80 protein-coding genes and 1 pseudogene (1 of these 81 cut by a window edge) are annotated in these 82,041 nt (G+C 70.6%); 40 read left to right on the top strand and 41 right to left on the bottom strand.

Annotation, left to right across the window (positions count from 1 at the left end; all coding sequences use genetic code 11):
* The 7 genes and pseudogenes from ON30_RS15350 to ON30_RS15320 form a co-directional block, all read left to right on the top strand.
* Positions 1–627 (top strand): annotated as a pseudogene (locus tag ON30_RS15350) (hypothetical protein); the annotation flags it as partial.
* Complete coding sequence (locus tag ON30_RS15345) at positions 624–1,589, top strand: glutamate ABC transporter substrate-binding protein (RefSeq protein WP_040707731.1); 966 nt, start codon at positions 624–626, stop codon at positions 1,587–1,589. The pseudogene ON30_RS15350 and the gene ON30_RS15345, both read left to right, overlap by 4 nt.
* Positions 1,590–1,597: 8 nt before the next feature.
* On the top strand, positions 1,598–2,761 hold the full coding sequence (locus ON30_RS15340) for a hypothetical protein (protein WP_040707730.1): 1,164 nt from the start codon (positions 1,598–1,600) through the stop codon (positions 2,759–2,761).
* A complete protein-coding gene (locus ON30_RS15335) occupies positions 2,758–5,112 on the top strand; it encodes a serine/threonine-protein kinase (RefSeq protein WP_040707728.1) in 2,355 nt (784 codons plus the stop codon). The genes ON30_RS15340 and ON30_RS15335 overlap by 4 nt, the downstream gene beginning before the upstream one ends.
* A gap of 185 nt (positions 5,113–5,297) precedes the next feature.
* The gene (locus ON30_RS15330) at positions 5,298–6,362 is read left to right on the top strand and encodes a PP2C family protein-serine/threonine phosphatase (RefSeq protein WP_051029382.1); all 1,065 of its coding nucleotides are present in this window, start codon (positions 5,298–5,300) and stop codon (positions 6,360–6,362) included.
* Positions 6,363–6,381: 19 nt separating this feature from the next.
* The gene (locus tag ON30_RS15325; RefSeq protein ID WP_040707726.1) at positions 6,382–7,668 is read left to right on the top strand and encodes a vWA domain-containing protein; all 1,287 of its coding nucleotides are present in this window, start codon (positions 6,382–6,384) and stop codon (positions 7,666–7,668) included.
* A gap of 2 nt (positions 7,669–7,670) precedes the next feature.
* Complete coding sequence (locus ON30_RS15320) at positions 7,671–8,336, top strand: double zinc ribbon and FHA domain-containing protein (RefSeq protein ID WP_040707725.1); 666 nt, start codon at positions 7,671–7,673, stop codon at positions 8,334–8,336.
* Between the two features lie 13 nt (positions 8,337–8,349).
* Here the strand turns inward: ON30_RS15320 and ON30_RS15315 are convergent, their stop codons facing one another.
* The 5 genes from ON30_RS15315 to ON30_RS15295 all read right to left on the bottom strand — a co-directional run bounded on the left by ON30_RS15315 (position 8,350) and on the right by ON30_RS15295 (position 12,592).
* A complete protein-coding gene (locus tag ON30_RS15315; RefSeq protein ID WP_040707724.1) occupies positions 8,350–9,312 on the bottom strand; it encodes a glycosyltransferase family 9 protein in 963 nt (320 codons plus the stop codon).
* Positions 9,309–9,623, bottom strand: coding sequence for a hypothetical protein (locus ON30_RS15310; protein ID WP_040707723.1), 315 nt, complete (start codon positions 9,621–9,623; stop codon positions 9,309–9,311). Before ON30_RS15310 ends, ON30_RS15315 begins: the two co-directional genes overlap by 4 nt.
* 202 nt (positions 9,624–9,825) lie before the next feature.
* Positions 9,826–10,110 carry a hypothetical protein gene (locus ON30_RS15305; RefSeq protein ID WP_051029393.1) on the bottom strand — a complete coding sequence of 95 codons (285 nt, stop codon included), beginning with the start codon at positions 10,108–10,110 and terminating at the stop codon, positions 9,826–9,828.
* Between the two features lie 159 nt (positions 10,111–10,269).
* Positions 10,270–11,277 (bottom strand): CAP domain-containing protein, encoded by a 1,008-nt coding sequence (locus ON30_RS36150; RefSeq protein ID WP_051029381.1) that lies wholly within the window; start codon positions 11,275–11,277, stop codon positions 10,270–10,272.
* Between the two features lie 103 nt (positions 11,278–11,380).
* Positions 11,381–12,592, bottom strand: a complete 1,212-nt coding sequence (locus ON30_RS15295; protein WP_040707721.1) for a glycosyltransferase — start codon at positions 12,590–12,592, stop codon at positions 11,381–11,383.
* A gap of 231 nt (positions 12,593–12,823) precedes the next feature.
* Here ON30_RS15295 and ON30_RS15290 point away from each other — a divergent pair, with 231 nt between their 5' ends.
* Entirely contained in the window at positions 12,824–13,252 is a 429-nt protein-coding gene (locus ON30_RS15290) for an anti-sigma factor (protein ID WP_040707720.1), read from the top strand.
* A gap of 15 nt (positions 13,253–13,267) precedes the next feature.
* Here ON30_RS15290 and ON30_RS39190 read toward each other — a convergent pair whose 3' ends face one another.
* Entirely contained in the window at positions 13,268–13,513 is a 246-nt protein-coding gene (locus tag ON30_RS39190; protein WP_157183748.1) for a hypothetical protein, read from the bottom strand.
* 229 nt (positions 13,514–13,742) lie between these two features.
* Here ON30_RS39190 and ON30_RS15285 point away from each other — a divergent pair, with 229 nt between their 5' ends.
* The 6 genes from ON30_RS15285 (at position 13,743) to thpD (ending at position 18,385) form a co-directional block, all read left to right on the top strand.
* Positions 13,743–14,156 carry a hypothetical protein gene (locus tag ON30_RS15285; protein ID WP_245554057.1) on the top strand — a complete coding sequence of 138 codons (414 nt, stop codon included), beginning with the start codon at positions 13,743–13,745 and terminating at the stop codon, positions 14,154–14,156.
* Positions 14,157–14,394: 238 nt separating this feature from the next.
* Positions 14,395–15,108, top strand: coding sequence for a winged helix-turn-helix domain-containing protein (locus ON30_RS15280; RefSeq protein WP_040707719.1), 714 nt, complete (start codon positions 14,395–14,397; stop codon positions 15,106–15,108).
* Positions 15,109–15,286: 178 nt separating this feature from the next.
* Positions 15,287–15,799 (top strand): diaminobutyrate acetyltransferase, encoded by a 513-nt coding sequence (ectA, locus tag ON30_RS15275; protein WP_040707717.1) that lies wholly within the window; start codon positions 15,287–15,289, stop codon positions 15,797–15,799.
* Complete coding sequence (gene ectB / locus ON30_RS15270) at positions 15,796–17,103, top strand: diaminobutyrate--2-oxoglutarate transaminase (protein WP_040707715.1); 1,308 nt, start codon at positions 15,796–15,798, stop codon at positions 17,101–17,103. The genes ectA and ectB overlap by 4 nt, the downstream gene beginning before the upstream one ends.
* Positions 17,100–17,495, top strand: a complete 396-nt coding sequence (locus ON30_RS15265) for an ectoine synthase (protein WP_040707713.1) — start codon at positions 17,100–17,102, stop codon at positions 17,493–17,495. Before ectB ends, ON30_RS15265 begins: the two co-directional genes overlap by 4 nt.
* Positions 17,496–17,503: 8 nt before the next feature.
* A complete protein-coding gene (gene thpD, locus ON30_RS15260; protein ID WP_040707711.1) occupies positions 17,504–18,385 on the top strand; it encodes an ectoine hydroxylase in 882 nt (293 codons plus the stop codon).
* A gap of 53 nt (positions 18,386–18,438) precedes the next feature.
* On the opposite strand, the gene erm is transcribed toward thpD, so the two are convergent.
* Together erm and ON30_RS15250 are read right to left on the bottom strand one after the other, a co-directional pair.
* Complete coding sequence (gene erm / locus ON30_RS15255) at positions 18,439–19,230, bottom strand: 23S ribosomal RNA methyltransferase Erm (protein WP_040707709.1); 792 nt, start codon at positions 19,228–19,230, stop codon at positions 18,439–18,441.
* Between the two features lie 345 nt (positions 19,231–19,575).
* Positions 19,576–20,892 carry a tetratricopeptide repeat protein gene (locus ON30_RS15250; RefSeq protein ID WP_040707707.1) on the bottom strand — a complete coding sequence of 439 codons (1,317 nt, stop codon included), beginning with the start codon at positions 20,890–20,892 and terminating at the stop codon, positions 19,576–19,578.
* A 248-nt stretch (positions 20,893–21,140) separates the two neighbouring features.
* Here ON30_RS15250 and ON30_RS15245 point away from each other — a divergent pair, with 248 nt between their 5' ends.
* Both ON30_RS15245 and ON30_RS15240 read left to right on the top strand, forming a co-directional pair.
* Positions 21,141–22,223, top strand: coding sequence for an NAD(P)H-dependent amine dehydrogenase family protein (locus tag ON30_RS15245; protein WP_040707705.1), 1,083 nt, complete (start codon positions 21,141–21,143; stop codon positions 22,221–22,223).
* The gene (locus ON30_RS15240; RefSeq protein ID WP_040707703.1) at positions 22,220–22,699 is read left to right on the top strand and encodes a carboxymuconolactone decarboxylase family protein; all 480 of its coding nucleotides are present in this window, start codon (positions 22,220–22,222) and stop codon (positions 22,697–22,699) included. Before ON30_RS15245 ends, ON30_RS15240 begins: the two co-directional genes overlap by 4 nt.
* Positions 22,700–22,837: 138 nt before the next feature.
* Here the strand turns inward: ON30_RS15240 and ON30_RS15235 are convergent, their stop codons facing one another.
* The gene (locus ON30_RS15235; RefSeq protein WP_169334915.1) at positions 22,838–25,480 is read right to left on the bottom strand and encodes an ATP-binding protein; all 2,643 of its coding nucleotides are present in this window, start codon (positions 25,478–25,480) and stop codon (positions 22,838–22,840) included.
* A gap of 323 nt (positions 25,481–25,803) precedes the next feature.
* On the opposite strand from ON30_RS15235, the gene ON30_RS15230 reads away from it, so the two are divergent.
* Entirely contained in the window at positions 25,804–26,181 is a 378-nt protein-coding gene (locus ON30_RS15230; protein WP_157183746.1) for a hypothetical protein, read from the top strand.
* A gap of 112 nt (positions 26,182–26,293) precedes the next feature.
* On the opposite strand, the gene ON30_RS15225 is transcribed toward ON30_RS15230, so the two are convergent.
* Together ON30_RS15225 and ON30_RS15220 are read right to left on the bottom strand one after the other, a co-directional pair.
* Positions 26,294–26,878 (bottom strand): carboxymuconolactone decarboxylase family protein, encoded by a 585-nt coding sequence (locus ON30_RS15225; protein ID WP_051029392.1) that lies wholly within the window; start codon positions 26,876–26,878, stop codon positions 26,294–26,296.
* Between the two features lie 126 nt (positions 26,879–27,004).
* Complete coding sequence (locus tag ON30_RS15220) at positions 27,005–27,439, bottom strand: SDR family oxidoreductase (protein ID WP_157183745.1); 435 nt, start codon at positions 27,437–27,439, stop codon at positions 27,005–27,007.
* Positions 27,440–28,154: 715 nt separating this feature from the next.
* Between ON30_RS15220 and ON30_RS36145 the strand changes: the two genes are divergently transcribed.
* Positions 28,155–29,225 (top strand): trypsin-like serine peptidase, encoded by a 1,071-nt coding sequence (locus ON30_RS36145; RefSeq protein ID WP_157183744.1) that lies wholly within the window; start codon positions 28,155–28,157, stop codon positions 29,223–29,225.
* 150 nt (positions 29,226–29,375) lie between these two features.
* On the top strand, positions 29,376–30,191 hold the full coding sequence (locus ON30_RS15210; protein ID WP_040707695.1) for an acyl-CoA thioesterase domain-containing protein: 816 nt from the start codon (positions 29,376–29,378) through the stop codon (positions 30,189–30,191).
* Positions 30,192–30,198: 7 nt separating this feature from the next.
* On the opposite strand, the gene ON30_RS15205 is transcribed toward ON30_RS15210, so the two are convergent.
* From ON30_RS15205 to ON30_RS15175, 7 genes are read right to left on the bottom strand one after another with little or no spacing between them, the layout of a single operon-like run.
* Positions 30,199–31,068, bottom strand: coding sequence for a serine hydrolase domain-containing protein (locus ON30_RS15205; RefSeq protein WP_051029378.1), 870 nt, complete (start codon positions 31,066–31,068; stop codon positions 30,199–30,201).
* Positions 31,069–31,127: 59 nt separating this feature from the next.
* Entirely contained in the window at positions 31,128–32,360 is a 1,233-nt protein-coding gene (locus ON30_RS15200; protein WP_245554056.1) for a cytochrome P450 family protein, read from the bottom strand.
* The gene (locus ON30_RS15195; protein WP_051029377.1) at positions 32,357–33,625 is read right to left on the bottom strand and encodes a cytochrome P450 family protein; all 1,269 of its coding nucleotides are present in this window, start codon (positions 33,623–33,625) and stop codon (positions 32,357–32,359) included. Before ON30_RS15195 ends, ON30_RS15200 begins: the two co-directional genes overlap by 4 nt.
* Entirely contained in the window at positions 33,622–34,176 is a 555-nt protein-coding gene (locus tag ON30_RS15190) for a GTP-binding protein (protein WP_051029376.1), read from the bottom strand. Before ON30_RS15190 ends, ON30_RS15195 begins: the two co-directional genes overlap by 4 nt.
* A gap of 52 nt (positions 34,177–34,228) precedes the next feature.
* A complete protein-coding gene (locus ON30_RS15185; RefSeq protein ID WP_040707693.1) occupies positions 34,229–34,594 on the bottom strand; it encodes a DUF742 domain-containing protein in 366 nt (121 codons plus the stop codon).
* Positions 34,591–35,007 (bottom strand): roadblock/LC7 domain-containing protein, encoded by a 417-nt coding sequence (locus ON30_RS15180; protein ID WP_040707692.1) that lies wholly within the window; start codon positions 35,005–35,007, stop codon positions 34,591–34,593. The genes ON30_RS15185 and ON30_RS15180 overlap by 4 nt, the downstream gene beginning before the upstream one ends.
* Complete coding sequence (locus ON30_RS15175) at positions 35,004–36,263, bottom strand: sensor histidine kinase (protein WP_040707691.1); 1,260 nt, start codon at positions 36,261–36,263, stop codon at positions 35,004–35,006. Before ON30_RS15175 ends, ON30_RS15180 begins: the two co-directional genes overlap by 4 nt.
* A 433-nt stretch (positions 36,264–36,696) precedes the next feature.
* On the opposite strand from ON30_RS15175, the gene ON30_RS15170 reads away from it, so the two are divergent.
* From ON30_RS15170 to ON30_RS15155, 4 genes are all read left to right on the top strand, one after another.
* Positions 36,697–37,413: a metal-dependent hydrolase gene (locus tag ON30_RS15170; protein WP_040707778.1), complete on the top strand. Its 717-nt coding sequence runs from the start codon at positions 36,697–36,699 to the stop codon at positions 37,411–37,413.
* A 142-nt stretch (positions 37,414–37,555) separates the two neighbouring features.
* The gene (locus ON30_RS15165) at positions 37,556–39,058 is read left to right on the top strand and encodes a MutS-related protein (RefSeq protein WP_040707690.1); all 1,503 of its coding nucleotides are present in this window, start codon (positions 37,556–37,558) and stop codon (positions 39,056–39,058) included.
* On the top strand, positions 39,049–40,524 hold the full coding sequence (locus ON30_RS15160; protein WP_040707689.1) for a MutS-related protein: 1,476 nt from the start codon (positions 39,049–39,051) through the stop codon (positions 40,522–40,524). Before ON30_RS15165 ends, ON30_RS15160 begins: the two co-directional genes overlap by 10 nt.
* 276 nt (positions 40,525–40,800) lie before the next feature.
* Entirely contained in the window at positions 40,801–41,721 is a 921-nt protein-coding gene (locus ON30_RS15155) for an SMP-30/gluconolactonase/LRE family protein (RefSeq protein ID WP_245554054.1), read from the top strand.
* 16 nt (positions 41,722–41,737) lie between these two features.
* On the opposite strand, the gene ON30_RS15150 is transcribed toward ON30_RS15155, so the two are convergent.
* Entirely contained in the window at positions 41,738–42,643 is a 906-nt protein-coding gene (locus ON30_RS15150) for a cutinase family protein (RefSeq protein ID WP_083911421.1), read from the bottom strand.
* A gap of 549 nt (positions 42,644–43,192) precedes the next feature.
* On the opposite strand from ON30_RS15150, the gene ON30_RS15145 reads away from it, so the two are divergent.
* Entirely contained in the window at positions 43,193–43,990 is a 798-nt protein-coding gene (locus ON30_RS15145; protein ID WP_040707688.1) for a HugZ family pyridoxamine 5'-phosphate oxidase, read from the top strand.
* 9 nt (positions 43,991–43,999) lie between these two features.
* Here the strand turns inward: ON30_RS15145 and ON30_RS15140 are convergent, their stop codons facing one another.
* Positions 44,000–44,536, bottom strand: a complete 537-nt coding sequence (locus ON30_RS15140) for a hypothetical protein (RefSeq protein ID WP_040707775.1) — start codon at positions 44,534–44,536, stop codon at positions 44,000–44,002.
* A 178-nt stretch (positions 44,537–44,714) separates the two neighbouring features.
* On the opposite strand from ON30_RS15140, the gene ON30_RS15135 reads away from it, so the two are divergent.
* Positions 44,715–45,254, top strand: a complete 540-nt coding sequence (locus ON30_RS15135) for an OmpA family protein (RefSeq protein WP_040707686.1) — start codon at positions 44,715–44,717, stop codon at positions 45,252–45,254.
* A gap of 57 nt (positions 45,255–45,311) precedes the next feature.
* Here ON30_RS15135 and ON30_RS15130 read toward each other — a convergent pair whose 3' ends face one another.
* Entirely contained in the window at positions 45,312–45,509 is a 198-nt protein-coding gene (locus tag ON30_RS15130; RefSeq protein ID WP_040707685.1) for a hypothetical protein, read from the bottom strand.
* 258 nt (positions 45,510–45,767) lie between these two features.
* Here ON30_RS15130 and ON30_RS15125 point away from each other — a divergent pair, with 258 nt between their 5' ends.
* Both ON30_RS15125 and ON30_RS15120 read left to right on the top strand, forming a co-directional pair.
* Positions 45,768–46,643: a TIGR03619 family F420-dependent LLM class oxidoreductase gene (locus ON30_RS15125; RefSeq protein WP_040707684.1), complete on the top strand. Its 876-nt coding sequence runs from the start codon at positions 45,768–45,770 to the stop codon at positions 46,641–46,643.
* A gap of 181 nt (positions 46,644–46,824) precedes the next feature.
* Entirely contained in the window at positions 46,825–47,679 is an 855-nt protein-coding gene (locus ON30_RS15120) for a fructosamine kinase family protein (protein WP_040707683.1), read from the top strand.
* Positions 47,680–47,776: 97 nt separating this feature from the next.
* Here ON30_RS15120 and ON30_RS15115 read toward each other — a convergent pair whose 3' ends face one another.
* Positions 47,777–48,550 carry a helix-turn-helix domain-containing protein gene (locus ON30_RS15115; RefSeq protein ID WP_040707682.1) on the bottom strand — a complete coding sequence of 258 codons (774 nt, stop codon included), beginning with the start codon at positions 48,548–48,550 and terminating at the stop codon, positions 47,777–47,779.
* 130 nt (positions 48,551–48,680) lie between these two features.
* On the opposite strand from ON30_RS15115, the gene ON30_RS15110 reads away from it, so the two are divergent.
* Positions 48,681–49,481, top strand: coding sequence for a thioesterase family protein (locus tag ON30_RS15110; RefSeq protein ID WP_040707681.1), 801 nt, complete (start codon positions 48,681–48,683; stop codon positions 49,479–49,481).
* Positions 49,482–49,772: 291 nt separating this feature from the next.
* On the opposite strand, the gene ON30_RS15105 is transcribed toward ON30_RS15110, so the two are convergent.
* Both ON30_RS15105 and ON30_RS15100 read right to left on the bottom strand, forming a co-directional pair.
* The gene (locus ON30_RS15105; RefSeq protein WP_157183743.1) at positions 49,773–50,027 is read right to left on the bottom strand and encodes a hypothetical protein; all 255 of its coding nucleotides are present in this window, start codon (positions 50,025–50,027) and stop codon (positions 49,773–49,775) included.
* A gap of 618 nt (positions 50,028–50,645) precedes the next feature.
* Positions 50,646–51,530 carry an alpha/beta fold hydrolase gene (locus tag ON30_RS15100; RefSeq protein ID WP_040707773.1) on the bottom strand — a complete coding sequence of 295 codons (885 nt, stop codon included), beginning with the start codon at positions 51,528–51,530 and terminating at the stop codon, positions 50,646–50,648.
* Positions 51,531–51,655: 125 nt separating this feature from the next.
* On the opposite strand from ON30_RS15100, the gene ON30_RS15095 reads away from it, so the two are divergent.
* Positions 51,656–53,827, top strand: a complete 2,172-nt coding sequence (locus ON30_RS15095) for a molybdopterin oxidoreductase family protein (RefSeq protein ID WP_040707679.1) — start codon at positions 51,656–51,658, stop codon at positions 53,825–53,827.
* A gap of 127 nt (positions 53,828–53,954) precedes the next feature.
* On the opposite strand, the gene ON30_RS15090 is transcribed toward ON30_RS15095, so the two are convergent.
* Together ON30_RS15090 and ON30_RS15085 are read right to left on the bottom strand one after the other, a co-directional pair.
* Positions 53,955–54,749: an oxygenase MpaB family protein gene (locus ON30_RS15090; RefSeq protein ID WP_083911413.1), complete on the bottom strand. Its 795-nt coding sequence runs from the start codon at positions 54,747–54,749 to the stop codon at positions 53,955–53,957.
* A gap of 100 nt (positions 54,750–54,849) precedes the next feature.
* Positions 54,850–55,032, bottom strand: coding sequence for a YegP family protein (locus ON30_RS15085; RefSeq protein ID WP_040707678.1), 183 nt, complete (start codon positions 55,030–55,032; stop codon positions 54,850–54,852).
* Positions 55,033–55,188: 156 nt separating this feature from the next.
* Between ON30_RS15085 and ON30_RS15080 the strand changes: the two genes are divergently transcribed.
* Positions 55,189–57,042 carry a Na+/H+ antiporter gene (locus ON30_RS15080; RefSeq protein WP_040707677.1) on the top strand — a complete coding sequence of 618 codons (1,854 nt, stop codon included), beginning with the start codon at positions 55,189–55,191 and terminating at the stop codon, positions 57,040–57,042.
* Between the two features lie 4 nt (positions 57,043–57,046).
* Here ON30_RS15080 and ON30_RS15075 read toward each other — a convergent pair whose 3' ends face one another.
* The 4 genes from ON30_RS15075 to ON30_RS15060 all read right to left on the bottom strand — a co-directional run bounded on the left by ON30_RS15075 (position 57,047) and on the right by ON30_RS15060 (position 60,053).
* Positions 57,047–57,589: a TetR/AcrR family transcriptional regulator gene (locus tag ON30_RS15075; RefSeq protein ID WP_040707676.1), complete on the bottom strand. Its 543-nt coding sequence runs from the start codon at positions 57,587–57,589 to the stop codon at positions 57,047–57,049.
* Between the two features lie 160 nt (positions 57,590–57,749).
* Positions 57,750–58,457, bottom strand: coding sequence for a dienelactone hydrolase family protein (locus ON30_RS15070; protein ID WP_040707675.1), 708 nt, complete (start codon positions 58,455–58,457; stop codon positions 57,750–57,752).
* Between the two features lie 46 nt (positions 58,458–58,503).
* Positions 58,504–59,649: an RNA polymerase sigma factor gene (locus tag ON30_RS15065; RefSeq protein WP_040707674.1), complete on the bottom strand. Its 1,146-nt coding sequence runs from the start codon at positions 59,647–59,649 to the stop codon at positions 58,504–58,506.
* Positions 59,646–60,053, bottom strand: coding sequence for a YciI family protein (locus tag ON30_RS15060; protein ID WP_040707673.1), 408 nt, complete (start codon positions 60,051–60,053; stop codon positions 59,646–59,648). The genes ON30_RS15065 and ON30_RS15060 overlap by 4 nt, the downstream gene beginning before the upstream one ends.
* 185 nt (positions 60,054–60,238) lie before the next feature.
* On the opposite strand from ON30_RS15060, the gene ligD reads away from it, so the two are divergent.
* Together ligD and ON30_RS15050 are read left to right on the top strand one after the other, a co-directional pair.
* A complete protein-coding gene (gene ligD, locus ON30_RS15055) occupies positions 60,239–61,189 on the top strand; it encodes a non-homologous end-joining DNA ligase (RefSeq protein WP_040707672.1) in 951 nt (316 codons plus the stop codon).
* Positions 61,190–61,220: 31 nt separating this feature from the next.
* Complete coding sequence (locus tag ON30_RS15050; protein ID WP_040707671.1) at positions 61,221–61,895, top strand: GAP family protein; 675 nt, start codon at positions 61,221–61,223, stop codon at positions 61,893–61,895.
* On the opposite strand, the gene ON30_RS15045 is transcribed toward ON30_RS15050, so the two are convergent.
* The 7 genes from ON30_RS15045 to ON30_RS15015 form a co-directional block, all read right to left on the bottom strand.
* Positions 61,858–64,155, bottom strand: a complete 2,298-nt coding sequence (locus tag ON30_RS15045) for a copper-translocating P-type ATPase (RefSeq protein ID WP_083911412.1) — start codon at positions 64,153–64,155, stop codon at positions 61,858–61,860. The genes ON30_RS15050 and ON30_RS15045 overlap by 38 nt on opposite strands.
* Before the next feature lie 57 nt (positions 64,156–64,212).
* Positions 64,213–65,286 carry an MBL fold metallo-hydrolase gene (locus tag ON30_RS36135; RefSeq protein ID WP_051029372.1) on the bottom strand — a complete coding sequence of 358 codons (1,074 nt, stop codon included), beginning with the start codon at positions 65,284–65,286 and terminating at the stop codon, positions 64,213–64,215.
* 39 nt (positions 65,287–65,325) lie between these two features.
* The gene (gene mshC / locus ON30_RS15035; RefSeq protein ID WP_040707669.1) at positions 65,326–66,564 is read right to left on the bottom strand and encodes a cysteine--1-D-myo-inosityl 2-amino-2-deoxy-alpha-D-glucopyranoside ligase; all 1,239 of its coding nucleotides are present in this window, start codon (positions 66,562–66,564) and stop codon (positions 65,326–65,328) included.
* 301 nt (positions 66,565–66,865) lie between these two features.
* Positions 66,866–67,687 (bottom strand): SCO1664 family protein, encoded by an 822-nt coding sequence (locus ON30_RS15030; protein ID WP_040707668.1) that lies wholly within the window; start codon positions 67,685–67,687, stop codon positions 66,866–66,868.
* Between the two features lies 1 nt (position 67,688).
* Positions 67,689–68,273 carry a DUF3090 domain-containing protein gene (locus ON30_RS15025; RefSeq protein WP_040707769.1) on the bottom strand — a complete coding sequence of 195 codons (585 nt, stop codon included), beginning with the start codon at positions 68,271–68,273 and terminating at the stop codon, positions 67,689–67,691.
* Positions 68,274–68,329: 56 nt separating this feature from the next.
* Positions 68,330–69,052, bottom strand: coding sequence for a histidine phosphatase family protein (locus ON30_RS15020; protein WP_040707666.1), 723 nt, complete (start codon positions 69,050–69,052; stop codon positions 68,330–68,332).
* A gap of 52 nt (positions 69,053–69,104) precedes the next feature.
* Positions 69,105–70,052 (bottom strand): undecaprenyl-diphosphate phosphatase, encoded by a 948-nt coding sequence (locus ON30_RS15015; RefSeq protein ID WP_040707664.1) that lies wholly within the window; start codon positions 70,050–70,052, stop codon positions 69,105–69,107.
* Between the two features lie 231 nt (positions 70,053–70,283).
* Between ON30_RS15015 and ON30_RS15010 the strand changes: the two genes are divergently transcribed.
* The 4 genes from ON30_RS15010 to ON30_RS14995 all read left to right on the top strand — a co-directional run bounded on the left by ON30_RS15010 (position 70,284) and on the right by ON30_RS14995 (position 74,416).
* Complete coding sequence (locus ON30_RS15010; RefSeq protein WP_040707662.1) at positions 70,284–71,252, top strand: aldo/keto reductase; 969 nt, start codon at positions 70,284–70,286, stop codon at positions 71,250–71,252.
* A 20-nt stretch (positions 71,253–71,272) separates the two neighbouring features.
* Positions 71,273–72,343, top strand: a complete 1,071-nt coding sequence (locus ON30_RS15005; protein WP_051029371.1) for a heme/hemin ABC transporter substrate-binding protein — start codon at positions 71,273–71,275, stop codon at positions 72,341–72,343.
* Complete coding sequence (locus tag ON30_RS15000) at positions 72,340–73,470, top strand: FecCD family ABC transporter permease (protein WP_083911411.1); 1,131 nt, start codon at positions 72,340–72,342, stop codon at positions 73,468–73,470. The genes ON30_RS15005 and ON30_RS15000 overlap by 4 nt, the downstream gene beginning before the upstream one ends.
* An 82-nt stretch (positions 73,471–73,552) precedes the next feature.
* Positions 73,553–74,416 (top strand): heme ABC transporter ATP-binding protein, encoded by an 864-nt coding sequence (locus ON30_RS14995; protein ID WP_085999337.1) that lies wholly within the window; start codon positions 73,553–73,555, stop codon positions 74,414–74,416.
* A gap of 156 nt (positions 74,417–74,572) precedes the next feature.
* Here ON30_RS14995 and ON30_RS14990 read toward each other — a convergent pair whose 3' ends face one another.
* From ON30_RS14990 to ON30_RS14980, 3 genes are read right to left on the bottom strand one after another with little or no spacing between them, the layout of a single operon-like run.
* A complete protein-coding gene (locus ON30_RS14990; RefSeq protein ID WP_373282549.1) occupies positions 74,573–76,711 on the bottom strand; it encodes an MMPL family transporter in 2,139 nt (712 codons plus the stop codon).
* Positions 76,712–76,723: 12 nt separating this feature from the next.
* Complete coding sequence (locus ON30_RS14985; protein ID WP_040707658.1) at positions 76,724–77,251, bottom strand: WKL family lipoprotein; 528 nt, start codon at positions 77,249–77,251, stop codon at positions 76,724–76,726.
* A 6-nt stretch (positions 77,252–77,257) separates the two neighbouring features.
* Positions 77,258–77,614 carry a hypothetical protein gene (locus tag ON30_RS14980; protein WP_051029370.1) on the bottom strand — a complete coding sequence of 119 codons (357 nt, stop codon included), beginning with the start codon at positions 77,612–77,614 and terminating at the stop codon, positions 77,258–77,260.
* Between the two features lie 159 nt (positions 77,615–77,773).
* Between ON30_RS14980 and ON30_RS14975 the strand changes: the two genes are divergently transcribed.
* The 3 genes from ON30_RS14975 to ON30_RS14965 are packed head-to-tail and all read left to right on the top strand — an operon-like array spanning position 77,774 to position 80,125.
* A complete protein-coding gene (locus tag ON30_RS14975) occupies positions 77,774–78,790 on the top strand; it encodes a YncE family protein (RefSeq protein ID WP_040707656.1) in 1,017 nt (338 codons plus the stop codon).
* A gap of 1 nt (position 78,791) precedes the next feature.
* Positions 78,792–79,040 carry a DUF5703 family protein gene (locus ON30_RS14970; RefSeq protein ID WP_040707654.1) on the top strand — a complete coding sequence of 83 codons (249 nt, stop codon included), beginning with the start codon at positions 78,792–78,794 and terminating at the stop codon, positions 79,038–79,040.
* Positions 79,041–79,048: 8 nt separating this feature from the next.
* Positions 79,049–80,125 carry a quinone-dependent dihydroorotate dehydrogenase gene (locus tag ON30_RS14965; protein WP_040707763.1) on the top strand — a complete coding sequence of 359 codons (1,077 nt, stop codon included), beginning with the start codon at positions 79,049–79,051 and terminating at the stop codon, positions 80,123–80,125.
* 14 nt (positions 80,126–80,139) lie between these two features.
* Here the strand turns inward: ON30_RS14965 and ON30_RS14960 are convergent, their stop codons facing one another.
* Positions 80,140–80,481, bottom strand: coding sequence for a hypothetical protein (locus ON30_RS14960; protein WP_051029369.1), 342 nt, complete (start codon positions 80,479–80,481; stop codon positions 80,140–80,142).
* Positions 80,482–80,882: 401 nt separating this feature from the next.
* On the opposite strand from ON30_RS14960, the gene ON30_RS14955 reads away from it, so the two are divergent.
* On the top strand, positions 80,883–82,041 hold the 5' portion of the coding sequence (locus ON30_RS14955) for a PfkB family carbohydrate kinase (RefSeq protein WP_040707652.1). The gene runs 308 nt beyond the window's last position; the window shows 1,159 of its 1,467 coding nt (coding positions 1–1,159); its start codon is at positions 80,883–80,885; the stop codon falls past the right edge of the window.

The raw sequence follows: 82,041 nt of genomic DNA, 5'->3' as shown, positions 1-82,041 counted from the left end.
TCCGCGGTGTTGGTGCGGCGCACCAACCGGTGGGTCAACCCGGGGCTGGTCGCGGCGGGCGGCGCGGCGGTGCTGGCGTTGGCGTGGGCGCTGGGGTCCACCGCGATCGCGGGCGCCGCCCTGGACAACGACTCCTCCGGTCCCAGCGTCCGTTTCGAGTCGCTGGCCCAGGCGCGCATCCTGGCCCAGCAGGCCCGCACCGACGAGACACTGCAACTGATCGTGCGCGGTGACATCGCCGACGGCGAGAAGAGCTACGAGGACCACCTCGCCGCGCTGCGCACCAACCTGGCGGCGGCGCTGGGCCCCGGTTCGGCGGCGGCGGTGAGCGTGGACAGCTGGAACGAGGGGCACCGCGCCCAGGTCGAGGCGTACCGGTCGGCGAATTTCAACGCCGCGCTGAACCAGGCCATCGGCGCGGGACCGCAGGGCTCGGCCGAGCGTTTCGCGGCGGTGGACCGCGCGCTGGGCGCGGACCTGGCCGCGGCCCGCGCGCAACTGCGCGACGGGGTGAACGACGCGGGCGACGCGCTGAGCTGGGCGCCCGCGGTGGCGTTGCTGGCGATGCTGGGCGCGGCGGGGGCCGTGGTGGTCGGTCTGTGGCCGCGGTTGAAGGAGTTCCTGTGAAGCACACGAGGATCAGCGTCGCGCTGCTGGCGCTGTGCCTGACGGTCGCGGGCTGCGGCAGCGGGGTCTCGGCGCCGGATCCGTTGACGGTGTCGGCGGTGAACCCGACCCCGCACGACTTCGCCGAGATCACCGTGCCGCCACAGTCCGAGACGGCCTGCGACGCCGAGATCAGCCTGCGGCCCGGTCCGCTGCCCGCGCCCGGCGCGATGCCCGCCGGTTCGCCGATGGCCGCGATCCGCGATCGGGGCCGGTTGCGGGTGGGCGTAGACCAGAACACCTACCTGTTCGGTTTCCGCAACCCGGTGACCGGTCAGATCGAGGGTTTCGACATCGATATCGCGCGCGAGATCGCCCGCGCGATCTTCGGCGACCCCGACCGTGTCGAACTGCGGTCGGTGACGGCGGCCGAACGGTTGAGCGCGCTGCGCGAGAACAAGGTCGACCTGGTGGTGCGCACCTTCTCCGCGACCTGCCAGCGCCGCCAGGACGTCGACTTCTCCGCCGTCTACTATCGCGCGGCCCAACGCATCCTGGTCCCGACGAATTCGTCGATCCGGTCGGCGGCCGACCTGGGCGGCAAACGGGTGTGCGTGGCCAACGGCACCACCGCGGCGGGTCCGCTGTTCGAGCTTCCCACCCGGGTGACGGTATTGGGCGTGACGAACTGGACCGACTGCCTGGCGGTGCTGCAACAGGGGGACGTCGACGCGATCAGCGGTGACGACCCGATCCTGTACGGGCTGGTCGCCCAGGACCGCAACCTGTCGGTGGTCGGCGAACCGATCGGCGCCGGCGCCTACGCGGTCGGGGTGGCCAAGGGCAGCCCGGATCTGGTGCGTTTCGTCAACGGCGTGCTGGAACGAATCCGCGCGGACGGCACCTGGGCGCGCATCCGCGATCAGCGGCTGGCCGATCTGGGCCTCGACCAGTCCCCGCCGGTTCCGCGGTACTCGGATTGACCCGCGCCATGGCGATACTCACCCTGGCCGAGATCGACGCCGAACTGCGCTTCCGGGTCGAGGAGTGCGCGCGCATCACCGCGACCCTGGTCGACCTCGACCGCCATCCCGGGCTGACGTTGATCCGTTCCTTCCCGCCCGCGGGCGCCACCGAGGCGGCCTGGCTGCCGGTGCGCGAGGCGCTCGAGCTGATGTGGCAGGACCACGGCCGGTTGCGCGCGATCCTCGAGGCCGCCGAGTCCGCGCGCGGGACCCGTGCCCGCGTGGACGACGCGACGCGCGCGGAGCTGACCAGGCTGCTGCGCGGCCGACCGCACGAGGCGAGCCGGGTGCCGATCCCGATGGCGCGGCGGTCGCTGACCGGTCCCGGCGAGCAGGTCCTGATGGTGGGGCTGGCCGACGTCGTGGACCGGATGAAGGCCACATTCCCGCGGATCGCGGAGTTCCTGGACGCGGTGGACGCGGTCAACACCCGGATCCTGTCGGGACTGGCCCCGATCCAGCACCGACTGGACGCGGCGGGCCCGCTCGGCGGCGGCACGAGCGAGGTGGAGTCGGGGATCGCGGCGCTGCTGCGCGATTCGGCGACCGACCCGCTGGCCCTGCGCCCCGAGGACATCGACGCCCGGATCGGCGAACTCGACGCCGCGCTGCGTCGGGAGGCGGCGCTGCTGGCGGAGGCGGCGGCGATGCGCGCCGACTGGCCCGCCGCGCTCGCCCACACCCGCGCGCAGTGGGAGTCGCTGCGCGAGGCCGTCGACCGCGTCGAGCGCATCCGCGCGGAGGTGACGGCGAAGATCGAGGTCGGCGCGCTGCCCGCGCCCAGGACCGTCGATCCCGCGCTCGCGGGGCGAGTGGACGCGCTCGAACCGGGCGCGGTCGCGGCGTTGATCGCGGTGCGCGCCGAGATCGCGGCGGCCGCCGAACGCGCGAGCGCCGAAGCCGACCTGTATCAGGGGCTGCTGGATCGGCGCGCGGAACTGCGCGGGCGACTGCGCGCCTACCGCGCCAAGGCGGACCGGCTCGGTGTGGCCGCGCTCGACGCGGTCGCGGCGGCCGAACGCGCGGCCGGGCAGGTGTTGGGGGCGCGGCCCTGTGATCTGGCGGCGGCGACCCGCGCCGTCGCCGAGTACCGACGTCTCATCGCGGCCACCTCGGGGAGGACCTCATGATCTGCGCCGAACCCGGATGCGGCGGCACCGTGGAGGACGGGTACTGCACCGTGTGCGGCACCGCGCCCACCGCCGCCGCCGCGACCATCTCCGCGTCGCCCGCACCCGCCGCGCCGCCGTCGGTCGATCCGGTGTGCGCGGAACCGGGATGCGGCGGCGAGATCGTCGACGGCTACTGCCAGACCTGCGGCACCGCACCGCGATCCGCGCCCGCCGTCACTCCCGTGCCGGGTGCGGGCACCTCCGCGATGCCGGGCACCGTCGCCGGGCGGGTCTCGGCGCGCTCGGCCCGCACCGGCCGTTCCACCTCGAGCCGGTCGAGCGGGCGCGGGCGACTCGGCGCGGGCATGGTCGACGTGCCCCGGGTGCCGCGGGTCGATCCGGCCTCGGCGATTCTGCCGGACCCGGAAGTGGCCGAGGCCAAACGGTTCTGCCCGAGCTGCGACAAACCGGTGGGGCGCGGCCGTGACGGGCGTCCGGGCCGGGTGGAGGGGTTCTGTCCGCACTGCGGGGCCCGGTTCTCCTTCGCCCCGACCCTGTCGGCCGGCGATCTGGTCGGCGGGCAGTACGAGGTGGCGGGCTGTCTGGCCCACGGCGGCCTCGGCTGGATCTATCTGGCCACCGACCGCAACGTCAACAACCGCTGGGTGGTGCTCAAGGGCCTGTTGAACTCCGGCGACCTGGACGCGATGGCCGCCGCGGTCGCCGAACGCCGCTTCCTGGCCGAGGTCGAGCATCCCAGCATCGTCAAGATCCTCAATTTCGTCGAACACCTGGGCGCCGACGGCGTCGCGGTGGGCTACATCGTCATGGAATACGTCGGCGGCACCTCCCTCGAGCAGATCCGGCGCGCCCGCCGCGAATCCGGCCAGGGCTGTCTGCCGCCCGCCCAGGCGATCGCCTACATCCTGGAGATGCTGCCCGCGCTGGGGTATCTGCATTCGCTGGGGCTGGCCTACTGCGATTTCAAGCCCGACAACGTCATGCAGACCGACGAGCAGCTCAAACTGATCGACCTGGGCGCGGTGATCGCGTTGGACGACGAGTCCAGCGCCATCTACGGCACCATCGGCTTCCAGGCGCCGGAGATGGCCGAGACCGGTCCCACGGTCGCCACCGAGGTCTACACGGTGGGCCGGACCTTGGCGGTGTTGACGATGCCGCTGCCCCGCGACAAGGGCTATTACGGTCCCATGCCGGGCCCGGAGGCCGAACCGCTGCTGGCCGCCCACGATTCGCTGTATCGGCTGTTGGTCCGGGCCACTGACCCGGACCCGGACGCGCGGTTCGTCTCGATGCAGGAGTTCGCCGACCAACTGACGGGGGTGCTGCGCGAGGTGCTCGCCGCCGAGGACGGTCTGCCGCGTCCGGGGTTGTCGGCGCTGTTCGGCCCGCCGCGCGGGGTGTTCGGTGCCGAGACCGCCCCGACCCCGGCCGAGGTGCTGGCCGCGCTGCCGGCGCCGTTGGTCGACCCGGGCGATTCCGGGGCCGCGTTGCTGGCGGGCGCCGCGGGTGTGTCGCCCGCGGAACTGGCGCCGGTCCTCGAGGCCGGGATGCGCTCGGTGGTGACCGGCGGCACGGAATCGGTGGAGATCCCGCTGCGGTTGGTGCGCGCCGCCCTGGACATCGGCGACGCCGCCGACGCGCTGGGCCGCCTGGACGCGCTCGCCGAGCCCCTGGCCGGTGACTGGCGACTGCACTGGTATCGCGCCCAGGCGCTGCTGCTGCGCGGCGAATTCCGCACCGCCGCCGCCGAATTCGACGTCGTCTACCACACGCTGCCGGGGGAGGCGGCCCCGAAACTGGCCGCCGCGGCGGCGCGCGAGGCCGCACGGGCGGAACTCGACTACGCCACCCGCCTCTACGAGACGGTGTGGCGCACCGACCGCGCCCAGGTCAGCGCGGTGTTCGGGGTGGCGCGCCTGCACGGGTCGGCGGGTGCGCGCGACGCCGCGGTCCGCGCTCTGGACCAGGTCGAGCCGTCCTCGGCGCAGTACTCCGCCGCGCGGATCGCCGCCGTGGAAACCATCCTGGCCGGGCGCGCCCCGACGGAGTTGAACGAGACCGTGCTGCGCGCGGCGGGCGAGCGGGTGGCGCGGTTGCGCATCGAGTCCAAGGGCCGGGCCGCGCGGGTGCGGATGCGCGTGCTCGAGGCGGCGTTGTCCTGGTTGCGGGGCGGCGCTCGCCCCGCCGACCGGGAACCGTTGCTGGGCGCGAGTTTCGACGTCCACGGCGTGCGCACCGGACTGGAACGCTGCTACCGCGATCTGGCGCGCGAGGCCGAGGACCTGTGGACCCGCGTCGAGTTGGTCGAACGCGCCAACGCCATCCGACCGAGGACCAGACTGTGACCGATCCGCGCATCCCCGACCCGACCGCGCCCACCGCGCCGAGCGCGCCAGAGCCCACGGCGCCAGAGCCCACAGCGCCGAGCGCGCCAGAGGCCCCCACCCAGGAGGTCGGGGTGCCCCGCTGGGCGCGCCCGGCCCGCTCGACCCCTGTCCCGCCCCCGTCCGCCGTAGTCGAAAGTGCCGAAGTGAACGAGTCCACCGCGATCCGCGAGCCCCAGGCGGGCTCGGACCGCCACGTCACCGCCGCGCCGCGCTGTCCCGGCTGCGACTACGAGGTCGCCGCCCGGGACCGGTTCTGCGAATCGTGCGGGCGGGAATTGGGTGCGCGCCGGGTCGCGCTGCCCTACCGCGACACCAGCGCGGCGCTGTCCTGCGAGGGCTGCGGCGGCGACCGGTTCGACGCCGACGACTACTGCGACGGTTGCGGTCAACTGCGTCCGCAACCCGACCGTTTCGAAGCCGATCTGGGCGCGGTCCAGGTCGCCACCGACCGGGGTGTCGCCCACGCCCGCAACGAGGATTCGGTGGCCGCCGCGGTCCTGGACACCGCTGCCGGTCCCGCGTACACGGTGATCGCGGTCTGTGACGGCGTGTCCACCTCCGAGGACCCGCAGGCGGCTTCGGGCGCGGCCTCGCGCGCCGGTGTCCAGGCGTGCCTGGCGGCGCTGGCCGAGGGCGCCTCGGCGGCCGAGGCGTCCTTCGCCGGGTTGGCGGCGGCCGCCCAAGCGGTGCGGGCGGTGGCCGTGGTCGAGGGGCAGGCGCCCTCGTGCACCTACGTCTCGGCGATCGTGCGCGGCTACGGCACCGGCGCGGTGGAGGTGACCGTCGCCAATGTCGGTGACAGCCGCGCCTACTGGCTGCGCGGCGACGCCGATCCCGCCTCCCGCGCCCTGGCCTCCCAGCGCCTGACCGTGGACGACTCCTACGCCCAGGCGCTGGTGGACGCGGGCGCGATGGACGAACGGACGGCGATGAACGATCCGCGCGCCCACACGCTGCTGCGTTGGCTGGGCGCGGACTCGGGCCCGAAACCGTGGTCGGACAGTTGCGTGCGGACCTTCCGCACGGGCGGTCCCGGCGTTCTGCTGCTGTGCACCGACGGCCTGTGGAACTATCGCCCCGATCCGGCGGGGTTGGCGGAGTTGGTCGCCGCCGCCGACCCGGCTACGGCCGCGCGGGCACTGGTGGACTTCGCGGTGCGCAGCGGCGGCCACGACAACATCACGGTCGCGTTGGCGGCCGTGCGGTGATCCGAGCAGGAGTGGGGCAGTGAATTCCGTGGCAGATGAGGGCGTGTCGGTCACCGTCGACCAGAACGAGTACCTCGCCGACGGCGCGGGCACCGTCGACGCGGTGGTCACCGTGCAGACAGGCGCCGGTTTCGCGGCGGCCGAACCGGTCCAGGAGCGCGTGGAGATCCTGATCCTGGACTGTTCGGGATCGATGGGCAACCAGCGCAAATTCGACGGCGCGCGCGCCGCGGTGCTGGCGGCGCTGGACGTGCTGCCCGACGGCACCCGGTTCTCGATCGTGGCGGGCACCTCGATGGCCAAGCTCATCTACCCCGTCACCACGCCGTCGGCGGTGGCGAGCGAGCACACCCGCGCCGAAGCGCGCGGCCACCTGGCGGTGCTGCGCCCCACCGGCGGCACCGCGATGGGCACCTGGCTCGGGTTGGCCCGCCAGCTGTCCAGGAAGCACGAGGGCGCGATGGTGCACGCCATCCTGCTCACCGACGGCAAGAACGAGCACGAGCAGCCCGCCGCGCTGGCCGCCGAGATCGCCCGGTCCGAGGGCGCGTTCACCTGCGACTGCCGCGGGGTGGGCACCGACTGGCGGGTCGAGGAACTGCGTCAGATCGCCTCCGCGCTGCACGGCACGGTCGACATCGTCGCCGATCCGGCCGGGTTGGCCCAGGATTTCGCGGCGATGACCCGCTCGTCGCTGGCCAAGACCATTCCCGAACTCACCCTGCGGGTGTGGACGCCGGCCGGGGCGCGGCTGCGTTTCGTCAAACAGGTCGCTCCCACCATCGAGGACCTGACCGCGCGCCGTCGCGAGTCCGGCGCGCAGGTCGGGGACTATCCGCTGGGGGCGTGGGGCGCGGAGGAGCGCGAATACCACGTGCAGGTGGAGGTGGAACCGGCCGCGCCGGGCCGGGAGAAACTGGCCGCGAGGGTCAGCGTGCTCGCCGAGGGCGAGCCGGTGGGGCAGGGGCTGGTGCGGGCGGTGTGGACCACCGAGACAGATCTGTCGGCGCGCATCAGCCGCCGCGTGGCCCACTACACCGGTCAGGCCGAGTTGGCCCAGGCGGTGCGGGAGGGGTTGGCCGCGCGCAACGCGGGCGATGTGGAGACCGCGACGGCGAAACTGCGGCGCGCGGTGGAGTTGGCCGCCGAATCCGGCAACGAGGGCACCGCGAAACTGTTGCGCAACGTGGTCGAGGTCGACGAACGCGACGGCACGGTGCGCCTGCGCGGCAAGGTCAGCGCCGCCGACGAGATGGCGTTGGACGCGCGCTCGACCAAGACGACCCGGGTCCGCGGGCGGGGGTGAGCATGCGGGTCTGTCTCGACGGGCACCCTTCGGCCGCGACCGACTACTGCGACGTGTGCGGGTCGCCGCTGGGCGCGCCGCCCGCGCCGAACCTGTGTCCGGCGTGCGGGCTGCCCAGCGCCGGGCGTTTCTGCGAGGAATGCGGCCACGATTCGGCGTTGAGCGCTCCGCGCGCACCGGAACCGTCCGCGCCGCAGCCGATTATCGATCCGCCGTCCGAGGAGTCGGGTGATCCCGTCCCGGTGACGGAGGCGCGGTTGGTGGACTGGGTCGCCACCATCACCGCCGACCCCGACTTCTACGAGCGGGTCCTGGCCCGCGAGGGGCCCGACGCCGACCGCGTGGAGTTCCCCGCCTATGTCCCGCAGCGGCGGATCGTGTTGCGCGGCGGGCAGATCCTGATCGGCAAACGCAGCCTGTCCCAGGGCGTGACCCCCGATATCGACCTGGGGTTGGCCCCCTCCGACGCGGGGGTGTCGCGCGCGCACGCGATGTTGCGGTTGACCCCGACCGCGTTGACGATCACCGATCTGGGCTCGACCAACGGCACCAGCCTCAACGGCAGCGACGAGTTGATCCCGCCCGACACCGAGATCCCGTTGCGCAGCGGTGACCGGATCCATCTGGGCGCGTGGACCACGATCACGCTGTCCACCGAACCCCGCTGAGCCCGAACCGATCTCAGACCCGGTCGGCGACGAGTTCGGCGCCGCGGACCTGACGGTCGCAGGCGGCGAGAACTTCCTCGACGGTGATGCGCAACAGTCCCGGATCGGGGTCGGGCGAGGTCGGGTCGCCGTGGCGGCCTGCCCACAGCGCGGTGTGGGCGAACCGTTCCGGCGGCGGCCCGGCCCGATCCGGCGCGACAGGCCCGAACAGCAGTACCGAGCGGGTGCCGAACGCGGTGGCCAGGTGGCCGACGCCGGTGTCACCGGCCACGACCAGCGCCGCACCGGCGACGGTGTCGGCCAACTGCGCCATCGTCAACTCGCCCGCGACCACGTAGCGCTCCGGCAATCCGGCCAGTTCCGCCACGGTGCGCGCGGCGGTGACCTGGGTGGCGTCACCGGTGATCAGGACCGGGTGACCGGCGCGGCTCAGGTGCGCGGCGACCTCGGCGAACCGGTCCAGCGGCCACTGCCGCGACGGGGACGCGCCCGGATGGACGACGACATGCGTGCCGCGCCCCTCCACGTGGGCGGGCGGCAACAGCGTGAAATCGGTGGGGTCGGCGGGGATTCCGGCCGATTCGAGCAGCCGACACCACCGCACGTTCTCGTGCACGTGCACCGGCCACATCGGGCCGCGCATGAGCGGGAAGTCCGGGTGCCGGTAGCTGATCAGCTGGTCGGGGACGGTGCCGAGCAGGTCGGTGATCGATTCGGGGCCGCGCCCGTGCAGGTTGACCGCCGAGGTTGGCGGCGGCGCGTTCCAGCGCAGGTCGCCCAGCATCGGGGTGGCGTGCAGGTCGTCGACGCAGCCCGCGAGGTCCACGACCGGCCGCAGCCAACCCGGCGCGGCCAACACCAACCGGTGGTGGGGGCGCGCGGCGCGCACCGCGCGCAGGGCGGGCAGCGCGGTCAGCAGCCCGCCGAGGCCGCGGGCGCGCAGGACCAAGGTCACCGCCGGGCTCGGCGCGCTCATCGCGGGATCACGATCCCGGTCAGATCCGCGTCCCGGATGGGGGTGTCGGGATTGGCCTGGGCCGAACACATCACCTGGATCGCGGCCATCGAGGCGTCCACGACGGTCGGGTCGGGGTTCTCGCCGCCGCGACCGTCCTGTTCCAGGAATTTGGTGACCGTCACCCGCCGGGAGTCCTGGTCCTGGCCGAGATAGTCGCTGCACGGGGTGTCACCGCCACGATTGAGCGCTTTCTCGGCTTCACCGCAGCCGGTGACGGTCAGGACGGCGGCCGCGGCGGCGGCGACCAGGATCGGGATGCTGGCTCTCATCGGAACTCCTGCTGCTGAACGGGTTTCCGGCGGTCGCGGGTGCGGGGCGAGGATGCCGGGGGCGGTCCGGGGAGACCGCCGCGTCGTGGCGCGCCGCGCGGGCGCTGCCGGGGATGACGCCGATCGTCGTCGACGTGCTCACTCCGACGCATACCCCGTTCGGGCGGCGGTAATCGGCGCGACCGGTCACCGCCGGGCCGCATCAGTGTCCGTGGTCGTCGTATTCGTGGGCCGGTTCCTGGCGGCGCACCCGACGGTGCTCGGCCCACACCAGCAGCGCGCCGCCGGCCAGACACACCACCGCCACGATGCCCGCGATGATCGCCCAGCCCTCGTAGCCGTAGCCGGAAGCGGTCAGCGCCAACCCCACCGAGACGATGCCGACCGCGGCCAACAGGATGCCGGGCCAGTTGCGGGTGTCCTCGATGGACTCTCCGGCGTGGGTGCGGGTGGTGCGGGTGTGGTCGGGAAAACGTTCCTCGGTCACGATGCCCTCCTGGGATGTTCCACGGCTGTCACTGGTGTTCACCAGCGGCCATACCCGCGATCACCGGCCGCAATCACCACTGTTCGCGGGCTCACCCGCGCACGCGCGAAGGCCGCGGCCTCCTGTGCGGAGACCGCGGCCCGGCGGGTGCGACCCGGCTCACTTGTTCCAGATCGCGGCGACGCGCACCTGACCGGCCACGGTGTAGCGGTGCTCGTGGACCAGTCGGTAGCCCTGCCCGGACAGCTCGGCCGCGGTGGTCTGGAAGCTCGCCACATCGATGTCGTGGCGGGCCTGCCAGGCGCGACCGTCGTTGCGCTCCCAGATGCCGACGAAGCGCGAGGAGCCCCCGACCTCGTAGCCGCGCACCAGCGTCAGCCGGTAGCCCTGGGCCACCAGGGCGTCGAACTCGGCCTGGTAACCGCGCGAGTCGAAACCGTGGCGGGCCTGCCAGGCCCGACCGTCGTTACGCTCCCAGGTGCTGCTGTAACGGGGATCGTCGCCGCTGGTGGCCTGGATGTCGACCAACCGGTAACCCTGGGCGGCCAAGGCGTCGAACTCGGCCTGGTGCTGGGCACCGGTCAGGTTCTGGCGGGTCACCCGGTCGACCGGGGCCGGGGTCGGGACGGGCGCGGGCTTGCCCGACTTGGCGAAGGTGACCGTCCAGTGGCGGCGGTCGCCCTGATAGATCACCGACACGCCGACGTCGGTGAGCGCGCCGTCGAGGATGATCGCGCGGTGCCCCGGCGAGTTGGACCAGAACTTCATCGCGTCCTCGGGACCGCCGACGGTGCCGGTGCCGTAGAAGTTGATCTCGGCGATCTTGGGCGCGTCGGCGGGCACCCCGCACTGGGCGAAACGGGTCTTGATGTCGCGGCCCAGGGTGTCGACGTGGTCGGCCGGGGACACCCCGCGCGCCGCGCTGTCGTTGGAGGCCCATTCGGCCGGGCGGGCCATGGTGTCGGTGTGGGTGACCGCGGCCAGTCCGTTCTCGGCGCGCAACTGGTTGATGCGGTCGAGCACGGTGCCCTCCTCACCGCGCAGCGCGAGCGCCGCGGTGTCGACGTCGCAGTTGGTGTAGGGGGCGGCGGAGGCGGTCGGCAGGACGAACAGGGTCGCGCCCGCGGCGAGGGCGGCGACGGCGGCGGTGGCGGTGCGGAGGTTCATCGGAGTGTCCCTTTGTGCGGTGTGTTCGGGTGGGTTGCACAAAGAGTGGGGCCGGTCGCCAACGAAGCGCCAAGCAGTCACCAACGGCCGGTATCGCCGCAGATCAGCGCGCCGCGACGGGCTCCGAGACACCCTGCGGGACCGCCCGCAGGTAGGCGTGGCGGGTGGCGGCGGCCACCCGGTCCCAGTTGTAGCCGTCGCGCGCGCGGTCGTCGGCGGCCGCGCCCCAGGTCTCGCGCAGGGTGGAGTCCTCGAGCAGCGGACGCACCGCCGCGGCGACCTCGTGCGGGTCCGCGGAGGCCAGCAGTCGTCCGGTGACCCCGTCCACGACCGTGTCACGCAGGCCGCCGACAGCGGTGGCCACCACCGGGCGACCGCAGGCCATCGCCTCGAGCGGGACCAGCCCGAACGGTTCGAACCACGGCGTGCACAGCACCACGTCGGCCGAGCGGTACAGCCGCGCCATGCCGACGTGTGAGACCGGACCCAGGATCCGGAACCGTTCGCCCACACCGTGTTCGGCGGCGATGCGCCGTAACCGCCTGCCCTCGCCGTCGTCGTCGATGTCGTCGCCGACCGCGCCGCCCGCGACCACCAGTTCGGTGTCGGGCAACTCCGGCAGCGCCCGCACGCCCACGTCGAAACCTTTGCGCCGCAACAGCCTTCCCGCCGCGACCAGGCGGTGTCGGGCGCCGCGCCCGGCCGCGCCGCCCGAGCAACTGAACGCGCCCGGGTCTACGCCGCCGGGCACCACCGAGGTGCGGAACCGGGGCACGCCCATGCGCACCAGTTCGGCGGCCTCCTCCGAGGACCCGGCCAGCACGTGGGCCGCGCGCAGGGCGATCAACCGCTCGAAACGGATCCGCGAGCGCGGGTTGGTGTCGGCCAGACCATGGTGGCGGCGCGCGACGGTGCCCAGGCCGTGGAAGGACACCACGACCGGTAGTCGGTGCGCGCGGGCGGCCAGTTCGGCGGCCAGCGCCGAATTCCAGTAGTGGGCGTGCACCAGGTCGACCGGGTGGGTGGACCAGTGCCGTTGCAGGAAGGTCCCGAACTCCCCGAGGTGGGGCAGGATCTGATCGCGGGTCAGCGGCGCGGCGGGGCCGGCGGGCACGTGCACCACGACGTAGCCCTCGCGGGTGCGGACCTCGGTGCGCACGTGCGGGTCGTCGCGGCGGGTGTAGACGACGACCTGATGTCCGGCGCGCGTCAACGCCGCCGACAACGCCGCCACGTAGACGTTGCGTCCGCCCGCTTCGGCGCTGCCGGGTTCGGCGAGCGGGCTGGCGTGCGTGGAAACCATCGCGATCTTCACGGCTGACTCCGATCCTGTTCCGGCCCGTCCCGAGCCGCATACGGCCTGTGCCGGATATGCCCGGGCGCGCGCGGACGCAAACAACGTTCACCGGCCGCGACCGGGGCGACCGTTTCGGCCCGCACCCGCCGGGTACGCGGCACGCAGGGCACAACACGCCGTGATTCGCCGGAGCGGAGTTGCCGACCGGGCAGCGGCCGCGGGCGCGGCGGGACAAGGTGGTGATGGGCAATGGGGGACAGCACGCACGGGGACAGGTCGACGACAACGGTGGGAGTGCGCGTTCCGGCGCGCCCGGACCAACTGATCATGTTGCGGTCGCTGGCCGAAACCGTCTCCCTGATCGCGGATTTCGCGTTGGACGAGGTCACCGACATCCGGTTGGCCCTGGACGAGATCGCCACGGCGCTGGTACTCGACGCGGCCCCCGACACCGAGATCGACTGCCGCTTCACCTACGACCGCACCCACATGCGGGTGCGCGCCGACGCGGTGTCGGCCAGTGCGACGGTGTCGGCGCGCGCGGATCTGAGCCGCCACATCGTGCAGACGCTCACCGAATCCTTCGACGTCAGCCAGGCGGCGTTCGATCCGAGGACCGGCGGCTATCCGACGGTGGTCGAATTCGACTGGTGCAGGCCCACCGCGGGATCGCGGTGAGCCCGCGTTCGGCGGTCAGGTCAGATCGGGCGGGCCTGGCTCGACCGGTTCGGGCCCCGGCACGGGCGGCAGCGGTCCCGGGCGGGTCGGCGGTCCGGGCACCGGCGGCAGCGGTTCGGGCTCGGGTCCGGGCGGGGTGCCGGGGTCCGGCGGCGGGTCCGGCGCGGGAACCGGGGGTACCGGGTCCGGGTCGGGACGCGGCGCGGGCGGGGGAACCGGCGGGATCGGCGCGGGCGTCGGATTCGGTACCGGCGGCGGCACGGTGGCGGTCGTGCTTGCAGTACGCCCCGAAGTATGCCCCGATGTGTGCCCCGAAGTATGCGTAGCCATCATCGGCTGCGGGTACCCCCGAGGGCATGGACGAACCAGACCGATCCGGTCCCGGTCGGCGCGGCGCAGGTCACAGCGATGTCCGCGTTTGTCCGCGGACGCCCTCGGGTACGCCACCGTTGATCGGACAACTGTCACACAGGGCTCAGGGAGGGTCGTCATGAACTATCGGCGACGACCGAGCACCCGCAATCCGCTACCGGGTCCGGGCCGCGCTCGTTCGCTGCCCGCCGGGCAGGATCGCGAGGCGCCCGGAACGCGTCACCAGGTCGTCGAACGCTCACCGCGAGCCGTGCGCACCCATGTGACCCGCGATCACGCGGTGATCCGCCGTTGGGCCGAGCAGCGCGGCGCGCGCCCGGCCACCATGCCGGGCAGCGAGTACGGCGGCGAGTTGTCGGTGCTGCGCTTCGACTTCCCCGGCTACGGCGGCGCGGTGCTGCGCCCGGTGGACTGGGAGCAGTGGTTCGCCGCCTTCGACGCGCGCAGGCTCGAGTTCCGCTACCAGGACGACCGCGCCGACGGCAGCCGCAGCAATTTCAACCGGCTCGAGAGCCCGCCGGACCCGGCCTGAAGCCGCTCCCGCCGCCCCCGTGTCCCGGACGCGGGGGCGGTGCCGTGTCGGAGGTCACCCCCGCTGTCACCGGCCCGCGACGAAACCTGACGTTTACAGCGACACGCCGTCGGGTAACCGGCGTGTTGGCAAGTTGCTGGAAAGCGGACTGTCGCGTCGGAACGGGAATGCGATTGCCCGCGCCAGACGTCGGCGGTCCGCGAGGGTGAGGTCTCGAGGTGCGCAGCGAGGTGCGGTCATGCCGGTCGAACTGATGATCGTGGACGAGGACGCCGAGGTGCGCGGTGCGTTGCGCCGGGCCATGGAAGGGGAGGGCTACGACGTCAGCGAGGCCGAGCGGGCCGCCGCGGCGTTGTCGCGGCTGCGCAGCAACGGCGCGCCCGACGTGATGATCGTGGAATTGATGTTCGGCGATATGGACGGTTTCGACTGCATTCGCGAAATCCGCCGCGATCACGACGTCCCGATCATCGTCATCAGTTCCCGCGACGACACCCACGACGTGGTGGCCGCATTGGAAGCGGGCGCCGACGACTACGTCACCAAACCTTTCGAGATCAAGGAGATCTCCGCGCGGATGCGCGCTCTGCGTCGCCGCGCCCGCCTGACCGCGGACCGGGAATCGGGTACGCGCGAGGTCGTCCTGGAATCCGATGCGGAAATTCCGTTGATCCTGGATCGCGACGGCGGTGCGGTGCGGCGCGGCGACGAGGAAATACGGCTCACCATCACCGAATTTCGCCTGTTGTGCGAACTGGCGGAAACTCCCGGCCGCGTCCTGTCCCGTGACGTGCTGCTCGAACGGGTCTGGGACGAAGGATTTTTCGGCGACGAGCGCATCGTCGACGTCCATATGCGCCGTTTGCGCACGAAAATCGAACGCGATCCGTCCGCGCCGAGCCTGGTGGTCACCGTTCGCGGCCTCGGCTATCGGTTGGACATTCAACGATAGTTTCCCGCCGGAGATCACTTCAAACGTCATGAGCGTCACAGAAAAGCGGTTCCTGCCTGCGGATGTGATCTGGTCGTAATACAACCGTAAAGATTTCGACCATGTTATCGACATGTAACCGGGCAAACCTGGTTGAGTACTCCAGAACCAACCTGGGAGTTGTATGTCATCACCAACCATGTCCACGCAGAGACCGACCGCCACGATTGTGAGACACCCCCGGATCGAGGACGGCGCGCATATCTGGCGGATCGCGAAGGATTCCGCCGTGCTCGACCTCAATTCGAGCTACGCCTACGTGCTGTGGTGCCGCGATTTCGCGAACACCTCGCTGGTGGCCGAGGTGGACGGCCGGGTGGTGGGTTTCGTCATCGGTTACCTGCGCCCGGACGCGCCGGACACCGTCTTCGTCTGGCAGGTCGCCATCGACGAGAGCCAGCGCGGCCGCGGCACCGGCTCCGCGCTGATCACCGGACTGCTCGACGCTGTCGCCGAACGCGGGGCCACCGCGCTCGAGACCACCGTCTCCCCGGACAACCCGGCCTCGATCGCCATGTTCGCCGCCGTGGCCCGCGACCGCGGACACCACATGAGCAGGCGCTCGCTGTTCGAGCCGGGCGTCTTCCCCGACAGCCACGCCGCAGAAGACCTCTATCGCATCGCACCGACAGTTCAGGAGGAACTCCGATGATCAACGCCGACACCGAAGTGTTCGACGAGATGGAATCGAACGTGCGCGGGTACTGCCGGAACTGGCCCACGGTCTTCACCACCGCCAAAGGCAGCTGGATCCGCGACGAAGAGGGCAACGACTACCTGGACTTCTTCGCCGGCGCGGGCGCGCTGAACTACGGACACAACAACCCTGTGCTCAAGCAGCCGCTGCTGGACTACATCGCAGGCGACGGCATCACCCACGGCCTGGACATGTCCACCGCGGCCAAACGCAGGCTGCTCGAATCCCTGCGCGACACCCTGTTCGCGCCCCGCGGCCTGGACTACAAAGTCCAGTTCCCCGGCCCCACCGGCGCCAACGCCGTCGAGGCCGCGCTGAAACTGGCCCGCAAGATCACCGGCCGCGAAACCGTGCTCAGCTTCACCAACGCCTTCCACGGCATGACCCTGGGCGCGCTGTCGGTCACCGGCAACGCCGCCAAACGGGCGGGTGCGGGCGTGCCGCTCGTGCACGCCGCCCACATGCCCTACGACGGCTACTTCGACAACACCACCGCCGACTTCCAATGGATGGAACGCGTCCTGGACGACACCTCCTCCGGCTTCGACCGCCCCGCCGCGGTCATCGTGGAGACCGTGCAGGGCGAGGGCGGGGTCAACGTCGCGCGCGCCGAATGGCTGCGCCACCTGGCCGGCCTGTGCGCCGAGCGCGAAATCCTGCTGATCGTCGACGACGTGCAGATGGGCGTGGGCCGCACCGGCCCGTTCTTCTCCTTCGAGATCGCGGGCATCACCCCCGACATCGTCACCCTGTCCAAGTCCATCAGCGGCTACGGACTGCCGATGGCGCTGGTGCTGTTCAAACCCGAACTCGACCAGTGGTCCCCGGGCGAGCACAACGGCACCTTCCGCGGCAACAACCCCGCCTTCGTCACCGCCCACGCCGCCCTGCAGCACTACTGGGCCGACGACACCCTCCAGAAAGCCACCGAGGCCAAAGGCGAGCGCATCGCCGCCGCGCTGGGCGAGGCCGCGGGCAACTTCGCCGGTGTCAGCACCCGCGGCCGCGGCCTGGTGCAGGGCATCGTCTTCGAGGACCCCTCCCAGGCGGGCAAGGTCTGCCAGGTCGCCTTCGAACGCGGCCTGCTGGTGGAGACCTCGGGCTCGAGCGACGAGGTCGTCAAATTGCTCCCGCCGCTGACCGTCACCGACGACGAGATCGACCGGGGCCTGCAAGTACTGACCAGCGCCATCGACACCGTGTGCACCGGATGGGGCCGACTGCACCGGGGCGCCGCCAATGGAGGTGAACGCGCATGATCGTCCGAACCACCGCCGAGATCACCGGCACCGAACGCGACGTCGCGGGCAAGGGATGGCGCAGCAAGCGCATCGTGCTCGGCGGCGACGGGGTCGGGTTCTCCTTCCACGAGACCACCATCGACGCGGGCAGCGAACACGAGTTCCACTACCGCCATCACATCGAGGCGGTGTGGCTGGTGGAAGGGGAGGGGACACTGCACGACCTCGACAACGACAAGGCCTACACCCTCGCCCCGGGCTCGATGTATCTGCTCGACGGCCACGAGAAACACCGTCTCATCGCGCGCACCCGGATGCGGATGATGTGCGTGTTCAACCCGCCGGTCACCGGACAGGAGGTCCACGACAGTGACGGCGTCTACCCGCTGATCGAAGCCAAGGCCGGGTGAGGCGGTTGGTGACCCAGCAGATCACGGACCTGTCGGACCGCTACCCGACCCGCAAGGGCGCCTCCACCCGCACCGTCCCCCGCACCGATCCCACGGTGTGGGGGACCGTGGAGCATCCCGCGCTGGCCGGTTTCGAAGCCGACGGATTCGCCGCGGTCGAAGACCTGCTCAGCCCCGCCGAAGTCGCCGACTTCGGGGCCGAGATAGGTCGGTTGGCCGCCGACCCGGACCTCGCCGAGGACGACCGGGTCATCGTGGAGAAAGCCTCGCGTCGGGTCCGCTCGATCTTCGAGGTCCACGAACTCAGCGCCGCGGTGGGCGATCTGGTGCGCGAGAGCCGGGTCGCCGGCCTGGCGCGCCAGGTGCTCGGCTCGCAGGTGTACCTGCACCAGACGCGGATCAACTACATGCCCGGCTTCCGCGGCGGCGGGTTCTACTGGCACTCCGATTTCGAGACCTGGCACGCCGAGGACGGGATGCCGTCCCCGCGCGCGGTCAGCCTCTCGATCGCGTTGACCGACAACTATCCGGTCAACGGGAGCCTGATGGTGATGCCCGGCTCGCACCGCAGCTTCGTGGGCTGCCAGGGCAGCACACCGGCCGAGCACTACCGGGAATCGTTGCAGGAACAGGAGATCGGCCTGCCCAGCCAGGCCGCCATCGCCGAGTTGGCCAACCAGCACGGTATCGTCCAGTTCACCGGACGGGCCGGGTCGGCGCTGCTGTTCGACTCCAACATCATGCACGGCTCGTCCAACAACATCACCCCGTTCCCGCGCTCCAACATCTTCCTGGTGTTCAACAGCGTCGAGAACACGCTGGTCGAGCCGTATTCGGCACCGGCGCCGCGACCCGGCTACATCGCGGCCCGCGACTTCACTCCCGTCTAGGGAATGCCCTGCTGTGGGCGGTCGAGATCTACTCGGCCGCCCATGGCGCATTTCTATACCAGCGCCTGATACAGCCTCAGCCACGCGCCCGGCGAGACCACACCGACGGGCGCGTCCGGCGCGATCCCGGCCCGCTCGCAGGCCACGCGCACCCGCCGCGGCGCGAACATCCGGCCCAGCGAGGCCGCCAACGACCCGCCCACCCCGGAGAAACCGCACTCCACCACCCGCCGGTACCGCGCCGCGTCGGCCACCAACGGCCGATCGCGCCTGCGCAGCCGCAACACCGCCGCGTCGACGCCGGGGACCGGGCGGAACCGGTCACGCGGCACCGTCATCCCCAACTCGAAGGCCGTGTGCGGCCAGTGGGTCACCGTCAGCTTGCTCCAGCGCCCGTAGTCGCCGCTGTGCTTGCGCGCGAACTCGCGCTGGGTCAGCAAGGTCGCCGAGGTGAGCGCCCGCGCGTCCAGACACCAGCGCACCACATCCGTCGACCCGGTGAACGGCACGTTGGCCACCACCGCGAACGGCTCGCCCGGCGGCTCGACATCGTGGAAATCCGCCAACCGGCAAGCGAATCCGTCGACCCCGGCGAACCGCCGCCGCAACCGCCCCACGTAACGGGGATCGATCTCGACGGCCAGCACCTGCCGCGCGAGCCCCACCAGACATCCGGTCACCATGCCGTCACCGGAACCTATCTCCACCACCAGATCACTCGACCCCACACCGGCCGCGCGTACCAGCGCCTCGGCCACCGTCGGATCGACGAGGAAATTCTGCGACCACCGCTTGCGGTCGCCTACGACAGAACGCGCGCGAGTACGCGCGGAAGAACGGGACATGGATGTCCTCCGGGACGGGATCGAATCAGGACCTGATTCGCCCGGACCCGTGCCGGACCGGCGCACCACCCGGCACGCCGCGACAACCCGGCCACCGACCGAGGGTGACCCGCGCGCCGAAACAGTGGGCGCGCGAACCGGTTACGCGACGAAGCCGACGCGCCCGCGCACAGGCACGGACCGGGCCGCCGCGCGCAGCCGAAGGTAGAACGCGGCGACCGCGCACACGTCGTTCGTCATCGGTCCGCATCCCATGCGGCAACCGTAGACTCGCCGCCGATTCCGCTCAATCGAATTTCCCACGCCGTCACCTGGGGGCTAGCTAGGCGAGGCCGCGTTCCGCGCTCAGCCCAGATCCGCGCCCGCGCGTTCCTCGGCGGCCCGCGCCCGCCACATCTGCGCCTCGGCGTGACTGCCCAGCCGGTCCAACAACTCCGACAACCCGGCCATCGCCCGGATGTCGCGCAGGTCCGCCGCCGTGCGCCACCAGTGCTCGGCCCCATCGGCGTCCCCGCGCCGATAGCGGACCACCCCCAGGTCGTAGGCGGCCGCCGCGTGCCCGGCCGAAGCGGCCTGGGCCCACAGCGCGCACGCCTGCTCCTCCTCGCCGCGGTGATACATCGCCAACCCCAGGTCGTAGAGCGCGCCGCGATACCCCGGATCGGGTCCCGCGCCGCGTTCGGGCGCGCCCGAACCGGGCGGGGGTAGGTGCGTGTCGACGCGGGGCGGATCGGGCTCCCGCACCGGTTCGGGGTGCGCGACCGGTTCGGGGTCGGGATAGCGCTCGTTCCGGTACCGCTGATCGTCGTACCCCTGATCCGCCGGGTACCGCTGATCTCCCGGGTACGACTGGGACTCGGAGTATCGCTGGGACGGTGGCCGGTACTCGGGGTGTGGCTCAGGCTCCAGGTAGTACTCGGGCTGGGCCTGGGACTCCGGGTGGTACCCGGGTTGGGGCTCCGGGCGGTACTCGGACGCGGGCTCCGAGTAAGGCTCGGGCTGCTCTGGCACGGCGGACGGGTCCTGCGCGCGCACGGTGGGCTGGGTCGGCCGCTCGGCGGTCGGTTGTTCGGGCGCGGGTTCGTCCGGGGCGGATTCTTCGGGCGGGGCGTGCTCCGGTGCGGCGTGCTCCGGCGGGGCGGGGGCACGCTCGGGGGCGCGGGTGATCATCAGCGCCACCACCAGATTCGCGAAGTTCGGCGGGCCCTCGCCGATGCTGCACCACAGCGCGATGCGGCCGTCGGGCACGTCCTCGACCAGGATCCCGTAGTTGCCCGACCACGATTTCTGCACCCCGACCGCGTCCACCCACACCGGGGTCAGGCTGAATCCCGCGTTCGGGCCGGTGGGGGTCAGCTCGAAGGTGACCCCGCTGTGCAGGGCGTCGCTCCACACGTCGACCCCGCCGAGGCGTTTGCCGTCCAGGGCGATGTAGCCCTCGACCATCGACAGCCCGATCCCTTGGCCGCGCAGTCCCGCCGGGGGAGCGGCCGACAGCAGCGCCATGGTCAGCAGTTTCGGTGTCGAGCCGAGGCGTTCGCTGTAAAGGGGGTAGATCATGCTGCCGTTCCACCGGATCGGGGCGGCGCTGTCGTAGAGGGCGGCGAGCGGCGGATTGTCGGCCGCGTTGCGGGCATGTCTGCGCGAATACGGCTCGTTCATCGGTCGCGTCCCGCCTCTCTCGCTCGAATGCCCGGGTCGGCGGGTTCAACCTACTAGTCGCGGCGCGAGTCGGCGCACCAATCCCTCGCCTATGCCCAGGGCGGCCCAGGACTGTTATGAAAGCGAGTTGTTCGCTTGTTCCGGAAGCGATTTCGCGCACCGCTCGCGCGCGAGGTCGAGTTGTGCTGCGCCGGCACGGGATCGAGCATATCCCGGACAACAAACCAAGCGCTTGCTACGCTCGCGCGATGATCCCGACGCTCGTCTGGGGCACCGGCAACGTTGGCCGCGCCGCCATCCGCGCCGTCGACGCCCACCCCGCACTGCGACTCACCGGCGTCCTGGTCCACAACCCCGCCAAAGTCGGCCGCGACGCGGGTGACCTCGCCGAACTGGACCGTCGCCTCGACGTCCCCGCCACCGACGACATCGACGCGGCCTTGGCCGCGGGCCCGCGCGCGATCGTCTACGCCGCCTCCGGCGACATCCGCCCCGACGACGCCCTCGCCGACATCCTGCGCGCCCTCGCCACCGGCGCCGTCGTCGTCACCCCCGCCCTCTACCCCCTCTACGACCCCCGCAACGCCCCCGCCGACCTGCGCGAACCCGTCATCGCCGCCATCGCCGAACACCGCGGCTCCCTGTTCGTCTCCGGCGTCGACCCCGGCTGGGGCAACGACATCCTGCCCGCCCTGCTCACCGGCCTGAGCGGAACCCTCGACGCCGTGCGCTGCCAGGAGATCTTCGACTACACCACCTACGACCAACCCGACTCCGTGCGCTACCTCGTCGGCATGGGCCAACCCATGGACTACCAACCGCCCATGATCGCCCCCGGCGTGCCCACCATGGTCTGGGGCGGACAGGTCCGCCTCCTTGCCCGCGCCCTCGGCGTCGACCTCGACGACATCCGCGAAACCCTCGACCGCCGCCCCCTCGAGGCCACCGTCGACACCCCGCGCATGGGCGAATTCGCGGCGGGCACCCAGGGCGCGATCCGCTTCGAGGTCCAGGGCATCGTCGACGGCGAACCCCGCATCGTCATCGAACACGTCACCCGCATCCACGCCGACTGCGCCCCCGACTGGCCCACCGCCCCCGACGGCGGCGACGGCGCGCACCGAGTCATCCTCGAAGGACGCCCCCGCATCGAGGTCAGCGTCGAAGCGACCGACGAGGACGGCAACCGCGCCGCGGGCGGCAACGCCACCGCCGTCGGTCGCCTCGTCAACGCCATCGACTGGCTGTGCGAGGCCGAACCCGGCCTCTACGACGCCCTCGAGGTCCCCCTGCGCCCCGCCCGCGGCACACTCGGAAGGAAACACCCGTGATCATCGACATCCCCGAAGGCAAAGACCCCATCGGCCACGTGTGGGGCGAGATGGTGCCCGGCATCGGCATCGCCGCCTCCACCTTCTCCCTGTCGGTCTACGAACACTCCACCCTCGGCCTGCGCGAATTCGAAGCCGCCCGCCTGCGCATCGCCCAGATCAACGGCTGCGTGTTCTGCCTGGACTGGCGCACCGAACGCGACGGACAGAAAGTCGAACCCGAATTCGCCCAGGCCGTCACCGACTGGCGCACCACCGACCGCTTCGACGAACGCACCCGTCTGGCCGCCGAATACGCCGAACGCTACGCCACCGACCACCACAACCTCGACGACGAATTCTGGACCCGCATGTTCGCCCACTACAGCCAACGCGAAGTGGTCGAACTCAGCATGAGCATCGGCTCCTGGCTCGCCTTCGGCCGCCTCAACCACGTCCTGGGCCTGGACAGCGTCTGCGTGCTGCCCGGCCACTGACCCCACCGCGAACCGCATCGCGACCACCGGCAACGCCACCGCCGCATCCCCACCCTCCTCGAAATCGGTCGATTCGAATCTTCGCTACCGGGGGAGCGCGGACATGAGCAGTCCTTCGCCCCGGGTATTCGACCCCGATCACTCCGCGTCGCCGGACATCACCCGCAATCGCGCGATCCCGACACGCACGGCGTCCTCGGCCACGACATCGCCACTGTCCAGCGACAACGACAGCGCCCGACCGTAGATCTCCTCGGCAGCATCGAACTCGCCCGACTCGCGGCGAACGTTTCCCAGGACCGTGAGCGCCCTGGCCTGTCCCGCGCGGTCGGCGAGGCGGCGATAGATGTCGACGGACTGCTGCGCCGCCTCGGCAGCGGCCCCGTGGTCACCGAGCAGCAGCAGGACGCCACCGAGACCGGTCAGTGCGCCGGCCTCGCCGAGCGGATACGCCAACGCCCGATACCGGTTCAACGCCTCGCGATGGGCCTCGGCGGCCCGCTCCAGCTCACCGGACACCATATGCACCGTAGCGAGCGTGGCCAGTCCGGTGGCCTCGGCTTCATGGTCACCGATCGCACGGGCGAGCGCGAGAATGCGATCGAGACGATCACGCTGATCGTGGTCACCGGTATGCATTTCGAGGTTGACAAGACAGAGCGAAGCGCTGACTTCGCCACGCTGGTTCCCCAGCTCACGGAAGAGTTCGACCGCCGTGCCGAATACGAGTGCGGCCCGATCGCTTTCGCCCCGCGAGACGTACACCGTTCCCAGAGCGGTCAGTGCTGTGGCCTCACCCATACGACTTCCCACCGCTCGCCACGTCGCCGCCGCCTGCTCGAACAGGTCGGCGGCGGCGACCTGGTCACCTCGTAGCCGGCGGAGCAGACCCATGGAGCTCAGCCCCAGTGCGGACCAGAATCCACTCTTCGGTTCCGGAATCGTGGCCAGCGCCCGCTCGAAACAGTGCAGTGCGCGTTCGTGCTCGCCGAGTATCTTGTGCCGCATGCCGAGCAGGGTCAGTATCGCGGCCTCACCGACCGGATCACCGAGTTCACCGAAGACGTCGAGCGCTTGCCGGAACAGCTCGTCGGCCCGGTCGTGACGACCGATGAGCTGACTCGTCGAGGCGAGTGCCCCCAGGGCCGCGGCATATCCGGTGCGCTCCTCGAGAGCTCCGTAGCGGTCCAGTGCGCGGTGCGCGAACTGCGTGGCCGCTTCGTAATCGCCGAGGTGCACGTGTAACTCACACAGCGCGAGCGCGAGATCGGCTTCGGCCAGACGGTCGCCGTCGCGCACGGCCATGGCCTCGGCACGACACAGCAATCGGGCGGCCAGGGGGAACGGCCCATCGACCACGAAAAGGGCCGCGAGGGCGTTGGTCAACGTGATCGTCCGCGCGGAATCGATGTCGGTGACTCGTCGGAGACAAGCCAGCAAGTTCGATCTCTCCCGGCGCAACCAGCCCCAAGCCGCCACATCGTCGTCGAATCGGGGCCCACCGACGTCCGAGGCCCCCTCGCCCCCGTGGGACATGCCGCGACGAAGGAACATGTTCAGCCGCCGGTCTGCCGACTTCGCGGTGTGCTCGTAGAAATCCAACAATCGATCCAGAGCCGCGCCGTCGCCCGTCTCGGGGTTCCGGGCGGCGAGGCCGACCGCGTACACCCGCAGCAGATCGTGCAGTCGGTACCGTCCGGGCTCGATCTCGTCGAGCAGATGGCGGGCGAAGAGCGCTTCGAGCCCGCGCCGAGCCTCGGCACGGTTGGTCCCCCATAGTTCCGCGACCGCCCACACCTCGAACTCCGCCCCTGGGTGCAGCCCCAGACGCCGAAACATGATCCGCCGCTGCGCGCTCAGGCGGTGGTAGGACAGCTGGAAGGCGGCGCGTACCACCGGGTCGTCGTCGTCCAGGACCGCGATCCGATCGGTCTCCTCGCCGAATTCCTCGATCAGGTCCGCGACATCGGTGACGGCCCACCCGGGGTGATGAGCGACGCGGGCGCCCAGCAGTCCGATCGCCAACGGCAGACCCGCACACAACTCCGCGACCCGTGCCGCCACCCGGCGCTCCGCGTCGACGCCGATATCGCGGCGCGCGATCGCAGCGAAGAGCTCGGTCGCCGGACCGGCCGGCAGTGCTTGCAGCGCTACCGGTTTCGCGTCGATGCGCAAACGGTGACGACTGGTGACCAGTGTCAGGCAACCCGGACCGCTCGGCGTCAGCATCTCGACCTGCTCGCGGTCCCCGGCGTCATCGAGCACCACCACGGCCCGGCTGGCCGCCATCCGGTCACGCCACATCTGGAGTCGCCCGTCCAGGTTGTCCGGGATGAATCGGGGGTCCATCCCGAGTGTCGACAGCAACCCCGCCACCACGGTCGACATATCCGGTGGGGACTGGCCGGCGGTATGGGTGTGCAGCGAGACGAAGAACCGGCCATCGGGAAATCGGTCGGCCATCCCGTGGGCGGCCCGCACCGCCAGCGCCGTTTTGCCGACCCCTGCCATTCCGTGTATCAGCACCGTGCGCTCGGCGCCCGCGTCGCCGAGCAACTGCTCGAGTTCCGGATCGCGCCCGAGAAAGGTGCGTGACATGGCCGGCAGACTCGAGGTGAATCGCGCCCGCGGCAGCGGTGAATGCAGATGAACCGAAAGGTCGACGGTGCCGGTGTTGTCACCGCCGATGATCACCTGTCGGGAGTCGCCGGCGGCTCGGATCACCGCGGGGCGCGAAGGCTCGAACTCCTCGGCGGACTCCACTTCGGGACTGCCTGACATCTCGTCGTCGTTCGTACTCGGCTCTCGCCCCGACCGCGCCATCACCACCCCAGTGTGCTCCGCAGAGTCCTACGAGAACAGACGACCCGATCACCGCGAAGGCAGCGGCGAAATGACCGGCAGCAGAATCGGTTCGGTGGGCGCGACCGGCGCGGCGGCCGGGCGTGTCTCCCGACACAGGCTTCATCGCGACCTCTCCGGGCTTCATTACCGACGCTCACCCGCCGCGCACCTTCACAGGGTTGCACGGGGCCGGATAGCGACGCGAATTCCTCTGGGCGCGTTAGGCTTGCGTCATTCGCACACGATTCGGGAGGGACGCGATGGTTGACCCTGTATCGCTCGGGGTGGCGGCGGCCGCGGTGCTCGCCGCGAAGTACGGCGAGGAACTGGCCGGTCGTGCGGCGGACGGCAGTGTCGCGGCCGTCGCGCGCCTGCGCGAACTCGTGTTGCGCAGGCTCGGTAGGGGAGCGCGCCCGGTGGCGGAGTTGGAGCGGAGTCCGACCGAGGAGAACCGTGCCGCGGCCGCCGAGGCGATCGACGCCGCCGCGCGCACCGACCCCGACTTCGCCGCCGAACTGCACCAGGTGCTCGCGCTCGCGCGCCGCGAGGACAGTGTGGCGACGATCATCGCCACCGTCTCGGGCAACGCCAAACAGGTGACCATCGCCCGGGACAACCACGGCACCATCAACATGTGAGTCGAGCCGCGAGGATCTCTGCCTCACCATTACGACGGGTCGGACGGCGACGGGTCCGACCATCACCGCAGGTCGCGCGTAGCTCCCCGGGGCGACCAGCACCCCCGGAGTGTCACCGTGACGCGTCGGGGCCTCCGAAGGCCGCGATATCGGCGGCGGGGGAGCGTTCCGGCAGTGCGCACACCATCCCCTCCGCCATCCCGGTCGGTCGCACCCCGAGCCCCTGATTCAACCGGGCCCGCTGGTTCTCCCACGCCACCACCGCCGCCAATTCCGCCAACTCGGTCTTGGACAGGTACCGCAGCACTTCCTCCCGCGCCGCGTCGACATCGGCCGCGGGCGTCACCGTCATCGCCTCCGCGAACCCCAGCACCGCCTTCTCGACCTCCGAGTACGCCGCACTGGTCCGATAACGCGGCAGGTCCATCAACTGCTGCTCGCTCACGCCCGCGGAATGCGCGAGCGCCGATCCGATATCCAGACAGAACTCGCAGTTGACCACACCGGCCGTCTTCAATTCGGCCAATTCCTTCAATCGCGGATCGAGCCGATTCGACAACAGCAGCATCGTCTCGTACACCCCCGTCCCCACCAGCACCTGCGGCCGCCGAACCAGCCATCCGCCCAGATCCGACCGATTCCGCTTGGCCTTCCCCAGCGCCGCCACATAATGCCGAACCCGCGTCCACACCCGCATCTCGAACTCCCCGGTCCGCGCCCGGGCCCCGTCGCCCGAACTCATCCTTCGGACGCTACGCCCCGAGATCAACGGTGGACACCATCGTGTCGCCGATCCCACATGAGCGCCCTTCTCCGGCGTCGGCTACGCCGTGGACTCCGCCCCCTTCGACCACCAGGGTGCGACCTGCCGGCTGTCCAGTCCCGTCGCGGTGTCGAGGAACTCGAACAGGTCGCGCTCGCGCCCCGGATCGTGGGATTCGGGCGAGGACGGGACCGGTCGATCGCTCTCGACGTACCCACCCCGCAGGTCCGCCCGCGGCAGGGAGTCCTTCGCGGTGGCCACGGCGGTCAACTGGGCCGCCGATCGAACCGGGAGCGACGGAATCTCTTGTGCGACAATTAGATTCTTGATATTCGCCGTCGCCTCGCGAACGCTCGCGAGGTCGGCCTGATCGCAGACCACGTAGCGGAAGTTCGCCGGATCGCCGAGTAGCGCGCGCAATTCCTCGACGCGCGCCCGCGAGCGCGCGGTGGCGAGGACCGTCCAGTCGGGAATGGCCGCGAGCGTTCGCGCCACCGCCAACCCCCAGGCCGGACGTCGCCCCGGTCAGCAACATCGAAGCGCCGTTCGTGGTGGATTTCAATTGTCTTCCCCTCATTTGTCGCCCAGCGCGAGTCTCGGCATCGCGAATTCTACGGCGCATACCGGCTTCATCTACCCCCAATTCGTCACAGTGACGATATGAGTCCAGAAATGAGGGCAGGGAGGAGGCGGATGCGATTCGACCGGTATACGCCGATGGGCCGATAGTCGAACCATCGAGCCCTCTCGAAACAATCACACGAAAATGCCCACTCGGCAGGAATATTTACAAAGCCGAATCGGCGCACAGGGGATCGTCGCCGATCAGTGCGGCGGCGCGGATCTGCCAGACCGCACCGAGGTGAAGCCGGCCGACCCGACAAGGAGCCAGAAATGTCGCCCCGCAACGTGATTCGCTCAGAACGTGCACGCTGTACCCACTCCCGAATTCGCGCCGATAATCTACATTATGTCAACTAATCGCCGGATCGGCCGCTCCCGGCTTCCTCACCGATATCGCGCGTCCCCGTCATCCGAGCCGAAGTGCTCCCGTACTCGGTAGCCCGCTCGACCAGAACCCTATCCGCCCACCCCCGCGCCCCCGGATTCGCGGAATTGCGCCATTCGAGTAGTCAACTACTCGGGCCACGCCGCACTCGGCGGCGAAGAGTTCGAACAGTCACGTTCGAACTACAGCGAGGAGGATCCGATGACTACCATGACCGCGGCTCCGGCGCCCGGGCTGACGCTCGAGGAGATGCGCGCGGCCGCGCCCCTTCCGGCCACGGCGGCGATGCCGTCCGATATGGCGGCCCTGATCGAGCCGGACAGTGGGATCTACATTCGGACGAAATACACCCCGGGCACGGCGTTCCAGGTGGGTGATCCGCCCGGCGCGACCGAGCGGTGGCGTGTTCTCGAGTCCGACGGTCAGATCAGGTCCAGCGTTCCCGGGGTCGAGCGGACCGCGCTCGACGTCGATCCCGAGGCGGCGCCGCCGGACGACGACGTGCTCACCGAGGGGTATCGGCCGCCGTGGATCGAGCAGCGTTACCTGCCCGATCTGACGCCGTATCCGGTGAGCGCCCACCGCTCCGGGCTCGGCGAGGACCGGGTCTTCATGGAGCCCTTCGCGGCCGAGGCGGAGCGGTTTCCCTACCCGTGGTGCACGATCGGCAAGGTGTACACCTCTACGGGGGGTGGAACGGGGTTCCTGGTCGGACCGAATCTGATCCTGACGGCCGGGCACGTCGCTCCCTGGCGGGGGGCGGACTGGTGGATGCGGTTCATTCCCGCCTATCGGGCCGGTGACGCGAACCCGGAGCCGTTCGGTTCGTCGTATGTCTCGGAGTTTCGTGGCTATCGGCGTGACGGTGACGTCTTCGGCTACGACTACGCCGTGTGCCGGTTGTATCGACCGTTGGGCAACGCGTTGGGGTGGATGGGCACCTACAGCGCGGGCGACAGCGATATCCAGAGCCGCAATTACACCTCCTCGGGCTATCCGGACACCTTCGGCGGCCGTCCGGCGGTCAATTTCGCGCTCGGCATCCGCGATATCGACAGTGACTCCCCCGGCAGGGAATACGAGACCGTGCACCACGTCTCGGACGGATGGTCGGGTGGACCGCTGTGGTATTTCGCGGGCAGTGATCCCTACGCCGTCGGCGTCACCAGCGGGAGCGAGGTGGACGAATTCGATCCGCGCCGCGACGTCTACGCGGGCTACCGCGCGATGACCGACCTGGTGAAGTTCGGGTTGGACAACTGGCGGCCCTGACGCACACCCGGGAGCCGTGACGGCGCTCGCTCGACACTCGTTTGTACATATGTCCAGTCTCGTGTTTACATGGAACGGTTTCGACCGAGACGCCCGGACGATCGCGTTCGCGCCGAACCGAGGGCGAGTACCACGAGGGAGTTGGGCGTCATGGGTGAGTCTCCGCACGGAATCTTCGTCGCCGAGGGCGACCGCTACCTCCCGATGCCGCTCGCGCGCGGCCCCTGGGGCGATTTCCTGAGCGGACAGTACGTGGGCGGGCTGTTGGCGGCCGAGATCGAACGGCAGGTCGAGGACGTCGAGATGCATCCGGCGCGGATCACGGTCGACCTGTCCGGGCGGGCCGCACTGGAACCGGTGCGCGTGCGCACCACCGTTCGCAGGCAGGGATCGCGCATCCATCTCGTCGACGCCGAAATGGTGCAGGGCGACGACGTTGTCGCCCATGCCCGCGCGGTGTTCCTCCGGCGCAGCGAACAACCACCCAACCAGGTGTGGACCGCGCCCGTGGCCATGCCCGCCGCGCCGGAGGTACCGTCCGCTCCCCCGGCCGGTTCGGCCAGCCACGGCGTGATCTACGCCGCCGACCAACCGGATACGGTGGGCACGGACCTGAAGATCTGGGAGACCGCGGGCCAGAAGTTCATCTGGCTCACCTACCTGGTCCCGCTGGTCAGCGGCGAGAAGCCGACACCGTTGACCCGGGCCGTCATGGTCGCCGACTCGGCCAGCGCGGTCGCCAACTACGGGACGGCGGGCCTGCACGTCATCAACGCCGACTACACGGTGTCGCTGTCCCGGCTGCCGGAAGGGATCTCGATCGGAATGGCCGGGCTCACCCACCACAGCCAGGCCGGTATCGCCACCGGGTCGGTCGTCATGTACGACGAACTCGGCCCGATCGGCACCGCCGTGACCACCGGGATCGCCAATCGCGGCTTCCGACCCCACGTGCGCTCCCGCTGAACACCGTTCAGTCGCACAGGGCCTGGGCGAGCAGACCGGGCAGGTCGTCCGGCACGAGACTGCCGGTGTAGGAAATGGTGACCGCCCGGTCGGGGCCGCCGGCACCGGAGAGGGCGGTGAACCCGGCCCCGCCGCCGATGTGGCCGACATATCGTGCGCCACAGGGCAGGTCGGTGTAGATCAGGCCGAGGCCGTAGGACAGCCCTTGCAGATCCATGTCCACGCCGTCGAGCGCTTGGCGGAGCAGGGCTTCCGGCACCAGTTTCCCCGACAACAGGGCGGTGTGGAAGCGGTTGAGGTCCGCCCCGGTGCTCACCAGTCCCCCGGCCGCCCACGCCAACGACGGTTCGATGCGGGTCCGGTCCACGACCGTCCCGTCGACGGTCTCGTAGCCGGTCAGGTGCGGGTCGCGCAGACCGGTCTCCCCCGGTGCCGGCAGATAGGTGTCGGTCAGCGACAGCGGGTCCAGCAGCCGTGTGCGGAGTTCGTCGGCGTAGGTGTGGCCGGTGACCGCTTCCACGAGCATGCCTGCGACGAGGTAGTTGGTGTTCGTGTACTCGAATCGCGCGCCGGGAGCGAACAGCGCGGGCTGTCGGAAAGCGAGTTCGGCGAGTTCGGCGGGCGTGTAGGTGCGGCCGGTGCGGGCGGCGTCGTACTCGTCCAGTTCGGGGCCCGCGGGCAGTCCGCTGCGGTGGCCGAGGATCCGGCGAACGGTGAGGTCGCCGCCGCCGGGGACCACGCCGGGCAGATAGGTGTCGATCGGCCGGTCCAGGTCGACACGGTCCTCGTCGACCAGTTGCAGCACCAGCACGGCGGTGAAGGATTTGGTGACGCTCGCGACGCGGACGTGCACGGGGCGATCGGTCGGGATCGCCACTGCCCGCGACTCCCCCTGAAGTACGGTGCCCGGTCGGATTCCCGACCGGGCACGAGGAATCAGGAGACGTGCACCGGGAACGCCGCGAGATCGTTCTGGGTCAGCACCGGCAGATTGCGGATCTCCTCGACCGGCACGGCCAGCCGCAGATCGGGGAAGCGGGAGAACAAGGCGGGCAACGCGATTCCGCCTTCCAGACGGGCCAGCGCCGCGCCGGGGCAGATGTGCGGGCCGTGGCCGAAGGTGATGTGGCGCGACGCGGTGGGCCGGTTGACGTCGAACAGGTCGGCGTCCGCGCCGTGCACGGCCGCGTCACGGCCGATGGCCCGATAGGACATGACCACGCCGTCGCCCTTCGCGATCGTCACACCGTCGAGATCGATGTCCTCGGTGGCGAACCGCATCAAAAGATGGGTGACGGGGCTGTCCCAGCGCAGGGTCTCCTCGACCGCGGACTCCCACGGCACCTCACCGGAGCGCACCTCGCGCAACTGCTCCGGGTTGGTGAGCAGGGCGCGGACCGCGCTGAGAATCAACCCGATGGTCGTCTCGTGACCCGCCGCGACCAACGCTTTCAGGTTGCCGACCACTTCTTCCTGCGTCAGCGGCTCACCGCCGTCGGTGGCCTGCAACAGGGCACTGGTCAGGTCGTCACCGGGCGCCGCGGCCTTCGCGGCCACCATCTCCGTGAAATAGCGGTCCAGTTCGTCGATCACGCGCAACCGCTCGTCCTGCGGGGTCAGCAGCGAGAAGAACGCCTTGTACCAGGTGAGCAGCATCTCGTGGTCGGCGCGGTCCACGCCCATCAGCCGACTGACCACCCGCATCGGCAGCGGGTAGGCGAACACCGACTTCAGGTCGACCACCGCTCCCCCGGCCCCCTCCCGCTCGAGATCGTCGAGCAGTTCCGCGGTGAGGCGCACGATCTCCGGCCGCAGCGCGTCCAGACGCCGCTTGGTCAGCGCCTGCGTGGTCTTGATCCGCAACCGCCGATGCTCGGGACCGTCCACGGTGAACATCGACCGGCCCGCGTCGATCATGCCGATCAGCGGCCACTGCCGCGTCACCACGCCCTCACGCCACAGCGACCAGGCGTCGATGTCCTTGACCAGGCGGGTGTCGGTCAACAGTTGCCGGGCCAACTGATGCCTGGTCACCGTCCAGGCGGGCACCCCCAGCAGTTCGATCCGGGTGACCGGGTCGCCCGCGACGAGATGGGTGGTCTCGGCCGCCAGATCGGCGACCATCGGGTCGATGACGAGAGGCTGGGCATGCGGGCAGACCAGGGTCACGGGGTACCTCCAACAGCACGAACCGGGGTGAAACGAACGGGAAGCGACGTCATACCGCGCAGGAACGCCGACGGTCGCCGCACCAGCGCCTGCGCGGGCACCGACAGATCGATGTCGGGCAGCCGGTCCAACAGCACCTCGATACCGGTCCGCGCGATGATCTCCGCGATCTGCTGGGCCGGGAACGGACAGCGGTACTCACCGTGGGAGAACGCGAAATGCGCACAGTTACCACTGTAGGCGGGCTCCACCGAATCCGAAGCATGTTGGCGCACATGCGGATCGGCGTTCGCCGCGGCCAACCCCAACAGCAGCATGTCGCCGCGCCGGATCGCCCGGTCCCCCAACCTCGTGTCGCGCGCCGCCCACCGACCCGCCAGGATCTGGGTGGGCGTGTCCTCCCACAGCACCTCGTTCATGGCCTGCCCGACACTGTGGCGGCCGCCGCCCAGCGCCGCCGCGAACCGGTCGTCGGTCAGCATCAACCGCACCGAGTTCCCGATCCAGTCCGCCGTGGGCAGGTGCCCCGCCGCCGTGATCGCCATCAGGTCGTTGGCGTACTCCTCGTCGGTGAACGCGTGACCGTGCGACAGCATCCGGGACACCAGATTGTCCAGCGGCAGCGCCTTGGTCGCCGCCACCAGGTTCTGCATGTGCCCCATGAACTGCCCGTAGGCGGCCTGGGCGTCGGCGCCGCCGTCGGCCAGCGCCTTCAACGTCCACGCCAACCGCGGACCGTCCTCGTCCGGGAACCCGAGGATCCACGCCAACGCCAGCACCGGCAGCGGTTCGGCGTACTGGGCCACCAGATCGGCCTCGCCCTTGCCGCAGAACCCGTCGATCAACCGGTCGGCCAGATCCTCGCAGGTGCGACGCAACGCGAACGGATCCACCGAATCCAACGCCGGTTCCACCATCGCCACATGCCTGCGATGCTCCGCGCCCGCCGTGAAGTAGATCGACGGCATCGGCGTGCCGATCATCGGACGCAGCGGCCAGTCCTCGGGAATGTTGGGCCACTGGTTCCACATCCCGACATCACGCGGGAACAACTCGGGATCACTGGTCACCTGGTGCATCTCGCGATACCCGATCACCAGCCACGCCGGGAACCCGCCCGGCAACTCCACCGCCACCACCGGGCCGTGTTCGCGGCGCATCTCGTGATACAGCCGATGCGGATCCCCGTGGAAGCGCGGACCGCTCAACGGCACCGGCGCGGGCTCGCGCCGCACCTCGCGCTGGGTCTGTCCGGACGCGGTCACGCCGACACCACCTCTCCCCCGCCCGACCGCGCGCGCCGCGCGAACAGGTGCTCCACCAACGTCACCAACACGTCCCGACACGACTCGCGCACCCGCGCGTCGCATTCGATCAACGGCACGTGCGGGTCCAGGTCCAGCGCGTCGCGGATCCGATCCGGATGGAACGACCCCCCGAAATTGTTGCACGCCACCACGAACGGCACCCGCTGATGTTCGAGCCGGTCGATCGCGTACCAGGAGTCGGAGATCCGCAGCGGGTCCAACAGCACGATCGCGCCCAGCGCGCCGCTGAACAGCCGATCCCACAGGAACCAGAACCGCTCCTGTCCGGGCGCGCCGAACAGATACAGCACATGTTCGTCATCGACCCGGATGCGGCCGAAATCGAAAGCGACCGTGGTCGTGGACTTCCCGGTCACCCCCGTCAGATCATCGACCAGCAGACCCTCCTGGGTCATGGTGGCCTCGGTGTCCAGCGGCCGGATCTCGCTCACCGACCGCACCATCGTGGTCTTGCCCACCCCGAAACCGCCCACGATGACGATCTTCATCGCGGTCCGGGTGGCGGCGTGCAGGGGCGCCTCGGCCCGCGCGGGCCGAGGATCAGAGACTGCGGAGTCCAACGAGCACCTTCTCCAGGGTGGTGGTGTCCGGCATCGCGTGCCAGGTCTCGGCGTTGTCGGCCGGATGCGGATGCCGCACCGTGATCTTGCCCGCGTGCAGCAGGTCCGACAGCAGGATCGTGGTGATGCCGACGGGAATTCGTAGTTCGGCGGCGATCTCCACCACCGCCGTCGGGGCGCGGCACATCGACAGGATCGCCGCCTGTTCGGTACTCATCCCCGAGGTCGGCCCCGACTCGCTGACCACCAGGGTCACCAGGTCGAATCGGTCGAAATCGGGCCTACTGCGACCGCCGGTGAGCGTGTAGAGCCGATCCGGATCGTCGTCGCGCCCCGGTCTGCTCACGACACGCTCGCCTCGCCCACCCGCGGCGCGGTCGCGAGATGATCGCCGAGTTGCTCGACCAGTTCGCGCATGTTGTGCCCGACCAGCCCCGCGTCGGCCTCCTCGGAGGCCACCACCGCGATGTGCGCGCCCATACCGGCGTCGACGATGAACAGGATGCCGCCGTAGAACTCGGTCATCGACTGGCGGACCCCGGAGCGGCCGTCGCCGAACTCGATGGACGCGCCGTGGGCCAGGCTCTGGATGCCCGCGGCGATCGCGGCGAGCTGATCGGCGCTGTCCTCGGTGAGCCGTTCGGTGTGGCACATCTTCAACCCGTCGCTGGACAGCAGCAGCGCGTGCCGGGTCTGCGGCGTGCGGGTCAGCAACTGTTCGAGCAGCCAGGCCAGTTCGGCGGGCGCGGTCGTGGTCATCGATCGGTCTCCTCGGCGGCGGATGGGGTGGGTACGGCGGCCTCGCGGCCGGTGATGGCCCGCTGGAAGGCGCCCAGCGACGCCGGGCGCGCCGGTGCGACCGCGGTGTCGGCTTCGGCGCGGCCTTGCGCCGTGAGCCCTTCGGGATGCACGGCGGCGAAGGTGCTGCCGCGCCGCCGTTTCGGCAGTTCCGTCGACGCCGCGGGGACGGCGGCCGGGCGCGCGGCCGCGGCCTTGGGCGGCGGCGGGGTGACCGGCGGTTCCACGACGGACGTGTCGACGCGGGTGGTCAGGTCCCGTGGCACCACCACGACCACCGCGGTGCCGCCGATGGCCGACGGGCGGTAGGACACCGTCAGCCCGTGCTTGCGGGCCAGATGCCCGACGACCGCCAGACCCAACCGTGTGCCGGACAGGCTCGACAGGTCCGGCGCGCTCGGCCGTCCCCCGGAACTGTCCGGCGCGACGGCGGCTTCGGCGCGGCGCAGCGCCGAATCGCTCATCACCAGACCGCTGTCCTCGATGGTGATGATCACCCCGGCGGGCACCTCCGCCGCGTACAGGTGGACCTCGGTGGTGGGCGGAGAGAAGTTGCAGGCGTTGTCGATCAACTCCGCCAGCAGGTGCATGACCGCCTCGGCGGCGTGACCGGCCACGGCGATACTGGCGACCGCGCGCAACCGCACCCGCTGATAACCCGCGACCCGGCCCATCGCACCGCGCAGGATCGACTGCATGGCAATCGGTTTGGCCCACCGGCGGCCCGAACGCGCGCCGCTGAGCACCGCGATGGAGTCGGCGAGCCTGCCCGCCTGGGCGGTGCGGTGGTCCAGGTGCAGCAGGTCGGCCAGCACGTCGGGGTCGGAGTGCCGGTGCTCCATCTCGCGCAGTTCGGCGAGCATGCTGGTGGTCATGGCCTGCATGCGTCCGGCGGCGCCCGCGAAGGCCGCCATGGCCGCCACGCGTCGGCTCTCGCTGCCCGAGGCGTCGCCGCGGAGCAGGGCGACGGATTGTTCCGCGGCACCGAGTCGCTGATGCAGATGCGCGTCGGCGGCGGCGACGTGTTCGGTGGCCGCGGCGCGGACATCCGCGGCGTCGGCGCGCGCGTCGAGCGCCGCGCGGCGGAAGTACACCGCCGCCGAGATCGCCACGGACAGCACCACCGAGGTCGTTCCGGTGCCGATGCTCAGCGGAATCCGGAAGTCCTCGGGCGCGTAGTAGACCGCCGCGGCCGAGCCGCCGGAGGTGGCGACCAATGTCGTCCACCAGGTCAGATGCGGTAATCGGCGGGGCCGGGGCGCGGGTTCCGTGAGACCGTCATCTGCCGTGTTCGATGACTCCGACAAGTCCGTACTACCATCCTCGCGCGCTCGATCGATCGGGGAAGTGCTCCTTGGCCCCGGCGGTCCCGACACATTTGGGTGACACGTCAAATAGGTAGACCGACAAGCGGTTTCGACGCGCGGTCGGGATTCCGGGTCCAGAGCATAGCGGCCCCGATGAACACTCGCGAGTCGAGTGTCCGCCACCCCGGCGACACCGCTCGTCCACGCCCGCCGCCCGAGACGCCCGGCAGCGGTGGCCGAATCGTTGGTGATCTTGATCTCATCCACGGGAAGCGCGGCGCGACAACGACATTCAGGTTGCCGGCCGGTACATTCCGCGCGACGATTCGATTAACGTCGAGTGGTGCTCGGACATTCTCATGCGACCAGCGGCGCGTTGGCCTGGTCGGGGGCGGCGGTCGCGCTGCCCGTCACGGTGTTGACCTATCCCGTCGTCCAGGAGGGAACCGGCCACCTCGGCATCGTCGAACTGCTGCTCGGCACCTTCCTCACCGCCGGGGCCGCGTTACTGCCCGACGCCGACCACCCCAAGAGTTCGATCGCCCACGTCCTGGGCCCCGTCTCCTACGTGCTGTGCAAGATCATCGCGAAACTGTCCGGCGGACACCGCAAGGGCACCCACTCGCTGCTGTTCGTCGCCGTCGCCTTCTGCGCCACCTGGGCGGGCGTGCACTGGCTCGGCCGCCCGTTCGCTCTCGCCCTGGTCTTCTTCCTGCTCGCGCTCGCCGTGCGCGCCCTGCACCTGGGCCCCGGCGGCGACGGCGTGCGCGCGTGGGGCACCGTCGTCGTCCTCGCGGTCTGCGGCACCTTCGTCATGGATCACTGGCTCGCCGACAAACCCTCGTTCCTGCCGTTCGTCGTCGCCCTGGGCGCGCTGACCCACATCCTCGGCGACTGCCTCACCGACCGCGGGTGCCGCCTGTTCTGGCCGCTGGATTTCCGTGTGCGCCTGCCCATCATCGACCGCACCGGCAACAAGATCGAGACCTGGGTGATCTCCCCGCTGTTCGTCCTCGGGACGCTCGCACTGCTCTGGTACGCCATCACCCGACAGCCGTGAGGACCGTGGGGTCGGACCACAAACCCGACCCCACCCTACCTCTCCCCTGCCCCACCAGGCCCGATCCGCAGTTTACTTGACGGCCGGTAAGGCGTTCTCTACCGTGCGGACGAGGGGCGGAACGACCGACGGAGGCGGGGAGATGCCGGACATCAGCGTGCTGTGGTCGGAGCGGTCCACTCCCCCGCCCGTGCCCCGAGGCGTCGCCGAGGACCTCGATCTCGATCGCATCCTCACCGCCCTGGTCGGCGCGGACCCCTACGCACTGCGCGACTGGTTCACACGGCCACTGCTCGACCCGGACAAGTTGCGCCACCGCCGAGAGGTGTTCGAGAATCTCGCCGACGACGCCGTCCTGGCCGTCCTCGAGGAGTTCGCCGACCGGATGCGGCGTGTCCGCGCACTGCGAACCCGCCGAGAACTTCTCCAGCATCCGCTCCAGCGGAACCGCTGCCACCTGCGGGCCGCCGCGGACTACGTCGATGCCGTCACGCGCTCGGCCGAGGCATTGCACGCCGTGCCGCTCTCGGCCCGCGCGCTGCTCCGTTGGCGGGAGCACCTCATCGCCTACGTCGCTGGTCCCGAGTTCACCCGCCTGGCCGCCGACGCACGAGCGCTGACCCGGGCACTCGATCAGGTGCGCTACGACCTGCGGATCGTGGACCGCACGGTGGAGGTGTCCCCAGCGGGCGACGCCCCCGACTACAGCGCCGCCATCACGAACCTGTTCGCCCGCTTCGGTTCCGGCCCGCCCCGCCGATCGCACCCCGCACCGGGTTCGATCGAGCCGAACCACATGGACGAACAGATCCTCGAACAAGTCGCCGCCCTGTACCCCGCCGAGTTCCGTCACCTGACCGAATTCGCCCGCGACCACGCCGACTTCCTCGCCCCGCACCTGGTCACCTTCGATCGCGAGATCCAGTTCTATCTGCACTACCTGGCCTTCCTCCGCCGACTCGACACCCCGACGTGCCTGCCCGCCCTCGCCGTCCGTGGCACCCCGGTCTACGCCGAGGACGCCAAGGACCTCGGCCTGCTCGTCGAAGGTGTGGCGGTGGTGGGAAATTCGTTCAGCCTCTCCGGCGCCGAACGCGTGCTGGTGGTGACCGGGCCGAACCAGGGCGGCAAGACGACCTTCGCCCGCACCTTCGGCCAACTCGCGCACTTTGCCGCTCTCGGCTGCCCGGTGCCCGCTCGCGAAGCGTGCCTGCCGCTGCCCGACCGGGTGTTCACCCATTTCGAACGACCCGAACGGCCCACCGACCCGGACGGGCGTCTCGCCGAGGAACTGGGCCGCCTGCGTGACACCCTCGCCGCCGCCACCGCCGACAGCCTGATCATCCTCAACGAGAGTTTCAGCGCGACGGGGACCGCCGACGCCGTGCGGATCGGGCGTGCCGTCCTGGACCGGATCGTGGCGCGCGGCGCGATCGCGGTGTGGGTGACCTTCTTCGACGAACTCGCCCGCGGCGGCCCCGAAATCGTCAGCATGGTGGCGGCCACCGATCCCGGGGACCCGGCCCGCCGCACCTACCGCCTCGAGCGCCGCCCGGCCGACGGACTCGCGCACGCGGTCGTTCTGGCCGAGCGATTCGGACTCACCGCCGACCGCGTCGCCGCGAGGATTCCGACGTGCGGGTGAATCTGCTGTGGCCCACCGGCCACGACCCGGCCCCGACCCCGGCGACGCACGGCGACGCCGCCTTCCACGACCTCGGGATCGACTCCCTCTGTGCCGCGATGGCACGGGACGACCCCATCGCCCTCGCGGCGATCCACGCGGTGCTCGCCGCGCCGGTGACCGATCCCGAGGTGATCCGCCACCGCCACGCGGTCCAGGCCGACTGTCACGCCCACCCCGACGCCGTCCGCGCCCTGCACCGCATCGCCGTCGAGGCCGGACAGGTCAAGCGCTGGAAGGTCGGCCCCGCCCACCAGGCGAACGGCAAACTGCTGCTCGCGCTGCGACCGCTCACCGACCTGGTCGCCCTGCTGCGGCGCCTACGCGCCGCCTGCGACCGTGACGGCCACCTCTTCGACTCCGCCGGATTCACCGACCTCGTCGCGACCGTCGCCGCCGAACTCGACGACCGCTATCTCGACACCCTCGACGCCCAACTGGCCGCGATGGACTTCGACCACGGCGTCCACCTGAGCGCGGGTCTGGACGCGGACAATCGCGTCACCGACCTCGTCCTGCACGACCCCGTGCACCGTCGCCGATTCGGACGCCGCACGGGCCGGACCTTCCGGGTGATCGAGGAACCGGACCCGGAATTCGACCCGCTCACCCGGTTGCGCGGCCGCGCGATCCGGGTGGTGGCCGACGTCGTCGCCGAGGCGACCGACCACGTCCAGGACTTCTTCCATACCCTGCGCGCCGAACTGTCCTTCTACCTGGGCTGTCTCGCCCTTCGTGAACGTCTCGAGCGCGCGGGCGTGCCCACCTGCCTGCCGGACCCGCTCCCCGCGGGCCTGCGCTGTACGGGATTGCGCGACCCCGCGCTGTGCCTCACCGATCCGGGACCGGTCACCGGGAACGATCTCGTGGCCGAGGCGGTGACGCTGCTGGTCGTCACCGGGGCCAACAGCGGTGGCAAGACCACGATCCTGCGCGCGCTCGGCGCCGCGCACGTCATGATGCAGGCCGGCATGTTCGTCCTGGCCGAACGATTCGAGTCCGCCGTCACCGCGGGCGTGTTCACCCACTTCGTCACCGGCGAGGACCGCACGCTCTCCCACGGCAAACTCGTCGACGAACTCGACCGCATGAGCCGCACCGTCGACCGACTCCGCCCCGGCGCGCTGCTCATGTGCAACGAATCGTTCTCCGCGACCGGCGAACGCGACGCCACCTCGATCGCCACACCCCTGATCGAAGCGCTTCTCGCCGCGGGCGTACGCGTCGTGTTCGTCACCCACCTGTACGAATACGCCCGCGCCCGGTACCTCGCCGACCATCCCGGCGACCTGTTCCTGCGCGCCGGACACCGCCCCGACGGCACGCGGACGTACCGCTTCACGCCCGGACCGCCCGAATCCACCAGCCACGCGGTGGACGTGTACCGGCGCGTCTTCGGCCGCGATCCGCACCTCACGACTCCCTGATCGGCTGTCCGCGAGAGCCCTTTCCGTCCTCAGCTGGTCTTTGGCGATGCAGGTGGTCTGAAACTCCGAGCAGCAGAGGCAGGCACTCATGCTTAGATGCGCATATCTACGTATTCCGATGTTTAATTTACTCGGTGTGATCCGGTCCGGGAGGGCCGCGCGCGGAGCTACCCTGACGCCATGTCCGCCGGATCGACGATGCAGCCCCGACGTTGGACTCCCCCGCCCGCGACGGGCCGTGTCCATCGGACCAGCAGCATCCCTCCCCTCCCCCCGGTGCGCCGGATCGAATTGCCCGCGGCGGGCCCGGAGGACGTGGTCCTCGCCCCCGACGGCACGCTGATCGTCGGCACCGACGACGGCGCGATCCTGAAGGTCGATCCGGCCACGGACACCGTCACCCCGCTCGCGAATACGGGCGGACGGCCGCTCGGCCTGCACGCCGACCCGGACGGTCGGGTGTTGATCTGCGATTTCGAGCGCGGCTTGCTCGAACTGACCCCGGACGGCGAACTGACCGTCCTGGTGGACGAGATCGATGGCGAGCGATTGCTGTTCGCCAGCAATGTCGTGCGCGACGCCGACGGGACGATCTATTTCTCCTCCTCGAGCGCGCGGTGGTCCCTGGCCGACTACAAAGGCGATCTGCTCGAGCATTCCTGCACCGGACGGCTGTTCCGCCGGACTACGGAGGGGTCCGTCGAAACCTTGGCGGACGGTCTGAAATTCGCGAACGGCGTGGTGCTGGCCCCGGATCGCAGTTGCGTGCTGGTCGCCGAGACGGCGGGTTACCGGGTGTCACGGCACTGGTTGAGCGGACCGCTGGCGGGCACCACGGATCTGCTGGTGGAGAATCTTCCGGGGTTCCCGGACAACATGGGTCTGGGCAGCGACGGACTGGTCTGGATCACCCTGCCGTCGCCCCGCGATCCGCTGCTGGACCGCCTGCTGCCGCGGCCCGGCCTGTTCCGCAAACTCATCTGGTCGTTGCCCGAGCGTGTGCATCCGAGACCGAAACGCACCGTGTGGGTCCAGGCGGTGGATTTCGACGGGACGCTGGTGCACGATCTCCAGACCGAGGGCACGGACTATTCGATGGTCACCGGAGTGGTCGAACTCGACGGCACGTTGTACCTGGGCAGTCTCGGCGAATCCGCCGTGGCGGTGTCGCACCTGCCGTCGAGTCGACCGGCGTGAGGTCGACCGGGGCGATTCAGCCCCGGGTGACCTCGAACAGCTTCTGCCGCAGCCAGGAGATCGGGGTCGCTCCCCCGCCGACCTGGTAGCTCGGGTAGCTCTGGTGGATGCCGGATTTGATGAAATCGTCCACCTGGCGGCGCCGCTGCTCGTAGGCGGTGTTGTTGAGTTGGTCCGACAGCAGTCCCAGTCCGCCCGCGGCGAGCGCGTCGTTGATGAGCGCGCCCACCTGGTTCTGGTAGTCGCCGACCCTGGCCGGGTCCGGGTTGGACAACTGCGCGGCCAGACCGGCGATGCGCCCGGCGAAATCGCCGTCGGGCATGGAGCAGTACAGATCGCCGGAGGCGCAGAACGTGAAGGTCTGCGGGCTGACCCAGCCGAAGCCGCCGATGCGAGGTCCGCCCGCGCCCGCGCCGAGCACCGGCGGGCCGATGAGGTTGTCCACCGGGGAGCGTTTCGGGTCGGCGATCAGGCCGACCAAGGAGATCTGGGCGGGTGCGGCCGGGCCGAGCCCGGTGCCGACCTCGGCGGCGACGTCACCGGCGGCGTCCGCGCCCTGGCTGTACCCGAGCAGCGCGATCCGGGTGCCCGCGCATTCGCGCGACATGGCCGCCACGAGACCGCGCGTCTTGTCGGTGGCCTCCTGCTTGGAGCGCCCGTAGACGTCGCCTTCCCACGGGAACGCGGTGGCCGCGTAGTGGACGTAGTCGACGCGGACGTCGCCGGGCAGGCCGTCGGTGACCATGGCCAGCATCCCCTTCTCCGGTTCGGAGTTGGAGGTCTCCCAGGTGCCGGGCACCGCGACGACGTAGTCGTCGGGGCACGGCGCCGCGGAGGCGACGGGGCTCCCGCCGACGTGCAGGACCGCGGCCGTCAGTGCGGCCGCGCAGGCCGCCGTACTCATCTTTCGTCGAATGACCATGGTCTTCTCCGTGTCTTCACCACCGGGTGCCATCGGATGCGACACCCGCTCCGGACGGGCATCGGTGGATGCACCTCCTCAGGAGCATCCACTGAACTGCGTGAGAATATCTATTAACATACCGGAAACGAGAGGGGTTCGCGGACGTTTCCCGGCCCCGACAATAGCCTTCCCAGCTGCGATGACCAACTTTCGACGGTCCCCGGCCTGTCCACTGTGACATGCACTCGTTTCGCATCAATCACCCGATATGCGACGGGCGGTGAACGCCCCGATTCGGACCTCCGGCATCGGCCCGACACAACACACACCGCCCCGCTTCGCGCGGCTTCGAATTCCGGCACGACCAGAACTCCGGATAACTTAGCTGGCTACCAGCGTGACGTCGCAGCCGTGCGAGCCGTGAAAACCGAAGGAGCGGACCGCAACATCGCCGACCGCGTACGCGTCCGGAATCCGCTATCCCCCACCGCTGACCGGCCACGGGCGGCGGTGCGACAATCGAGCACGGCGCCGGAGCAGAGGCCCCGGCCGGACCAAGGACGGCAGATGACTCTCGATCACGGCGACCCGGGCGACGCCCCCTCGGTTCCCGCCCCGACCGCCACGGTGGTCAACCCGGCTCGACCGTCGGCGGCCGAGGAGGCCAGAACCGTTGCGGCCTCGACCAATTCCGCGACGCTGGCCAGCCTCAGCGACGACGGCACGCCGTGGGCCTCGTTCGTCACCTACGGACTGCTCGACGGGCAACCCGTGCTGTGCGTGTCCCGAATGGCCGAGCACGGCCGCAATCTGGCGAACGACCCGAGGGCCAGCCTGGCGGTCGTGGAACCGAACGGTCCCGCCGATCCGCTGGCGGGCACCAGGATCACGCTGGCGGGCGTCGTGGAACGCCCCGAAGGCGTCGAGGCCGAGGCGGCGCGCGAGGCGCATCTGGCGGCGGTGCCCGCCGCGCGCTACTACATCGACTACAACGATTTCTCGCTGTGGGTCCTGCGGGTGCGACGCGTCCGCTGGGTCGGCGGCTACGGCCGGATGGACTCGGCGAGCGCCGAGGACTACGCGGCGGCCGAACCCGACCCGGTCGTGCCCGGCGCGGCGGGCGCGATCACCCACCTCAACGAGGATCACGCCGATTCGCTGCTGGCGATGGCGCGCGTGCTGGGCGGATTCCCCGACGCCACCGAAGCGCTGTGCGAGCGCGCGGACCGCTACGGCCTGGATCTGCGGGTCACCACCGACCGCGGCGTCGCGCGGACCCGGGTGGGTTACGAGACCCGCATCGATGCCGCGGCGGAGTTGCGCGCGGCGACGGTGGCGCTGGCACGGCGCTCGCGAACGGAGTGAACCCTCCGGTCAGTGCGTGAGGACCACCTTGACGGCGACGACGACGGCCGCGACCAGGGTGAGCCCGCCCGCGCCCAGGATGGTGGCGCGGGTGGGCCGTTGACCGCGCAGGCGGACGATGACGAACACGATGCCGCCGATGCGGGCGAGGATCGCCAGTTCGGCGAGCAGTTGGGCGGTGCGCGGTTCCAGCCAGCCGGGCAGCGCCGCGCCCAGGATCGCGCACGGTAGCAGCGCCGAAGTCAGGATGGGCACCGAGTTGCGCACCTCGCGCCAACGCTCGGCGCTGGTCAGCGAGGTCCCGGTGGTGACGCTGCGGCCGACCGATTCGGCGAAGACGTGCGCGATGAAGGTCGAGATCGCTGTGCCGAGGACGATCAGGATCCCGACGTGGGTTAGGGTGGTGACGATCGGCACCAGCGCGGTCAGGACCAGGATGTTGCCGTAGATGTAGGCGCTGATACGTCCCGCGGCGTCCGCGCGGGTCAACGGTCGACCGCCCATGAACAGCGGACCGTGCAGCCAGGTGTCGGTGTCGGCGTTCATCGGGTTCGAGTATTCCGTCATCCGCGCGTCGAATCCGCCGCGGTGATCATTTCGTGCCTATCGTCGTATTCACGCGCGTGGAATACTCGGTGCCGCCCACGCAGGCCCCGTGAATTCGCTCTCCCCGATATCGCCTCCGATGTTGCGCAGGTTCTTCCCTCGAATTCAGGAGTTGCCGATGTTGTTCAGGAAATGTGTGTACGCCCTCGCCGCGGGATCGGCCGCGCTGGTGACGGTCACCGGGTGCGGTTCCGACGACGAGGCCGACAACGCCGCGACGACCAGTGTGTCGGCCGCCCACACCTCGGCGGACCACTCCGCGCACTCGAGTGCGGCGGCCACGGCGTCGGCGGCGGTGAGTTCGGCGCTGGACGCGGCGCGCGAAGGGATCCAGAACGTCATCAACGCGGCGCTGGCGGCGGCGCCGATCACCTTCGACGCGGGCAGTTCGGATCTGGGCACACTCGACGAGGTGACATTGAAGGCGGTCGCGGTTCCGTTGCAGGGCAACGACACCCGGATCGAGGTGAAGACCTGGGCGCAGGATTCCGATGCCGACAGGGCCAAGGATCTGGCCGAGGCGCGCGGGTCCAACATCGCCGCGGCGCTGGAGGCCGACGGTATCGATCGCGGCCGGATCACGGTGCGGGCCGAGGGGAATCCGAAGGAGTCCGACGTGCAGGTCGATCAGGCCGAGATCGAGGTCGTCGGCGCGTGATCCCGTCCCGTCGAGCCCGGTCGGGGTCGACGGGTCCTCGGGTCGGTCCCGCCGTGCTCAGCGGGGCGCGACGGCGTCGGGGAAGCGGTGCTGGAGTCGGTCCATGTAGCGTCGGACATCCTGTAGTTCGGTTTCCAACCGTCGGGTGGCGGCGCCCGCACCGGCGGTCATGGCGATCTCGCGGGTGAGGGTCCTGGCCTGCATGCTCAACAGGTGCAGGAATACTCGGGCTTGGGCGCGGTCGGCGTCGTCCATCGATCTGGGCCGATCTGTCGGGGTTCGGTACGGGCTGCCCCGGTTTCCCTCCGTCGTGGTCCTCGACTCGTGGAAACCGGGTCGGACGCTACCCGGTGGCCGCCGGGGGCCGGAGCGGATCGCGAAGAATCGCAATGACATCGAGTTCTTTCTTGACGACGCCGAGCGGTGATGCTTAGTTGGGGGTGACAGAATTAGAACGTGTTCCAGTCTTGACGGGTCGTCGCCGCCGAGACCACCGGATGAAAGGCGATCCCGATGCGATTCACCTATGCCGAAGCCATGATCGACCCGTCGTACTGGGTGCCCCTCGCCCAGGCCGCCGAGGCCGCCGGGTATTCGTCGATCACGGTGGCCGACAGCATCGCCTATCCGAAGGAATCCGACGCCACCTATCCCTACACCCCGGACGGCAATCGCGAATTCCTCGAGGACAAACCGTTCATCGAGGCATTCGTCCTGTCGGCCGCCATTCTGGCCGCCACCACGACCCTGCGCGCCACCCCGTTCGTGGTGAAACTGCCGATCCGCCCGCCCGTGCTGGTCGCCAAACAGGCCGCCTCGCTCGCGGCCCTGAGCGGCAATCGTTTCGGATTCGGCGTCGGCATCAGCCCGTGGCCCGACGATTTCGACATCATGGGCGTGCCGTTCGAGAAGCGCGGCGCGCGGATGGACGAATGCGTCGACATCGTGCGCGGACTGTGCGCGGGCGGATACTTCGAGTTCCACGGCGAGTTCTACGACCTCCCGCCGATCAAGATCAGCCCCGTGTCCACCGAACCCGTGCCGATCCTGATCGGCGGACACAGCAAGCCCGCGCTGCGGCGCGCCGCCCAGCGCGGCGACGGCTGGATGCACGCGGGCGGCGATCCGGCCGAACTGGACCGTCTGCTCGGCGAACTGGCGAAACTGCGCGCCGAATACGGCACGCGCGAGGACTTCGAGATCCACGTCATCTCGCTGGACGGCTTCACCGTCGACGGCGTCAAGCGTCTCGAGGACAAGGGCGTCACCGATGTGATCGTCGGATTCCGCAACCCGTACACCACCGATCACGACACCGAATCCCTCGACACCAAGATCACCAACCTGAGTCGCTTCGCCGAACACGTCATCGCCAAGACCAACGGCTGAGTCCGCCCCGCAGGACCGCGTCGCCGACTTCGAGATCCACCGCGCCGTCACCAGTGCGCGCGGGACCGTCGTTTCCCGCGCACGCGCCGCCCGCACGTGCGTACGCTCGGCACCGGTACGGCTCCCCGCGCGATCCGCCCGACGTCGCGGGGTCGCGCGATCCGCGGGCGACGGAGGTGTCATGAGGTTGGCGGCGCGGTTGAGCGAACTGCTCGACGGAACCGTGCGCGGTATCGCGGATCTGGGCGCCGCCCACGGGTGCAGCCTGCACCGAGCGGTCCTGTCCGATGGACGCGACGTGTTCGTCAAAGCCGCCGTCGACCGCGACGAGGCCCTGGCGGCCGAAGCGCGCGGCCTGCGCTGGCTGGCCGAACCCGTCCCCGCGGCGGTCGCGCCCGTGCTCGCGCTCGGCCCCGGTCTGCTGGTGCTGCCGTGGCTGGCCGAGGCCGAACCCACCGCCGCGGCCGCCGAACGCCTCGGCCGCGATCTGGCCGCCGTGCACGCCGACTCCCCCGCCGCGTTCGGCGCGCCCTGGGACGGGTGGATCGCCCGACTCCCGCTCGACAACACCGAGACCGCGCCCGGGAGCGGCACGTGGGCGCGCTGGTACGGCGAACGCCGCCTGGCACCCTTCCTGCCCGCCGCGGCACGTCATCTGCGTGCCGACGGCGTCCGCCTGGTGGAACAGGTGATCGCGCGGATCGAGGATCTCGCGGGCCCCGACGAACCCCCCGCCCGCATCCACGGCGACCTGTGGGCGGGCAACATCCGCTGGAGCGCCGACCGCGCCCGGCTCATCGACCCCGCCGCGCACGGCGGCCACCGCGAAACCGATCTCGCGATGGCCGCGCTGTTCGGGACGCCGCACCTGGACCGCATGCTGGCCGCCTACCGGGAAGTGCGCCCGCTCGCCGACGGCGCGGCCGAGCGCGTTCCCCTGCACCAACTGCACCCGTTGCTGGTGCACGTCGTGCTGTTCGGCCCGTCCTACCGCGAACGCGCCCTCGCCGCGGCCACCGCGGCATTGGCCGTCTGAGCGCGGAACAGCGCCCGCTCGAACGACGGTGCGGCATCACCGCGTCGATGACAGCGCGGGAGCGCCCGCGCTGTCCACACCGCGGCGCGAGTGTCGTTCAGCCCGAGGTGAGGGCCGCGCGGGTGGCGTCGTCGGCGGGCAGGAACGTTTCGATCGCCAATTCCGCGACCGTCACGTTCATCGGCGTGCCGAACACGGTGGTGACGCTGAGCAACGCCAGTTCCATCCCCGCGTGCCGCAACCGCAGCGGGACCACCGCCTGGTCGGGTTCGGGCAGGCCCGGATCGTCCTGTCCGCCCGGATAGTCGCGCAGTTCGGCGCGCAGCGCCACGAGTTCCGGTGCGCCGCTCACCTCGATCTGGCGGGTCAGTCGCGCCAGGACGTGGCCGCGCCACTGCGCGAGGTTGACGATGCGCCCGGCCATCCCGCCCGGATGCAGACTCAGCCGCAGCGCGTTGACCGGCGGGCGCAGCAACGCGGGATCGACACCGGCCAGCAGCGTGGCGACACCGGCGTTGGCGTCGACGATGTTCCAGGTCCGGTCCACCGCGAGCGCCGGATACGGGTCGTGACCGCGCAGGATCGCACCGACGGCCGCGCGCACCGAATCCATCGCGGGGGTGTCCAGATCCGGTTCGGCGTAGGCGGGGGCGTACCCGGCGGCCAACAGCATCCGATTGCGTTCGCGCAACGGGATGTCGAGGTGTTCGCACAGGTGGGCCACCATCGCGCGACTCGGCGTGGCGCGACCGGTCTCGATGAAACTGAGGTGCCGGGCCGAGGTCTCGGCCCGGCCCGCCAGTTCCAGTTGACTCAGTCTGCGTTCGAGCCGCCAGTGCCGCAGCAGGTCACCGGCCGTCTGGGTGCGCATCGTCCCGATCCTAGGAACCCGTGGGCCGCGCCGCGATTACCACGCGGGTAATGGACGGCGCCTACCTCCCGGGTAATCGACCCGCGAACCTCGCGGGGATGATCATCGGCGGGAACGAAAGGACGCTCCGATGACCACGACGACGCACCACGCCTTCGACACCGATACCGCCGCCACGGCGGTCGGTGACCACGAATACGCCCTGGACCTGTCCGATCGCTGGATAACCGGTGCGGGCACGGCCAACGGAGGCTACCTGCTCGCCGCCTGTCTGCGGACGCTGAAGAACGAGATCCCGCACCCCGATCTGCTCTCCGCCTCGGCGCACTACCTGCGCCCGGGCCTGGCCGGTCCCGCCGTCGTCCGCACCGAGACCGCGCGGATCGGGCGGCGCACCGCCACCGGCGCGGCGACCCTGCTGCGCGAGGACCGTGAGATCCTGCGCGTGCTGGCCACCTTCACCGACCTGTCCGCCGCCCGCGGCGCGACCATCGAACGCGGCGCGGCGCCGGTCCTACCGCCGCCGCGCGACTGCGTGAATCCGCTCGCGGAGCGGGGCGTCGACGGCTCGGCGATCGCGCGGCGCGTCGAATTCCGGATGGCCGAGGTGCCCGGCTTCTTCCGCGGCGAACCCGGCGGCACCAATGTCGCCGAATTCTGGCTGCGTTTCACCGACGGCCGCGAACCCGACCCGATCGCGCTGGCCCTGCTGGTCGACGCGGCCCCGCCCGCCGTGTTCGATCTGGGGATGTCCGCGAGTTCCACCATCGAACTCACCGTGCACATCCGCCGCCGTCCGGCCCCGGGATGGTTGGCCTGCCGGGTGCGCACCAACCATCTGGTCGACGGCTTCCACGAAGAGGATTTCGACGTCTGGGATTCCACCGGGGCGCTGGTGGCCCAGTCGCGCCAGTTGGCGATCATCCCGTAGTCGGCCATCCCGTAGTCCGCCTCGGGCCAGTGAACTACCGTGGGATTCGGCCGACAGGGGGTGGTGCGACCGTGGATCTGGCCGAGCACGTCATACGGACCCGCGGCTGGATGTGGTGACCGCCCGGATCGACTGATCCGGGCCGCGCGGATCGATGCCGAATCGTGATGTGGCAGGCGGTCTCGTGACCCGGTCGCCCCGTAGCCGACCGTCCCCCACCGAATTCGAGGCGGGAGACGGCCGGACCGGAAGCGAGGGGGACGGTGGTTACGCGCCCGCCGGGGCCGGGATTCAGTGAGCGGCGGCGCGATGGCCGCCGACGCGCACGGGCGCGCTACGGGGGACGGCGGTTTCGCGCGCGGCGCCCACCGCGCCCGCGTCCCGGAGGATGGCGACGACACGGGTCCAGGTCGGACCCTGGGCGATGGTGCGGGGAATCCGCAGTGTGAAGACCATGCAGCCCTCCTGATTCGAGAGATCCAGCGGCCGGATAATTCCGACACCATTCACGGTAAACACCCGGCAATCGAAATGCCAGATATCCACCAGTGAATCATGATGCATCATCGTAACGATCGATGACCCCACCCGCACGCCGTCGAGTTCTCAACGGGCGGCGGGTATCCAACGCAACCACCCCCTCGCCGCCGATGGTCCCCGGACCGGGCCGCCGGGTGCACGGTGAATCCACCAGCCGGAATTCACCCACTCGATCATCGCCACCGGCTATCTCCGCGGTCGACACCGATCCCCGAATACCGACGTGCGCGCTCATCGAATATCCACGTTCGGGTTGTGGACCGATGTTCCTGGGCGGGCGATGCCGTGCGCGCCCGGCGGTGCGCCGAGTTCGCTTGCGACAGTGGTTCGTCGCGACCTCATGACTCGAATGATACTGCGGAACAGCGCTTTCCATCACCGAACACCGATCCGGGTCGCGGTCGATCCGCGCCGCGCGTCGCCCCCTCCGGCCGGGATGAGACCGACCGCCACCGGTTTTCGCCCGCCCGGGCCCGCGTCGCCACGCGCGCGGTCGATCCGGGTCGTGACAGCGCGATCGATCACCGAGGCGAGCCCGAATCCGCCTGTCCGTACCAGACAGGCGGACCGCGGCGGGGTTCCGGTGTGCCCGGACCGTGCGGGCCGAACCGGCGCGCCGAGGTCTCAGTCGACCGAACGGAAGTGCCGCAGAAGATGTTCGGCGACCGCGCCCGGACGCTCGGCGTGCAGGAAGTGTCCGCTGCGCGGCACGGTGACGGACTCGACGCCGACGCCCGCGGCCAGCGCGCGCTGCAAGCCGGGATGGACGCACCCGTCGTCGGCCCCGAACAGCGCCAGGGCGGGCAGATCGCCGGTCGGAGCCGACATCACCCGGTACATCTCACGGGTGCGCGGACGGTGGGGGCTGAACAGCGCGCGGTAGTACCGCGTGGCCGACCACCCCAGATCAGGGTCGGTGAACACCGCGCGGACCGGGGCGAAACTGTCCTCGGTGATCGCCCAGCCCGGCGACCACCGCGCCCAGATCGCGCGGACGAGTGCGGCGTCGGAGCGGGCCAGCAGGCGCGGGGCGGCCGCGGACTGCATCAGCCCCATGTAGGACGACATCGCGGTCTGGCGCGGCAGATACGGCAGCGCCGCCCGAAGGCCCGCGCTGCCGCCCATCGGCGGCACGGCCAGAGTGCTCACCGAACGCCACTGCGCGGGCGTGGTTTTCGCCAGCAGCACCGCGGCGATGGCGCCCCAGTCGTGGCCGACCAGGTGGGCCGGGCCCGCGCCGAGATGGACCTGCCAGGCGGCGATGTCCTCGGCGGCGGTGAGCACGTCGTAATCGGCGTCGCGGTCGTGGCTGCCGATGGTGTAGCCGCGCAGCCAAGGCGCCACCACCTGGTAGCCGGCGGCGACCAGCAGGCGCGCGACCTCGTCCCAACTGTGCGGGGTGTCGGGGAATCCGTGGACCAGCACCACCGGCGGTGCGGCGGGATCGCCGAATCGGCGGGCGGACAAGCTCAGGCCGTCGCGCGGCAGGGTGAGTTCGCTCGGGGTCATGTCGTCCTCGTGGTCCCGGTATCGCACGCGGCGAGGCCGCGTTCACTTTTCCCGACTGCGACTGTACGGGACAGTGCGTCGGGGTAGCCTGTCCCTATCGACTCCGCATGAAGAGGCAATAACTTATGGCTGCCACGACTATTGCGCGTCAGTGCACGCTGTGCGAGGCGCACTGTGGAATTCTGGTCAGCGTCGACGGCGATCAGGTGACCCGCATCGAGGGCAATCCCGACGACGTGCTGTCCAAGGGCTACATCTGCCCCAAGGCGACCGCGATGGGCGGCCTGCACCACGACCCCGACCGATTGCGCACTCCCGTGCGCCGCGTCGGCGACCGCTTCGAGCCGATCGGCTGGGAGGAGGCACTGCGTGAGATCGGCGTCGCCCTGCGCCGGGTGCGCGCCCGCCACGGCAATCACGCGGTCGGGATGTATCTCGGAAACCCGGCGGCGCACAGTTCCTCGGTGCTGTTCGGCGGCATGCTCCGCACGGTCCTGATGACCAAGAACTTCTTCTCCGCCTCCTCGATCGACCAGTTTCCGCAGGAATACGTGGCCTGGCGGATGTTCGGGGCCAACGTCCTCATGCCGGTCGCCGACATCGACCGCACCCACCGGATGATGATCCTGGGCGCGAATCCGGCGGTGTCCAACGGTTCGGTGACCACGATGCCCGGGGCCAAGGGACGTATCAAGGACATCCGCGAGCGCGGCGGCAAGGTCGTCGTCGTCGATCCGCGCCGCACCGAGACCGCGCGCCTGGCCGACGAACACGTCGCCATCGCCCCCGGCGGCGACCCTTACCTGCTGCTGGCCATGCTGCACGTGCTGGTCACCGAGGAGTTGTGCGACGAGGGGCGCATCGCCGAGCAGTGCAACGGCTGGGGCGAGCTGCGCGCGCTGGTCGCCGATTTCGGTCCCGATCAGGCCGCGCCGCACGCCGGGGTGGACGCCGAGACCATCCGTAGGCTCGCCCGCGAGCACGCCGCCGCGCCGTCCGCGGTGATCTACGGGCGAATCGGAGTGTGCCAGACCGTCACGGGCACGTTGACCCACTGGCTGATCAACACCCTCAACGCCGTCACGGGCAATCTGGACAGCCCCGGCGGGCAGATGTTCGCCACCGCGGCCCTGGACGCGACCGCGATGGGCAAGTACCTGCCGGTCACCGCGGGCGACTACACCGACGGGACGGGCACGTTCAAATCCTTCCGCGACGAACTCCCGGTGGGCGCGCTGGCCGATCAGATCCTCGGCGACGGCGACACCAAGATCCGCGCGATGGTCACCTACGCGGGCAACCCGGTGCTGTCCACGCCGCAGCGCGGACGCCTGTCCGCCGCGCTGGACTCACTGGAGTTCTACGTCGCGGTGGACATGTACATCACCGAGACCACCCGGCACGCGAACATCATCCTCCCGCCGGTCTCCCCGCTCGAACGCGAGGATCTCGACATCCTCATGCCGATGTTCAGCGTGCGCAACAACCTGCGCTTCAGCAATCGTGTCTTCGAGCCGCCCGCCGACGGGCTCGAGGACTGGGAGATCATGGCCCGGTTGGTGGCCGAGGTGCTGCCGCTGCCGCTGCGCCGTCTCACCGCGCGGGGTGTGATCGCGGTGCTGGATCGGATGAGTCCGCTGCGGCTCTCGGCGCTGGGCATCGCCGTCGGGCCCTACGGCGTCCTGCGGCGTGGGCCGTCCGGGGTCACGGTCCGCAAACTGCGCAAGACCACCGGCGGCATCGATCTGGGTCCGCTGCGGCCGCGGCTGCGCTCGGTGATCGGCACCAAGGATCGCAAGGTCCGACTGGCGCCGAAGGATTTCCTCACCGCGGCGCGCGACCTGATCGAGGACGCGCGACGCGGCATGGCCACCACCGACCCGGCCGACGGATTCGATCTGCGGCTCATCGGGCGACGCCATCTGCGCAGCAACAACTCGTGGCTGCACAATCTGCCGTCGATGGTGAAGGGCCGCCCGCGCTGCACCGCGCTGATGCATCCCGACGACGCGACCGATCGCGGCCTGACCGACGGCGACCCGGTGACGGTGTCGTCGAAGAACGGTTCGATCGTGGTACCTGTCGAGGTCAGCGACGAGATCCGCCGCGGCACCGTGGCGATTCCGCACGGGTGGGGGCACGACGAGCCCGGTGTGGGCTGGAAGGTGGCGGCCGCCCAACCCGGCGCGAACGTCAACCTGCTGCACGATCCGACGCTGGTGGACACCTTCTCCGGCAACGCCGCGGTCAACAGCACGTGGGTGACGGTCTCCGCGGCGGCCTCGGCCACGGTGTGAGTTCCGGCCCGCCGCCGCGACATCGGGGCGGCGGGCGGGCACCGATACCACGTTCGGCACCGGCGATCGAGCGCACTCGGAGTACGGGCTCGGTTCCCCGTGGGCACCGCGCAGCCCGGCTCGCGACTCAGCGGGCCTGCGGTAGGTACCGGATCCGACGCGGCGCCAAGGCCGAACTCGCGCGGACGGTCGCGGCGTACCGGCGTAGCGCGGCCTTGTCGCCCGGCCGCAACTCCACGTCGAGCAGTTCCCTGGCCCGGTCGGTGAGCAGCGCGCGCACGGCGTAGGGCGGCAGGCGCGCCGGAATCCAGGCGTCGGGGGCGAGCACCTGGGCCTTGAGTTGGTAGCTCGCGCTGTTGCGGCGCAGCAGGGTGGCGCAGGCGTCGGCGAAGTAGTCGGTGAACTCCGACCAGGTCGCCGGTTCGTGGCGGGCCGAGACGCCGTATCGGGCATACCAGATCCGGCATTCGGCGTAGAGCTGCTCGTGTTCGTCCGGTGTCAGCGGACGGGCGAAGGTGTTGATCGCGGTGACCAGCGAGTCGACGTAGGTGGCGTGCTGGAAGAAGAACACGTCGGGGCGCAGCGCGTGGTAGCGGGTTCCGGTATCGTCGCGGCCTTTGACGTGTTCGTGCCCGAAGCGGATGACGGTGCGCAGGTCGCGGTCGGAGTAGGCGATGGTGATCATGCTCGACACCGCGCGTCGCTTGTGCTCCCACAGGCGGGTTCGGGTGTGGGTCGCCAGGGCCGCGCCGATGACGGGGTGCAGGATCTGCAACGCGACCGCCCGGGGCAGGGTCAGCGCGAACCGCCGGTCGCCGACGTAGCGGCGCAGCAGCGCGTCGCGCGGCAAGGTCGGGACGGCCTTGGGCGGCTTGCGCGGGCGGGGGGTGTCCGCGGTCGGCGCGTGGACCTGGTCGGTCATCTCGGCTCCCCGTCGAGTCCGGACGCCGTAGCGTCAATGAGAAGATTATTCAATCATCTTCTCATCGTGCGTCATCCGGGGCAAGGCCGATCCGACGAACTCACCGGGTGTGGTCGACGATCTCGGCCACCGGTGCGTTCTTCATCAACGCCTCGATACCGTACTTGCAGTCGGACTTGGTCGAACAGGTCTGGCCCGTGGCGAGCAATTGCCCGTCGGCCGTGCGGAACAGGAATCGGAACGCACCCTGCTCGTCCCTCTCGATCTCGAACCTCGCTGCCATCGCGGACCCACCTCCGGTAGTGCGGAACGGCTATGTGTGCAGGGTAGAGCGCGCGGGCGCGGTTGCGGACCGACACACGCCGAATCGAGTTCGGGCAGGCCCGAAGTGCCGACCGGACGGTACGGGAACCCGGTGGGCTCTGGAAGAATCCCAGCGGTGCACATAGCGATCGAGCTGGTTGTCCTGGTGGCCGCCGCGACGGCACTGGCCGCCGCGGCACGGCGGTTCGGCGTCTCCGAACCGCTGGTGCTGACCCTCGCCGGAATCGGCGCGTCCTATCTGCCCTATGTGCCCGAGGTGCACCTCGAACCGGAAGTGGTGCTACTGGGCCTGCTGCCGCCGCTGCTCTACACCGCCGCGCTGCGCACCTCCTTGGTCGACTTCCGGGTCAACATGCGCGCCATCGCGCTGCTGTCGGTGGGGCTGGTGCTGTTCAGCACCTTCGCCGTGGCCGCGGTCGTGTGGTGGCTGCTGCCGGTGCCGTTCGCGGTGGCCGTCGCCCTCGGCGCGGTGGTCGCCCCACCCGACGCCGTCGCCGCCACAGCGGTCGCGCGCCGCATCGGCATGCCGCGCCGCATCGTCACCGTGCTCGAAGGCGAATCGCTGTGCAACGACGCCACCGCGCTGGTCACCCTGCGCACCGCCATCGCCGCCTCGGCGGGCACCTACGAACTGTGGCGGGCCGGACTGGACTTCCTGGTCGCCGCGGGCGGCGGCGCGCTGGTCGGGATGCTGGTGGCCGCCGTGCTCGCGATGCTGCGCAGGCGCATCACCGACCCCGTCCTGGACACCACCCTGTCCTTCCTCGCCCCGTTCGTGGCCTACCTGCCCGCCGAGGAGATCGGCGCCTCGGGCGTGATCGCGGTGGTCACCTGCGGCATCATCCTCGGCCACGGCGCCCCCGTCTGGCAGAGCGCGGCCTCGCGGACCGCCGAGCGCACCAACTGGCGCACCATCGTGTTCATCCTGGAATCCTCGGTGTTCCTGATCATCGGCCTACAGGTCCGCGCGATCCTGGAAGGGGCCTGGCACAGCGGACTCGACCGCACCACCCTCGTCGTCACCGCGCTGGCGGTACTGGTCACCGTGATGCTGGTGCGCCCGCTGTGGATCTTCCCCTCGGTGCTGCTCTCGCGCGGGTCCACCGCGGGCGCGCTGTCCGCGCGGGAATCGGCGGTGGTGTCCTGGGCCGGCATGCGCGGGGTGGTCACCCTAGCCGCGGTGCTGCTGCTTCCCCAGGACACACCCCAACTTCCAGTGCTCAAACTCCTCGCGCTGGTCGTGGTCGCCGGGACGCTGCTGTTGCAGGGGCCGACCCTGGCGTGGCTGGTGCGCGCGCTGCGCCTGCGCGGACCGAGCCGGGCCGAGGACGCCTTGCAGAAGGCCAACCTGTTGCAGCAGGCGGTCAACGCCGGTCTGGCCGAACTCGACAAGCGCCTCACCCCCGAGACGCCGCGCGCGGTGGCCGACTCCCTGCGCGACCGGGTCACCTGGCAGACCAACGCAGCCTGGGAACGGCTGGGCCGCCCGGAATCCGAACAGGTCACCCCCACCGCCGAATACCGCAGGCTGCGCCTGGCGATGCTGCGGGCCGAACGCGAAACCGTGCTGCGCGTACGGGATTCGGGGACGCTGGACTACGAGATCCTGCAATCGGTGCTGGCCCGCCTGGATCTCGAGGAATCGATGATCGATCGGTTCGAGGAGGCCGAGGTCGACGGACCCGAAACCCTGGCCGCGCCCTCGGCGGCCACCGACTGCGCCCATCTGCGCGCGGCCCCGCTGGTGCGCGAACCCGAGGAACCCGATCTGTGCGCCGAATGCGTCGCCGAGGGGTTGACCTGGGTGCACCTGCGGATGTGCCTGTCCTGCGGACACATCGCGTGCTGCGATTCCTCACCCGGCAATCACGCGACCAAACACTTCCAGGGCACCGCGCACCCGGTGATGCGCAGCGTCGAACCCGGCGAGGCGTGGCGGTGGTGCTACGTCGACGACCTGCTGGGCTGAGCGTTCAGGCGCGGGTGTGGGAGTAGATGAGCCGGGCGAACTGGGACAGCAGTCTGTTCAACGACACGTCCTCGTCGCCGATCTGCTGGTAGCCGATCAGCATCGCCATCCCGAGCGCGGTGATCTCCGCGGCGGCGGCCTCGTCGGCGACCACGCCCCGGATCACCTTGTGCACCGTGCGCCTGCGCGACTCGTCCACGCGTTTGAGGGCGAGGTTCACCGATTCGTCGTTGCCCGCCCACGCCCGGATGGCGGCCTCGGCGCGATGGTGCAGGCCCGCGGCCAGATCCGACATGGCGCGCACATCGTCGTCGGGGTTGCCCTGGTTGAAACTCAGCGTCCGCAGGATCACGACCTGCCGGTTCTCCCAGTGCTCGAGCAGCGCGTCCACGAAACTCTGCCAGCTGCCGAAATGGTGGTAGAACGAACCGCTGGTGACGCCGAGCCTGCGGCACAGCGCACCGATGTTGAGACCCTTGAAGCCGAGTTCGGCCAGCACCGCCAGCGCGGTTTCGAAGTACTGCTCCTTGGTGACCACTCGTGACATTCGGGCGCCATTTCTGTCGGTGCGGGCAGAGCACAGAACAGTACCCCATGCCCGCGCGCGGATCGGGCGACCGCACGGGATCGCCGCCGTCGGTCCGCGAGTCGCCCGGTATCCGTTACCGCACGAAATATACAGTGCCCGTGGGCAACCCCGCCGGGGTTCAGCCGTCCCCGTCCGGACCGGTCAGGTGGGTGTCGAAGAAGGCGAAGATCCGCGCCCACGCGTCGCGGGTGGCCGCCTCGTCGTGACCGAGTCCCGTCACCCGCAGCAGTCGGTCGCCGGGCAGGACGTTGGCGAATCCGTGCGTCACACCGGGATAGGTGCGGATGTCGTGGGGCACGGTGTTGTCGGTCAGCGCCTTCTCCAGACGCGTCCCCGCGCCGATCAGCACCGGGTCGAGCGCGCCGTAGCTGGCCACGATCGGGCACGCGCCCGCCAGCAGCGCGCCGTAGTCGCCGCGCAGGCTGGGATAGAACGGGGCGGAGACGTCGAATCCGCGCGGCGCCACCAGCAGCGCGAAACCGCCGCCCATGCAGAAACCGACGACGGCGGTGCGCCCGTTGCAGTCCGGATCGGCGAGCAGGTGCTCACGCGCGGCCAGCACGTCACGCACCGGTGCGCCCTCCCCGGTGAGCAGCAACGCCCGCATGATCGCGGTCAGACACCGAACGCGCCCGCGCGAGAACAGATTCGGCGCGACGGTCAGATAGCCGTAGTCGGCCAGCATCTCGACGTGGTTGCCGAGATCGACGCTGGGGCCGACGGCGTCGTGGACGACCACCACGCCCGGCCACGGGCCCGCGCCGGTGGGACGCCCCTGGATCGCCGACAAGGGGCCGTCGGGCGCGCCGAACTCGATGCTCTGCACAACCACCGAATCTATGCCCACGCCGCGGCGGTGTACAGCACCGCGCTCACGATCCCGACGCCCGACGCACCCGCGCGGCCTCGCGGGTGAGGTGGTCGCGTTCGGGCGCGCTGGTCGCCGCGCGCGCCGCCGCGGCGTACAGGTCCGCGGCCGCGGCGAGATCGCCCGCGCGCTCGGTCAGGTAGGCGCGGGCCGCGGTGTACCTGGGCAGGTCCGGATCGACGTCGCCGAGCGCCGCCAACCCCGCGCGGGCGCCGTCGGCCTCGCCCACCGCCACCGCCCGGTTGAGTCGCACCACCGGGCTGTCGGTCAGGGCCAGCAGTTCGTCGTACCACTCCACGATCTGCACCCAGTCGGTCTCCTCGGCGCGCGGCGCGTCCGCGTGCAGGGCGGCGATCGCGGCCTGGGCCTGGTATTCGCCCAACCGGTCGCGGGCCAGCGCCGCTTGCAGGATCGTCACGCCCTCGGCGATCAGGGCGGTGTCCCAGCGGAAACGATCCTGTTCGGCCAGCGGGATCAGGCGACCGCCCGGTCCGCGTCGTGACGCGCGCCGGGCGTGGTGCAGCAGCATCAGCGCCAGCAGGCCCGCCGCCTCCGGTTCGTCGGTGGCGGCGGCCAACTGACGGGTCAGGCGGATCGCCTCCGCGGCCAGGTCCAGGTCACCGCCGTAGCCTTCGTTGAACACCAGGTAGAGCACGCGCAGCACCGTCGCCGGATCGCCGGGCCGGTCCAGCGACACTCCGGCGAGGCGTTTCTTGGCGCGGCTGATCCGCTGCGCCATCGTCGCTTCGGGCACCAGGTAGGCCGAGGCGATCTGGCGGGTCGTCAGACCGCCCACGGCGCGCAAGGTCAGCGCGACGGCCGAACTCGGCGACAGCGCCGGGTGCGCGCACAGGAAATACAGCCACAGCGAGTCGTCCACGGCCGGGGCCGAACCGGGCGGCGGTTCGGCCCGCACGGCGAGTTCCCGCCCGCGACGCGCGGTCTCGGACCGCGCGTCGTCGAGGAACTTGCGCCAGGCCGCCGCCACCAGCCACCCCTTCGGGTCCCGCGGCGGATCGTGGGGCCAACTGCCCAGCGCGCGGATCAGGGCCTCCTGCACGGCGTCCTCGGCGGCGGCGAACTCGACGCCGCGCCGGACCAGGACGCCGATCACGGCGGGCACGAGGTCGCGCAGCAGCGATTCGTTCACTCGGTGACGGTGTGCGCCGCGGTGAGGAACGGGCGCACCTCGAGCCATTCCTGGATCGGCACGCCGCCCGCGCCGGGCGCGTCGGACAATTCGGCCGCCAACTCGAGCGCGCGCTCGTAGGTGTCGACGTCGATCACCATCCATCCCGCGATCAGATCCTTGGTCTCCGCGAACGGACCGTCGGTGACCGGCGGGCGGCCCGCGCCGTCGGAGCGGACGAAAGCGCCCTGCGGGGACAACGCCTGCCCGTCGACGTACTCGCCGGTGGCCTCGAGCCTGGCGGCGAAATCCTGCATGTACTGCACGTGCGCGGTGACCTCCTCCGGGGTCCACCGGTCCATCGGCACGTCGTTCACCGAAGCGGGCGCGCCGCGGTAGTGCTTGAGCAGCAGGTACTTGGCCATCGGGTTCTCCTCTGTTCGGACGGCTGTCGTGTTCTCACCCCTGGGACGGAGCCGATCCGACGTTATCGACATCCGCGGCGCGCGAATTCCGGATCTGTTTCCCACCCACAAAACAGACCGAACGGTACCTTTGATGCGATCGGCGTACATGTTCCGAGAGGACCGGCGATGGCGACGAGGCGAGGGTGACGGGGCTGCCCCGCTACGCACCGATGTCGGCCGCCGCCGGCCCCCTTCCCCACGACGACGACCGGTGGAGTTACGAGGTCAAATTCGACGGCATCCGCGCCCTGGCCTACGTCGGCGCCGACCTGCGACTGATATCGCGCAACGACAAGGACATCACCGCCGCTTGGCCCGAACTCGCCGATCTGGCGCCCGCCGACCCGCCCTTCGTCCTCGACGGCGAGATCGTCACCTTCCGTCCCGACGGGCGCACCTCCTTCGAGGCCCTGCAACCGCGCATGCACCAACGCCACCCCGGCCTCATCCGCACCCTGACGGCCACGGTCCCCGCCACCTACCTGATCTTCGACCTGCTGCACATCGGCGACCGGTCGCTGATCGACCTCCCCTACGCGCGACGGCGGCGACTGCTCGAACAACTCGACCCGCACGGTCCGCACTGGCGCGTCCCGCCCCGCCTCACCGGCAGCGGCGAACGCGTCCTGGCCGAATCCGCGAAACTAGGGCTCGAGGGCATCCTCTGCAAACGCCTCGACAGCCCGTACCTGCCCGGCCGCCGCAGTCCGCTGTGGACCAAGGTCAAGAACGTGCGCGACCAGGAAGTGGTCATCGTCGGCTGGCGACCGGGCGCGGGCCGCCGGGAAGGGCGCATCGGTTCGCTGCTGATGGCCGTGCACGACCGGCGCGGCGAGCTCACCTACATCGGCAACGTCGGCACCGGATTCACCCGACGGATGCTCGACGACCTCGCCGCCGCCCTGCGACCGCTGCGCCGCGACGACCCCGCGGTCGCCGCCGACGTCGCGGACGCGGTGTGGGTCGAACCGCGCCTGGTCGGCGAGGTGTCCTTCGCCGAATGGACCGGTGACGGCCGACTGCGCCACCCGTCCTGGCGCGGCCTGCGCCCCGACAAGGCGGCCGACGACGTGGTCCGGGAACCGCGGACCTGAACGCACGACCGGTCCCCCTACGCTGACCACGGTGGTGACACTGTTGATCGCGTTGGCCGGCTTCGCCTTTCTCGACTCGCTCGATGTCCTGCTGGTGGGAATCACGACGGCGGTGGTCACCGACAGCAGGCTGGGTCGCCGGTCCCCGCTGCCCGGCGGACTGAGCTTCCTCGGCGGCGTCTTCCTGGTCACCACCACCTTCGGCCTGTGCACCGTGCTCGGGCTGACCTTCCTGACCGATCTGATCGACTTCCGCCTCACCCCGACCCAGCGCTACTGGGGCGAACTGCTCATCGGTCTGGGCCTGCTCGGGTTCGCGTGCCTGCCCGTGCGCGCGGCGGGCGAACCGCCCGCCTGGGCCGCCGACGTACGCCGCAAACCGTGGGCGCTGGGACTGCTCGGCATCGCCATCGGACTCGCGCAGGCCCCGACCGCCGTCCCGTATCTGGCCGCGCTCGCGATGCTCTCGGCACACCGACCGACCATGTGGCCGCTGATCATCCTCGCCTACTGCGCGCTGGCGCTGATCCCGCCGCTGCTGGTCCTGACGCTGTCGGTGCGGCGCACGCCCAGAGCACGACGGGTCTATCGCACGATCGTGCGGGTCTTCGTCCGCGTCGGGCCCTTGTCGATCCGCATCCTGTTCGGACTGTTCGGCCTCGCGCTCGTCATCGACGCCGTGCGGCACGCCCGGTCGTTGTGGTGACGGCGTCGGGCAGCGGCAACCGGCGCAGGGCCACCGCGTTCAACGCCACGATCACACTCGACCCCGACATCGCCATCGCCGCGATCTCCGGTCGCAGCGTGAAACCGAAGGCGGGCACCAGGACACCGGCCGCCACCGGCAGCGCGACGGTGTTGTAGCCGACCGCCCACGCGAGGTTCTGGCGCATCTTGCGCAAGGTGCCGCGTCCGATCCGCAACGCCGTCGGGACATCGAGGGGATCCGAGCGCATCAGCACCAGATCCGCGGTCTCGATCGCCACGTCCGTGCCCGCGCCGATCGCGATGCCCAGATCCGCGCGGGCCAACGCGGGCGCGTCGTTGACGCCGTCGCCGACCATCGCGACACGGCGACCGTCGCGTTGCAACGCCGCGATCCGATCGGCCTTGTCTCCTGGGAGCACCTCGGCGATCACCGTGTCGATGCCCAGATCGGCCCCGATGCGTTCGGCGGTGGCCCGGTTGTCGCCGGTCAGCATCACCACGTCCACGCCCATCTCGTGCAGGGCCGCGACCGCGGCGGCGGAGGTCTCGCGCGGCGCGTCGGCCAGCGCGAGGACCGCGGCCGCCGCGCCATCCACCGCGACCAGCACCGCGGTGTGTCCCGTCGCCGCCAGTTCCTCGCGGTCCGCGGCCAATCCGCCGAGATCGATGCCCTCCCGCTCGAACAGGCGTCGATTGCCGACCACCACCCGATGCCCGTCCACCTCGCCGAGGGCGCCGTGTCCGGGGACGTTCTCGAAACGCGTCGCGGACAGGTTCTGCACCCCGGACGCCTGCGCGTGCCGGACCACCGCCCCCGCCAGCGGATGCTCGGACTCGCGCTCCACCGCCGCCGCCAACGCCAAGGCGCGCGTCGCGTCCCCCGTCGCGCGGACGTCGGTGACCTCCGGTTCGCCCTTGGTCAGCGTGCCGGTCTTGTCGAACACCACGACCTCGACGCGCGCCGCGGTCTCCAGGGCGAGCGCGTTCTTGAACAGCACGCCGCGCTTGGCGCCCAGACCGGTGCCCACCATGATCGCGGTCGGCGTCGCCAACCCCAGCGCGTCCGGGCAGGTGATGACGACCACCGTGATGGCGAACAGCATCGCCGTCGCGAACGACGCACCCGCCAGCAGCCACACCGCCAACGTCAGCCCGCCGCCGACCAACGCGACCAGGACCAACCAGAACGCGGCACGGTCGGCCAACCGCTGACCGGGGGCCCGCGAACTCTGCGCCTGCCGCACCAGATCCACGATCCGCGACAGCGCGGTGTCGGACCCGACCGCCGTCGCCCGCACCCGCAACGCGCCGTCGGTGTTGAGCGAGGCCCCGATCACCGTCGATCCCGGCGCTTTGCGCACCGGCAGACTCTCCCCGGTCACCATCGACTCGTCCACGGCGCTCTCGCCCCGCTCGACCACACCGTCCACCGCGATCTTCGCGCCGGGCCGCACCAGCAGCAGATCCCCCACGACCACCTCGGTCGTCGGCACCTCCACCGGCACACCGTCGCGCAGCACCTCCGCCCGCGGCGGCGCGAGGTCCAGCAGCGAACCGATCGCGTCGTTGGCCCCGCCCCGAGCCCGCATCTCGAACCAGTGCCCCAACAGCACGAACGTCGCCAACATCGTCGACGCCTCGTAGAACACCTCGCCGCCGCCGGTCACCGTGATCGCCAGCGAATACAGCCACCCCGCGCCGATCGCCACCGCGACCAGCACCATCATGTCCAGGGTCCGCGCCCGCAGCGCCGCCACCGCCCCGGTGAAGAAGATCGCCGAGGAATAGAACACCACCGGCAGGCTCAACAGCAGCGCCCACACGTCTTCGCGCAACCGGAACGGCACCGCCGGATGCAGGCCGAGCATGTCCGTGGCCATCGGGGACCACGCCATCACCAGCACGGAGAACACCGCGGCGACCAGGAACCGGTCGCGCATATCGGCCGCCATGGCCCGCATCGACATCCCGTCGTGGCCGTGGTGATCGTGCCCGGTCCCGTGCCCGTCGTCGCCGTGCCCCTCGCGCGCGGCACGATCGCCGGGTCCGTCGGGACCGAGCGGCGGTGGAAGCCCGGCCGGTCCGTGATCCGCGATCGATTCGCGGTCGAGGCCGTGAGCGTCGTCGGCTTCGCGGGTCGTGTCGCCGTCGGATACGCGCGCCGAATCGTGGCGGTGGCCTGTGCCCCGGTGATCCATGGGTTCCTCCTTCGCCGGAGGTGGCGACGGCGCGAGGGCCGCGTCACCTGCCTCGACCATATACCCCCCATGGGTATAAGTCGGTTCGGTGGCGAGAGATTCCCGTCATGGGCGCGGTCAGAGTCGGAAGGTGAGACGCTCCGGACGGACGTAATCGATGCGGTCGTGCAGTGTGCGCACTCGCGGCGCGGAACCGACACGCGCCACCTCCGCGTGCAGCGCGCGATCGTAGGTGGCGGCCGGGGCGGTGAGGCCGGGAAGCCAGTTGTCGTGATGGGTCGGGACGAACAGGGCGGGGGCGAGGGCCTCGATGTAGCGGCGCGGGTCGCGCAGACCGTTGGTGATCTGGTTGTAGCCCTGGACCGCGCCGATGTGCAGATCCGTGCCGGGCAGCGCGGCCAAGGTCTCGAGCACCTGCGGCGCGCGTTCGGTCAGCGGGCCCGAGGAGTCGTGCCACACCAGCGAGAAACCCGGCACGCGCACTTGATAGAGCAGTACGCCGCCCTCCGCGTCGCGCAGGCGCGGCACCGTCTCGGCCAAGTCGGCGCGCGTCGGCGGATGACGCAGGATCGGCGCGAGGCGCGGCCTCGGGAAGAACGGCCGCGCCGGGTCGTCGCGATCGGGCGCGGTCGGCGCGGAATGCAGATGCCGGATCGCCGTCACCGCGACCGGGCCCACGGTGAACTCGTGACTGTGCCCCGGCGGCGTGGCGGCGTCACCGAGGGCGACGGTGGGAAAGCTCGGTGCGAGAACCTGGGCGCGGATGGCCGCGCAGTGCTCGGCGGTGCCGTACACCACCGCGCCGCTCGCCTCGGCGATCCGTCCCGCGTCGCCCGCGTGGTCGAAGTGGCCGTGCCCGATCAGGATCGCGGCGGGCCGCAGATCCGCGAGGTCCTGCGGCGACGCCGGAACGTAGCCGGAACTCATCAGCCGCGGCACCCACGCGTCGAGCAGCACGACGACGCCGCCGATCGCCAGCACGTAGGTCGCGCAGCCCACCCAGGACAGCGCCACCCGGTCGGCGCGCACCGCGCCGGTGTCGGCATCCACCACATCGCTGCCGAGGAAGCGCCGCCGGGCCCGGATCGTCGACTCCGACCCCGGCTCCCCGGCGGGCCGCAGCGGCGGCACCGCGGGCAGGACCACGCCGGGAAAACGGCCGGCCAGACCGCGGACACTCAGCTCACACATCCTTGCACCAGATCACGTCCGGTGCGTCGGGGCAAGCGGTCAGAGACGCACGCCCAGCAGCGCGTCCACGGCGGTCGCGATCACGCGCGGCGCCTCGGTGTCGGGGCCGCCGTAGTCCAGCGCGCGCGTCGCCCAGTGATCCAGCGCCGCGAGCGCCTTCGGGGTGTCCAGATCGTCGGCCAGATGCTGACGGACCCGCGCGACGGTGTCGGCGGCCGCGGGCCCGGAGCCCAGCGCCACCGCCCGACGCCACAGGTCCAGGCGACACTCGGCGTCGGCGAGCACCTGCTCGGTCCACATCCGGTCCGCGCGGTAGTGGCCCGCGTACAGGCCCAGCCGGATCGCGGCCGGGTCGGTGCCCGCGCGCCGCAACGTCGAGACCAGCACCAGGTTGCCGCGCGATTTGGACATCTTCTCGCCGTCCAGGCCGATCAGCCCGGCGTGCACGTAGTGGCGGGCGAACCGTTCGCCGGTGCGCAGCGATTCCGCGTGCGCCGCCGAGTACTCGTGGTGCGGGTAGATCAGGTCGCTGCCGCCGCCCTGGATGTCGATCCCGCTGCCGATGCGGTTGAGCGCGATCGCCGCGCACTCGATGTGCCAACCGGGCCTGCCCTCGCCGAACGGGGCCTGCCACGACGGCTCACCCGGGCGGGCCGCGCGCCACAGCAGCGCGTCGATCGTGTCGTGCTTGCCCGGACGGTCCGGGTCGCCGCCGCGCTCGGCGAACAGCCGCTCCATGGTCGCCCGGTCGTAGCCGGATTCGTACCCGAACTGGTCGGTGGCCTCGACCCGGAAGTAGATGTCCGGGTACTGCGCATCGTCCACGACGTAGGCCGCGCCCGAGGCGAGCAGCTTGTCGACCAGTTCGATCACCTCGTCGACCGACTCGACCGCGCCGATGTAATCGCGCGGCGGGACCACCCGCAGCGCGGCCATGTCCTCGCGGAACAGCGCCACCTCGCGGTCGCCCAGTTCGCGCCAGTCCAGGCCGTCGCGTTCGGCGCGCTCGAACAGCGGGTCGTCCACGTCGGTGACGTTCTGCACGTAGTGCACGTCGTGTCCGGCGTCGCGCCACACCCGATTGACCAGGTCGAAGGTCAGGTAGGTGGCCGCGTGACCGAGATGGGTGGCGTCGTACGGGGTGATGCCGCAGACGTACATCGTCGCCGTGGAGCCCGGCGTGACCGGACGCACCTGCCGGTCGGCGGTGTCGTACAACCGCAACGGCGGCCCTGTTCCGGGGACTGTCGGTAGGGCGATATCGGACCAGGACTGCATGATTCGAGGGTAGAGGTCCGCTCGGGAACTCCGCCTGCCACCCCGGCCCGCGACCGGCGCGACCCCGTGTGGTCACCACCCCGGACCTGCGTCGACGGCGGCGTTCGGGAAAGTCAATCGTTACCGTCCCACGGAACCGAAGATCGCGCCGACCGGTGACGAGGCTCACCCCCAGCCTCCAGGCTACGAAACCCGCGGGCCGCCCGCACCATCGGGGGCTGTGCGACCGGTCACGGCACGGCCCGCGAGTACGCACGCGACGCGAGTCGACACCCGGTACGACGGCGCGGACCCGCACGCCTCAGAAGGCGGGCCACGGGATGGGACGCGGACCGTGCGGCACCGGCATCACCCGGTGCTCGAGCAGATCCTTGGTGCGCGCGACGAGGGCGTCGATCTCGGCGTCGGTGACGTGCGGGGCCAAGGCGTCGGCGACCGCGCCCGGCAACGTCTCGGCGAAGGTCTCCACATCGGCGATCAGGTCCTCGCCCACCGGTTGGGCCGCCCAGCCCCACAGCACCGTGCGCAACTTGTCCTCGGTGTGCAGGCAGATGCCGTGGTCGACGCCGTAGACCTTGCCGTCCACGCCTTCGAGCGCGTGCCCGCCCTTGCGGTCGGCGTTGTTGAGCAGCACGTCGAGCACCGCCATCCGGCGCAGGCGCGGGTCGTCGGCGTGCACGAGCGACACCTCGTTGTCGTCCTGGTCGACCGCGCGCAGCACCTCCACGAACCCCTCCGGCACCGCACCCGCCGGACACAGGTCCACCAGGTCGAACCGGTCGGCCCGCTCGGTGTGCTGATCCGCGGACTCCACCCAGCGCTGCACCATTCCCGGCCCGTAGGGTCCGTCGCGCAGGATCGTCTGCGGGATGACCTCCCAGCCGATCGCCTCGGAGATCAGATACGAGGCCACCTCGCGGCCCGCCAACGTGCCGTCGGGGAAATCCCACAGCGGACGCTCCCCGCGCACCGGCTTGTACACCACCCGCAGCGGGTCCTCGGCGTCGCCGATCTCGCAGACCAGGGTGACGTTGCTCGCCACGTTCACCCGGCCGATCACCATCAGTTCGCCGGAGCGGAACCGCTCGGCGTCCTGTTCCTCGCGCTCGTGCCCGACGGCCACATCACTCCTCCAACTCGGCCGTACCGAAGATCTCACCGCGCTTGTACCCGTTCGTGCGCACGCACATGTGTCCGCGCGCCGAGAGTGGCTCACCACACAGCGGGCACGGCGGGCGGCCCGCCGCGATCACCCGGGTCGAGCGCAGCGCGAACTCGCGCGCCTGCACCGGGGTGAGGAACACCCGCACGGCGTCGGGGCCCTCCTCGGTGTCGTCGAGTACGACGGACTCGTCGACCTCGGTCTCGGTGATGGCCAGCAACTCCACCACGACCGCGCCCGCGTCGGCGTCCCAGCCCAGACCCATGGTGCCGACCCGGAATTCGGCGTCGACCGGGGTGACCAGCGGCGCGGTGTCGCTGACGTCCTCGGCCTGGGGCGGCACGGGCGCGCCGAAGCGGCGCCCGACCTCGTCCAGCAGCAGACCCATCCGGTCGGCGAGCACCTTGACCTGCTGCTTCTCCAGCAGCACGCTCACCACCCTCGGCTCCTGCACGGCCTGCAAGTAGAACGCGCGATCGCCCGGCTCACCGACGGTCCCGGCGACGAAACGATCGGGGGTGCGAAATACATGGATTGCTCGTGCCACCTGCACCTCCTGCTACGTGACCCTGATCGACTACCCACGGCGGACGCGGATCCAACTCACGGCGCCGCTTTTCCATTATCCGCGCTCGCGCCGCCGCCGACCTCCCCGCCGGGCACCGGCCCGGTGGTAGCGGGCGAGGCGCTCGGCTCGGGCGGGATCAGCGCGCTCAGGTCGGTGCCGGTGTCGTTGAGCCGCCACACGTACGGCGCGGTCGCCGCATAGCGCACCACGCTGATCGAGGCCGGTTCGACGACGATGCGCTGGAACCCGTCCAGGTGCAGCCCGAGCGCGTCGGCCAGGATCGACTTGATCACGTCGCCGTGGGTACAGGCGACCCACAGCACCTCACGGCCGTGTTCCTCGGCGAAGGCGCGTTCGTGGTGGCGGATCGCGGCGACCGCGCGGGCCTGCACCTGGGCCAGCCCCTCGCCGCCGGGGAACACCGCGCCCGAGGCGTGGCGCTGCACCACCTTCCACAGCGGTTCGGTGAGCAGGTCCGCGATCGGCCGCCCGGTCCACTCGCCGTAGTCGACCTCGAGCAGTCGCTCGTCGTAGCGCGGTTCCAGCCCGAACTTCTCGGCCAACGGCGCCACCGTTCGCTGACAGCGCAACAACGGCGAATGCACGATGTACTCGATCGGCAGGGCGGCGAGCCGGTCGGCGACCGCGCGGGCCTGTTCGGCTCCGCGTTCGGTCAGATCGACGCCCGCGCTGCGTCCCGCGAGTGTTCGGGCGGTGTTCGAGGTCGACACGCCGTGTCGCAGCAGGATCACCGTCATCGGTTCAGCCTAGTCGTCGCGGTGCGGTGGGGACGGGGCGCGGTGGCGTCGTTCACGTCGCCGACACCACCCCGGTGGCAAGCAGACCCATGACCGTCAGCCCCAGCACGATCCGGTAGCCGACGAACCAGTTCAGCGAATGGCGCGCCACGAATTTCAGCAGCCACGCCACCGAGGCGTAGCCGACGACGAAGGCCAGCACCGTCGCGACCAGCAACTGCGGTCCGCTGGCGTTGAGTCCCTCACCGGCGGGCTCGAACGCGTCGGGCAGGCTGAACAGACCCGAGGCGGTGACCGCCGGGATCGCGAGCAGGAACGAGAACCGCACCGCGGCTTCGCGTTCCAGACCCAGGAACAGGCCCGCCGAGGACGTCGCGCCGGAGCGCGACACGCCGGGGATCAGCGCGAGGCACTGCGCGAAACCCATGACCAGGCCGTCGCGGGTGGTGAGCTGTTCGATCGGACGCGACTTGCGGCCGTAGTGCTCGGCGGCGGCGATCACCAGCGCGAAGCCGATCAGCATCGCCGAGACCAGCCACAGATTGCGCGCCCCGGTGCGGATCTCGTCCTTGAACAGGAAGCCGAGCACGCCGATCGGGATGGTGGCGATGATGACGTACCAGCCGACGCGGTAGTCCAATTCGCGCTGGGCGTCCTCGTCGCGGGCGAAGTCGGCGGCGTAGTCACCGGTGACGACGGGCAGGCGGCGGGTGGGCTGTTCGGCCAACGGCACCTCGACGCCCGAGCGCTCCCGTATCCGCAGCAGCAGTGTGGTGAACCACGCCTTCACGATCCGCACGATGTCCTTGGCGAAGTAGACCAGCACGGCCAGTTCGGTGCCCAACTGGGTGACGGCGGTGAACGACGCGCCCGCGTCGTCGCCGAAGAACACCGAGGACACGATGCGCAGATGACCGGAGGAGGAGACCGGAAGGAACTCGGTGAGCCCCTGCACCAGACCCAGTACCAACGCCTGTATCCAGGTCATCGACTCGCCCACTTGCCCTCCTCCGTCGCGCACGGTGCGCCGCGTGCCGCACCCGTTCTACCGGGTGGTCCGAAACGTCCGTTCCGAGAGGGCAATTGGCCCGGCACCGGAACGGAACGGCGTCGAACCACCGCAATCCCGCAGCGACAGTACAGGCTCACCGCACGCGGCGACGGCCGGGTCCGGCACGGGGCCGGCCCGGCACACTACGCTGAGCGGCGTGACGAATGCGCGGACGCGGTGATGGAACAGCGGACGGTCGGCCACAGCGGCCTACGGGTGTCCCGGATCGGTTTGGCGACCCACACCTGGGGGACGCACACCGATCCGGACGACGCGGCGGGACAGCTCATCGCGTTCGCCGAAGCGGGCGGCACGCTCGTGGAGACCTCCCCCGCCTACGCGGGCGGCGCGGCCCAGCGCATCCTCGCCGATCTGCTCGGCGACATCGTGAGCCGCGACGAGATCGTGTTGTCCGGCAGTGCGGGCGTCGTGGTGCACGCGCCCTCGCTCGACTCCGGAATTCCGACGCCCGAACCGATCCGGCCCACGGTCGACGCCTCGCGCCGCACCCTGCTGCGCCAACTCGACCGGACCCTGCTGGAACTGGGCACCGACCACCTCGACATCTGGACCGTGGCCGCCTGGGACCCGCGCACCCCGCTCGAGGAGATCGCCGCCACCCTGGACTACGCGGTGCGGTCGGGCCGGGTGCGCTACACCGGTGTCAGCGGTTTTCGCGCCTGGCAGTTGGCCAGTCTGGCCGCCACCGCGCCGGTCGTGGTCGCCCAGACCCCGTATTCGCTGCTGGCGCGAGCGGCCGAAGTGGATTTCGTGCCCGCCGCGCGACATCACGGCGTCGGTGTGATCGCCACCGCACCGCTGGCGGGCGGCATCCTCACCGGCAAGTACCGCGACGGCGTGCCCGCGGATTCGCGCGGCGCGGACGAGGCCACCGCCGAGGAGATCAGCCACCGACTCGACGACCGGGCCACCCGCGTCGTCGACGCCCTGGTCACGGCCGCCGACGGATTGGGCACCTCGCCGCTGGCGGTGGCGCTGGCCTGGATTCGCGACCGCCCGAGCATCGTCAGCATGATCGTCGGCGCGCGCGACATCGGCCAGCTGACGGGGATCATGGCGGCCGAGACGCTGGAACTGCCCCGTGCCATCGCGGCGGCGCTGGACGACGTGAGCGCACGCGCGCAATGACGCGGATTAGGCTTGCCTTCATGAGGAGTGCGAGTCTCGGCGTTTCATCGGTTTCCGCGCGGTGGCGGCGCGCCCGTTCCCGGCGTGCCCTGCCGCTGTTCGCGTTGCTCGCCGCGCTGCTGGTGGGCGTTGTCGCCTGCGGGGGCGGCGAGGAGTCGAGCGCGTCGGGGCAGGCGGGCCAGTCGACCGCGACGCTGGCCAACACCGATCCGGTCCCGATCGGCCCCGCGCCCACGCCCGCGCTGCCCGCCACGGTGCGGTCCTTCGACGGCGCGCAGGTGACGGTCGCCTCCGCCGACCGGATCATCGCGGTCGACCGCTACGGCACCCTCGCCCAGACCGTGTACGCGCTCGGCCTCGGCCCGAACCTGGTCGGGCGCAGCACCGCCGCCGCGTTCCCCGCCGTGCAGAACGTCCCGAACGTGGCGGGCGGCAACGGGTCGCTCAACATCGAATCGGTGCTGGCGCTGCGGCCCACGGTCTTCCTCACCGACACCACCACCGCGACACCGGCCGTACAGGAACAACTGCGTTCAGCGGGCGTCACGGTCGTCTACTTCGACCCCAAGCGCACGATGGACGGCGTCGGACCGCAGATCGAGGCGGTCGCGAACGCGCTCGGCGTACCGGCGGCGGGCAAGGCGTTGGCCCAGCGCACCAGTGACGAGATCGCCGCCGCGAGCGCCGCCGTGCCCCCGCAGGACCCGCGGCTCACCATCGCGTTCCTCTACCTGCGCAGCACCGCGATCACCATGATGGCGGGCCCGAATTCCGGGGCCGACGCGCTCATCGCCGCCCTCGGCGCGCGCGACGCGGGCGAAGTGGCCGGACTCACCGAACCGTTCACCGCCATCACCTCCGAGGCGATGATCGGCGCGGCCCCCGACGTCCTGCTGGTGATGACCGACGGGCTGAAATCCGTCGGCGGCGTCGACGGACTCGAGAAGATCCCCGGCATCGCCCAGACGCCCGCGGGCAAGAACAAGCGGGTGGTCGACATGTCCGATGCCGTCCTGCTCAGCTTCGGGCCCAACACCGGACGCGTCATCGCGGCGCTCAGCGAAGCCGTGTACGGGACGAAACCCGCATGATCGACTCCGCCGCGGGCGGGTCGAGCGCGCCGGCCCCGGAGCGGATCACGAAGGACCCTCCCCCGTCGCCTCCGCCCGCGCCCGCCTCGCGCGGCCGGACCCGCGTCACGCTCGTGTTCGCCGTCTCGATCGCCGTGCTGATCCTGCTGGCCCTGGCCTCCGCGGCCATCGGTCAGGTGCCGACCACACCGCTCGAGGTCGCGGGCAGCGTCGCCCACCGCATCGGGCTGGACTGGGGTCCGCTGCCCGCGCACCCCGCGGGCGAGGTGACGCTGTGGGAGGTGCGTTTTCCCCGCGTCCTGCTCGCGGTGCTCGTCGGCGCGGCGCTGGCCACCGCGGGGGCGCTGCTGCAAGGAGTCTTCGCCAATCCGCTCGCCGAACCGGGCGTCATCGGCGTGTCGGCGGGCGCGGCGGTCGGCGCGGGTACGGTCATCGTGATCGGCGGCGCGTTCGTCGCGGCCTGGTCGATCGCGGCCGCCGCGTTCGCCGCGGGCCTGTTCACCACCGCGCTGGTGTATCTGCTCTCGCGCGCCAACGGCCGCACCGAAGTCGTGACGCTGGTGCTGACCGGTGTCGCGATCAATGCCTTCGCGGGCGGGCTCATCGCGTTCCTGCTGTTCGTCGCCTCCCCCGCCGCCCGCGACCAGATCGTGTTCTGGCAGTTGGGCAGCCTCAACGGCGCCACCTGGCAGTCGGTCTGGGTGGTGGCACCGCTCGCCGCGCTCGGCATCGGCGCGGCCGTGCTGGTCGCCTCCCGACTGGATCTGCTCGCGCTGGGCGAATCCGCGGCCCGGCACCTCGGCGTCGACGTGGAACGGTTGCGCCGCACCGTGATCGTCATCGTGGCGGTGCTCACCACCGCGGGCGTCGCCTTCACCGGCATCATCCTGTTCGTCGGCCTGATCGTCCCGCACGTGGTGCGGATGTTGGTCGGTCCCGCGCACCGCGTCCTGGTCCCGCTCAGCGCGATCCTCGGCGCGGTCGTCCTGCTCGTCGCCGACGTGGCCGCGCGGTCGCTGGTCGACAACGCGGATCTGCCCCTGGGCATGCTGACCTCCCTCATCGGCGGCCCGTTCTTCTTCTGGCTGCTGCGCCGCACCCGCGCGCGCTCGGGCGGGTGGGCATGAGCGGGAGATCGAAGACAACGGCCTCCTGCGAACGCTGCGCCGGGTCCACGGGCCGTCACGAGAACATCGGAGGGTCGGCGTGGTGACCGGAGTCGTGCGCGGGATCAGCACCGCGCTCGGGCGCGTGCACGAACCGCCGGCGACACCGGAGCGCGGGACGGTGACGTTGCGCGCTGTCGGTGTCGGGATCGAACGGCGCGGCGGCGCGGGGGTTCCGGCGCGGCGGGTGCTGGACTCCGTCGACTTCGAGGTGGTCGCCGGTCAGGTGGTGGCCCTGGTCGGGCCGAACGGCGCGGGCAAGTCGACGCTGCTGGCCGCGCTCGCCGGGGAACTGCCGCCGACCGACGGCACCGTCGAGTTGGACGGGCGCTCGCTCGAACACTGGACCCCGTTGGACATGGCGCGCCGCCGGGCGGTGCTGCCGCAGAGCCACACGGTCGGATTCCCGTTCACCGCGCGCGAGGTCGTCGCGATGGGGCGCGCGCCGTGGGTGCGCACCGTCCGCGCCGAACACGACGAGCAGGCCGTCGACGCCGCGTTGGCGGCCGCGGACGTCACGCATCTGTCCGCGCGCTCGTTCCCGACGCTGTCCGGCGGCGAACGCGCGCGGGTCGCGCTGGCCCGGGTCCTGGCCCAGGACACCGACACCCTGCTCTTGGACGAACCGACCGCCGCCCTGGATCTGGGCCACCAAGAAGCGGTGCTGCGCTTGGCCGCCGAGCGCGCCGCCGCTGGGTCCGCCGTCGTGGTGGTGCTGCACGATCTCGGGCTCGCCGCCGCCTACGCCGACCGGGTCGCCGTCCTCGAGGACGGGCGGGTCGCCGCCGACGGACCTCCGCGCGAAGTCCTCACCGGGGACCTGCTCAGCCGGGTGTATCAGCACCCGGTCGAGGTCATCGACCATCCGGTGACCGGCGCGCAGTTGGTCCTCCCCCGCCGCGGCTGACGCCGAGTCGCGGCCCGCGCCGTAATACTTCTCGGCGGGCAGGTCCAGCAGGTCGCGGTCCGCGGCCTGCCGTGGACCATCCCGGGGAGTGATCGCCGCGCGCCCCTGCTCCGAGCGCACCGCGGCGACGACATCGCCCGGCGGCGTCTCCGCCCCTCAGCGCCATACGAGTTTCAGGACCGCCGGGGTCAACAGCATGCGGATCACGGTGGCGTCCAGGATCAGCGCCGCGATCATGCCGTAGGCGATGTATTTCATGAGCACCAGATCGGAGAAGCCGAACGCGCCGGTCACCACGATCAGGATCGCGGCGGCCGAGGTGATGACCCCGCCGGTGTGCGCGACGCCGTAGCGGATGGCCTCGGGCGGGTCCGCGCCGGCCGCGCGGGCTTCGGCGACCCGGGACAGCAGGAACACCTCGTAGTCGGTGGACAGTCCGAACACCACCGTGACGATCAGCGCCAACACGGCGAACATGAGCGGTCCGGGGGTGAAGTGGAACAGGTCCGCGCCGTGGCCCTCGACGAAGATCCAGGTCAGGATGCCGAGGGTGGCGACGAGGCTCAGCGCGCTCATGACCACGGCCTTGACCGCGAGCACGATCGACCGGAACGCCACGAACATCAGCAGCCCGGCCGCCAGGGCCAGGATCGCGACCAGCAGCGGCAGTCCGGCGAGCAGTCCGTTGATGCTGTCGCGCTCGAGCGCGGGCACACCCGCGACCATGACCTCCACGCCGGGCGGTTCCGGAATGGCGCGCAGCGCGGCGATCACCCGGTCGGCGTCGCGTTTGTCGGCGAGTCCGGCGTTGAGGACGTTGACCCCGTCCTCGGTCGGGGCGCTGGGCTCGAATCGACCGGTCAGTCCGGGTATCTGGTTGGCCTCGTAGCGGATGTCGCCGAGTTCCTGTGGGGTCGCGCCCACGACGACGAGTTTCAGCGGTTCGGTGCGGAAACTCGGGAACAGTTCGTCGAAATCTTCCTGGGCCATCCTCGCCGGATTCTCCGCGGCCAGGTATTTCTCGCTGATGCCGCCGAATTCGATGTGGCGGAACGGGATCGCCAACGCGAGCAAGGCCAGCACGATCGGGATGGTGACCGCCCACGGCCGTCGCATCGCCCAGCGCGCGAGGCGGGAGAAGAAGCCCGCGTCGATCTGCGCCTCGGTCTTGGTGCGGGAGAACCGCTTCCAGCCCAGGAAGTCGATGCGCCGTCCGGCGATGCTCAACGCGGCGGGCAGCGCGCTGACCGACAGCAGCGCGGCCAGCAGCACCGAACTGATGCCGCCGTAGGGCACCGAGCGCAGCACGCCGTTGGGGAAGATGAACAGCGCGGCCAGGCTGGTGGCGATGATCGCGGCCGAGAACACGACCGTGCGTCCCGCGGTGGCCACGGTGCGCGCGGTGGCCTCCTCCACGCTGTGCCCCGCGGCGAGTTCCTCCCGGAATCTGGTCACCGTGAACAGGCCGTAGTCGATGGCCAGGCCGAGGCTGACCAAGGTCATGACGGTACTGGCGAACACGTTGACGTCGATGAATCCGGTGAGCCCGCGCATGATTCCCGCGGTGCCCATGATGGTCATGCCGCCGATGAGCACCGGCAGCAGCGCGCCGATGACGCCGCCGAACACGAAATACAGCAGCAGCGCCACCAACGGCAGCGCGATGAGTTCGGCGCGGTGGATGTCGTCCTGCATACCGGTGTTGAGACCGGCGAGGATGGGTTGCAGTCCGGCGGCCTGGACGGTGGTGCCGCCGGGGCCGGTGCCGGGCGGGCCGACGCCGAGGTCGTCGACGATGGCCGCGTAGTTCTCGACGGTGGCCGTGCCCTCGCCGTGCAGTCCGACGCTGGCGAAGGCGTGGGTGCGTCCCGCGTCGGTGGCGTTGGCGGCGAACGGGCTGTCCCAGTAGCTGTCGATCTTGAGGATCCGGTCGGGGTAGCGCTCACGCAGGTCGGCCAGCGCGCCGGTGACCGCCGCGCGTACCGGCGGATCGTCGACCGTGCCGCCCTCGGGGGCGGTGTAGACCAGGATCAGGTCGCTGTCGGTGTCGCGGCCGAAGGTGGCGTCGGCCAGTTTCGAGGCGGCCACCGACTCGCTGGTCTCGTCGAACCAGCCCTCCTGGGTCAACCTGCCGGTCAGGTCGCGTCCGTAGAGGCCGGACAGGACCACGGCGAGCAGGCAGGCCGCGAGCACCGCGTACCGGTGCCGATACACGAAGCGCCCCCACCGCAGCGAGGCCGAATGCACGGCGCGGGGAGGCTGTTCCGACGTCCGCGGCGGAATGCGCTGCTGCACCACGTCGGGGGCCTATCCGCAGGCGGGCGTGCGGTAGTCGGCCGACCGCAGGATTCCGCACAGATCGGTGCGGGAGATCTTCCACTTGCCGTCGATGAGCACGAAGTGCACGACGGTGGTGCGGATCACCTTGCCCGAGCCGTCCTTGTCCAGGCGCATGGTGGCGGTCAGGGTGCCGTCACGGTTGTCGAACACCGGGTCGGTGACGCCGTAGATCGCCTGCGGGTTGTCCTGCAACGCCTTGTACATGTCGGGGATCGCCTCGCGGAACACCTGGCCGTCCTCGATGAGGTCGGTGCGCTCGGTGTCGGGCAGCGCGGGATCGAGCGCGCGCTTGATCTGCGAGTCGAGTTCGGCGGCCGTCGGTAGCGGCCGGTTCGCGGCGCTCGAGGACGCGGCGACCGAGGAGGACAGCGCCTCGTTCGCCCGCGAGCGCGCGGCGTCGACCGAGGCCTCGTCGGTTCCGGAGTCGCAGGCGCACAGCACGGCGAGCACGGCCAGGACGGCGGGCACGGTACGGACCAGTCGTGTGGTTTGCATCACTTCCTACATACCATCGATGACGGATCCGATCCGCCCCAGCAGGGCGCGCACGGTCGTGACGTCCCTCGCCGATTCGGTACGGACCGCTTCGGCGTCGGGGATCATATCCCGGACCAGCGCGACGACACTGCGCTCGTCCTCCAGGTCGACATCGGTGACCCGTGCCCGCGCCACCGCGACCACATCCTCCGGCCCCGGTACGTCGGTGGTCAGATCCGGTCGGTAGATCTCCAGCGTCAGGGTGGATCGCACGGTCCGGAAGGCGTACGGCCTGCCGTCGGCGGTGGTCCCGAACCCGTGAGCAAACGAACCAACGGTGATGTCGTCGATGGCAAACCCCGATGGATAGTCGGCTTTCAACCGGATCTCCCTGAGTTGATCATTGTTTCTCCCCCACCGTAACCGTTGTGTCCGACATGCCGGGCTCGCCGACACCCCGGTACGCCGCGGTGTCACACGGTCGTGGTCAGATGGTGACACTGCGTTCAGCCCGTCAACGGTAGGTAAGGAGTTCGGAGGATGCGCCCTCGCGGCCCGGTTGCCCACGCGCTCGCGGGCATGGCGATTCTGGCATTGCTGACCGGATGCTCCTCCGACGACGACGGTGCCGACGTCCCCACCCGCGAACCGGCCACCGCCGCCGCCGCACCCGCCACGACCGGCACGCCCTCCGGCGCGGTCACGCGTTTCGGCCCGATCCGCGCCCTGCTCGTCGAATCGGGCAGCGGCCGGGTGGTCGCGCTGGATCCGGCGGGGGCCACCCTGTCGGTCCTCGACGCCGGCGCGGCGGGCACACCCGTCACGATTCCGCTCCCGACCCCCGCCACCACGCTGGTCCAAGGAGCCGACGGGCAGGTCCTGCTCCCCGCGGGCGCGAAGGTGCTGCGGGTGGACCTCGCCGCCGCCGCGGTCACCGAGATCCCCGTCGAGGGCACGGCGGTGTCGGTGGCCCGCCGCGCCGACGACACGCTGGTGGTCGGCACCGCCGAGGGCATCGTGCGCACCCTGTCCCCGACGGGCGAGGTGCGACACAGCGTCGACGGCCTGGTCTCGGCCGACGTCCTCGCGCTCACCCCGCAGCGCGTCGCGGTCCTCGATCGCAGGCAGACCTCGATCACCGAGATCACCCCCGGCGCGGACCGTCTCGGGTTGGCCCTGCGCGCCGGCGACGGCGCCACCTCGATGATCGCCGACCACTTCGGCAGGGTCATGGTGACCGACACCGCGGGCGGCGAACTTCTGGTCTACACGACCGATCCGCTCGTGTTGCGTCAACGTTTCCCGGTAAGATCGTCGCCTTACGCACTCGCCTACGATCGACGGTCCGACACCGTGTGGGTGAGCTGCACGCAGAGCAACGAGATCGTCGGCTTCGATCTGTCGACCGGTATACCGAGGGAAGTGGGTCGCTTTTCCACCGTGCGCCAACCCGATTCGGTGACCGTCGACGAACGCACCGGTGATCTGTTCGTCGGATCCGCGACCGGGGACGGTCTGCAACGGATTCGCGCGGACGAGCGGAAGAGAGGGCAATAGAGTGGCGCCGAACACCTCCCGCGGGGCACTACCGGCGAGCTGGGAGACCACCAGCGACGACTACGAGTACGTGCCGCTGCGACTACCCAAGGACGTCAGCCGCGTCACCGCCTCCATGCGTTTGGCGATCCAGGCCGAATTCGGCGGCTGGGAGCTCTCGCGCGTGCGCGCCTACACCGACGGCAGTCGCCGGGTCTTGCTGCGACGGCGAAAATCGGCCGTACTACCCCAGTCCGAGCCGGGGATGTGACGCCGCCGATGTACGCATGGCTGCTGCGCCTGATGTTCCTGTTCCCGCCGGAACGCATCCACCACCTCGTCTTCACCGCGCTGCGTCTGCTGGCGCGGTTTCCCGTGTCGGGGTGGGCGTTGCGCCGGTGGGTCGTCACCGACGATCCGATCCTGCGCAACACCGCGTTCGGGGTCGATTTCCCCGCGCCGCTGGGGCTGGCCGCGGGCTTCGACAAGAACGCCGACGGCGTGGACGTGTGGGGGACGCTCGGGTGGGGCTTCGCCGAGATCGGCACCGTCACCGCGCGGGCGCAGCCCGGTAATCCCGCCCCGCGCCTGTTCCGGCTGCCCGCCGACCGCGCGTTGATCAACCGGATGGGTTTCAACAACCACGGCGCCGCGCGCGCCGCCGAACAACTGCACGCCCGCCGCAGCGCGGTGCCGATCGGCGCGAACATCGGCAAGACCAAGGTCGTCGAGGCGGCCGACGCGGCCGACGACTACGCGACCAGTGCCGCCCTGCTCGGCCCGCTGGCCGATTTCGTCGTCGTGAACGTCAGCTCGCCCAACACCCCGGGCCTGCGCGATCTGCAAGCCGTGGAGTCGCTGCGCCCGGTGCTGCGCGCCGTACTCGACCAGGTGTCGGTGCCCGTGCTGGTCAAGATCGCCCCCGACCTGTCCGACGACGACATCGACGCCGTCGCCGACCTGGCCGTCGAACTCGGTCTGGCGGGCATCGTGGCCACCAACACCACCATCGGCCGCACCGGCCTGCGCACCGACGCGGCCGAGGTCGCGGCGATCGGCGCGGGCGGCCTGTCCGGCCCGCCCGTCGCCGACCGCTCGCTGGAAGTGCTGCGCAGGCTCTACCGCCGCGTCGGCGACCGCGTGGTGCTGATCTCGGTCGGCGGCATCGAAACCCCCGCGCAGGCCTTCGAGCGCATTCTCGCGGGCGCGACCCTGCTCCAGGGGTACACCGGCTTCATCTACGGCGGACTGTTCTGGACCAGGAACATCCACCGCGGCTTGGCCCGCCGCCTGCGCGACCAGGGCTTCACCTCCCTCGCGGAGGCGGTCGGGGCCGAACACGCGGCCCCGGCCTGATCCGACCCAGGCCCTCAGGCGTCGAGGGCCTCGCCGAGCGGCGGCAGCGCAGTATCCGGGTCGTCCTCGGCCCGCGCCAGGATCTCCCGGGCCAGCAGGATCACCGCGTCCTCCCAGCCGATGTCGAGCACCTCGGCGCGGTCGACGATCGCCGCCCGCGCCACCGGATCGTCCACCAACTCCGGGGCGCTGACCAGTTCGTCGAGTTCCATGCCCGCGAGCGCCTGCGCGCGGGTCAGCGGCCGATCGGGCAGCCAACTCAACTGCCAGATCCGCTCTCCGGATCCCATCCCCCGATAAGCGAATTCGGGGCTGCGATCACTGATCATCGTCCACGGAGTGGTTTGTACGGTCATGGTGACCTCCGGTACTACAGCCTGGGCTGCTCCAGCGGATATCCGCATTGCCCGGCAGTGAGCGCCCCACGAGTGGGCCCAGCGATCGTGCCGGTGCGACTGGGTGCTGACGATCTCGGTGAGAACCTCCCCGCAGCGGCGTATTCCCCGTGTCACGAGCTTCGTTCTCATCACCAGACCCCTCCCGAGTTCCTGGTGGGCGACTGCGCGCCTACCCACCAGTGTGGCCGGTCGGTCGCGTCATCGCTACTCCCAATCTGCCAAATGACGCCTCAGCTACGTCAATTGGCATGACACTGGTAGTAATAACCGCGTACCGGCTGGCTAAACGCCGGGCTCGCGCCTATCGTGAGCGCGGGACGACGAATCGGCATCGGCCACGCGGAGGGGTGGATCTGCCTATGGCTGCGCAGGATTCGGCGCTGGTCGCCGTGCGCGACACGCTGTCCAGACTCGGCAAGCACCGCGGTCTGGCGGCGGGCGCGGCCCGGCTGCGCACCACCCAGGTCGACATCGGCCCGCTGCTGGCGCTGCGCGTGGTCCAGGATCGCGCGTTCCGCGACGGTCTGCCACCGGATCAGGTGGTCCTCGAGGTGGTGCGCGAGGTGGCCGACCGCCTCGACCCGACCGACCGTCTCATCGCCGACGCGGCGCTCGCGCTCGGTCTGCTGCGCGCCGAACCGCCCGCCGGGATCGAACTCGACCGACTCTACGCCCCCGATCTGGGCGCGCGCCGCGAATATCTCACCGTGCACTGGCGGGTGCTGCACGAATCGCTGGGCGCGACAACGATTCCGACCCCGCCCACGGTGCGCACCCTGCGCGCGACACCCGAGCGCCGCGCCTTCGGCGCGCTGGCGGCCCTGCTCACCGACGAGGCCCAGGCGGCGGACGATCCGCGCGCGAGCGCCGAGGCCGGACGCCCGAGGATCGGCACCGTGACCGTGATCGGCGCGGCGGTCATCGATCACCAGTACATCACCGACCACATCCCCACCGCCGGTGGGCGACCCGCGCGCGGACGATTCGAGGAGCACCTGGGGGGCAAGGGACTCAACCGCGCCGTCGCCGCCGCGCGTCTGGGCTTCGAGGTGCGCTTGATCACCGCGATCGGCGACGATCCGGCGGGACAGCGCATCCTGCGCTATCTGCGTCGGGAAGGCGTCGATGTCGATCTGGTCAAAGTCGTTGCGGGCGAACCCACCCCGGTGGCGGCGGTCATCATGACCAGCGAGGGCGCGATCGCCACCATCGGCGGCGCCGATCAGAGCGTGTGCCTGATGCCCCAGGATCTCAACAAACCGGCCGCGCGCCAGGCGATCACCGACGCCGACGCGGTGCTGCTGACTTTCGAGCAGCCGATCCCGGTCATCCAGCAGGCGATGCGCCTGTTGCGCACCGCCGACGCGCCGTGGCTGCTGGTGCAGCCGACTCCGCCCATCGACGCCCCGCAGTACGTCTACGAGTACCTGCGGCGGGTCGACTATCTCATCGGCAGCAGTCAGGAACTCGGCGGTCTGCTCACCGATCCCGCCGACGGCCAGGACACGGCGGCGCAAC

The sequence above is a fragment of the Nocardia takedensis NBRC 100417 genome, from assembly GCF_000308695.1.
GTDB classification, from domain to species: domain Bacteria; phylum Actinomycetota; class Actinomycetes; order Mycobacteriales; family Mycobacteriaceae; genus Nocardia; species Nocardia takedensis.
The sequence above is the reverse complement of the archived record's forward strand: the minus strand, read 5'-3'. Positions and strand labels throughout refer to the sequence as shown.

Excerpts from the sequence above, each read along its gene's own strand:
- ON30_RS15340 (WP_040707730.1), top strand. The coding sequence starts at position 1,598 with ATGGCGATACTCACCCTGGCCGAGATCGACGCCGAACTGCGCTTCCGG.
- ON30_RS15335 (WP_040707728.1), top strand. The coding sequence starts at position 2,758 with ATGATCTGCGCCGAACCCGGATGCGGCGGCACCGTGGAGGACGGGTAC.
- ON30_RS15320 (WP_040707725.1), top strand. The coding sequence starts at position 7,671 with ATGCGGGTCTGTCTCGACGGGCACCCTTCGGCCGCGACCGACTACTGC.
- ON30_RS15315 (WP_040707724.1), bottom strand. The coding sequence starts at position 9,312 with ATGAGCGCGCCGAGCCCGGCGGTGACCTTGGTCCTGCGCGCCCGCGGC.
- ON30_RS15310 (WP_040707723.1), bottom strand. The coding sequence starts at position 9,623 with ATGAGAGCCAGCATCCCGATCCTGGTCGCCGCCGCCGCGGCCGCCGTC.
- ON30_RS36150 (WP_051029381.1), bottom strand. The coding sequence starts at position 11,277 with ATGAACCTCCGCACCGCCACCGCCGCCGTCGCCGCCCTCGCCGCGGGC.
- ON30_RS15290 (WP_040707720.1), top strand. The coding sequence starts at position 12,824 with ATGGGGGACAGCACGCACGGGGACAGGTCGACGACAACGGTGGGAGTG.
- ON30_RS15285 (WP_245554057.1), top strand. The coding sequence starts at position 13,743 with ATGAACTATCGGCGACGACCGAGCACCCGCAATCCGCTACCGGGTCCG.
- ON30_RS15280 (WP_040707719.1), top strand. The coding sequence starts at position 14,395 with ATGCCGGTCGAACTGATGATCGTGGACGAGGACGCCGAGGTGCGCGGT.
- ectA (WP_040707717.1), top strand. The coding sequence starts at position 15,287 with ATGTCCACGCAGAGACCGACCGCCACGATTGTGAGACACCCCCGGATC.
- ectB (WP_040707715.1), top strand. The coding sequence starts at position 15,796 with ATGATCAACGCCGACACCGAAGTGTTCGACGAGATGGAATCGAACGTG.
- ON30_RS15265 (WP_040707713.1), top strand. The coding sequence starts at position 17,100 with ATGATCGTCCGAACCACCGCCGAGATCACCGGCACCGAACGCGACGTC.
- erm (WP_040707709.1), bottom strand. The coding sequence starts at position 19,230 with ATGTCCCGTTCTTCCGCGCGTACTCGCGCGCGTTCTGTCGTAGGCGAC.
- ON30_RS15250 (WP_040707707.1), bottom strand. The coding sequence starts at position 20,892 with ATGAACGAGCCGTATTCGCGCAGACATGCCCGCAACGCGGCCGACAAT.
- ON30_RS15245 (WP_040707705.1), top strand. The coding sequence starts at position 21,141 with ATGATCCCGACGCTCGTCTGGGGCACCGGCAACGTTGGCCGCGCCGCC.
- ON30_RS15235 (WP_169334915.1), bottom strand. The coding sequence starts at position 25,480 with ATGTCAGGCAGTCCCGAAGTGGAGTCCGCCGAGGAGTTCGAGCCTTCG.
- ON30_RS15230 (WP_157183746.1), top strand. The coding sequence starts at position 25,804 with ATGGTTGACCCTGTATCGCTCGGGGTGGCGGCGGCCGCGGTGCTCGCC.
- ON30_RS15225 (WP_051029392.1), bottom strand. The coding sequence starts at position 26,878 with ATGCGGGTGTGGACGCGGGTTCGGCATTATGTGGCGGCGCTGGGGAAG.
- ON30_RS36145 (WP_157183744.1), top strand. The coding sequence starts at position 28,155 with ATGACTACCATGACCGCGGCTCCGGCGCCCGGGCTGACGCTCGAGGAG.
- ON30_RS15210 (WP_040707695.1), top strand. The coding sequence starts at position 29,376 with ATGGGTGAGTCTCCGCACGGAATCTTCGTCGCCGAGGGCGACCGCTAC.
- ON30_RS15190 (WP_051029376.1), bottom strand. The coding sequence starts at position 34,176 with ATGAAGATCGTCATCGTGGGCGGTTTCGGGGTGGGCAAGACCACGATG.
- ON30_RS15180 (WP_040707692.1), bottom strand. The coding sequence starts at position 35,007 with ATGACCACGACCGCGCCCGCCGAACTGGCCTGGCTGCTCGAACAGTTG.
- ON30_RS15165 (WP_040707690.1), top strand. The coding sequence starts at position 37,556 with ATGCCGGACATCAGCGTGCTGTGGTCGGAGCGGTCCACTCCCCCGCCC.
- ON30_RS15150 (WP_083911421.1), bottom strand. The coding sequence starts at position 42,643 with ATGGTCATTCGACGAAAGATGAGTACGGCGGCCTGCGCGGCCGCACTG.
- ON30_RS15145 (WP_040707688.1), top strand. The coding sequence starts at position 43,193 with ATGACTCTCGATCACGGCGACCCGGGCGACGCCCCCTCGGTTCCCGCC.
- ON30_RS15140 (WP_040707775.1), bottom strand. The coding sequence starts at position 44,536 with ATGAACGCCGACACCGACACCTGGCTGCACGGTCCGCTGTTCATGGGC.
- ON30_RS15135 (WP_040707686.1), top strand. The coding sequence starts at position 44,715 with ATGTTGTTCAGGAAATGTGTGTACGCCCTCGCCGCGGGATCGGCCGCG.
- ON30_RS15130 (WP_040707685.1), bottom strand. The coding sequence starts at position 45,509 with ATGGACGACGCCGACCGCGCCCAAGCCCGAGTATTCCTGCACCTGTTG.
- ON30_RS15125 (WP_040707684.1), top strand. The coding sequence starts at position 45,768 with ATGCGATTCACCTATGCCGAAGCCATGATCGACCCGTCGTACTGGGTG.
- ON30_RS15120 (WP_040707683.1), top strand. The coding sequence starts at position 46,825 with ATGAGGTTGGCGGCGCGGTTGAGCGAACTGCTCGACGGAACCGTGCGC.
- ON30_RS15115 (WP_040707682.1), bottom strand. The coding sequence starts at position 48,550 with ATGCGCACCCAGACGGCCGGTGACCTGCTGCGGCACTGGCGGCTCGAA.
- ON30_RS15110 (WP_040707681.1), top strand. The coding sequence starts at position 48,681 with ATGACCACGACGACGCACCACGCCTTCGACACCGATACCGCCGCCACG.
- ON30_RS15100 (WP_040707773.1), bottom strand. The coding sequence starts at position 51,530 with ATGACCCCGAGCGAACTCACCCTGCCGCGCGACGGCCTGAGCTTGTCC.
- ON30_RS15095 (WP_040707679.1), top strand. The coding sequence starts at position 51,656 with ATGGCTGCCACGACTATTGCGCGTCAGTGCACGCTGTGCGAGGCGCAC.
- ON30_RS15090 (WP_083911413.1), bottom strand. The coding sequence starts at position 54,749 with ATGACCGACCAGGTCCACGCGCCGACCGCGGACACCCCCCGCCCGCGC.
- ON30_RS15085 (WP_040707678.1), bottom strand. The coding sequence starts at position 55,032 with ATGGCAGCGAGGTTCGAGATCGAGAGGGACGAGCAGGGTGCGTTCCGA.
- ON30_RS15075 (WP_040707676.1), bottom strand. The coding sequence starts at position 57,589 with ATGTCACGAGTGGTCACCAAGGAGCAGTACTTCGAAACCGCGCTGGCG.
- ON30_RS15060 (WP_040707673.1), bottom strand. The coding sequence starts at position 60,053 with ATGGCCAAGTACCTGCTGCTCAAGCACTACCGCGGCGCGCCCGCTTCG.
- ON30_RS15045 (WP_083911412.1), bottom strand. The coding sequence starts at position 64,155 with ATGGTCGAGGCAGGTGACGCGGCCCTCGCGCCGTCGCCACCTCCGGCG.
- ON30_RS36135 (WP_051029372.1), bottom strand. The coding sequence starts at position 65,286 with ATGTGTGAGCTGAGTGTCCGCGGTCTGGCCGGCCGTTTTCCCGGCGTG.
- mshC (WP_040707669.1), bottom strand. The coding sequence starts at position 66,564 with ATGCAGTCCTGGTCCGATATCGCCCTACCGACAGTCCCCGGAACAGGG.
- ON30_RS15020 (WP_040707666.1), bottom strand. The coding sequence starts at position 69,052 with ATGACGGTGATCCTGCTGCGACACGGCGTGTCGACCTCGAACACCGCC.
- ON30_RS15010 (WP_040707662.1), top strand. The coding sequence starts at position 70,284 with ATGGAACAGCGGACGGTCGGCCACAGCGGCCTACGGGTGTCCCGGATC.
- ON30_RS15005 (WP_051029371.1), top strand. The coding sequence starts at position 71,273 with ATGAGGAGTGCGAGTCTCGGCGTTTCATCGGTTTCCGCGCGGTGGCGG.
- ON30_RS15000 (WP_083911411.1), top strand. The coding sequence starts at position 72,340 with ATGATCGACTCCGCCGCGGGCGGGTCGAGCGCGCCGGCCCCGGAGCGG.
- ON30_RS14985 (WP_040707658.1), bottom strand. The coding sequence starts at position 77,251 with ATGCAAACCACACGACTGGTCCGTACCGTGCCCGCCGTCCTGGCCGTG.
- ON30_RS14975 (WP_040707656.1), top strand. The coding sequence starts at position 77,774 with ATGCGCCCTCGCGGCCCGGTTGCCCACGCGCTCGCGGGCATGGCGATT.
- ON30_RS14965 (WP_040707763.1), top strand. The coding sequence starts at position 79,049 with ATGTACGCATGGCTGCTGCGCCTGATGTTCCTGTTCCCGCCGGAACGC.
- ON30_RS14960 (WP_051029369.1), bottom strand. The coding sequence starts at position 80,481 with ATGACCGTACAAACCACTCCGTGGACGATGATCAGTGATCGCAGCCCC.